Annotated in this window: 84 protein-coding genes and 2 tRNA genes; 43 read left to right on the plus strand and 43 right to left on the minus strand. The window is 67.6% G+C overall.

The window, feature by feature from the left end; translation table 11 throughout:
- The first annotated feature begins 141 nt into the window (after window positions 1-141).
- From AC5Y7E_RS22920 to AC5Y7E_RS22960, 9 genes are all read left to right on the plus strand, one after another.
- Window positions 142-915 (plus strand): response regulator transcription factor, encoded by a 774-nt coding sequence (locus AC5Y7E_RS22920; RefSeq protein ID WP_499918396.1) that lies wholly within the window; start codon window positions 142-144, stop codon window positions 913-915.
- Window positions 912-2,438, plus strand: coding sequence for a sensor histidine kinase (locus tag AC5Y7E_RS22925; RefSeq protein ID WP_499950847.1), 1,527 nt, complete (start codon window positions 912-914; stop codon window positions 2,436-2,438). Before AC5Y7E_RS22920 ends, AC5Y7E_RS22925 begins: the two co-directional genes overlap by 4 nt.
- 318 nt (window positions 2,439-2,756) lie before the next feature.
- Complete coding sequence (locus AC5Y7E_RS22930; RefSeq protein WP_499918999.1) at window positions 2,757-2,840, plus strand: potassium ABC transporter ATPase; 84 nt, start codon at window positions 2,757-2,759, stop codon at window positions 2,838-2,840.
- The gene (locus AC5Y7E_RS22935; RefSeq protein WP_067355147.1) at window positions 2,837-2,926 is read left to right on the plus strand and encodes a potassium-transporting ATPase subunit F; all 90 of its coding nucleotides are present in this window, start codon (window positions 2,837-2,839) and stop codon (window positions 2,924-2,926) included. Before AC5Y7E_RS22930 ends, AC5Y7E_RS22935 begins: the two co-directional genes overlap by 4 nt.
- Entirely contained in the window at window positions 2,927-4,597 is a 1,671-nt protein-coding gene (kdpA, locus tag AC5Y7E_RS22940) for a potassium-transporting ATPase subunit KdpA (protein WP_499950848.1), read from the plus strand.
- Entirely contained in the window at window positions 4,597-6,744 is a 2,148-nt protein-coding gene (kdpB, locus tag AC5Y7E_RS22945) for a potassium-transporting ATPase subunit KdpB (protein ID WP_499918399.1), read from the plus strand. The genes kdpA and kdpB overlap by 1 nt, the downstream gene beginning before the upstream one ends.
- Before the next feature lies 1 nt (window position 6,745).
- The gene (locus AC5Y7E_RS22950; protein WP_499918400.1) at window positions 6,746-7,669 is read left to right on the plus strand and encodes a potassium-transporting ATPase subunit C; all 924 of its coding nucleotides are present in this window, start codon (window positions 6,746-6,748) and stop codon (window positions 7,667-7,669) included.
- Between the two features lie 12 nt (window positions 7,670-7,681).
- The gene (locus AC5Y7E_RS22955) at window positions 7,682-10,255 is read left to right on the plus strand and encodes an ATP-binding protein (protein ID WP_499918402.1); all 2,574 of its coding nucleotides are present in this window, start codon (window positions 7,682-7,684) and stop codon (window positions 10,253-10,255) included.
- Entirely contained in the window at window positions 10,255-10,935 is a 681-nt protein-coding gene (locus AC5Y7E_RS22960) for a response regulator (RefSeq protein ID WP_499918404.1), read from the plus strand. The genes AC5Y7E_RS22955 and AC5Y7E_RS22960 overlap by 1 nt, the downstream gene beginning before the upstream one ends.
- A 64-nt stretch (window positions 10,936-10,999) precedes the next feature.
- On the opposite strand, the gene AC5Y7E_RS22965 is transcribed toward AC5Y7E_RS22960, so the two are convergent.
- From AC5Y7E_RS22965 to mfd, 8 genes are all read right to left on the minus strand, one after another.
- The gene (locus AC5Y7E_RS22965; protein ID WP_499918405.1) at window positions 11,000-11,287 is read right to left on the minus strand and encodes a hypothetical protein; all 288 of its coding nucleotides are present in this window, start codon (window positions 11,285-11,287) and stop codon (window positions 11,000-11,002) included.
- 101 nt (window positions 11,288-11,388) lie between these two features.
- Window positions 11,389-12,345 carry a Ppx/GppA phosphatase family protein gene (locus AC5Y7E_RS22970; protein ID WP_499918406.1) on the minus strand — a complete coding sequence of 319 codons (957 nt, stop codon included), beginning with the start codon at window positions 12,343-12,345 and terminating at the stop codon, window positions 11,389-11,391.
- Entirely contained in the window at window positions 12,339-12,827 is a 489-nt protein-coding gene (locus tag AC5Y7E_RS22975; RefSeq protein WP_499918407.1) for a DUF501 domain-containing protein, read from the minus strand. Before AC5Y7E_RS22975 ends, AC5Y7E_RS22970 begins: the two co-directional genes overlap by 7 nt.
- Entirely contained in the window at window positions 12,820-13,527 is a 708-nt protein-coding gene (locus AC5Y7E_RS22980) for an FtsB family cell division protein (protein ID WP_499918409.1), read from the minus strand. The genes AC5Y7E_RS22975 and AC5Y7E_RS22980 overlap by 8 nt, the downstream gene beginning before the upstream one ends.
- A 20-nt stretch (window positions 13,528-13,547) precedes the next feature.
- Window positions 13,548-14,837, minus strand: a complete 1,290-nt coding sequence (eno, locus tag AC5Y7E_RS22985; RefSeq protein ID WP_499918410.1) for a phosphopyruvate hydratase — start codon at window positions 14,835-14,837, stop codon at window positions 13,548-13,550.
- Window positions 14,838-14,902: 65 nt separating this feature from the next.
- The gene (locus AC5Y7E_RS22990) at window positions 14,903-15,631 is read right to left on the minus strand and encodes a lytic transglycosylase domain-containing protein (RefSeq protein ID WP_499919000.1); all 729 of its coding nucleotides are present in this window, start codon (window positions 15,629-15,631) and stop codon (window positions 14,903-14,905) included.
- A 317-nt stretch (window positions 15,632-15,948) separates the two neighbouring features.
- Window positions 15,949-16,974, minus strand: coding sequence for a nucleoside triphosphate pyrophosphohydrolase (locus AC5Y7E_RS22995; protein WP_499918411.1), 1,026 nt, complete (start codon window positions 16,972-16,974; stop codon window positions 15,949-15,951).
- Window positions 16,975-17,023: 49 nt separating this feature from the next.
- The gene (gene mfd, locus AC5Y7E_RS23000; RefSeq protein WP_499950849.1) at window positions 17,024-20,692 is read right to left on the minus strand and encodes a transcription-repair coupling factor; all 3,669 of its coding nucleotides are present in this window, start codon (window positions 20,690-20,692) and stop codon (window positions 17,024-17,026) included.
- Between the two features lie 130 nt (window positions 20,693-20,822).
- Here mfd and lysA point away from each other — a divergent pair, with 130 nt between their 5' ends.
- Entirely contained in the window at window positions 20,823-22,163 is a 1,341-nt protein-coding gene (gene lysA / locus AC5Y7E_RS23005) for a diaminopimelate decarboxylase (protein WP_499918415.1), read from the plus strand.
- A 9-nt stretch (window positions 22,164-22,172) separates the two neighbouring features.
- Here lysA and AC5Y7E_RS23010 read toward each other — a convergent pair whose 3' ends face one another.
- Window positions 22,173-22,766 (minus strand): TetR/AcrR family transcriptional regulator, encoded by a 594-nt coding sequence (locus AC5Y7E_RS23010; protein ID WP_156656103.1) that lies wholly within the window; start codon window positions 22,764-22,766, stop codon window positions 22,173-22,175.
- Between the two features lie 170 nt (window positions 22,767-22,936).
- Between AC5Y7E_RS23010 and AC5Y7E_RS23015 the strand changes: the two genes are divergently transcribed.
- The 8 genes from AC5Y7E_RS23015 (at window position 22,937) to pth (ending at window position 29,275) form a co-directional block, all read left to right on the plus strand.
- A tRNA-Gln gene (locus AC5Y7E_RS23015) sits at window positions 22,937-23,008 on the plus strand.
- 121 nt (window positions 23,009-23,129) lie between these two features.
- Window positions 23,130-24,623 (plus strand): bifunctional UDP-N-acetylglucosamine diphosphorylase/glucosamine-1-phosphate N-acetyltransferase GlmU, encoded by a 1,494-nt coding sequence (gene glmU / locus AC5Y7E_RS23020; protein ID WP_499950850.1) that lies wholly within the window; start codon window positions 23,130-23,132, stop codon window positions 24,621-24,623.
- Between the two features lie 94 nt (window positions 24,624-24,717).
- Complete coding sequence (locus AC5Y7E_RS23025) at window positions 24,718-25,698, plus strand: ribose-phosphate diphosphokinase (RefSeq protein ID WP_499918417.1); 981 nt, start codon at window positions 24,718-24,720, stop codon at window positions 25,696-25,698.
- Window positions 25,699-26,043: an arsenate reductase (glutaredoxin) gene (gene arsC, locus AC5Y7E_RS23030; protein WP_499950851.1), complete on the plus strand. Its 345-nt coding sequence runs from the start codon at window positions 25,699-25,701 to the stop codon at window positions 26,041-26,043.
- A complete protein-coding gene (locus AC5Y7E_RS23035) occupies window positions 26,040-26,699 on the plus strand; it encodes an LpqN/LpqT family lipoprotein (protein WP_499950853.1) in 660 nt (219 codons plus the stop codon). The genes arsC and AC5Y7E_RS23035 overlap by 4 nt, the downstream gene beginning before the upstream one ends.
- 128 nt (window positions 26,700-26,827) lie before the next feature.
- Entirely contained in the window at window positions 26,828-27,697 is an 870-nt protein-coding gene (locus tag AC5Y7E_RS23040; RefSeq protein WP_499950854.1) for an oxidoreductase, read from the plus strand.
- 321 nt (window positions 27,698-28,018) lie between these two features.
- Window positions 28,019-28,687 (plus strand): 50S ribosomal protein L25/general stress protein Ctc, encoded by a 669-nt coding sequence (locus AC5Y7E_RS23045; protein ID WP_499950855.1) that lies wholly within the window; start codon window positions 28,019-28,021, stop codon window positions 28,685-28,687.
- A 12-nt stretch (window positions 28,688-28,699) separates the two neighbouring features.
- Window positions 28,700-29,275, plus strand: coding sequence for an aminoacyl-tRNA hydrolase (pth, locus tag AC5Y7E_RS23050; protein ID WP_499918422.1), 576 nt, complete (start codon window positions 28,700-28,702; stop codon window positions 29,273-29,275).
- A 16-nt stretch (window positions 29,276-29,291) separates the two neighbouring features.
- Here pth and AC5Y7E_RS23055 read toward each other — a convergent pair whose 3' ends face one another.
- The 5 genes from AC5Y7E_RS23055 to AC5Y7E_RS23075 form a co-directional block, all read right to left on the minus strand.
- Complete coding sequence (locus AC5Y7E_RS23055) at window positions 29,292-30,926, minus strand: fatty acyl-AMP ligase (protein ID WP_499918423.1); 1,635 nt, start codon at window positions 30,924-30,926, stop codon at window positions 29,292-29,294.
- Between the two features lie 224 nt (window positions 30,927-31,150).
- Window positions 31,151-32,107, minus strand: coding sequence for a 4-(cytidine 5'-diphospho)-2-C-methyl-D-erythritol kinase (locus AC5Y7E_RS23060; protein ID WP_499950856.1), 957 nt, complete (start codon window positions 32,105-32,107; stop codon window positions 31,151-31,153).
- Window positions 32,108-32,166: 59 nt separating this feature from the next.
- Window positions 32,167-33,108 carry a 16S rRNA (adenine(1518)-N(6)/adenine(1519)-N(6))-dimethyltransferase RsmA gene (rsmA, locus tag AC5Y7E_RS23065; RefSeq protein ID WP_499950857.1) on the minus strand — a complete coding sequence of 314 codons (942 nt, stop codon included), beginning with the start codon at window positions 33,106-33,108 and terminating at the stop codon, window positions 32,167-32,169.
- Complete coding sequence (locus AC5Y7E_RS23070; RefSeq protein WP_499918426.1) at window positions 33,072-34,199, minus strand: resuscitation-promoting factor; 1,128 nt, start codon at window positions 34,197-34,199, stop codon at window positions 33,072-33,074. Before AC5Y7E_RS23070 ends, rsmA begins: the two co-directional genes overlap by 37 nt.
- Before the next feature lie 158 nt (window positions 34,200-34,357).
- Complete coding sequence (locus AC5Y7E_RS23075; RefSeq protein WP_499950858.1) at window positions 34,358-35,200, minus strand: TatD family hydrolase; 843 nt, start codon at window positions 35,198-35,200, stop codon at window positions 34,358-34,360.
- A 33-nt stretch (window positions 35,201-35,233) separates the two neighbouring features.
- On the opposite strand from AC5Y7E_RS23075, the gene metG reads away from it, so the two are divergent.
- Together metG and AC5Y7E_RS23085 are read left to right on the plus strand one after the other, a co-directional pair.
- Window positions 35,234-36,790: a methionine--tRNA ligase gene (gene metG / locus AC5Y7E_RS23080; protein ID WP_499950859.1), complete on the plus strand. Its 1,557-nt coding sequence runs from the start codon at window positions 35,234-35,236 to the stop codon at window positions 36,788-36,790.
- 115 nt (window positions 36,791-36,905) lie between these two features.
- Complete coding sequence (locus AC5Y7E_RS23085; RefSeq protein ID WP_499918429.1) at window positions 36,906-37,310, plus strand: PAS domain S-box protein; 405 nt, start codon at window positions 36,906-36,908, stop codon at window positions 37,308-37,310.
- Here the strand turns inward: AC5Y7E_RS23085 and AC5Y7E_RS23090 are convergent.
- From AC5Y7E_RS23090 to AC5Y7E_RS23100, 3 genes are all read right to left on the minus strand, one after another.
- Window positions 37,303-38,013 carry a TetR family transcriptional regulator gene (locus tag AC5Y7E_RS23090; protein WP_499950860.1) on the minus strand — a complete coding sequence of 237 codons (711 nt, stop codon included), beginning with the start codon at window positions 38,011-38,013 and terminating at the stop codon, window positions 37,303-37,305. The two genes, AC5Y7E_RS23085 and AC5Y7E_RS23090, sit on opposite strands and share 8 nt — an antisense overlap.
- 15 nt (window positions 38,014-38,028) lie before the next feature.
- Entirely contained in the window at window positions 38,029-38,709 is a 681-nt protein-coding gene (locus AC5Y7E_RS23095; protein WP_499950861.1) for a TetR family transcriptional regulator, read from the minus strand.
- Window positions 38,710-39,007: 298 nt separating this feature from the next.
- On the minus strand, window positions 39,008-40,678 hold the full coding sequence (locus AC5Y7E_RS23100) for a hypothetical protein (protein ID WP_499950862.1): 1,671 nt from the start codon (window positions 40,676-40,678) through the stop codon (window positions 39,008-39,010).
- 366 nt (window positions 40,679-41,044) lie between these two features.
- Here AC5Y7E_RS23100 and AC5Y7E_RS23105 point away from each other — a divergent pair, with 366 nt between their 5' ends.
- From AC5Y7E_RS23105 to AC5Y7E_RS23115, 3 genes are read left to right on the plus strand one after another with little or no spacing between them, the layout of a single operon-like run.
- On the plus strand, window positions 41,045-42,232 hold the full coding sequence (locus tag AC5Y7E_RS23105) for an NAD(P)/FAD-dependent oxidoreductase (protein WP_499950863.1): 1,188 nt from the start codon (window positions 41,045-41,047) through the stop codon (window positions 42,230-42,232).
- The gene (locus AC5Y7E_RS23110; protein WP_499950864.1) at window positions 42,229-43,140 is read left to right on the plus strand and encodes an RNA polymerase sigma-70 factor; all 912 of its coding nucleotides are present in this window, start codon (window positions 42,229-42,231) and stop codon (window positions 43,138-43,140) included. Before AC5Y7E_RS23105 ends, AC5Y7E_RS23110 begins: the two co-directional genes overlap by 4 nt.
- 16 nt (window positions 43,141-43,156) lie before the next feature.
- Complete coding sequence (locus AC5Y7E_RS23115; protein WP_499950865.1) at window positions 43,157-44,395, plus strand: aminodeoxychorismate synthase component I; 1,239 nt, start codon at window positions 43,157-43,159, stop codon at window positions 44,393-44,395.
- A gap of 64 nt (window positions 44,396-44,459) precedes the next feature.
- On the opposite strand, the gene rsmI is transcribed toward AC5Y7E_RS23115, so the two are convergent.
- Window positions 44,460-45,296 (minus strand): 16S rRNA (cytidine(1402)-2'-O)-methyltransferase, encoded by an 837-nt coding sequence (gene rsmI, locus AC5Y7E_RS23120; RefSeq protein WP_499950866.1) that lies wholly within the window; start codon window positions 45,294-45,296, stop codon window positions 44,460-44,462.
- A 25-nt stretch (window positions 45,297-45,321) separates the two neighbouring features.
- Here rsmI and AC5Y7E_RS23125 point away from each other — a divergent pair, with 25 nt between their 5' ends.
- Window positions 45,322-46,917, plus strand: coding sequence for a dolichyl-phosphate-mannose--protein mannosyltransferase (locus AC5Y7E_RS23125; RefSeq protein WP_499950867.1), 1,596 nt, complete (start codon window positions 45,322-45,324; stop codon window positions 46,915-46,917).
- Between the two features lie 102 nt (window positions 46,918-47,019).
- Window positions 47,020-47,868 (plus strand): DUF559 domain-containing protein, encoded by an 849-nt coding sequence (locus AC5Y7E_RS23130; RefSeq protein ID WP_499950868.1) that lies wholly within the window; start codon window positions 47,020-47,022, stop codon window positions 47,866-47,868.
- Between the two features lie 50 nt (window positions 47,869-47,918).
- On the opposite strand, the gene arcA is transcribed toward AC5Y7E_RS23130, so the two are convergent.
- Window positions 47,919-49,133, minus strand: a complete 1,215-nt coding sequence (gene arcA / locus AC5Y7E_RS23135; RefSeq protein WP_499918439.1) for an arginine deiminase — start codon at window positions 49,131-49,133, stop codon at window positions 47,919-47,921.
- A 95-nt stretch (window positions 49,134-49,228) separates the two neighbouring features.
- Between arcA and AC5Y7E_RS23140 the strand changes: the two genes are divergently transcribed.
- Window positions 49,229-49,825, plus strand: a complete 597-nt coding sequence (locus AC5Y7E_RS23140) for an alpha-ketoglutarate-dependent dioxygenase AlkB (RefSeq protein ID WP_499950869.1) — start codon at window positions 49,229-49,231, stop codon at window positions 49,823-49,825.
- Window positions 49,826-49,829: 4 nt separating this feature from the next.
- Here the strand turns inward: AC5Y7E_RS23140 and AC5Y7E_RS23145 are convergent, their stop codons facing one another.
- The 5 genes from AC5Y7E_RS23145 to AC5Y7E_RS23165 all read right to left on the minus strand — a co-directional run bounded on the left by AC5Y7E_RS23145 (window position 49,830) and on the right by AC5Y7E_RS23165 (window position 55,504).
- Window positions 49,830-50,480 carry a DUF5642 family protein gene (locus AC5Y7E_RS23145; RefSeq protein WP_499950870.1) on the minus strand — a complete coding sequence of 217 codons (651 nt, stop codon included), beginning with the start codon at window positions 50,478-50,480 and terminating at the stop codon, window positions 49,830-49,832.
- A 27-nt stretch (window positions 50,481-50,507) separates the two neighbouring features.
- Window positions 50,508-51,197: a DUF5642 family protein gene (locus AC5Y7E_RS23150; RefSeq protein ID WP_499950871.1), complete on the minus strand. Its 690-nt coding sequence runs from the start codon at window positions 51,195-51,197 to the stop codon at window positions 50,508-50,510.
- A gap of 56 nt (window positions 51,198-51,253) precedes the next feature.
- Complete coding sequence (gene pat, locus AC5Y7E_RS23155) at window positions 51,254-52,198, minus strand: acetyltransferase Pat (protein ID WP_499950895.1); 945 nt, start codon at window positions 52,196-52,198, stop codon at window positions 51,254-51,256.
- Between the two features lie 283 nt (window positions 52,199-52,481).
- Complete coding sequence (locus AC5Y7E_RS23160) at window positions 52,482-53,615, minus strand: M42 family metallopeptidase (protein ID WP_499950872.1); 1,134 nt, start codon at window positions 53,613-53,615, stop codon at window positions 52,482-52,484.
- A gap of 95 nt (window positions 53,616-53,710) precedes the next feature.
- On the minus strand, window positions 53,711-55,504 hold the full coding sequence (locus AC5Y7E_RS23165; RefSeq protein ID WP_499950873.1) for a CocE/NonD family hydrolase: 1,794 nt from the start codon (window positions 55,502-55,504) through the stop codon (window positions 53,711-53,713).
- Between the two features lie 425 nt (window positions 55,505-55,929).
- Here AC5Y7E_RS23165 and AC5Y7E_RS23170 point away from each other — a divergent pair, with 425 nt between their 5' ends.
- Together AC5Y7E_RS23170 and AC5Y7E_RS23175 are read left to right on the plus strand one after the other, a co-directional pair.
- A complete protein-coding gene (locus AC5Y7E_RS23170; protein WP_499918443.1) occupies window positions 55,930-56,061 on the plus strand; it encodes a hypothetical protein in 132 nt (43 codons plus the stop codon).
- A gap of 892 nt (window positions 56,062-56,953) precedes the next feature.
- Window positions 56,954-58,324 (plus strand): PPE family protein, encoded by a 1,371-nt coding sequence (locus AC5Y7E_RS23175; protein ID WP_499950874.1) that lies wholly within the window; start codon window positions 56,954-56,956, stop codon window positions 58,322-58,324.
- A 361-nt stretch (window positions 58,325-58,685) separates the two neighbouring features.
- Here AC5Y7E_RS23175 and AC5Y7E_RS23180 read toward each other — a convergent pair whose 3' ends face one another.
- Both AC5Y7E_RS23180 and sigK read right to left on the minus strand, forming a co-directional pair.
- Window positions 58,686-59,387, minus strand: a complete 702-nt coding sequence (locus AC5Y7E_RS23180; protein WP_499918445.1) for an anti-sigma factor — start codon at window positions 59,385-59,387, stop codon at window positions 58,686-58,688.
- Entirely contained in the window at window positions 59,384-59,947 is a 564-nt protein-coding gene (sigK, locus tag AC5Y7E_RS23185) for an ECF RNA polymerase sigma factor SigK (protein ID WP_499950876.1), read from the minus strand. The genes AC5Y7E_RS23180 and sigK overlap by 4 nt, the downstream gene beginning before the upstream one ends.
- A gap of 296 nt (window positions 59,948-60,243) precedes the next feature.
- Between sigK and AC5Y7E_RS23190 the strand changes: the two genes are divergently transcribed.
- The 3 genes from AC5Y7E_RS23190 to AC5Y7E_RS23200 all read left to right on the plus strand — a co-directional run bounded on the left by AC5Y7E_RS23190 (window position 60,244) and on the right by AC5Y7E_RS23200 (window position 63,466).
- On the plus strand, window positions 60,244-60,912 hold the full coding sequence (locus tag AC5Y7E_RS23190; protein WP_499950877.1) for a fasciclin domain-containing protein: 669 nt from the start codon (window positions 60,244-60,246) through the stop codon (window positions 60,910-60,912).
- Between the two features lie 111 nt (window positions 60,913-61,023).
- Window positions 61,024-62,772: a cytochrome c biogenesis protein DipZ gene (locus AC5Y7E_RS23195; protein ID WP_499950878.1), complete on the plus strand. Its 1,749-nt coding sequence runs from the start codon at window positions 61,024-61,026 to the stop codon at window positions 62,770-62,772.
- 115 nt (window positions 62,773-62,887) lie between these two features.
- Window positions 62,888-63,466 (plus strand): fasciclin domain-containing protein, encoded by a 579-nt coding sequence (locus AC5Y7E_RS23200; protein WP_499950896.1) that lies wholly within the window; start codon window positions 62,888-62,890, stop codon window positions 63,464-63,466.
- 39 nt (window positions 63,467-63,505) lie between these two features.
- On the opposite strand, the gene AC5Y7E_RS23205 is transcribed toward AC5Y7E_RS23200, so the two are convergent.
- Window positions 63,506-64,441 (minus strand): anti-sigma factor RsbA family regulatory protein, encoded by a 936-nt coding sequence (locus AC5Y7E_RS23205; protein ID WP_499950879.1) that lies wholly within the window; start codon window positions 64,439-64,441, stop codon window positions 63,506-63,508.
- A 174-nt stretch (window positions 64,442-64,615) separates the two neighbouring features.
- Complete coding sequence (locus AC5Y7E_RS23210) at window positions 64,616-65,437, minus strand: helix-turn-helix transcriptional regulator (RefSeq protein WP_499950880.1); 822 nt, start codon at window positions 65,435-65,437, stop codon at window positions 64,616-64,618.
- 311 nt (window positions 65,438-65,748) lie between these two features.
- Between AC5Y7E_RS23210 and AC5Y7E_RS23215 the strand changes: the two genes are divergently transcribed.
- Window positions 65,749-66,450, plus strand: coding sequence for a GAF and ANTAR domain-containing protein (locus AC5Y7E_RS23215; RefSeq protein ID WP_499950881.1), 702 nt, complete (start codon window positions 65,749-65,751; stop codon window positions 66,448-66,450).
- Between the two features lie 103 nt (window positions 66,451-66,553).
- Here the strand turns inward: AC5Y7E_RS23215 and AC5Y7E_RS23220 are convergent.
- The 5 genes from AC5Y7E_RS23220 to AC5Y7E_RS23240 all read right to left on the minus strand — a co-directional run bounded on the left by AC5Y7E_RS23220 (window position 66,554) and on the right by AC5Y7E_RS23240 (window position 70,954).
- A tRNA-Ala gene (locus AC5Y7E_RS23220) sits at window positions 66,554-66,626 on the minus strand.
- A gap of 50 nt (window positions 66,627-66,676) precedes the next feature.
- The gene (sepX, locus tag AC5Y7E_RS23225; RefSeq protein ID WP_499950882.1) at window positions 66,677-67,735 is read right to left on the minus strand and encodes a divisome protein SepX/GlpR; all 1,059 of its coding nucleotides are present in this window, start codon (window positions 67,733-67,735) and stop codon (window positions 66,677-66,679) included.
- 213 nt (window positions 67,736-67,948) lie between these two features.
- Window positions 67,949-68,602: a GNAT family N-acetyltransferase gene (locus AC5Y7E_RS23230; protein WP_499918457.1), complete on the minus strand. Its 654-nt coding sequence runs from the start codon at window positions 68,600-68,602 to the stop codon at window positions 67,949-67,951.
- 20 nt (window positions 68,603-68,622) lie between these two features.
- Window positions 68,623-69,912 carry a molybdotransferase-like divisome protein Glp gene (gene glp / locus AC5Y7E_RS23235; protein WP_499918458.1) on the minus strand — a complete coding sequence of 430 codons (1,290 nt, stop codon included), beginning with the start codon at window positions 69,910-69,912 and terminating at the stop codon, window positions 68,623-68,625.
- Between the two features lie 130 nt (window positions 69,913-70,042).
- A complete protein-coding gene (locus AC5Y7E_RS23240; RefSeq protein ID WP_499918460.1) occupies window positions 70,043-70,954 on the minus strand; it encodes a UTP--glucose-1-phosphate uridylyltransferase in 912 nt (303 codons plus the stop codon).
- Between the two features lie 76 nt (window positions 70,955-71,030).
- Between AC5Y7E_RS23240 and AC5Y7E_RS23245 the strand changes: the two genes are divergently transcribed.
- From AC5Y7E_RS23245 to mscL, 4 genes are all read left to right on the plus strand, one after another.
- Window positions 71,031-71,630 (plus strand): 5-formyltetrahydrofolate cyclo-ligase, encoded by a 600-nt coding sequence (locus tag AC5Y7E_RS23245; protein WP_499950883.1) that lies wholly within the window; start codon window positions 71,031-71,033, stop codon window positions 71,628-71,630.
- A gap of 83 nt (window positions 71,631-71,713) precedes the next feature.
- Window positions 71,714-72,064, plus strand: a complete 351-nt coding sequence (locus AC5Y7E_RS23250) for an FmdB family zinc ribbon protein (protein ID WP_499918462.1) — start codon at window positions 71,714-71,716, stop codon at window positions 72,062-72,064.
- Between the two features lie 64 nt (window positions 72,065-72,128).
- A complete protein-coding gene (locus AC5Y7E_RS23255) occupies window positions 72,129-72,809 on the plus strand; it encodes an SAF domain-containing protein (RefSeq protein ID WP_499950884.1) in 681 nt (226 codons plus the stop codon).
- A 65-nt stretch (window positions 72,810-72,874) separates the two neighbouring features.
- Window positions 72,875-73,333, plus strand: a complete 459-nt coding sequence (mscL, locus tag AC5Y7E_RS23260) for a large-conductance mechanosensitive channel protein MscL (RefSeq protein ID WP_499950885.1) — start codon at window positions 72,875-72,877, stop codon at window positions 73,331-73,333.
- A 40-nt stretch (window positions 73,334-73,373) separates the two neighbouring features.
- Here the strand turns inward: mscL and AC5Y7E_RS23265 are convergent, their stop codons facing one another.
- The 5 genes from AC5Y7E_RS23265 to rpmF form a co-directional block, all read right to left on the minus strand.
- The gene (locus tag AC5Y7E_RS23265; RefSeq protein ID WP_008254072.1) at window positions 73,374-73,871 is read right to left on the minus strand and encodes a MogA/MoaB family molybdenum cofactor biosynthesis protein; all 498 of its coding nucleotides are present in this window, start codon (window positions 73,869-73,871) and stop codon (window positions 73,374-73,376) included.
- A 59-nt stretch (window positions 73,872-73,930) separates the two neighbouring features.
- Window positions 73,931-75,442 (minus strand): S1C family serine protease, encoded by a 1,512-nt coding sequence (locus tag AC5Y7E_RS23270; protein WP_499950886.1) that lies wholly within the window; start codon window positions 75,440-75,442, stop codon window positions 73,931-73,933.
- 72 nt (window positions 75,443-75,514) lie between these two features.
- Window positions 75,515-77,086: a HAMP domain-containing sensor histidine kinase gene (locus AC5Y7E_RS23275; RefSeq protein WP_499950887.1), complete on the minus strand. Its 1,572-nt coding sequence runs from the start codon at window positions 77,084-77,086 to the stop codon at window positions 75,515-75,517.
- A gap of 16 nt (window positions 77,087-77,102) precedes the next feature.
- Window positions 77,103-77,789 (minus strand): two-component system response regulator MprA, encoded by a 687-nt coding sequence (gene mprA, locus AC5Y7E_RS23280; RefSeq protein ID WP_067930060.1) that lies wholly within the window; start codon window positions 77,787-77,789, stop codon window positions 77,103-77,105.
- 226 nt (window positions 77,790-78,015) lie between these two features.
- The gene (gene rpmF, locus AC5Y7E_RS23285; RefSeq protein ID WP_003872812.1) at window positions 78,016-78,189 is read right to left on the minus strand and encodes a 50S ribosomal protein L32; all 174 of its coding nucleotides are present in this window, start codon (window positions 78,187-78,189) and stop codon (window positions 78,016-78,018) included.
- A 317-nt stretch (window positions 78,190-78,506) separates the two neighbouring features.
- On the opposite strand from rpmF, the gene AC5Y7E_RS23290 reads away from it, so the two are divergent.
- From AC5Y7E_RS23290 to AC5Y7E_RS23320, 7 genes are all read left to right on the plus strand, one after another.
- The gene (locus tag AC5Y7E_RS23290; protein WP_499950888.1) at window positions 78,507-80,237 is read left to right on the plus strand and encodes an acyclic terpene utilization AtuA family protein; all 1,731 of its coding nucleotides are present in this window, start codon (window positions 78,507-78,509) and stop codon (window positions 80,235-80,237) included.
- Complete coding sequence (locus AC5Y7E_RS23295) at window positions 80,234-81,382, plus strand: acyl-CoA dehydrogenase family protein (protein ID WP_499950889.1); 1,149 nt, start codon at window positions 80,234-80,236, stop codon at window positions 81,380-81,382. The genes AC5Y7E_RS23290 and AC5Y7E_RS23295 overlap by 4 nt, the downstream gene beginning before the upstream one ends.
- Before the next feature lie 2 nt (window positions 81,383-81,384).
- The gene (locus AC5Y7E_RS23300) at window positions 81,385-82,974 is read left to right on the plus strand and encodes an acyl-CoA carboxylase subunit beta (protein WP_499950897.1); all 1,590 of its coding nucleotides are present in this window, start codon (window positions 81,385-81,387) and stop codon (window positions 82,972-82,974) included.
- Between the two features lie 5 nt (window positions 82,975-82,979).
- Window positions 82,980-84,959, plus strand: coding sequence for an acetyl/propionyl/methylcrotonyl-CoA carboxylase subunit alpha (locus tag AC5Y7E_RS23305; RefSeq protein WP_499950890.1), 1,980 nt, complete (start codon window positions 82,980-82,982; stop codon window positions 84,957-84,959).
- The gene (locus tag AC5Y7E_RS23310) at window positions 84,956-86,122 is read left to right on the plus strand and encodes an acyl-CoA dehydrogenase family protein (protein WP_499918472.1); all 1,167 of its coding nucleotides are present in this window, start codon (window positions 84,956-84,958) and stop codon (window positions 86,120-86,122) included. Before AC5Y7E_RS23305 ends, AC5Y7E_RS23310 begins: the two co-directional genes overlap by 4 nt.
- Complete coding sequence (locus tag AC5Y7E_RS23315; RefSeq protein ID WP_499950891.1) at window positions 86,122-86,892, plus strand: enoyl-CoA hydratase family protein; 771 nt, start codon at window positions 86,122-86,124, stop codon at window positions 86,890-86,892. The genes AC5Y7E_RS23310 and AC5Y7E_RS23315 overlap by 1 nt, the downstream gene beginning before the upstream one ends.
- Window positions 86,893-87,024: 132 nt before the next feature.
- Window positions 87,025-87,627: a DUF1707 SHOCT-like domain-containing protein gene (locus tag AC5Y7E_RS23320; RefSeq protein WP_499918474.1), complete on the plus strand. Its 603-nt coding sequence runs from the start codon at window positions 87,025-87,027 to the stop codon at window positions 87,625-87,627.
- Window positions 87,628-87,636: 9 nt separating this feature from the next.
- Here the strand turns inward: AC5Y7E_RS23320 and AC5Y7E_RS23325 are convergent, their stop codons facing one another.
- The 5 genes from AC5Y7E_RS23325 to purN form a co-directional block, all read right to left on the minus strand.
- Window positions 87,637-88,485, minus strand: coding sequence for an aldo/keto reductase (locus tag AC5Y7E_RS23325; protein WP_499950892.1), 849 nt, complete (start codon window positions 88,483-88,485; stop codon window positions 87,637-87,639).
- Window positions 88,486-88,556: 71 nt separating this feature from the next.
- The gene (locus AC5Y7E_RS23330) at window positions 88,557-90,590 is read right to left on the minus strand and encodes a vWA domain-containing protein (RefSeq protein WP_499950893.1); all 2,034 of its coding nucleotides are present in this window, start codon (window positions 90,588-90,590) and stop codon (window positions 88,557-88,559) included.
- Window positions 90,583-91,971, minus strand: a complete 1,389-nt coding sequence (locus AC5Y7E_RS23335; protein ID WP_499950898.1) for a sigma 54-interacting transcriptional regulator — start codon at window positions 91,969-91,971, stop codon at window positions 90,583-90,585. The genes AC5Y7E_RS23330 and AC5Y7E_RS23335 overlap by 8 nt, the downstream gene beginning before the upstream one ends.
- A gap of 93 nt (window positions 91,972-92,064) precedes the next feature.
- Entirely contained in the window at window positions 92,065-93,648 is a 1,584-nt protein-coding gene (gene purH / locus AC5Y7E_RS23340) for a bifunctional phosphoribosylaminoimidazolecarboxamide formyltransferase/IMP cyclohydrolase (protein WP_499918477.1), read from the minus strand.
- The gene (gene purN, locus AC5Y7E_RS23345) at window positions 93,645-94,292 is read right to left on the minus strand and encodes a phosphoribosylglycinamide formyltransferase (protein WP_499950894.1); all 648 of its coding nucleotides are present in this window, start codon (window positions 94,290-94,292) and stop codon (window positions 93,645-93,647) included. The genes purH and purN overlap by 4 nt, the downstream gene beginning before the upstream one ends.
- Between the last annotated feature and the right edge of the window lie 70 nt (window positions 94,293-94,362).

The raw sequence follows: 94,362 nt of genomic DNA on the forward strand, positions 1-94,362 counted from the left end.
CGCAACGGCACGCCTGTTCGCTGCCCCGCGACTCAGCCCACCGCCCCGCGCAGTCGGACGCGGCCGCTGACCGACGGCTACATTTGAGGTTTCTATGAACTCCGTGACAGTCACGTGTGCGGCTTGCCAGAATGTAGGAACATGACCGCAATGTCGGGAACCTCAGCCGCGCAGCGCCCACGTCAAGCCATCCTGGGGCAGCTGCCCAGGATCTACCGTGCCGACGGGTCACCCATCAGGGTTTTGCTGGTCGACGACGAGCCGGCGTTGACGAACCTGGTGAAAATGGCGCTGCATTACGAAGGCTGGGTCGTCGACATCGCCCACAACGGACGCGAAGCCATGGCCAAGTTCGACCGGGTCAACCCGGACGTCCTCGTCCTCGACATCATGCTTCCCGATGTGGACGGGTTGCGAATACTGGAACGCGTCCGGCAGTCCGACGCCTACACCCCCACGCTGTTCCTCACCGCGCGCGACTCGGTGATGGACCGGGTCACCGGTCTGACCGCGGGCGCCGACGACTACATGACCAAGCCGTTCAGCCTCGAGGAACTGGTTGCCCGGCTGCGCGGCTTGCTGCGCCGCTCCGGGCAGCAACCCACGCCGACCGCCGAGACGCTCAAAGTCGGCGGACTCAAGGTCGACAGCGCCAGCCGGGAAGTCACCCGCGACGGCGACCCGATTTCGCTGTCCTCCACCGAATTCGAATTGCTGCGCTTCCTCATGCGCAATCCCCGCCGCGCGTTGAGCCGGACCGAGATCCTGGACCGTGTCTGGAATTACGACTTCGCCGGCCGCACCAGCATCGTGGATCTCTACATCTCGTACTTGAGGAAGAAGATCGACTCCGGGCGGGAACCGATGATTCATACCGTCCGTGGTGTGGGGTACATGCTCCGGCCGGCGGAATGACCCGAGACCCGATCGGCGTATCCAGGGACTTTCCCCGGTGGTTCCCCCATTCGCTGCGGCGCCAACTGCTGTTGGGGGTGCTGGCGGTGGTCAGCGTGGTGCTGGTGACGATCGGGATCGTGTCGGTGTTGAGCCTGCGCGGCTACGTCAACATCATGAGCGATGCCGATGTGGCCGAGTCCCTGGACGCGTTCAGCCACCAGTACACCAAATACCGCAACGGCGAACATGTTTCGCCGAAGCCCGGCACCCCGCCGATCGCACAGGCGATGCTGGAGTTCACCGGGCAGACGCCGGGCAACCTGATCGCCGTGTTGCACAACGGCACCGTGATCGGGTCGGCAGTGTTCTCCGAAGACGAACCCAAACCCGCGCCGGCCGACGTCGTCCGTGACCTTCAATCGCAATCCTGGGGTGATGGGCCGCCGCGCACCGAAGTTCTCGGCAGGCTGGGGCCTTACCGCATCGACAGCACTGTCAACGGGTCCGACGTCCTCGTCGTCGGGGTGTCGCACAACCTGGCCGACCGAATCATCGCCCGAAAACAGCTCACCACCATCGTGCTCACCGCGGCGGCATTGCTGGTCACCGCCGGGCTCACGGTGTGGGTGGTCGGCTACACCCTTCGCCCGCTGCGCCGGCTCGTGGCCGTCGCCGCCGGTGTCGCCGCCATGCCGCTCACCGGCGACGACCACCTGATCAGCGTCCGGGTACCACCGCAGGACACCAACCCCCAGAATGAGGTGGGGATCGTCGGCCACACGCTGAACCGCTTGCTGGACAACGTCGATAGCGCTCTGGCGCATCGGGTCGACTCGGATCTGCGGATGCGCCAATTCATCACCGACGCAAGCCATGAGTTGCGCACACCGCTGGCCGCCATTCAGGGCTACGCCGAACTGACCCGCCAGGACAGTTCGGCGCTGCCGCCGACCACCGAATACGCCTTGGCCAGAATCGAATCCGAGGCTCGTCGGATGGCATTGCTCGTCGACGAGTTGCTCCTGCTTTCGCGGCTGGGTGAAGGCCAGGATCTGCAGACCGAAGAGGTCGACCTGGCCGAGTTGGTCAGCAACGCGGTGAACGACGCGACGGTGGCAGCCTCGACGCACCACTGGGTCAAAGACCTGCCCGACGAGCCGGTATGGGTGCTCGGCGATCACGCCCGGCTGCATCAGCTGGTCAGCAATCTGCTCAGCAATGCCCACGTGCACACTCCGCCAGGGGTTACGGTGACGACCGGAATCACCTGCCGCCGTGTCGGTCCCGGTGCGCCCTACGCGGAAGTGACCGTCACCGACGACGGCCCGGGCATCGACGCCGAGCTGCTGCCCAGGTTGTTCGAACGGTTCGTCCGGGCCGACAAGTCGAGGTCCAACGGCTCGGGCAATGGACTGGGTTTAGCCATCGTCAATTCGATCGTCAAGGCTCATCAAGGTTCGGTCACCGCCGAATCCGACGAGAGCCGCACCGTTCTCCGGGTGCGGCTGCCGTTGATCACCAGGTCGACCGCCGACAAATAATCGCAGTAGCGCACCCGCGGTGGTCGCATGGATGCCGTTGCCGCAGCCGCTGATTGACCGACACTGCGGTTCTTTCTTGCCCGGGCCCCAGGCGTAAAGGAACCGTAAATGTGCACCGTGCGCCCGTTAGGAAACCGTCAACCGGACGCGCCGGCGGATGCCACCGAGCTAATTTCGAGCTGATCTTGACTGGCGAGACCTTCGCTGATGGTGGTGACCCGCTGTGCCCGGCTGTGCCGCGCTTGCGATCACCACACGATGTGGCCGGCTCGTCGAGTCCCATTTCGTATGAACGTGGTTGGCGCGGACGGAGAAATGATGGGCGTGGCGGTGTATCTCGTGCTGACGGTGGCGGTGTTCGCCGCACTCGGCCTGGCTCAAAAGTTGGTCGAGCGGCTGTGAACTACCAGAATGCGGTCGGCCTGGGGCTTTCCATCCTTATCGCGCTCTACCTCGCAGGCGCCCTGCTGTTCCCGGAGAGGTTCTAGATGAACACGACGACAGCCGGGATCCTTTTTTGGGTCGTTCTCGTCGTGGCGCTGGTGGTCGTGCATATTCCCTTCGGCGACTACATGTTTCGGGTGTACACGTCGGACAAGGACCTGCAGGCCGAGCGAGTGATCTATCGACTGATCGGGGTCGATGCCCGCGCGGAGCAGACCTGGGGCGCCTACGCCCGCAGCGTGTTGGCGTTCTCGTCGGTCAGCATCCTGTTCCTGTTCGTGTTCGAACTCGTGCAGGGAAAGTTGCCGTTGCATCTGCATGACCCGGCCACCAAGATGACGCCCTCACTGGCCTGGAACACCGCGGTCAGCTTTGTCACCAACACGAACTGGCAAGCGTATTCGGGTGAAACGACCCAAGGCCATCTCGTGCAGATGGCCGGGCTGGCTGTGCAGAACTTCGTTTCCGCCGCCGTCGGTATGGCGGTGGCGGTGGCGCTCGTGCGCGGGTTCGCCCGCCGGCGTACCGGCGAGCTGGGCAACTTCTGGGTGGACCTGGTGCGCGGAACGCTGCGCATCCTGCTGCCCATCGCCATCATCAGCGCGATCCTGTTGGTGGCCGGTGGGGCGATCCAGAACTTCCACCTGCACGACCAGATCGTCGCAGGAGTCAACGGCACCGCGCAGACCATCACCGGCGGTCCGGTGGCCAGCCAGGAGGTCATCAAGGAACTCGGCACCAACGGTGGCGGTTTCTACAACGCGAACTCCGCGCACCCGTTTGAGAACCCGACCGCGTGGACCAATTGGCTGGAAATCTTCCTGATCCTGGTGATCGGCTTCTCGCTGCCCCGCACCTTCGGACGGATGGTGGGAAACACCAAGCAGGGCTTCGCGATTGCGGCCGTGATGGCGACGCTCTACACGATCAGCACGACGTTCATGCTGTGGTTTCAGGTGCAGCACCACGGCACGGTGCCGACGTCGATCGGCGCCGCGATGGAGGGAGTCGAGCAGCGCTTCGGCGTCACCGACTCCGGGGTGTTCGCCGCCGCCACGACGCTCACCTCGACCGGTGCCGTCGACTCCGCTCATGACTCCCTCACCAGCCTGGGCGGCATGATCGCGATGTTCAACATGCAGCTGGGCGAGGTCGCGCCCGGCGGCACCGGGTCCGGCCTGTACGGCATCCTCGTGCTGGCGGTGATCACCGTCTTCGTCGCCGGGCTGATGGTCGGGCGCACCCCCGAATACCTCGGCAAGAAGATCACCCCCCGCGAAATCAAGCTTGCCGCAAGCTATTTCCTGGTCACGCCGTTGATCGTACTGACCGGCACCGCGATCGCGATGGCACTGCCCGGCGAGCGGGCCGGCATGCTCAACGGCGGACCGCACGGACTCTCCGAGGTGCTCTACGCGTTCACCTCCGCGGCCAACAACAACGGGTCGGCCTTCGCCGGGCTCAGCGCCAACACGATTTGGTGGAACACGGCCCTCGGGCTGGCGATGGCCTTCGGCAGATTCCTGCCCATTGTGCTCGTGCTGGCCTTGGCCGGCTCGCTGGCCAAGCAGGGCGCCACACCGGAGTCGACGGGCACCCTGCCCACCCATCGGCCGCAATTCGTCGGGATGGTGGCCGGCGTCACGTTGATCGTCGTTGCCCTCACGTTCTTGCCCATGCTCGCGCTCGGGCCTCTCGCCGAAGGAATCCACTGATGACCGCGACCGCGATCGAGCCGGCCGAACAGACGCAACCGGCTCCGGTAAGCCGAAAACGGGTGCAGGGCGGCCTGCTCGACCCGAAGATGCTGTGGAAGTCGACCCCAGATGCGCTGCGCAAACTCGACCCGCGCACCCTCTGGCGGAATCCGGTGATGTTCATCGTCGAAATCGGCGCCGCCTGGAGCACCGTGCTGGCGTTCCTGAGCCCGACGTGGTTCGCCTGGCTGACGGTGATCTGGCTATGGCTGACCGTGCTGTTCGCCAACCTCGCCGAGGCGGTCGCCGAAGGCCGGGGCAAGGCCCAGGCCGAAACGCTGCGTCGGGCCAAGACCCAAACCATGGCCCGGCGGCTCAAAGACTGGGCGCTCGGAGCCACCGCGGTCGAGGAAGCCGTCGCCGCGGCGCAGTTGCAGCAGGGCGACATCGTCGTGGTCGAAGCCGGACAGGTGATCCCGGGTGACGGCGATGTCGTGGAAGGCATTGCCTCGGTGGACGAATCGGCGATCACCGGTGAATCGGCGCCGGTGATCCGCGAATCCGGTGGCGACCGCTCGGCGGTCACCGGGGGAACCACCGTGCTGAGCGACCGCATCGTCGTGAAAGTCACCCAGAAGCCGGGCGAAAGCTTCATCGACCGGATGATCGCGCTGGTCGAGGGCGCCAACCGGCAGAAGACTCCCAACGAGATCGCGCTGAACATCCTGCTGGCGGCGCTGACCATCATCTTCGTGTTCGCCGTCGCGACGCTGCAGCCGCTGGCGATCTACTCCAAGGTCAACAATCCGGGCGTCCCGGATGGCCAGGCGCTGGGCGCAAGCGGTGTCACCGGGATCGTGATGGTGTCGCTGCTGGTCTGCTTGATTCCGACGACGATCGGTGCGCTGCTGTCGGCCATCGGCATCGCCGGCATGGACCGGCTGGTGCAGCGCAACGTGCTCGCCATGTCCGGGCGGGCGGTGGAAGCCGCCGGCGACGTGAACACCCTGCTGCTGGACAAGACCGGCACTATCACCCTGGGCAACCGGCAGGCCGCGGCCTTCGTCCCGCTCGACGGCGTCTCCGCCGAACAGCTGGCCGACGCCGCGCAGTTGTCCAGCCTCGCCGACGAAACACCCGAGGGCCGTTCGGTTGTCGTGTTCGCCAAGCGGCACTTCGGGTTGCGGGCACGCACGCCAGGTGAACTGGCCCAGGCCCAATGGGTGATGTTCTCGGCCACCACCCGGATGTCGGGTGTCGACCTCGACGGGCACCTGTTGCGCAAGGGTGCCGCGAGTTCGGTGGCGGAATGGGTACGCGCGCAAGGCGGTACGGTGCCCCAGCAGCTCGGCGAGGTCGTCGACAGCATCTCCGCCGGGGGCGGTACTCCGCTGGTGGTCGGGGAAAGCCGTGGCGGCACAGCGTCGGTGCTCGGCGTCATCCATCTCAAGGATGTTGTCAAGCAGGGCATGCGCGAGCGGTTCGACGAGATGCGGCGGATGGGCATCCGGACGGTGATGATCACCGGTGATAACCCATTGACCGCCAAGGCGATTGCCGATGAGGCCGGAGTCGACGACTTCTTGGCCGAGGCCACTCCCGAGGACAAACTCGACCTGATCAAGCGCGAACAGGAAGGCGGCAAGCTGGTCGCGATGACCGGTGACGGGACCAACGACGCGCCGGCCCTGGCTCAAGCCGACGTGGGCGTGGCGATGAACACCGGCACGTCGGCCGCCAAAGAGGCCGGCAATATGGTCGACCTGGACTCCGACCCCACCAAACTCATTGAGATCGTGGAGATCGGTAAGCAGCTGCTGATCACCCGGGGCGCCCTGACCACCTTTTCGATCGCCAATGACATTGCCAAGTATTTCGCGATCATCCCGGCGATGTTCGTCGCACTGTTTCCCGGGCTGGACCTGATCAACGTGATGCGGCTGCACAGCCCGCAGTCGGCGATCCTGTCCGCGGTGATCTTCAACGCGATCATCATCGTGCTGCTGATCCCGCTGTCGCTGCGCGGTGTGCGATACACGCCGAACAGTGCGTCAAAGTTGCTGAGCCGCAACCTCTACGTCTATGGCCTCGGCGGCATCGTCGCCCCGTTCGTCGGCATCAAGTTGATCGATCTGATCGTCCAATTCATCCCGGGGATGTCCTGACATGTCTTTGTCGAATTTCGTTCGCCTGCACTGGGCGGCACTGCGCACCCTGCTGGTGCTGACCGTTGTCACTGGTCTCGCCTACCCAGCGTTCGTCTGGCTGGTCGCGCAGTTCCCCGGGTTGCGCGACCAGGCCGAGGGGTCGATTCTGACCGCCAACGGTAAGCCGGTGGGCAGCAGACTGATCGGTCAGCTGTTTACCGACAAGGACGGCAACGCGCTGCCGCAGTACTTCCAGAGCCGGCCCTCGGCGGCCGGCAACGGGTATGACCCGACCTCGTCGGGCGGCAGCAACCTCGGCCCGGAAAGCATCGTCGACACGCCCGCCGATCCGTCGCAAGTGGCGGGCGGCAAGTCGGCGTCGGACGCCGGCTTCAAACCGAGCTTGTTGACGACCGTGTGCTCGCGCAGCGCCGCGGTGGGCAAGCTGGAGGGGGTCGACGGGTCGCGACCGTTCTGCACCGGCGGTGGCGTGGGTGCGGTGTTGTCGGTGATCGGCCCCCGCGACGCGCGCGGCGGCATCATCCGACCGACCCGGGTGGTCAGCGTCAACGAGCCGTGCGGAGCGACGATCACACCGTTCCTCGCCCTGTACCAGGGCGTGCGGGTGGAATGTGCCAGGTACGGCGAGGACTACTCGATCGGGCAGACCGTCCCCATCCGCGGTGCCGCACCCGCCGATCCGGCGGTGCCTGCGGACGCGGTGACGGCCGGCGGCAGCGGCCTGGATCCGAACATCTCACCCGCCTACGCCGACATCCAGGTGGCGCGGGTGGCCAAGGTGCGCCACGTCAGTCCAGAGCAGATACGTGAGGTCGTCGCGCAGAACAGCAGCGGTCGCGGGCTCGGATTTTTCGGTGAACCATGCGTCAATGTGCTGCAACTAAATCTGCAACTCGACCACCGGTACCCGGTCACGAGTTAGCACCGAGGGGGGATGATGGTTGACGTGAGCGACGTCAGCCTCCGCGACCACCATCCCAAACGCGGGGAGCTGCGCATCTATCTTGGCGCGGCTCCGGGCGTGGGCAAGACGTACTCGATGCTGGGCGAGGCACATCGGCGGCTGGAACGAGGCACCGATCTGGTGGCCGGCGTGGTGGAAACCCACGGGCGGTCGAAAACCGCTGAGCTGCTTGAGGGCATCGAGCTCATCCCGCCCCGCCAAGTCGACTATCGCGGCGGCAGCTTCGCCGAACTAGACGTGCCCGCGGTCCTGCAGCGCCGCCCCCAGGTCGTCCTCGTCGACGAACTCGCGCATACCAATACACCGGGCAGTAAGAATGCCAAGCGCTGGCAAGATGTCGAGGAACTGCTCGACGCCGGGATCACTGTGATCTCAACGGTCAACGTGCAACATTTGGAAAGCCTGAACGACGTTGTCGCCCAGATCACCGGCATAGAACAGAAGGAGACGGTGCCCGACTCGGTGGTCCGACAGGCCTCTCAGGTCGAGCTGATCGATATCACGCCAGAAGCATTGCGCCGCAGGCTATCTCACGGCAACGTCTACGCGCCGGATCGCATCGATGCTGCGCTGTCCAACTACTTCCGTCGCGGAAACCTGACCGCGTTAAGGGAATTGGCCCTGCTGTGGCTTGCCGACCAGGTCGACACGGCGCTGGCCAAGTACCGCGCCGAGAACAAGATCACCGACATGTGGGAGGCGCGCGAGCGGGTCGTCGTGGCGGTCACCGGTGGGCCCGAATCCGAGACGCTGGTGCGACGGGCGTCGCGTATCGCGTCGAAGTCCACCGCGGAGCTCATGGTGGTGCACGTCGTGCGCGGCGACGGGCTGGCCGGCCTGTCGGAATCGCGGATGGCCAAGATTCGCAAATTGGCGAGCAGCCTCGACGCGTCGATGCATACGGTGGTCGGTGACGAGGTGCCCACGGCGCTGCTCGAATTCGCCCGCGAAATGAACGCCACGCAGCTGGTGATCGGCACCTCGCGGCGATCACGCTGGGCACGCCTCTTCGAGGAGGGCATCGGTCCAAGGATTGTCGAGCTGTCGGGAAAGATCGACGTACACCTGGTCACCCACGAGGAGTCCAAACGCGGCTTCCGGGTGTCTTCACTCGTACCCCGCGAGCGGCGGGTGGCATCGTGGCTGGCGGCCTTCATCGTGCCGTCGGTCATCTGCGCGATCACGGTCACAATGCTGGACCCATATCTGGACACCGGCGGCGAGAGCGCGCTGTTCTTTATCGGCGTGCTGCTGGTGGGCCTGCTGGGAGGCGTTGCGCCCGCGGCGCTTTCGGCCGTGCTGTCGGGCCTGCTGCTGAACTACTACCTGATCGCACCGCGGCACAGCTTCACCATCGCCGAACCCAACAGCGCCATCACCGAATTGGTGCTGCTGCTCATCGCGGTCGCCGTCGCCGTGCTGGTCGACTTCGCAGCCAAACGCACCCGGGAAGCCCGACGCGCCTCGCAGGAGGCCGAGCTGCTGACCCTTTTCGCCGGGTCGGTGCTGCGCGGCGCCGACCTGGAAACGCTGCTCGAACGGGTACGGGAGACCTACGCCCAGCGTGCCGTCAGCATGCTGCGGGAAACCGGCGAGGAAGCGCTCGCCGGCGGGAAGAAGAGCGAAGTCATCGCCTGCGTCGGCAGAACCCCCTGCGCCACCGTCGATTCCGCCGACACCGCGATCGAAGTCGGCGACGACGAGTTCTGGATGCTGCTGGCCGGCCGACAGCTCTCCGCGCGCGACCGGCGGGTGCTCGGCGCGGTGGCCAGGCAGGCCGCGGGTTTGATCAGACAGCGTGAGCTTGCCGAAGAGGCGAGCCGCGCCGAGGCGATCGTCCGGGCCGACGAACTTCGGCGCTCACTGCTGTCGGCGGTCAGCCATGACCTGCGCACCCCGCTGGCCGCGGCCAAGGTCGCCGTCTCCAGCCTGCGCGCCGAGGACGTCGCCTTCTCCCCCAACGACACCGCGGAACTGCTGGCCACCATCGAGGAGTCGATCGACCAGCTGACCGCGCTGGTCGGAAACCTGCTCGACTCATCGCGTCTGGCCGCCGGGGTGATCCACCCAGAGCTGAGCCGGGTGTATCTGGAGGAGGCCGTGCAGCGGGCCCTGGTCAGTATCGGCAAGGGCGCCACCGGGTTCTTCCGGTCCGCCATCGATCGGGTCAAGGTCGAGGTAGCCGACGCCATGGTGATGGCCGACGCCGGGCTGCTGGAACGGGTGCTGGCCAACCTGATCGACAACGCGCTGCGTTACGCGCCCGACTGCGTGGTCCGGGTCAACGCGGGCCGGGTGGGTGATCGCGTGCTGATCAATGTCATCGACGAGGGCCCGGGGATTCCGCACGGGGCCGAGGAACAGATCTTCGAAGCGTTTCAGCGCCTTGGCGATAACGACAACACCATCGGTGTCGGCCTGGGCATGTCGGTGGCGCGCGGCTTCGTCGAAGCCATGGGCGGGACGATTACGGCCACCGACACCCCGGGCGGCGGCCTGACCGTCATCGTGGATATGGCTGCGCCACAAGCGATGGACGCGTGATGACGCGCGTCCTGGTGATCGACGACGAACCGCAGATCCTGCGTGCGCTGCGCATCAACCTGTCAGTGCGGGGCTACGAGGTGATCACCGCGTCCAGCGGTGCCGGCGCATTGCGCGCGGCCGCCGAGCACAAGCCCGACGTGGTGATCCTCGACCTCGGCCTGCCCGACATCTCCGGCATCGACGTGCTGGCCGGTCTGCGCGGCTGGCTCACCGCACCCGTTATCGTGCTCTCGGCGCGCACCGATTCCTCGGACAAGGTCGAGGCGCTGGATGCCGGCGCCGACGACTACGTGACGAAACCTTTTGGGATGGACGAATTCCTGGCGCGACTGCGGGCGGCAGTGCGGCGCAACACCGCCGCCTCCGAGCTGGAGCAACCGGTGATCGAGACCGAATCGTTCACCGTCGACTTGGCCGCCAAGAAGGTCACCAAGAACGGCAGCGAAGTGCATCTCACCCCGACCGAATGGGGAATGCTCGAGGTCCTCGTCCGCAATCGCGGCAAGCTGGTCGGCCGTGAGGAACTGCTCAAAGAGGTGTGGGGACCGGCGTATGCCACCGAAACACATTACCTGCGTGTGTATCTCGCGCAGCTGCGCCGCAAACTCGAGAACGACCCGTCGCATCCCAAGCACCTGCTGACCGAGTCGGGCATGGGATATCGCTTCGAGGCATGAAACCCGCGGCCGGGTGCGCACGCCACTCTGGCGTCCGCTCCGGTGAGTTAGTTAATTGCCCGCCTCATAGCGACAGCCGGGCCGCCTCGCGCAATGCCAGCACACGCTGGTGGATCCGATGTTCGGTGCCACGCGGCATATACCCGGGCCCATACCGGCCTCGCCCGAGTCGCAACACCCTGCCGCGTTCGACCTCCCATCGCAGCGCATCCGAGATCGCCTTCGATGGTCTCCCGCACACTCCGAAGCTGTGCCATTGCAGCGCATCGATCAATTCGGCGATGGTCGCCGGGCCGTGCACCGCCAGTTGCATCGCGAGCACGTAGCGCAATTCAATTCCGCGAAGTGTCATCCCCGGACGGTCGCATACGGGTACGACACCGCCGAGACTGTCGCTACGAGGCGGGCAAAAGGTGTGCCCTTCTTTCTAGAGGGCGGTGTGGCCTGTGTGATCTACGCCGAGATGGACAACACGATGCCGTCCAGGATGTCGTGCTCGCTGACCGTCAGCTCGCCGATGCCCGCTCGGGCACGCAGTTCGCGTGCCAACTCCTCGACCACGATCGCACCCCCGCCGATCACGTCGGCGCGACCCTCGTGCATCGGCGGCAAGGCCGCGCGCTCGGCGCGCGTCATGCCGATCAGCCGTTCGCAGACCGACAACAGGTCGTCGCCGGGTACGCACGAAAGATGAATGGCCGCAGAATCATACGCCGTCAAATTGTGGGCCAGCGCGGACAGCGTCGTCATCGTCCCGGCCAGCCCGACCCAGGTCTTCGCCCCCTCCACCGGCACCTCACCCAGCGCGACCTCCAGGCGTTCGCGCACCACCGCGCGCGCCGCCGCGACCTCCTCGGGCGTCGGTGGATCGGAATGCAGGCAGCGTTCGGTCAGCCGTACGCAGCCGATGTCGGCGGAGTAGCTGGCCGTCACTCCCCCGTCAGCATCGGCTCCGACCACTATCTCGGTGGAGCCACCGCCCAGGTCGACCACGACGAAAGGGCCCGCCGCACTGTCTAACTCGCCGACCGCCCCACGGAAAGAGAGCTCGGCCTCTTCGGCGCCGGTAATCACCTCCGCCACCGCTCCGGGCAGCACCGCGCCCAACACCTCGGCCGTCATCGCAAAGAACGCATCGCGGTTGGCGACATCGCGGGCGGCGGATGTCGCCACCATTCGCACCCGCCGCGCGCCGTGCTCGTCGATCAACGCCGCATAATCGCTCAGCGCCGCGCGGGTGCGCGCAATCGCGTCCGCCGCGAACTCACCGGTCGCGTCCACGCCCTGGCCCAGCCGCACGATCCGCGTCTCCCGGTGCACGTCAACCAGCCGGCCACCGTCGAGGTCGGCGATCAGCAAGCGAATTGAGTTGGTACCGCAGTCGATTCCCGCGAGCCTTACGTTCACCATTGGCCTGCCGCCAACACGCCCGCCATCGCGGGCTCGTCAGCCAGGATCGCCAGCGCCTCGTCGCCGAACGGATTGACGCCGGGGCCCTTGGCCAGCGAGTGGGCGATCAGTACGTGCAGGCATTTGACCCGGTCCGGCATTCCGCCGCCGGAGAACGTCGTTCCCAACGATTCGATCGCGTCTCGTTCGGCCAGATACGACTCGTGGGCGCGCCGGTAGGCGGCCGCCAACCCGGCGTCCTGGGCCAGCCGCTCGGTCATCTCGCGCATCAAGCCCGTGGTCTCCAGCCTGCTTGCAGCGGCCGTCAACGCCGGATGGGTCAGGTAGTACAGCGTCGGAAACGGCGTGCCGTCAGGTAATTTCGGCGCTGTCTTCACCACGCCGGGCTCACCATTGGGACACCGGTAGGCGATCTCGAGTACCCCGCGCGGCTCGCGCCCGAGCTGGCGCGCCACCGCTTCCAGGTCGGCATGGTCAACCACCGGGACCCGTGGGGTTCGGTGCGGGCACCGGCTCGGTCGATCCCGGCTCCGCCGGAGGGGGCGGGGGCGCAGGCGATTTGGCGGGCGGCAGGTGCGGGGCGTCGGCGATGGTGTGCCACAGCGACGTGTACCAGGGATCTCCGTTGGCCGGCTTCGCCGACGGGGATCCCGGCTGCGCGGGCTCGGCCGCCGACGGCGGAAGCTGAACCTGAAACGGGATGTCTCCTGGCTTGACGAAGCCCAGCCGCTCGCGGGCCTGCGCCGCAATGTAGGCCGGGTCGGCGAGTTTGGCCTTCCGCTGCTCCAACTCCGCGACCTGACTGCGCAGCGCAGCCTCGGTGGCGGCGAGCTGATTCATCTCGGTGCGCTGCGCGAAATAGGTGCGCACCGGTCCGGCGATGGTCAGCGTCAGCACGCAGACCACTGCGGCGAGCACCGCCGCGCGGCGCGCGGTGAAGCCCAGCCGTTGTTCGGAGCGCTGCTCAAGGGATTCGGCGGCCTGGCGCACGATGGGCTCGACGACATGCTCTTGCTGCGTACGCGTGGGATTGCGGCCGGCCTGGTTCGCGGTGGGCGACGTCCGCGACGACGGCTTGGACGACGGCTTGGCCGTGCGACGCCCCCGACCCGAATCGCCGGCCTTCCCCGGGCGGGATGCCGGGGAGCGCCGCTTCGAGTCGGGCCGTTTCGCGTCAGCCATGTCAGCCGTTGAACGTCAAGCTATTTCGCCTCCACGGCATACCGAGGGAAGGCAAGGTCACCGGCGTAGCGAGCCGCGTCGCCGAGCGCCTCCTCGATCCGCAACAGCTGGTTGTACTTGGCGACGCGCTCGCTGCGGGCCGGCGCACCGGTCTTGATCTGCCCGCTGCCGACGGCCACCGCCAAATCGGCGATCGTGGTGTCCTCGGTCTCGCCGCTGCGGTGGCTCATCATCGTGCGGTAGCCGCTGTGGTGGGCCAGCGCGACGGCGTCCAGCGTCTCGGTGAGCGTGCCGATCTGATTCACCTTGACCAGCAACGCGTTTGCGACGCCCTTGTCGATGCCCTCTTCCAGCCGTTCGGGATTGGTGACGAAGATGTCGTCGCCGACCAGCTGCACCCGGTCGCCGATCGACGCGGTCAACGTCACCCAGCCGTCCCAATCGTCTTCTGACAGCGGGTCTTCGATGGACACCAGCGGGTACGAGCCGAGCAGGCCGGCGTAGAACTCCGCCATCTGCTCGGCGGTGCGGGTGGCACCCTCGAACTTGTAGCCGGTCCCGTCGGTGAAGAATTCGGTGGCGGCCGCGTCGAGGGCCAGCGCCACGTCGGCGCCGGGCTTGAAACCGACCGACTCGATGGCCCGGCTGATCAGATCCAGGGCCGCCGTGGTGCCGGCGACGTCCGGGGCGAAGCCGCCCTCGTCGCCCAGGCCCGTACTCAGACCCTCCTTCTTGAGCACCGACTTCAGCGCGTGATACACCTCGGCGCCCCAGCGCAGCGCTTCGGCGAAGCTGGGCGCACCGATCGGCGCGACCATGAACTCCTGGATGTCGACGGCGGTGTCGGCGTGCGCGCCGCCGTTGAGGATGTTCATCATCGGCACCGGCAGGATGTGCGCGTTCGGGCCGCCCAGGTAACGGAACAGCGGCAACTCGGCGGAGTCGGCGGCGGCCTTGGCCACGGCAAGCGACACACCCAGGATCGCGTTGCCGCCCAGCCTCGACTTGTCGGGCGTGCCATCCAGATCCAGCAGCGCCTGGTCCACCAGCCGCTGGTCGTCCGCGTTCAGGCCGATCACAGCCGGACCGATCTCGTCCAGCACTGCCTGCACCGCTTTGCGCACGCCCTTGCCGCCGTAGCGCTCGCCGCCGTCGCGCAGCTCGACGGCCTCGTGCTCGCCCGTCGACGCGCCGGACGGCACCGCCGCGCGGGCAAAGGTCCCGTCGATCAGGGCTATCTCGACCTCGACCGTCGGGTTACCGCGGGAGTCGAGGATCTCGCGGGCCCCGACCTGCTCGATAATCGGCACTGAGTTCTCCTTGCTTGGACTTGCGTAGTCGCCGGTGCGCTTTCGCCGGTCAGCGATACATCCTGCTACAGCGGGTGACCTTTCGCGTAAGCGGTCGCCCAATCCCGGACGGCCCGGGCGTAGACACCGGAATTGTTGTAGGCGCGCAGCGCCGTGATCCAACCACGGGGAGTTCCGAGATCCTTTCCGCGCCAACACAGATAGCCGGCCGCCGCGAGCGCGGCGTCGTCGATGTTGTCGGGGCTGACGCGGCCGTCGTTGTGAGCGTCGACACCATAGAGCCGCCACGTCTCCGGGATGAACTGCATCGGCCCCATGGCGCGCGTCACGCCGTCGTCGTCGGTGACGGCTTCCTCGGTGTCCACGATGCGCAGGGTGCCGCCGCTGCCGTCGAGGCGGACGCCCCGAATCGGGGGGCTCACATCGCCGTTGGGGGCCAGCCGCGCGCCGCGATAGGTGCCGTGGTGGCTCTCGACCTGGCCGATGCCGGCCAGGGTGGTCCAGGCGATGTGGCATTTCGGGTTTTCCACTTCCGCGACCCGGGCGGCGTAGGCGTAGGCCTCGAGCGCGATCACCGGGATCTCCAGCCCCGCCGACCGCTGTTGCGCCCACTCCCGCAACTGATCCGCGGGCCGGCCGCTGGCATGAGTGTCCACCGCCGGCACCGCATCCCCGGCCGGCGGCGGGACGCCGTCGGGAATGAACAGGCTGAGCTGCCAGGTACAACTAGAGGCCAGCACGATCGAGGTCGCGCCGATCACGGCGGCCGCGCGCAGCCAACGCCTCGGCGACACCATGCTTTCCTGAGCTCCCCACACTCGCCTGCACCAACTTCCGCCACACCATCGTCCCATGCGTTCGGCAACTACCCGGTTGCCTCGGGCCTCGGCGCACCGACCTATCGCCGGTTTCAGCTAATCATCGGTTAGCTGCTGGTCGCCCTGGCTAGCCCGGCCAGACCGAGGCCGACCACGGTGATTCGCAACCTCATCCGCGATATTACCGAGTGGCCGATGACATATCCGGCAAACATTTCGGTGATCGCTCACGCGGACGGGCGAAAGTGTTGAAAAAAGGCGCGGGGCCCCGCGGTAACGACGTGGCCACTGCCTCAGGCGTCACCGGCCGCGGCGTCGGCGCCGGATTCCACCTCGACCAAGTCGGAGTCGGCCTCGACCGCCGACGCTTCATCGTCGAGTGCCGCCGCGACGGTCGGCCAGTGCTCACGCCACTCCTCCTCGGAGATCTCGCCGGGCGGGGCCACGTCGAACTCGTCGGGAACGTCGGTGCCGCGGCGTGCGGCCGAGATCGTCCGCTCGACGTCGCGGACCGTCTCCACGAAGCCCAGAACGGCGGCGCGCAGGGCACTTTCGGCGTCGACGTCGGCCGACACCGAGATCGAGCTGATCGCCTCGGGGATCAGGTCGGCGGGTAGGCCCGCTTTGCCGGCACGGGCAATGACCTTCTGGGCGAGCGCCAATGCGGGCTGCCCGGTGTGCACGTCGTCCATCACCGATTTCCGTGGCTTCTCGGCCGCCTTGCGCTCTTCCCACTGGGCCAGTTGTTCTTCGAGCGAAATAGATTGCCCGGCAAGCACTCCCGGTACCCGATTGCCCAGTTTGCGCATCAGGGTGGCGGCGACGTCGTCGATGGTGAAGGGAGACTGCGCCGCATCCTCGGCGATGCGGGCGTGGAACAGCACCTGCAACAGCACGTCGCCGAGCTCTTCGCGCAACGCCTCGGCGTTGCCGCTGCCGACCGCGTCCAGCAGTTCGTAGGTCTCCTCCAGCAGAAATCTGCGCAGGGAGTCGTGCGTTTGCTCGCTTTCCCATGGGCCGGCGGTGCGCAGTTTGTCCATCATCGCCACGGCATCGACCAGCCGTTCACCACGTGGCGTCTCGGGCGCCGAGATCAGCCGGGCACCGGCCGCCAACCGTGCGACGACGGCGGGGTGCTCGCGGTCCGACGACAGCAGCACCGGCGCGTCGTCGCCGGAGTGCACCGGGCGCGCCGCTGACAGCGACCAGGGCACCGCGACGGGCATCTCCTCGGTGTATTGCACCTCGCCGGACAGGTGCTCGATGGCTTCGACGGGGACCAGCGAGGGCCGGCGGGGGTCGAACAAGACGACGATCAACTGCGCCCCTCCTCCTCATCGCTTCGCTCTGCATCGTCGCTGGCGCGGATCATCGCGCCTGTCGCTCCTCACTTGCCATCGATGCAGGCAGCTCACTCGTTATACCAATATCTGTCTGCGGTTTACCCTGCAGTGCCGTCACCAGGTTGGCCACCATCTGCACCAGCTCGACATCGCGCAGACGCGGCGCGCCGACCCCGCCGGCCCGCGGGATGGGAACCTGCACCGTCGACGTCGTGGCCCGATAGCTCGCCGCCGGATACATCCGCTTGAGTCGCACCTGAGCGGAATCCGGCAACGTCATCGGCGACAGGCGCACGGTCGACGCCGACGCCGCGGACACCTCGGTGATGCCGGCGGCGCGGCACAGCAGCCGCAGGCGCGCCACCGCCACCAGCCGAAGGGCCGGCTCGGGTAGCGCCCCGTACCGGTCGACGAGTTCCTCGACCACCGCGTCGATCTCACCGTCGGAGGACGCCGCGGCCAGCCGCCGATACCCTTCCAGGCGCAGCCGGTCACTGGCGATGTAGTCCGGCGGCAGGTGCGCGTCGACCGGCAGGTCGATGCGCACGTCCTTGGGCTCCTCGGTGGTGGTGACGGTCTGGCCGTCGGCGGCCGCCCGGTAGGCCTCCACCGCCTCGCCCACCAATCGGACGTACAGGTCGAAGCCGACCCCGGCGACGTGTCCGGACTGTTCGACCCCCAACACGTTGCCGGCGCCGCGGATTTCGAGGTCCTTCATCGCGACGGCCATGCCCGCGCCCAACTCGTTGTTCTGCGCGATGGTGGCCAGCCGGTCGTAGGCCGTCTCGGTCAGCGGCGAGTGCGGCGGATAAAGGAAGTAGGCGTAGCCACGCTCTCGGCTGCGGCCGACCCGGCCGCGCAGCTGGTGCAGCTGCGAGAGACCGAAGGTGTCGGCGCGCTCGACGATCAGCGTGTTGGCGTTGGAGATGTCCAGCCCAGTTTCCACGATCGTGGTGCACACCAGGATGTCGTATTCGCGGTTCCAGAACCCCTGCACCGTGCGCTCGAGCCGTTCTTCGGGCATCTGCCCGTGCGCGACGACGACGCGCGCCTCGGGCACCAGCTCCCGGATCCGGGCGGCCGTCCGGTCGATCGAGCTGACCCGGTTGTGCACGTAGAAGACCTGCCCGTCGCGGAGTAGCTCGCGCCGCAGGGCGGCCGCGACCTGCTTGTCGTCCTGCGGCCCGACGTAGGTCAGCACCGGATACCGCTCTTCGGGCGGCGTCAGGATGGTCGACATCTCGCGGATCCCGGCCAGGCTCATCTCCAGCGTCCGCGGGATGGGGGTGGCGCTCATGGTCAGCACGTCGACGTGGGTGCGCAGGCTCTTGATGTGCTCCTTGTGCTCGACGCCGAACCGCTGCTCCTCGTCGACCACGACCAGCCCGAGGTCCTTCCAGCGCACGCCGGTCTGCAGCAGCCGGTGCGTGCCGATCACCACGTCCACCGATCCGTCGGCCAGCCCCTCGATGACGGCCTTGGATTCGGCCGCGTCGGTGAACCGGGACAGGCCCTTGACGGTCACCGGGAATCCGGTCATCCGGTCGCTGAAGGTCTGCAGATGCTGGTCGGCCAGCAGGGTGGTTGGCACCAGCACGGCCACCTGCTTTCCGTCCTGGACCGCCTTGAACGCCGCCCGCACCGCGATCTCGGTCTTGCCGTAGCCGACGTCGCCGCAGATCACCCGGTCCATCGGGATCGGCTTTTCCATGTCGCCCTTGACCTCGGTGATCGCGGTCAGCTGGTCAACCGTCTCGGCGTAGCCGAACGCGTCTTCCATCTCGGCCTGCCAGGGCGTGTCCGGACCGAACGCGTGGCCCGGGCTGGCCTGCCGCTTGGCGTACAGCGACACCAGCTCGCCGGCGATCTCGCGCACCGCGCGGCGGGCCTTGGTCTTGGTGTTGGTCCAGTCGCTGCCGCCCAGCTTGCTCAGCGCGGGCGCCTGCCCGCCGACGTACCGCGACAGCTGGTCCAGCGAATCCATCGGCACATACAGCTTGTCCGAGCCGCCACCCCTCTTGCTCGAGGCGTATTCGAGCACCAGGTACTCGCGGCGCGCGCCGCCGACGGTGCGCTCGACCATCTCCACGAACCGGCCGATGCCGTGCTGGTCGTGCACCACCAGATCACCGGCCGTGAGCGCCAACGGGTCAACGGTGTTGCGCCGCTTGGCCGCCAGGCGCTTGCCCTCGACGGCCGCCACCCGGCTGCCGGTCAGGTCGGTCTCGGTGATCACCACCAACGTGGCGCCGGGGATGATGACGCCGTCGTGCAGCGGGCCCTTGAGCACCCCGACCACGCCAGCTTTGGGGGCGGCGCCCGATTCGAGCATGGCGGCGGGGGTGTCGCATTCGGCCAGCCGTTCCACCACGCGGTGCGCGGTGCCGGCGCCGGGTGCGACGACGGCGGCGTAGCCGCCCGTGCTGACGTGCGCGCGCAGCATCGCGAAGATGCCGTCGATGTCGTGCTGGTGCCCGCGCGCCGACGGCGCCGACCGGATCTCCAGCTCTACGGCCGACTCGTCGGACAGCTGGCTCAGCGTCCACCACGGATGCCCGCCGCGGGCCGCCGCGGCTCGCACGTCATCGAGTTCGGCGAAACCCGATCCGCCGAACTGCGTCACGTCGACGGGGGCGTCGGTGCCCAGCGCGGCAACCGACCACGACGCTTCGAGGAATTCGCTGCCGGTCTTGATCAGGTCGGCGGCCCGGGTGCGGACCTTCTCCGGATCGCACAGCAAGACCGGTGTGCGCTGGGCCAATTGGTCGGTGAGCAGCACGTGTTCGCCGGGCCGAAGCACCGGCAACAGCGCCTCCATACCGTCGACCGCGATGCCCTCGGCGATCTTGGCCAGCATGTCGGTGACGCTGCCGGTGATGGCGGGCTCGGTGGTGCGGTGCCGCGCGGCCAGCTCGGCGGCGCGCTCACGCACCTCATCGGTGAGCAGCAGTTCGCGGCAGGCCACCGCGATCAGGGTGTCGACGTCGAGCTCCGGGATCGAGCGCTGATCGGCGACCGAGAACATCCGCATCTCGCTGACCTCGTCGCCCCAGAACTCGATGCGCACCGGGTGCTCGGCTGTCGGCGGGAAGACGTCGAGAATGCCTCCGCGCACGGCGAATTCGCCGCGCCGGCCGACCATGTCCACCCGGGTGTAGGCCAGCTCGGCGAGCCGGGTGATCACGCCCTCGAATTCGATTTCCGCGCCCACGCTCAACGTGACCGGCTCCACCAGCCCCAGCTGCGGCGTCATCGGCTGCAGCAACGAGCGCACCGCGGTCACCACCACCCGCAAAGGGGGCCCGGATGGGCGCCCGTCAGGACCGAGGCCGGGATGGGCCAGCCGGCGCAACACCGTCAACCGGGCGCCGACGGTGTCGACGCCGGGCGAAAGTCGTTCGTGGGGCAGGGTTTCCCACGACGGAAAGACCGCGACGGCGTCGCCGAAGACGCCGCGCAGTTCAGCGGTCAAGTCGTCGGCTTCGCGCCCGGTCGCGGTGACTACCAGCAGAGGACCCAACCGCGCCAGCGCACTGGCGACGAATAGCCGTGCGCTGGCTGGACCCACCAGGTGTAATTCGGCCGGCGAAGCGGCCGCGCTGTCGATCAGCTGCTGGAAGGTCGGCGCGGTGAGCGCCAATTCAACGAGCCCCGCGATCGGGGTTTCTGGGCGAGCAGCCCCCGGTGCGGTCATGATGAATTCCATTCTAGGGGCCCTCGGTGTCCGGGCCGGACACACCGAACCTCGTCAATATCGAGCTCTCCGGCGTCAAGGGATCGTAAGGAAGGCACCACCGGGTTACCCGCGGACGCACGTTGAATTCATGACATTGCTGGACATCCTGCCGTCTCTCGGTCAGGCGGCTTCCCCGCGTTTCGATCCCGCGATCTGGCCCATCACCGCACACCCCGACGAGGCGGGCAGGCTGTGCGTCGGCGGTGTACCACTGACCGATATCGCCGACGAGTTTCACACCCCGGCCTACGTCATCGACGAAACCGACTTCCGGCATCGCGCCCGCCGCTACCGCAAGGCGCTGCGCGGCGTCGAGGTGGTGTACGCCGGGAAGTCGCTGCTGAGCACCGCGGTGGCCCGCTGGGCCCGCGACGAAGGCCTCGGGCTCGACGTCTGCTCCAGCGGCCAGCTGGCCGTCGCCCTTGCCGGCGGAGTCGACCCCGCGCGCATCGTCATGCACGGCAACGCGAAATCGCCCGAGGAGCTGCGCGAAGCGGTGCGGGTCGGGGTGGGACGCATCGTGCTGGATTCGGGCATGGAAATCGCCTACCTCGCCGGGCTGGCACAGCGCCGCCAGCGGGTGCTCATTCGGGTGACCCCGGACATCGACATCCACGGCCACCGGGCGGTCACCACCGGCATCAGCGACCAGAAGTTCGGGTTCACGCTGCATGGCGACCGCGCCGACGTCGCGGCCCAGCGGGTGCTCGCGCACCCGATACTCGACCTGGTCGGCCTGCATTGCCATATCGGCTCCCAGGTCACCGACGCCGACCTGTACGGCGAAGCGATCCGCCGGATGATCGCGGCAATGGCCGACATCCGAACCAGGCACGGCGTCATCCTCACCGAGCTCAACATCGGCGGCGGCCACGCCATCCCCTATCTGGCCGGCGACCGCGAGCTCAACCTCGAACAGTTGGCCGACGTCATCGAGAACGCACTCGACGAAGCCTGCGCCGCCGAACATTTCCCGCGGCCCCAGATGGTGGCGGAGCCGGGGCGGGCCATCTGCGGCCGGGCCGGCGTGACGCTGTACCGGGTGTGCTCGATCAAAACCCAGCCGGGTGGACGCACCTTCGTCGCGGTGGACGGCGGCATGAGCGACAACCCGCGGGTGTCGCTCTACGGCGCGCAATACACGGCCGCGCTGGCCAACCGGCATGCGCTGGGGCCCAAGCACCGGGTCACCGTCGTCGGCCGGCACTGCGAGGCGGGCGACGAGATCGCCCGCGACATCGAGCTGCCCGCGGACCTGCACCCCGGCGACCTGTTGGCCGTGGCCTGCACCGGCGCCTACCACCACAGCATGGCGTCGAACTACAACATGGTCGGCCGCCCGGCGCTGGTGGCGGTCAAGGACGGGCACGTCCGCGAATTGGTTCGCCGGGAGACCGTCGCCGACCTGCTGGCCCGCGACTGCGGTTAGCCCGCGCGGCTACTCGTCCTGCAGCCGAGGGTCGGCCTCCAGGTGGGTCAGCCCGTTCCACATCAGGTTGACCAGGTGGGCGGCCACCACTTCCTTCTTGGGTTCCCGCGTATCGAGCCACCACTGGGCCGTCATCGACACCGAGCCGACGAGGGCCTGGGCGTACAGCGGCGCCAGCCCGGGATCCAGGCCACGGCGGGAGAAATCGCCGGCCAGGATGGAGCTGACCTGGTTCACGGCGTCATTGAGCAGGCTGGAGTAGGTGCCCGAGCTGATCGCGGCCGGTGAGTCGCGGATCATGATCCGGAAGCCGTCGGTGCGCTGTTCGACGTAGGTGAGCAGCGCCAGTGCGACGCGCTCGACGCGTACCCGCGACCGGTTGTTGGTCAGCGACGAGGTGATGCCGTCCAGCAGCGCGGACATCTCGCGGTCGACGACGACCGCGTAGAGGCCTTCCTTGCCGCCGAAGTGCTCGTAGACCACCGGTTTGGACACGTTGGCGCGCAGCGCGATCTCCTCGATCGAGGTGCCTTCGTATCCGCGTTCGGCGAACAGCGTGCGCGCGATGCCGACGAGCTGCTGGCGGCGCTCGGTGCCGGTCATCCGGGCGCGCGGCGCCCGCACTTCCTTCTCCACCTTGTCCGGGTCACGATCGAGCACGGCCACGTCAATCAGCGTATCGGTGAACAGCCGACAAGCGGCCCGCATCGTCGTCAGACTAAAGTCTTCTTGGCGCCGTCGGTATAAAACCGCCGCTCGCCATCGGTTAGCGATCCGTCGTGGTGTAATCGGCAGCACCTCTGATTTTGGTTCAGATAGTTCAGGTTCGAGTCCTGGCGACGGAGCTTTGATTGCTGATTGCGATATCCCATCGTTTTTTGCCTTCACCGCAGCTGAAGTGACACGCTTGACGGCGTGTCGGCGCTTGAAGCGCGCAGCCCGCGCGAACCAACGCAAGGAGGGTTGATGTCGTCTCCTGGTGATACCGCGGTCCTGGTGCTGGCGGCCGGGCCCGGCACCCGGATGCGCTCGGACACCCCGAAAGTCCTGCACACCATCGGTGGGCGCAGCATGCTGTCCCATCTTCTGCACGCGATCACCAAGGTGGCTCCCCAGCACCTGGCCGTCGTCCTGGGCCATGATCACGAGCGGATCGCCCCGCTGGTGGCCGACTGGGCCGACGCCCTGGGACGCCCCATCGATGTGGCGCTGCAAGAGCGCCCCCGCGGCACCGGCGACGCCGTGCTGTGCGGCCTGTCCGCGCTGCCCCCCGACTACGCCGGGGTCGTCGTCGTCACCTCGGGCGACACCCCGCTGCTGGACGCCGACACCCTGGCCGACCTGATCGCCACCCACAGCGCGGCGCCGGCCGCGGTCACCGTGCTGACCACCACGGTGAGCGACCCCAGCGGCTACGGCCGCATCCTGCGCACCCAGGACAACGAGGTGATGGCGATCGTGGAACACGCCGACGCCACGCCCTCGCAACGCGAGATCCGTGAGGTAAACGCCGGCGTCTACGCCTTCGACACCGCGGCGCTGCGCTCCGCGCTGAATCGGTTGAGCTCCAACAACGCTCAGCAGGAGCTCTACCTGACCGACGTCATCGCCATCTTGCGCGGCGACGGCCTGGCCATCCACGCCCGCCACGTCGATGACAGCGCGCTGGTGGCCGGCGTCAACAACCGCGTCCAACTGGCGCAGCTGGGTGCCGAACTGAACCGCCGCATCATCGCGGCCCATCAGATGGCCGGCGTCACCATCGTCGACCCGACCACCACCTGGATCGACGTCGACGTCAGCATCGGGCGCGACACCGTCATCCAGCCGGGGACGCAGCTGCTCGGCCGCACCCAGGTCGGGAGCCACTGCGTCGTCGGGCCGGACACCACCCTGACCGACGTCAGCGTCGGCGACGGCGCCTCGGTGGTCCGCACCCACGGCACCGCGTCGTCGATCGGCGCCGGCGCGACCGTCGGACCGTTCACCTATCTGCGACCCGGCACGGTGCTGGGCGACGACGGCAAGCTCGGCGCGTTCGTCGAGACCAAGAACGCCACCATCGGCACCGGCTCGAAAGTGCCGCACCTGACCTACGTCGGGGACGCGGACATCGGCGAACACAGCAACATCGGCGCGTCCAGCGTGTTCGTCAACTACGACGGCGAATCCAAGCGGCGGACCACCATCGGCTCGCACGTGCGCACCGGCTCGGACACCATGTTCGTCGCGCCGGTGACCGTCGGCGACGGCGCCTACACCGGGGCGGGCACGGTGGTGCGCAACGACGTCCCGCCCGGAACGCTCGCGGTATCCGCCGGTCCACAACGCAACATCGAAGGATGGGTGCGCCGCAAGCGCCCGGGCAGTGCGGCCGCGCAGGCCGCCGAGGCCGCCGAGAAAGCCGCCGGTCAGAGCGTCACGGCCGGCTCAGCGCCAGAAGCCGAACCGACACCGTGAATTTGCTAGCTGGCAACCCGGCCATCGTTCCGTACCATTCGCTTCGTACGATGGGGCCTTCCATCCCCCACCCCGATTTGGCGAGGGCAGTGCGTTGAGCCACGACTGGACCGATAACCGCAAAAACTTGATGCTCTTCTCCGGCCGCGCGCATCCGGAGTTGGCCGAGCAGGTGGCCAAGGAACTCGACGTCCACGTCACCGCACAGACCGCGCGGGAGTTCGCCAACGGCGAGATCTTCGTGCGGTTCCACGAATCGGTGCGCGGGTGTGACGCCTTCGTCCTGCAGTCGGCCCCGGACCCGGTCAACAACTGGCTGATGGAACAACTGATCATGATCGACGCCCTCAAGCGGGGCAGCGCCAAGCGGATCACCGCGGTCATGCCGTTCTACCCCTATGCCCGGCAGGACAAGAAGCACCGCGGCCGCGAGCCGATCTCGGCTCGGCTGGTCGCCGACCTGCTCAAGACCGCCGGCGCGGACCGGATCGTCACCGTCGACCTGCACACCGACCAGATCCAGGGCTTCTTCGACGGGCCCGTCGATCACATGCGCGGGCAGAACCTGCTGACCGGCTACATCCGCGACAACTACCCCGACGGCAACATGGTGGTCGTCTCGCCCGACTCCGGCCGGGTGCGCATCGCCGAGAAATGGGCCGACGCGCTGGGCGGCGTCCCGCTGGCCTTCATTCACAAGACCCGCGACCCGCGGGTGCCCAACCAGGTGGTGTCCAACCGCGTCGTCGGTGAGGTGCAGGGGCGGACCTGCGTCCTGATCGACGACATGATCGACACGGGCGGCACCATCGCCGGCGCGGTCAAGTTGCTGCGCGACGAGGGCGCCGGTGACGTGATCATCGCGGCCACCCACGGCGTGCTGTCCGATCCGGCCGCCGAGCGGCTGGCCGCCTGCGGCGCCCGGGAAGTGATCGTGACGAACACCCTGCCGATCGGCGAGGAGAAGCGCTTCCCCCAGCTGACGGTCCTGTCCATCGCGCCGCTGCTGGCCAGCACCATCCGCGCCGTCTTCGAAAACGGTTCGGTCACCGGGCTTTTCGACGGAGACGCCTAGATGGCCGATTCCGTCATCTATCACAACCCCAAATGCAGCACCTCGCGCAAGACGCTGGATTTATTGCGGGACAACGGCATTGAGCCTACTGTCGTCCAATACCTGAAAACCCCGCCGTCGCGCAGCGAGCTGGTGAAGATGATCCGCGACGCCGGCATCGACGTGCGCGCTGCGGTGCGCAAGCGGGAAGCCCTCTACGAGGAGCTCGATCTCGCGGCCGCGAACGATGACCGCTTGCTCGACGCCATGGTCGAACACCCCATCCTGATCGAACGACCCTTCGTCGTCACGCCGAAGGGCACTCGGCTGGCCCGCCCGATCGACGCGGTCCGCGAGATTCTGTGAATCGGCTCGGCCGCCTCGTGGCCGCTGCCGCGACGGTTGCGGCGGCTTTCTTCGCCGCCGCCTGCGCACCGAAACCGCCTGACTACCAATCGATCCTGTCCAACACCCCCACCACCACGACCACCAAGCCGGCGGAGAAGCCGGTTCCGCTGTCGCAGTATCTGCAAAGCATCGGGGTGACCGGAGAGCCGGTGGCGCCGGGATCGCTGCCCGACCTGACGGTGTCGATACCCACACCGCCGGGCTGGTCGCCGTTCACCAGCCCGAACATCAGCCCGCAGACGTTGATCATCTCGCAGGGCGGCAAGTTTCCGACGGCGAGGCTGGTGGTGTTCAAGCTCAACGGCGACTTCGACGCCGCCCAGGTCATCAAGCACGGCAACGACGATGCCCAACTGTTCGAGAACTTCAAGCAACTGGACGCCTCGGGCGCGCCCTATAACGGCTTCCCCTCGTCGATGATCCAGGGCAGCTACGACCTCGACGCTGGTATGCGGCTGCACAGCTGGAACCGGATCGTCATCGCGACCGGATCACCGCCCGCGCGCCAGCGTTATCTTGTGCAGTTGACCATCACCGGCTTCGCCAATCAGGCCGCCGCGCAGGCGAGCGACATCGACACGATCATTCACGGGTTTGTCGTCGCGGCGAAGTGATTGGCGATACGGCGCTGATCTCAACGAAATTGCCGTCACGGTCGTAATCGACAATCAAACACAGCCCTGACGGCAATCTCGGCGGCCGTTCGGCGGCGCGGCGCGCTCCGCGATTAGTGTTGTCTGCCATGACTGGCTGGACCGCCGCTGATCTACCGTCGTTCGCCGAACGAACCGTCATCATCACCGGCGCCAACAGCGGGCTGGGCGCCGTGACCGCCCGCGAGCTGGCGCGACGAGGGGCCACGATCATCATGGCCGTCCGCGACATCCGCAAGGGCGAGGCCGCGGCCCGCCGGATGGCCGGTCGGGTCGAGGTGCGGGAGCTCGATCTGCAGGACCTGTCGTCGGTGCGGCGATTCGCCGACGGGGTGGGCCAGGCCGACGTCCTGATCAACAACGCCGGCATCATGGCCGCCCCCTTCGGCCTGACGGTCGACGGCTTCGAGACCCAGATCGGCACCAATCACCTCGGCCATTTCGCGCTGACGAACTTACTGCTGCCCAAGCTGACCGATCGGGTGGTGACCGTGTCGTCGATGGCGCACTGGCCCGGAACCATCAACCTCGACGACCTGAACTGGCAGAACCGGCGCTACTCGCCGTGGCTGGCCTACAGCCAGTCCAAGCTCGCCAACCTGCTGTTCACCAGCGAGCTGCAGCGCCGCCTGACCGCCGCCGGTTCCCCGCTGCGCGCGCTCGCCGCCCACCCCGGCTATTCGCACACGAACCTGCAGGGCGCCTCCGGCCGCAAGCTGGGTGACACGTTGATGTCGGCCGTCACCCGGGTGGTCGCGACGGACGCCGATTTCGGCGCCCGGCAAACCCTGTACGCAGCGTCCCAGGATCTGCCCGGCGACACCTTCGTGGGCCCGCGATTCGGCCAGATCGGCCGGACGCAACCGGTCGCGCGCAGCCGGCGGGCCCGGGACACGGCCACCGCGTCGGCGCTGTGGTCGCTGTCCGAGCAGCTCACGAAGACCCAGTTTCCCCTCTGAGCACGTCCGTCACGTGAGCTCCTCGCCGACGGATAGACGTTTTGCCCGCCTTCGAGCGACAACCCAGGTCGACCGCACCACGGCCGCACACGACCGCACACGACCGCACACGACCGCAAAAGCAACATGCCCCCGGCAAGTGACGGGTGTGACAAGACCGCGACCGGCCACGAATTTCCCCTGTGAGGTGCGGATGCGCTAACCTGGCCGGGCGTCACGGCGAGGGTGGCTGGCTGGCCAGCACCGTTATCGACGGAGACCGACGAATCGTCGCGACCCCGGCCGTGCCCCGAACACAGGCGAGCACACAGGAGCGACAAGATGGCCAAGCAAGCACTCAACCAGCTCAAGGTCGCGGTCCGCGGCGAGACGGGCAAGGGTGCGTCGCGGCGGGCCCGCCGCGACGGCAAGATCCCGGCCGTCCTCTACGGCCACGGCTCCGCCCCGCAGCACCTGGAATTGCCCGGCCATGACTTCGCGGCGGTGCTCCGGCACGCCGGCACCAACGCGGTGCTGACCCTCGACATCGAGGGCAAGGAGCAGCTGGCGCTCACCAAGTCGCTCGACATCCACCCCATTCGCCGCACCATTCAGCACGCCGACCTGCTGGTCGTGCGTCGCGGCGAGAAGGTCGTCGTCGAGGTCCGCGTCGTCATCGAGGGCGACGCCGTGCCCGGCACCCTGGTGACGCAGGACGCCAGCGCCATCGAGATCGAGGCCGACGCCCTGTCGATTCCCGAGCAGTTGACGGTGTCGGTTGAGGGCGCCGAGCCCGGCACCCAGTTCTCCGCCGGACAGATCGCCCTGCCCAACGGTGTCAACCTGATCTCCGACCCGGAGACGCTGGTGGTCAACGTCGTCACCGCGCCGACGGAGGAGGAGCTCGCCGAAGAGGGCGCCGGCGAGGTCACCGAGGAAGCCGCTGCGGCCGAAGGCGAGGAAGCGGGCGAGACCGGCGAAGAAGAGGCCGCCGAAGCCGAGTCCGAGTAGGCGGATCACAACGTGGCCGAGCCGTTGCTGGTCGTCGGCCTGGGCAATCCCGGAGACAACTACGCCCGGACGCGACACAACGTCGGCTTCATGGTCGCCGACCTGCTCGCGGCGCGGATGGGTTCGAAGTTCAAGGCGCACAAGCGTTCCGGCGCCGAGATCGTCAGCGGCCGCCTCGCCGGGCACTCGGTGATCGTGGCCAAGCCGCGCTGCTACATGAACGAATCCGGCCGTCAGGTCGGCCCTCTGGCGAAGTTCTATTCGGTGACACCGGGCGACATCATCGTCATACACGACGATCTCGACTTGGACTTCGGCCGTATCCGGCTCAAGATCGGCGGCGGCGAAGGTGGCCACAACGGTCTGCGTTCGGTCGGGAACGCTCTGGGCAGCAAGGACTTTCAGCGGGTTCGCATCGGGATCGGCCGTCCGCCCGGACGCAAGGATCCGGCGGTGTTCGTGCTGGAGAACTTCGGCGCCGCTGAGCGCCCCGAGGTCCCCACCATTTGCGAGCAGGCCGCGGATGCCACCGAGTTGCTGATCGAACTGGGGCTAGAGCCCGCGCAGAACCGCGTCCACGCCTGGTAGCCGCCGCGTAGCCGGACTAGGTGACCAGGTCGAGCGACGTGGATCGGCGCAACTTGCCCGACGGCGTCTTCGGGATGGTGCCCGGGCCGAGCACCACCACGTTGCGCGGCCGGACGTCGACCTCGGCCACCACCTCGCGGGCGACCCGGTGCTCGATGCGGCGCACCTCGGCCTGGTCCTGGTAGGCGTTGGACTCCACGGCCACCGCGAACGTCTCGCGGGAATGGCCGGCGTCCAGGCGCACGGCGACCGCGCAGCCCGGCCGCACACCCTCGACGCGGCAAGCGGCGCGCTCGATGTCGGTGGGATAGATGTTGCGGCCCGCCATGATGATGACGTCCTTGACGCGGCCGCACACCACCACGTGGCCTTCCTCGGTCAGGTAGCCGAGGTCACCGGTGTCGTACCAGCCGTGCTCGTCCTGGGCCGAGATGAACCCGCCCATGGTGAGGTAGCCGGGCGTCAGCGACTCGCCGCGCAGCTCGATGACTCCGACCCCGCGCGCCGGCATCACCTCGCCGTTCTCGTCGATGATGCGCGCCTCGAGGTCCTTCAGCAGCGGGCCGAGCGTGGCCAGCCGGCGGGTGTTGCCCTTGGTGGCGGGCACGGCCCGGCGCAGGGCGGCCAGCAGGTCGGCGTCGACCTCGTCGACCACCAGACCGGCGTTGCACTCCGAGAAGGACACGGCCAGCGTGGTCTCGGCCATGCCGTAGGCCGGCAGGATCGCCGACGGCCGCAGGCCGAAGGGCTTGCCCGCGTCGAGCAGGTCCTCGACGTCGGCGGGCTCGACGGGCTCGGCGCCGGACAGCGCGAACCGCAGGGTCGACAGGTCGAAGTCGCCGGGCTTGGCCTGCCGGCGCAGCCGCTTGGCCAGCAGCGCGTAGGCGAAGTTGGGCGCCGCGGTCATGGTGCCCTTGTACTTGTCGATGAGCTTGGCCCACAGCAGCGTGTCCCGCAGGAAGTCCATCGGGGTGACCTTGACCAGCTCGGCACCGAAGTACATCGGGATGGTGAGGAATCCGACCATGCCCATGTCGTGGAAGCAGGGCAGCCAGCTGACCATGACGTCCTTGTCGACGTCGTACTGGGCGCCGATGAACATCGCCTCGGCGTTGGAGTAGATGTTGCGGTGGGTGATCTGTACCGCTTTGGGCGATCCGGTCGATCCCGACGTCAGCTGCATCAGCGCGAGCGCGTCCTCGCCGACCTCGACGGGGTCGACCGGTTCCGCCGCGAGCAGATCGGCAACGGTGACGACGTGAATGCCCTTCTCCTCGAGGACCGGGATGGCCACCAGGAAGGGCTCCGAGACGACGACGGCCTTCGCCTCGATCATGCCGATGACGTTCATGGTGTCCTCGGCCCACACCGCTAGGTCCGTGCGTGGCGTTGGCTGGTGCAGCATGGTGAGGCTCGCGCCGCGCATCCACAGGCCCTGCGCCGTCGGCGCGATCTCCACCGGATAACCGGCGAGCACGCCGACCGCGTCGCCGGGCCCGATGCCCGCGGCGGCCAGGCCACCCGCGATACGGCGCGCGCGTTCGTGGACCTCTCCCCAGGTGTGACGGACCGGTTCGTGGGGTTCACCGGTGACCATGCCCGTCGTCGCGGACCGGGCATTGCGGTACATCTTCTCGGTAAACCTGCTCACAAATCCTCCTCGGTTGCAGCCCTCGTACCAACGCCCCGGATTTCATGGTCCGCCCGCTGGGTAGCGCTTCGCCGCAAGCACGCCAACACAGTTGAGCGGCGGTTAGGTCTCGGATCGATGATGCGTCCGCATCCGCCGCGATCCGGCAGCGCTTCCGGTCACCGCGCCTCATCTTAAACTCCTCTTAGGGAGGCGCCAAACCAACGCACACGTTGGGAAGAAATTCACACTTCGGTGGGTGTAGGCACCACGCGCGCGCCCACCACCGGCCCACTGGCGACCCGCACCGTGCGGCAGACACCCGCGCCGGACACCTCGGTCCCGATGTCGACCGCGGCGGCCGCCGACGAGCACAGGAAGGCGCACGTCGGGCCCGAACCGGACACGATGCCCGCCAGCGCCCCGGCCTGGGCACCGGCGCGCAACGTCCGCCGCAGGGCGGGGTGCAGGCTCACCGCGGCCGCCTGCATCTCATTGCCCAGCAGCGGCGCCAACTGCTCGGCGTCGCCGGCGGCCAGGGCGGCCAGCACCGGCCCGGGAGCGGGCAACCGGGGCGGATTTCCCGCCTCGCGCAGCCGGTCCAGCTCGGCGAACACGGCCGGCGTCAGCAGCTCACTATCGGCGAACGCCAGCACCCAGTGGAAGGTGTTGCGGGACAACACGGTCGCTAACTCCTCACCGCGGCCGGTGCCCAGCGCGGTTCCGCCGTGCAGCGCGAACGGCACGTCACTGCCCAAGCGGGCGGCCAGCATGCGCAGATCGCGGCGGGGCACGTTGAGCTCCCACAGCGAGTTCATCGCGACCAGCACTGCCGCAGCGTCGGCGCTGCCACCGGCCATACCGCCGGCCACCGGAATGGTCTTGTCGATCATGATCGACACATCCGGCGCCCGGCCGACGTGTTCGGCCATCAGCTCGGCGGCCTGCCAGGCGAGGTTGCGTTCGTCGGTGGGCAGCGTCTCGGCGCCCTCGCCGACGATCTCTAACGAGAGCACATCGGCGTTGCGGACCGTCACCTCGTCGAGCAGCGAGACGGCCTGAAAGATCGTGTTCAGCTCGTGATAGCCGTCCTCGCGGCGGTCACCGACCGCCAGGTAGAGGTTGACTTTTCCGGGCACCCGAACCGTGACCGAGCCGGTGGGAACCCACTGCGCGGCGGTGTTGCCATCAGACGCTGACACCGCAGCAGACTATCGCTGCAACCGGCAGATCACACGCAACGGCGCCCCGGCGGCCGCCGTCAGCCCGCGGACGCTCCCTGCTCGGCGGTCGCTGCTGTGCCAGGGGGCCGATCGGCGGACCGCTGCCGCAACCGGACGAAGTCGTCGATGGAAAGGGTCTCACCGCGGCGGGCGGGGTCGATGCTGGCGGCCAGCAGCCGATCCGCCGACTCGTTGCCCGAGCCGGCCCAGCCCACGAACGCATTACGGCACGTCTTGCGCCGCTGCCCGAACGCGATGTCGACCAGTTCGAACACCTGGCGGCGGAAGGCTTCGTCGGTGGGCCACGGCGAGGTCGCGTACCGGTCGATGCGAACCAGGCCGGAGTAGACGCGGGGAATCGGCCAGAAGACGGTCGGCGACACCATGCCGCAGCGACGAACCCCACCGAAGAAGCGCACCTTGACGCTGGGCACGCCGTATTCCTTGCCACCCGGCTCGGCGGCCAGCCGCTCGGCGACCTCGGCCTGCACCATGACGGTCACGGTGCGAATGGACTCAAACTCGGCGAGCAGGTGCAACAGCGCCGGAACGGCGACGTTGTAGGGCAGATTCGCGACCACCGCGGTCGGCGGGACGGCGAGCTCGTCGCGGCGCAGGGTCAAGACATCGCGATTGACCACCGTCAGGCGCTGGCTTTCGCTGTTGGAGTGCTCGGTGACGGTTTGTGGCAGCCGTTCGGCCAGTACCGGATCGATTTCGACGGCGGTGACGGAGGAGCCGCGGTCGAGCAATGCCAGGGTCAGCGACCCCAGCCCGGGCCCGACTTCCAGGACGTGGTCAGACCGGCCCACCCCGGAGGTCGAAACGATCCGGCGCACCGTATTCGCGTCGTGAACGAAGTTTTGGCCGAGGGATTTCCGTGGCCGAAATTCAAGTTCTTTCGCCAGCCGCCTGATCTCGGAACGCCCGAGCAGCCGAACGGTCAGCGTGCACCAGCTCTTCCGCTGCACACTGGCCACGCGCCCCAACCCTGGCGCTCACGGGTCACCTCGGCAACGGTGATCTGCTCTTCACGGGTGGCGAGGTCGGCGCGAGAGGCGAACCGCAAACCGCCGTTGCGCTCCCAGGTGCCCTGGTCGAACTGCACACCGCCGTAATACCCGTTTCCAGTGTTGATCGCCCAGTTTCCGCCCGCCTCGCAGCTCGCGATCGCATCCCAGACGGAACCGTCGCTGACCGGAGGCACCTCGGTGCCGGGCTTGGTGCCGATGCGCACCACCGAGTCGCGGGCGGGCGTGATCACCGTGTTGGCGATCGGCAGCCGGCCCGTCTCGACGCCGTTGACGGTGGCCACCGAGAAGGTGACGTCTTGGGTGCCCGGGCTGCCCGGATCCTCGACGACCTGGCGGCTCATGTTCATGCCCGGATCTTCGATGCGACGGGCGGTGGGCGGCAGCGGGATTCGCTCGGTGACCTGCTGGATCCGGTTACGGGTGACCTGGACTTCCATCCCGTCGACGATCGGCATGCTCGCGGGGGGCGTCACCTGGTCGCTGTCCAGCAGCGGTGCGCCCGCGGCGCTCAACAGGCCGGCGACGTTGGGCGCCGCCAGGTGCACATTGCGGATAGCGCCGGCGTCGTTGATGCGGACGGTCTTGGCGCTGACCACGGGCAGCGCCATTCCGGCCAGCGGAACGCGGCTGCCGCGGTTGGCCGCGGCCGGCGCGGTGTCGGTCATCGAAAGCTGAGCCAGCGCCTCGTCGACTGTGGATGCGGTGGTCCACACCTGCTTGGTGTCGCGGCCGTCCAACGAGATCTGCAGTGGGCGGCTGCGCCGCAACACGATCTTGCCGGCGTCGTGGACCGCGACATCACCGGCGGGATACAAGTCGTCGCGTTCGTCGATGGCAAAGCCGTTCTCTTCAACGACGTCGATCACCCGCGACTTCATGGTGGTCACCTGCATGGCGACCCCGTCGACGGTCAGCGTCACCGTCTTGCACACCGAGACCGCGTATCCGCCCGCGAATGCCAGGACTACCAGCAGCCCTCCGACCACGAGCCGCAACATCGGCGAAGGATTCTGATGCAGTTTTGTCAATACACTCAACGCGCGCTACCCAACCCTCAACGACCAACTCATTCAGCAGCAAGTCACAAATTAAGGGCCCGTAGGCCCTACCGTTCGATCACAAGACGGTAACGAACCGGTCAAGGTTGGGCAACTCCAACGCGGCGACTTTAAACCAAATCGCCTGGTCGTTTACCTCACACTGTGACCAATCCGTACACCCGCGCAGCATTGCGAGTTGTCATCTCGGCCAGCTCTTCCGGGCGACAACCGACCAGTTCGGCGATCGCCCGAACAGTATAAGGAAGGCAATAGGGCTCGTTCGCAGTCCCCCGATAGGGGTGCGGCGTCAGGAATGGCGCGTCGGTCTCCACCAGCAGCTGCCCCGGCGGGATCAACGGGATGGCTTCGCGCAGGGCGTGCGCGTTGCGGAAGCTCGCGGTACCGGAGAGGCTCAGCAGCCACCCGGCGTCCACGCAGCGGCGGGCCATGGCGACGTCAGACGAAAAGCAGTGAAAGATCACGGCGTCCGGGGCGCCCTCGGCCGCCAGCACGTCGAGGACCTCGGCGTCGGCGTCGCGGTTGTGGATCATCAGCGGCTTGCCACATCGCTTCGCCAGGTCGATGTGCCAGGCGAACGCCTCGCGCTGCACGGCCGGCTCGGCGCAGCCGTCCAGACGGCCGGGCCAATACAAGTCCAGGCCGGTTTCGCCGACCGCCACCACCCTGGGATGGGCCACCAGTCGCTCGATGTCGGCTCGGGCGGCGTCGTCGAGCGCGTCGGCGCGGGTCGGGTGCAAGGCCACCGCAGCGTAGACCCGCGGGTCCCACTCGGCGGCGCGCGTGACCCAGCGCGCCGAATCGAGGTCGTCGGCGATGGTGACGACCGCCCGCACCCCTACCGCCGCCGCGCGGTCCACGATCGCCCGCACGCCCTCGGCGTCGGCGGCGCCGCACGCATCCAGGTGGGTGTGCGCGTCGACGAGTGGGCTCAACGGCTCGGGGGCCGGGGGCGGCTGGCGTTTGGAGCTCACGCGCACACAATAAGGTGCCCCCAAATAAGGTTGAGGGCGATGAGGCCCTATTACGTCACCACCGCGATCACCTATCCGAACGGCGATCCACACATCGGGCATGCGTACGAGTACATCGCGACCGACGCGATCGCCCGGTTCAAGCGGCTCGACGGGTTCGATGTGCGGTTTCTGACCGGCACCGACGAACACGGCCTCAAGATGGTCGAAACGGCGGCGGCCGAGGGCATCCCGACGGCCGAGCTGGCCCGGCGCAACTCCGATGTGTTCCAGCGGCTGCAGGAGCGGTTGAACATCTCCTTCGACCGCTTCATCCGCACCACCGATCCGGACCACCACGAGGCGTCCAAGGAGATCTGGCGTCGGATGGCGGCGGCCGGTGACATCTACCTGGACACCTACTCGGGGTGGTACTCGGTGCGCGACGAGCGGTTCTTCGTCGAATCGGAGACCAAACTCCGCGACGACGGCACCCGGCTTGCCGTGGAGACCGGCGCCCCGGTGACGTGGACCGAGGAGCAGACCTACTTCTTTCGGCTCTCGGCGTACACCGACAAACTGCTGGCCCACTACGAGGCGCACCCCGAGTTCATCGGACCCGACGTGCGGCGCAACGAGGTGGTCAGCTTCGTCTCGGGCGGCCTGCGCGACCTGTCCATCTCGCGCACCTCGTTCGATTGGGGCGTGCAGGTACCCGAGCATCCCGACCACGTCATGTACGTCTGGGTCGACGCGCTGACCAACTACCTGACCGGGGTCGGCTACCCCGACACCGAATCCGAGCGGTTCCGGCGCTACTGGCCGGCCGACCTACACATGATCGGCAAGGACATCATCCGATTCCACACCGTGTACTGGCCGGCGTTTTTGATGTCGGCCGGAATCGAGCTTCCGCGTAGGGTTTTCGCGCACGGCTTCCTGCTCAACAAGGGCGAGAAGATGAGCAAGTCGGTGGGCAACGTCGTCGACCCGATCAACCTGGTGGACACGTTCGGCGTGGATCAGGTGCGGTATTTCCTGTTGCGGGAAGTTCCCTTCGGGCAGGACGGCAGCTTCAGCGAAGACGCCGTAGTCACCCGGATCAATTCCGACCTGGCCAACGAGTTGGGCAACCTGGCCCAGCGGTCATTGTCGATGATCGCCAAGAACCTCGACGGGGTCGTCCCCGAGCCCGGTGAGCTGGTTGCCGCCGACTCCGAGTTGCTCGCGGCGGCCGACGGTTTGATGGACCGGGTGCGGGCCCACTTCGACTCCCAGGCGATGCATCTGGCCCTGGAGGCGATCTGGCTGATGCTCGGCGAGGCCAACAAGTATTTCTCAGCGCAGCAACCGTGGGTCCTGCGCAAGAGCGAATCCGCGGCCGACCAGCGACGGTTCCGCACGGTCTTGTACGTCACCTGTGAGGCGGTCCGCATCGCCGCGCTGCTGGCCCAGCCGGTCATGCCGGAGTCGGCCGGCAAGCTGCTCGATCTGCTCGGGCAGGAGCGCGACCAGCGAGCGTTCGCCGCCGTCGGCACGCGCCTGACGCCCGGCACGGCGCTGCCCGCTCCCACGGGCGTGTTCCCCCGCTACCAGCCGGTTTCCGAAGCTGGGTGAGCAGCCGGGAGCAATGGGTCGTCCGCATCGGTGAAAGCGCCGAGCACAGCCTTCACGGATAGGCCATAATCGGCCGGTGGACCGACGAAACCACCGGCCACCGAGCGAATCGCCGATGGCCGCATTGCAGCGCCTGCCGGCTTTGGTCGCGCTGGAGCAAATCGCGGTTCCCGTGCTGGCGATCGGACATGACGGCAGTGTCCTGTTCGCCAACACCGCCTTTGCCGACATGATGGGCTATCGGCGAGACGAGGCCTTGTCGCTGCGATTCGAAGAGGTCTTCCTCCACGCGCAGGAATCGGATTCGGTGTTGGCGACGGTTCATGCGCTAGCGAATACGGTCGTCGAAATGGCGCACAAAGACGGCTCGGTCGTGCGCGCGATGATGAGCAACTCCGCAACCACGCAAGTGGACGACCAGTTCGCGATTGCGGCGTTTCAGGATCTGACCGAACAGCTCTGGGAAGAGGCCACTAGCCTCCGCCGCGGGTCGAGGCAACAACGCGCGGGATCTAGTTGATTTCCGATTCCGTTGCGGCCTCTTCACGGGAAGCCCTGGCCGCGGCGCGGCGTGTTTCTTCGCGGTAGAGGAATTGCTCGAAGTAGGGCAGCGACGCTTTTGAGACAACACCTGGGAGCAGCAAATTCCATATTTGATGCAAGCGTGCGGTGGGATCACCGATGACCTTGCCGACTTTGTCGTGGCTCCATATCGCGTTGGCTACCAATTGCGTTCCGAATATGGCGCCGATGATCGAGGCGCTGAACACGTCGGGGTCGATCTCACTGCGGAGGTCCCCCTCTTTGATAGCGCGCCGCGCCTCGTGTGCCGCCTCCCGAATCAAGTTGGCGTAGAAGCTCGAGGCGGTCGGGTTGAACCCGCCCAAAGCGATGGCCAATTGTGCAGCCGCGCGGGCCATTCTGTCCGAGCTCAACAGCTCAACGACTGTGAATGTGCCGTGCAACAGGTTCTCCAGCCCGGGCGACGACGACCCACCGACGTTGCGGAAAGCCCTGAGAAGTGTGTAGGACCCTTCCTCAATGATGTTCGCCGCCAACGCTTCCTTCGAATCGAAATGATGATAGAGGGCGCCCTTCGTCATTCCCGTCCGCTCGATGATGGTGTTCCATCCAGCGGCGGCGTACCCCACGTCACCGAAAACTTCGATCGCGGCATCGAGAATTTTTCGGCGAGTGGCTTCAGCCCGAACTTGGCGTGCCATGGTGGCAGTCCGCCGTCACTGCTGCTCGTCGGCATCCGCTGAACTGGTGTCGATGGCCAGCGCGGCTCGCCTCCGGAGAAATTGGCGGAAGTACTCGGTGCGGCCCGCTTGCAGAATCCCGGTCAGCAGCAGCAACCAACACTTTTCCAGGTCCAGCAGGAACCGCGCGGGTTCGTCCAGATTGCTGGTTTTTCGCAGCCCGATGTGCAGCGAAACCATCAAGCGGCCGATGTCCTCCGGGTCGCACGATTGGTCGATGTCGCCCTCGCTCTTGGCCTGCTCGGCGACACCGGCCAGGGCGCTGATCCATTGATCTTGCAACTTCTCCTGCAGCCCATCCGCCAGGCCGACCGACTCCATCAGATTCAGCCCCGACCTGACCTCGTCGGTCTTGATGTCCTTGACGGCGATCAGATACGAGAAGTCGATCAGGGTCTCGAGGCCCGAGCGCCCGCGCGTCATCAGCTCGTGCACGTCGTCGGTGCCCGCCTCGGTCAGGCTGTCGATGATCGCGACTGCCAACGCGTGCTTCGACCTGAAATGGAAATACATCGCGCCTTTGGTGAGTTCGGCCTCACTCAGAATGTCGTCGAGACCTACGGCGTGGTACGGACGGCGGGCGAACTCACGGGATGCGGCCCGCAGGATCTGTTGCCGGGTCGCATCCGCTCGTCCTTCAGTCGAATGAGTCGTCATCGCACTCGCTAGCTCGGGTTCCCCGCGGAGCGGGGTTTGACGCGCATTTCCCGGCGAGATAGCCGCCGGGGGCTCGCATCGGCGGCCGCAACCTCGACAAACGCCTTGCTCACGCAGGGCACAACTACCTCGTTTTCTTCCGAAAGTGGAGCGAACACGCGTCCGTGTCGCTTAAGACATCGAGCTGCCTCCCGAGGTTAGCAGCCACATAACCGACGGTTGACACCTGCGTCAATACCGCAGATCTCCAGCATAGGCGGTCGTCGAACCATCAGAACGTGTCACACGCCGTGGATCGTTAGTTTTGCCCGCTAACGGAGTCACTCGGGATGTCAAGTGTGGCAATCGGGTACAGCCCGGCACCGTCGCGCCCGTCCCGCGCCAGGGCCATCGGTGCGTAGTTCACGACGTGTGAGGCGCCCGGTATGTGCTGTTGCCATTCAACGGAGGCGCGCAGCGTGTAGTGACCGGGCGCCAGGCCCGTCACGTCGACGCGTACCGACTCGGTGGCGGACTCCGCAACCGGCTCCTCGCGTGACGGGCTGGATTCGTCGTGGACCAGGGTCTTGAGATTGACCGTCGCGGGCAGGCTGCGAACCACCGCGCCCGAGAAGTCGACCAGCTTGTAGCCGGGCACCCAGGTCTCGGTGGCCGCCGCCGCGCCGTAGTTGGTCCAGTCGACCGAGATCGTCGCCACCTTGCCCTGGATCGACTGCGAGCCCGGCTTCGCCTCGACCGAATACCGGTAGCCGGCGGAGGTATTGGCCTGGCTCCATAACTGAAACAGCTTGGGGTCCATCGCCGACGCCGCATCGCGGTCCGGGAAATCGGTGCTGGAGGTCATCGATACGTGGTACCGGATGACGTCGTGCAGCCCCTTTTCGTAGTACGACCGCGCATCGGCTCCTTTGGGCAAACGGCACCACTGGCTGATCACCAGCGCCCTCATCAGCCGCTGCCTGATCGCGTTGACGACCGCGTCGTTGGACCGAACGTACTGCGAGTCGTTCGACTCGGCCCAGTCCGGCAACGGCGTCTGCACCCCGAGGCAGTCGGCGCGGACGCCGACCGGTGCGGCCAGTTTCTTGGTGACGTCCTCGGCGAACAGCTGGCGGACGATCTCCGGATTCTGCGGAGCAACCACCAGTTGGGTGTGCGGGAAGGCGTTGACGTTGGCCGCTACCAGCTGGGCGATCGAAGCTTTGGTGATGCTCTGGTCGCGAAACTGGCTGTAATAGCCCAGCTTTGCGGTGCTTTCGTCGGGGGTGGGCCCCGCGGTGCCCAGCGAATCCCGCAGATAGGCGAGCTGGTTCTGGCCGAAGTCCCCGTATCCGGAGAACTCGAACACGGATAGCCGCTCGTCGCCGTCATAGCGGCGGCCGAGCGCGGCCAGCAGCTGGCCCACGCCGTTGAGGTAGTCGGGGTCGTTGAAGTTCGGCACCACCTGGGTGACGCCCGGTGCGGAACCGGCCGGCGCCGCGGGATAGCTGGCCGCCGACGGACGCAGCCAGTCCGGGATCGCGATGTTGGTGTTGCCGGCGTAGGAATCGTTGCAGCAGGACTTGTAGACGTACACGCCCAGGGTGAGGCGCATGTTGCGACTGCCGAGCTTGGTCAGCGCGTCATCTATGGCGCTGAAGTCGAACTTGCGGTCGTCGGGCGCGTCGGGGGGCAAGGTGCGGGGATCGACGGGCTGCAGCTGCCGCCACGAGACACGCAGGCTGGCGTCGTACGACGCCGGCCAGGCGGAGTATCGCTGTTGCGCCGAATTACCCTGCGGGAAGAGCGGATTCAGCATTTCCTCATACTGGCCACGCAGCGGGTTGGGTATCTCTTGCGCGGTGGGCGGGATGGCCGGGCTGACCATCGCAGATAGCGGTCCAGGGTCGCTTTTGTCACCGCAACCGCTGAGCGCCGCGGCCGCGCACAGGACAGCGGCCAGCGCGCGCTTCCTCCATGAGCACACCATGGTGGCGTCAGATCGCGCCCGGCGACCACGGGTCGCGGGGGTTGTGCGACTGCACCGGCGCGCCGCCGGGCCCAGTCAAAACGATCGTCGTCGTCAAGGTTGCTTCTCCCAATACACACCGATGCGCGGTAGGTGGCCCCATATTTTCGCGCGTTCCAGTGGTGCGTGAATCCGGCCTGGGGCAGGCCACAAATTGGCGTAGCGCAGCGTATCATGCGCGTTTCGGCATAGCTTCGCTGCAGCTCAGCGGGGTGCACGGGCAAGCAGCGCGCAGTGAGACGGGTCACAATTGCGGACGTGCCTGTCACGCTCGGCGGTTCTGCGGTGTCTCAAAGGGCACAGGTCCTCACGAAAAAGGAGACAGCCATGACCGAGGTGGCCCCCGAAAGAACCCATGTCGTCGTTGTCGGCGCCGGATACGCCGGAACACTGGCGGCCAACCATCTGCGCCAGCGCCCGGACATCGACATCACGGTGGTGAATCCGCGACCGGTCTTCGTCGAGCGAATCCGCTTGCACCAGTTGGTCGCCGACACCGGCGCGGCGACGGCCGATTACGCGACGTTGCTCGGCGAAGGGATCCGGTTGATCGTCGACAGCGTCGATCGGATCGAGACCGCCGGCCGGCGGGTGCTGCTTTCCTCGGGTGCCGAGCTGAGCTACGACTATCTGGTCTACGCCGTGGGAAGCACCGGCGTCACCGCATCGGCGGTGCCGGGCTTCGCCGAATTCGCACATTCGGTCGCTGATCTGGAAAGCGCGCAGCGGCTGCACTACGCGCTCACCGATCTGCCGCTGCCGGCACCCATCACCGTGGTGGGTGGCGGATTGACCGGGATCGAGACCGCGTCCGAGCTGGCCGAGGGTGGCCGTCCGGTGACCTTGGTCTGCGGCCCGGTGCTCGGTCCGTCATTGAGCAAGCGGGGCCGGCGTTCGGTGGCCAAACAACTGCGCGGCCTGGGTGTCAACGTGCTGGAGTCCGTGGCGGTGGCCGAGGTGCGCTGGGATGAGGTGGTGCTCACCGACGGCGTGGTGCTGCCCAGCGCGGCGACCATCTGGACTGCCGGATTCGCCGTGCCGGATCTGGCCACGCGCAGCGGGCTGCACACCGACCCGATGGGCCGGCTGCTCACCGACGAGACGCTCACCAGCATCGACGACGAGCGCATCGTGGCCGCCGGTGACGCGGCCGCGCCGTCGGGTCAGCCGTTGCGGATGAGCTGCCAGGCCGCCGGCCCGTTGGGTGTCCAGGCCGCCAACACGGTGCTCAGCCGCATCGCCGGCGACGTCCCCGCGGCCCTGAGCCAGGCGTTCGTCGGGCAATGCATCAGCCTGGGCCGCACCCACGCGACCGTGCAGTTCTCCCGCACCGACGACACCCCGGTGAACATGTTCCTCGGCGGCCGGGCGGCGGCTTCGCTCAAGGAGGCGATCTGCAAGGGCACGCTGTGGTCGATCCGGCGCGAGGCCGCCAAGCCCGGTTCGTACTTCTGGATCAAGGGTGGCAAGCGGCCCGCGCAGTCACCGGCCGACGAGGAGGTCGCCGCGCGATGACGCAAGCACCGACCGGCAGCGAGCACGCCGAACGGTTCACCTTGCTGCGGCCACTGCTGTTCACCATCGCCTACGAGATGCTGGGCTCGGCGACCGAGGCCGACGACGTCTTGCAGGACAGCTATTTGCGGTGGGCGGCGGTCGACTTGGCGACGGTGCGCGACACCAAGTCGTACCTGGCCCAGCTGGTCACCCGCCAGGCGCTGAACTCGCTGCGGGCCGGTGCTCGCCGGCGCGAGGACTACGTGGGGCCGTGGCTGCCCGAACCGCTGCTGCTCGACGAGCAGGACCCCTCGGCCGACGTCGTTCTGGCGGAATCGATTTCGATGGCGATGCTGGTGTTGCTGGAGACGCTGAGTCCCGACGAGCGGGCCGTGTTCGTGCTGCGCGAGGTGTTCGGTTTCGACTATGCCGAGATCGCCGAGGCGGTGGGCAGGCCGGCGCCCACCGTCCGGCAGGTCGCGCACCGGGCCCGCGAACACGTGCGGGCCCGGCGGAAGCGATTCGACTCGGTCGACCCGGAACGCAACGCCGAGATCACCGCGCAGTTCCTGGCGACGGCGGCCGGCGGTGACGTGGACGCGCTGATGACGATGCTCGCCCCCGACGCGACCTGGACGGCCGACAGCGGTGGCGTGGTGAGCGCCGCCCGCCGGCCGGTGGTCGGCGCGCAGAAGGTCGCCCGCGCGATCGCCGGCCTGATGCGCCGGGCCGCGACGATGGGCGCGATGCGGGTGGAGATGGTGACCTGCAACAGCGCCCCGGCGGTGCTGCTCTACCTCGGCGAACAGCTCGAGGGCGTGATCACTCTCGAGATCGCCGAGGACAAGATCACCAACTTCTACGTGATGCGCAACCCGCAGAAGCTGGCCGCCCTGGCCACCGCCCGCGACATCAGCCGCGGCTGAGCGGCACACTGGGTCGGTGCGCATCGACCGGCTCGGCGATCTCGGCGCCGCACCCCAGGTGCTGCGCGCCGTCGGTGACGCCACCACCCGGCTGGGTCTCCCGCCGCCGGCCGCGCTGACCGGCGAGTGGTTCGGCGCCCTGGCGGTGATCGCGCCAAGCCTGTCGGTGCGCCCGGTCCAAGTCGGCGACGTGTTCGCGGTCCCGGCATCGCGGACGTCCGAGCCGCACGCGGTGGGCGGGGGCTGGATCGGTTACCTGTCGTATCCCGACCCCGGCGCCGACGCCCGGCCAAACCGGATTCCCGAGGCCGCCGGCGGCTGGACCGACAGCGTGCTTCGCCGCGACCGCGACGGGCAGTGGTGGTACGAGAGCCTCTCGGGTGCACCGATGCCGGACTGGCTCGCCACCGCGCTGACCACGCCGACGGCTCCGCCGCGCGAGTGCCACATCGACTGGGGCATCGCCGATCGGGCGGCGCATCGCGACGGGGTGCTGGCCTGCCTGGAAGCCATCCGCGCCGGCGAGGTCTACCAGGCGTGCGTGTGCACGCAGTTCACCGGAACGGTCACCGGCAACCCGCTGGACTTCTTCATCGACGGCGTCGCGCGCACCTCCCCGGCACGGGCGGCCTACGTCACCGGCGCCTGGGGTGCGGTGGCGGCGCTGTCGCCAGAGCTTTTCCTGCGGCGGCGCGGCACGATCGTCACGTCCAGCCCGATCAAGGGCACCTTGCCGCTGGACGCCTGGCCGTCGGCGCTGCGGGCGTCGGCGAAAGAGGTCGCGGAGAACATCATGATCGTCGACCTGGTGCGCAACGACCTCGGCCGGGTCGCGATCGTCGGAACGGTGACCGTGCCAGAGTTGTTGGTGGTGCGGCGCGCCCCGGGGGTGTGGCACCTGGTGTCGACCGTGTCCGCGCAGGTCCCCACCGAACTGCCGACGTCGGCGCTGCTGGACGCCACGTTCCCGCCAGCCTCGGTCACCGGGACGCCTAAACACCGTGCCCGTCAACTGCTTTCGCAGTGGGAGCCGAATCGTCGTGGAATATACTGCGGCACAATCGGTTTGGCCTCGCCGGTGGCCGGTTGCGAATTGAACGTCGCGATCCGCACCGTCGAATTCGACGCCGCGGGCGGCGCGGTGCTCGGTGTCGGCGGCGGGATCACCGCCGACTCCGACCCGGACGCCGAGTGGGCCGAATGCCTGCACAAGGCGTCCCCCATCGTCGGGCTGCCGTCCATCGCCGCCGGCTGACCGAGCGGCTAGTCCTGATGGCGGCGGCCCGCTACGCCCGGCTTCGCCGCGCTTGCGACCGCCGCTAGTCGCGTCGTGACCGCAGCACGGCGTCGTAAAGCTGGCGCGAACGCGCCCCCGGATGGGCGGCCGCCACCTGGCCGCAGGCGTCCTTGACGCGAGCGCCGTCGGCCACCAACTCCTCGACCTCGGCGACCAGCGACGCCAGGTCGGCGCTCGGGGTGGCCCCGGCCAGCACCACGGTGATCTCACCCAGCACACCGTCGGCCGCCCACGCCGACAGTTCGTCGAGCGATCCCCGGACCACCTCCTCGTGCACCTTGGTCAGCTCCCGGCAGATCGCCGCCCGGCGTTCGCCGCCGAACCGCTCGACCGCGTCGCGCAGACAGGCGGACAACCGGCGCGGCGATTCGAAGAACACACAGGTGCGCCGCTCGTCGGCCAGCGAATCCAGCCAGGTCCGCCGCGCCGCCTTCTTGCGTGGCGCGAATCCCTCGAAGCAGAACTTCTCGGCCGGCAGACCGGACAGGGCCAGCGCGGTCGTCACCGCCGACGGCCCGGGCAGGCATCCCACCGGCAGGCCGGCCTCGACGCAGGCCGTCACCAGCCGGTAGCCGGGATCGCTGATCAGCGGCATCCCGGCGTCGCTGACCACCAGCACCGTCGCGCCCGCGCGGATCGCCTCGATCACGGACTGTGCCCGGGTGCTCTCGACCTGATCGAACATGCTGATCACCCGACCGGCGATTCGCACGTCGAGGGACTTGGCCAGCGTGCGCACCCGGCGGGTGTCCTCGGCGGCCACCACATCGGCTCGGGCCAGGGCGTCCAGCAAGCGGGGTGAGGCATCCGACGGCTGGCCCAGGGGGGTCGCGCCCAGCAACAGGCGGCCGGTGGTCATGACCGACAGCCTACGATCGACACCGATGACTGCCCCGCCCCGCGAATCCCCCTTGCACACCGAGGGTGCCGACGCGGAGCGCGCCGTGCCCGTCGTCAGCCCCGGACCGCTGGTGCCGGTGGCCGATTTCGGGCCGACCGATCAGATCCGCGGGTGGGTGGTGACCGGGGTGATCACGCTGGTGGCGGCGGTGACCCGGTTCCTGAACTTGGGCTCGCCCACCGATGGCGGCACCCCGGTCTTCGACGAAAAGCACTACGCGCCGCAGGCCTGGCAGGTGCTGCACAACCACGGCGTGGAAGACAACCCGGGCTTCGGCCTGGTCGTCCACCCGCCGGTCGGCAAGCAGCTGATCGCCCTCGGCGAGGCGATCTTCGGCTACAGCGGGGTCGGCTGGCGGTTCACCGGCGCACTGCTCGGCGTCGTGATGGTGGCGCTGGTGATGCGGATCGTCCGGCGGATCAGCCGCTCGACGCTGATCGGTGCGATCGCCGGCGTGCTTCTGATCTGCGACGGCGTCAGCTTCGTCGCCTCGCGGACCGCCCTGCTCGACGGCATCCTCACGTTCTTCGTGGTCGCTGCGTTCGGCGCGCTGATCGTCGACCGCGACCAGGTTCGGCAGCGGATGCACATCGCGCTGGCCGAGGGCCGCAACGCCGAGACGGTGTGGGGTCCGCGGCTGGGTGTGCGGTGGTGGCGCTTCGGCGCCGGGATCCTCCTCGGCTTGGCATGCGGCACAAAGTGGTCCGGCCTGTACTTCGTGTTGTTCTTCGGTGCCATGTCGCTGGCCTTCGACGTGGCCGCGCGGCGTCAGTACCAGGTGACCCGGCCGTGGCTGGGGACCTTGCGCCGCGACCTGGTTCCGACCGCATACGCGTTGGGCGTCATGCCGGTGCTGGTGTACCTGGCCAGCTATGCGCCGTGGTTCGCCTCCGAGACCGCGATCGACCGGCACGAGGTGGGCCAGACGATCGGCGACCATGCGATTGTTCCGATGCCCGACGCCATCCGATCGCTGTGGCATTACACGGCCAAGGCGTTCCAATTCCACGCGGGCTTAACGAATTCCGCGGGCAACTACCACCCGTGGGAATCGAAACCGTGGAGTTGGCCGATGTCGTTGCGGCCGGTGCTCTACGCCATCGACGAGCAGAACGTCGCCGGGTGCGGCGCGCAATCGTGCGTCAAGGCCGAGATGCTGGTGGGCACCCCGGCGATGTGGTGGCTGGCCGTGCCGGTGTTGGTTTTCGCGTTGTGGCGCATGCTGGTACGCCGCGACTGGCGTTACGCCGCGGTGCTGGTCGGTTACTGCGCGGGCTGGCTGCCCTGGTTCGCCGACATCGACCGGCAGATGTACTTCTTCTACGCCGCGACCATGGCGCCGTTCTTGGTGATGGCGATCGCGCTCATTTGCGGCGACATTCTCTACGCCCCCGGCGCCCCGCCCCGGCGGCTGCGACTGCAGCCGAATTCCGAGCGACGCACGCTTGGGCTGATCGCCGTGTGCTGTTACGTGGCCCTGGTGGTCACCAACTTCGCGTGGCTGTTCCCGGTGCTCACCGGTCTGCCGATTTCGCAGCAGACCTGGAATATGGAGATCTGGTTGCCCAGCTGGCGCTAGTTTTCGCCGCCGAGATTGCCGTGAGGGCTGCGCTTCGCGCCTTGTCCACAGCCATGGCGGCAATGTGGACGCGACAGCGGCGCCAACCATCATGATGAGCGCGTGGCGGGGGCCTTCCTCGGGACCGAGGCGGTAGCGCGCGGCGGGCTGACCCGGGGCCGATTGGATTGGAACTACCGGCGGATTCATCCAGACGTCTACCTGCCGAAAGGCGCCTCGAGATCCTTGCGGGACAACATCGTCGGGGCGTGGTTATGGTCAGGCCGCCGGGGAATCGTCGCGGGCCGCGCGGCGGCGGCGCTCCATGGGGCCAAGTGGGTCGACGAATCCACACCGATAGAGATCATCGGCCCGTTCAACCATCCTCCGCCCGGAATCATCGTTCGCCGTGAACGAATCGGCGCCGACGAGATCGTTGACCTGGGCGGGCTACCTGTCACCAGCCTGGCGCGTACGGCGTTCGATCTGGGCCGGCACCTACCGCGGGGATCAGCAGTCGCTCATCTCGACGCGTTGTCCGCCGCGACGGGTGTCACCGCGGCCGAAGTGACTCCATTGATCATCACCCACAAGGGAGCGAGAGGAGTGCGCCGGTGCCGAACGCCCTTGGCACTCATGGACGGCGGCGCGCAATCACCCAAAGAAAGCTGGCTGCGACTCGTCCTCATAGACGCGGGACTCCCCGCGCCTGCCACGCAGATTCGGGTCACCGACGGACGCCACGTGGCTTACCTGGATATGGGGTGGGAAGCGCCGATGGTGGCGGTCGAGTACGACGGCGAGCAACATCGCACCGATCGAAGACAGTACGTCAAAGACATCCGCCGAGCCGAGATGGTCGGCCGGCTCGGTTGGAACGTGATCAGGGTGATCAACGAGGACCGCCCGAACCTCATCGTCCAACGTGCGCGCGAAGCGTTGGCCCGCCGTTCGTCGTCGAGATTGCCATGACGGCTGCGGTTCACGCGCGAATCGCGACCGTGGCGGCAATCTCGACGCGTCTAGGGCAGCAGATCGCGGGCGACGGGGCAGGACATGCACCGGGGTCCGCCGCGGCCGGTACCCAGTTCGGAGCCGGCGATGGTGAGCACCTCGATGCCGGCGTCCTGCAGACGAATGTTGGTCTGCAGATTGCGTTCGTAGGCGATTACCACGCCGGGCGCCAACGCCAGCGTGTTATTGCCGTCGTCCCACTGCTCGCGTTCGGCGACAACGGGATCCAGGCCCGTGTCGATGACGCGGAGCTGGTCGATCTCCATCGCCTTGGCCGCTGCCTCCAAGAAGGGGGCCACGTCGCTGATGGCGACCCCGTCCGGCGTGCGCTGAATCGTGAAGGCGGACAACGAGTCGACGATGTTCGCGTACATCACCACCGTATCGGTGTCGACCATGGTGCACACCGTGTCCAGGTGCATCTGGGCGCGCCGCTGCGCGATCGGCACCGCGAGCACCGTGTTCGCGAGGTCGTCGTCAAACAGGCTGCGCGCCAACGCCTCAGCGCCGGCGGGAGTGGTCCGCTCCCCGACCCCGACCGCGACCACCCCGGGCGCCAGCAGCAACACGTCACCGCCCTCGACCGGGGCGGTGCGCGACTCGTAGGCGCGCCGCACGCCGGTGAATCGCGGGTGATGGGCGTAGATCAGATCGGTCAGCGACGCCTCGCGGGTGCGGGCTCGCAGCGCCAGCGTCGGGATGACCACCCGTTGACCGATCCAGATCGACGAGTCGCGGGTGAACACCAGGTTGGGCAGCGGATCGATGACGAAGTCGCCGCCGTGATGCATGCGCAGCACCAGTGAGACGTCGGTCCGGGTGTCGGAGGGCAACTCGTTGAACGTCATGCCGGCCATCAGCACCTGAGCCAGCCGGGCCGGCTCGAGCCCCCGCAGGTATGCCGAAAGTTCTTGCGCCAAGGGCACTCCGAGTCGTCGCGCGTCGACGGCGGCCGCGACGCCCTGCATCCGGGCGGCTCCGCTGTGCGTCAGCGCCTCGGTGAGCAGGTCCGACAACAGCAGCACCTCGACGCCGCGGGACCGCAACAGATCGGCGAACTGGTCGTGCTCGTCTTGCGCGCGGGCGACCCAGGGCAGGCCGTCGAACAGCAGCTGGTCGAGGTTGCGCGGATTCAGGCGGAGCAGTTCGGCGCCGGGGCGGTGCAGGATGACCACGCGCAACGCGCCGACCTCGGAATTGGTGCCCAGCTCGACAACACCCACAGCTCAACCGTAGCGGCGCCCCGCCTTGCCGTCCCGCCACACACGCCCGTCGCGCGCCACCCGCCATCGAACGGATGTGCGATAAACTCGCTTCCGTGGAGATCGCGGTCCAAGGCTCCCTGTTCCAGCACACCGAGCGCAGACAACTCGGCGACGGCGCGTTCATCGAGATCCGTGCCGGCTGGCTCACCGATGCCGATGACCTGCTGGACGCCCTGCTGTCGACGGTGCCGTGGCGCGAGGAGCGCCGCCAGATGTACGACCGCGTCGTCGACGTGCCGCGGCTGGTGAGCTTTCACGACCTCGCCGTCGACGAGCCCCCGCATCCGGAACTGGCCCGGCTGCGGCGCCGGCTCAACGACATCTACGCCGGGGAGCTTGGTGAGCCGTTCACGACGGTCGGGTTGTGTTGCTACCGCGACGGTTCGGACAGCGTGGCCTGGCACGGCGACACCATCGGCCGCAGCAGTTCCGAGGACACCATGGTGGCGATCGTCAGCCTGGGCGCCACCCGCTCTTTCGCGATGCGCCGCCGCGGCGGCGGGCCGTCCCTGCGGCTGCCGCAGGCGCACGGCGATCTGCTGGTGATGGGCGGATCGTGCCAACGCACCTGGGAACACTCCGTGCCCAAGACGACGGCATCGGTCGGCCCCCGGGTGAGCATCCAGTTCCGCCCGCGCGGCGTGCGGTAAACAGTCAGGCGCGCACCGCGGACACGGCTTTGACGAGTAGGTCGCGCGCCCGCTGGGTGTCCACCGGGGCGACCGGCTGATCGGGGACCACCAGCGGGTTGGCGATGACGATCACCTGGTAGTCGCCGAATGCGGCCGAATAGTCATACAACTCGCCGGTGCGCGGGCCACCCGAAGTCAGCGCCTGCATGACTCGATGCACGCCCAGCGTGCGGGTGCTCTCGATCTGCGGCACCTCCACTACCTGGACACCGCCTCGCAGCTGCGGTCCGGTGAAGGTCACCTTGGCGCAGTCCTTCCCAGGATCATTGAGCGGCAACGCTTTTGAGGTCTCGAGCGCGATCACCACGAACCGATTGCCGCGACCCTCGGCGGTGACCGCGGACATGTTGCCCTGCAGGTCCGCCGGCATGTCCGGCCCGGCCGCGACTTTCGCGCAGTTCGCGGGGTCGAACGTCAACCCGTCCGGCAGTTTGCGACCGGCCAACAGCTTGGGATCGATTCCCCGTTCGCTGATGTCGCTGACCTTGTACTCGGGTCCGAAGCTGGACTTCACGTCGACGACCTTGTTGATGTCGACCTTCGCCGGGTGAATGGCCGATGAGCAGCCGGCCAGGACGCAGACAGCTACGACCGCGGGCAAGATCTTGGACATCGTCGCCAATCTACCCAAGCGAAGAGCTCAACTGCGCAACGTGGACACCGTTTTGGCGAGCAGATCCGCGGCGAATTGCGGCGGCAGCATCGGCAGCGCCGAACCCGGATCGGTGGTCAGCGTGGTAAATGCGTAGTAGTTGCCCAGGTACGCGGTGAATGTGTAAATGCGCGAATCTATTTCGGTACCCGACTCGACGGATGACTTGACGTCGGCCACCATTCCGACGGTGTCCACACCATCGACGTGCGGGGCGTCGGTGAGGTGCACGTGGGCCACGGTCCGCCCGGCGGTCTCCGACCACTGCGCACACGCGGTAATCAGGTCCTGGGGCAGATCCACCGGTGACGGCAAAGCCACCACCACGGCGTCGACGATGCCGCCGCTGCCCGATCCCGAGACGCCCTGCGCCGACTGGTCGCGCCCGTTCCCCGGGTCGGCCAGCGTCCCGCACACGGCCGGCTTGGCCTGCAGGCCGTCCCCCAGGCTCCACATCACCCGGGGTGAGGCGGCACTGGGGATTGCGGTGTTCACCTCATAGCCCTGCGGCAGGTCGCGAACGACCCGTTTGATGTTGGCGGGGTTGACGGTAACGACGCTCGCCGGAACGGATTTCGTGGGACCGGCCGCCGGAGCGCGTGCCGGTGAGTGGCCGCACGCCGCGATCGCCGACGTGAGCACCCCGATTAGCGCCGGACCGATCCAGAACGGCCGCATGAGGAGTTGATAGCACAGGACATCGCCAAACCGTCTCCCCCACGCCAGCGCGGGTCTCAGCCAACCGCCGCGATGACCTGCCGGGCGACACGCTTGATCTGCTCGGCCTCCTCACGCCGCAGGTGGCGGGGGGCCGGCACGTCGATCACGGTGGTGATGACGCCGACGTCTTCGCGCTGCCAGACGGCTCCGTGGCGGTCCATGATCGCGCGCATCGGCCCGTTGTCGGAAAGCATTCGCGCGGAGAACCTTTCGACGCCGTCGACCTCGGCGGCGATGGACAGCGCGCTCATCAAGAAGGTGCCGATGCCACGGCCCTGATAGGCATCGGCGACGGTGAAGGCGATCTCGGCGACGGTCGGGTCACTCTCGTCGCGCACGAAACGCGCGTCGGCCACCGGGTCGCTGCCGTCGGTGACCACCCACACGAAGTGATCGACGTAGTCGACCTCCGATAGGTAATGCATCAAAGCGGGAGTCGGAAGTCGCGGGGTCATGAACCGCCGATAGAGCGTGTCGCTGGAGAAGTAAACGTGTCCGTGCACGGTGCGCTCGCTGTCGCCGGGGAGCACCGGCCGCAGCAACAGGAGCGTGCCGTCGCGCACGCGAATCGGGATCGGCGTGATGAACGCGGCGAGCCGCTGACGCACGGTGCGCAGCAGCCGCGGCGTGATGCCGGGGATGTGCACCATGCTGGCGAACGCCCTGGTGTCACCGATCCAGCCGGTCAACGGTTCGGCGGTGGTCACCGTCGCGGTCCGGGGAATGTCACGCAGCAGGGCGATCTCGCCGACAATCATGCCCGGGGAGGCATGCTCGACGATCATTACGCCGTCGTCACCGACGTGTTTGATCTCGGCGGTGCCCGACGAGATCAGCAGAAATGAGACCGCCTGCTCCCCCTGCCGCATCAGCACCTGGCCGGCCGGAGCCTGCAGCGGTTGCAGGCGGCCCGCCAACGGCGCGAGGTCTTCGGCGGGACATCCCGTGAAGATGTCCATCGTCGCCAGCTCGTCCACCCGCGCGCCGGTGAGCCCGGCCACCGCTACGGACCGCCGCCCGCGGCAGCGCGGCACCGCTCTGCGCGTCGCGGTGATGCCATGACCTGCCCGCCTGCTCGCCGTCGTCTGCCGCGCCGGGCCGACCCCCCGGATACGGTCGGATGTTGCCAGGTTATGAGCACGGTCGCGGCTCGGGCAAGCATGCGCGGGTCACTGGTGCGATCGGGCGGCCCGCCGGAAGGCAGACGCGCGGGTCGTTGCCGCGTGGAGCATTCGGCAAGCCTCAGGCGCTCTTCTGACTCGGCTGCAGCACGAAATCGACGACGATCGCGGCCACGTCGTCGATCGCGCGGCGAGCGATCACCTCATAGCCGTGGGTGCTCAGCGTGGGCAGGCACAGCAGGCCGGCGCGCGCGGTCAGCCCGTTCGCCTTGGAGTGCGACGCGTCGGATTCGAACGCACCCAGCGCGGCCGCCTGCGGCGACAGCTCGCGGTCGGTGGCGATTTTGAGCAGCCGGTCGGCGACTTCTTTGTCGTAGACGCACAGGGCGTCGCTGTACCCGATGATCGGGCCGCCGGTGACGCTGGTGCTGTATTCGCGTTCGGTGGGGCCGACCTCCAGCGCCACGGTGAGGTCGCCGGGCAGGGTGGCGCTGGCGTAGGTGCCTCCCACCCCGCCGACCTCCTCGTTGGTGGTGAACACCAGGTACACGTCGTCGGCGGGGCGTTGCCCACGCTCGCGCAGTTGGCGTGCGGCGTGCAGCAGGGCGGTCACCGCGGCGCGGTCGTCGAGGAAGTAGGCGCCGACGAAGTCTCCGATCTCGACAACGGCTCTCTTGCTGCGGTCGACGCACACCCGGGTTCCGGCGTGCACCCCCGCGGCGGTCAGCTCGTCGCTGCTGCGGCCGGTGAACACGTAGACGTGATCCCAATCCAGCGCGCGGTCGCCCTGGTCGGGCTTGGTCTCCCAGATTCGCGAGCTCTCCTGGGTGGTGTGCTCGGAGCCGAGAGTCAGTACGGCGGTGAGGGTTTCGTTGTCACCCAGCACGGCGACCGGACCCAGTCCGAAGTTGCCCGGGTACATGGTGCCCAGCTGCGTCAGATGCAGTGTGCCATCGGATTCCACCCGCTTGACGATCATGGACAGCTCGTCCATGTGCGCCATGACCCGTGTGGCGGTGCCGGGGATGGACTCCGTGCGGTGGCGGTGGTTGGGTGCCCCGGCATCGCCGGCCGACGGGTTGGCGGCGACGTAGCCGATCAGGTTGCCGGCGTCATCAGTCCACATGTCGTCGACGACGGGTTGCAGTTCGCGGGCGATAACCGCGCGTACCTCGTCCTCCTGCCCGCACGGCCCGTAAGTCAACAACAGTTCTTGCAGCAGCTCATCGGTGTAGTCACGATCGCGGTCCGCCATCGGATCCTCTCCGTCATCGGGTTCGAAGGATCAGTACCCGCGTTGGTCTGCACCTACGCAACGGAAGGCGCGGATGCCGTCGAAGACAAGGCCCGTCAGCTCACAGCGTCCGGGTCTGCCAACGAGATCAGAATGTGCGACGGCGTAGGCCCGCCCTGATGCAATTGGTAGCGCCCCCCGGCCAACGCCCGGCGGGCCGGCTTGCTGGGCACCAGATGCGGAAAGTCATAGGTGGTGATCGTCAGGCACAGTCGATGGCCGGCGGCGATCAACGCGGCCGTCGGGAAGATCTCCACGTCGTAGCGGGTCACCTCCCCCGGCACGACGGGCTCGGCGGCCGATCGGGTGCTGAGGTGCTGCGGCCGCAGCACGGTGCCGTCTGGCAGGTACCAAGTGCGGTCGGGGTCCAGCTTTCGGTGCGACCCCAGTAGCGCGCCCTGCGTCAGCGGGCGGCTGGCCCCGTCGGGGGCGACGTCGTCGAGGTGGGCGACCCACAGTGTCTCGGTGGTGGTGGCCGTCGCGTGGATGGTCAGCGCGATCGGCCCGGCCACCAGCTTCGCCTCGCCGAACGGCTCGGTGGTGTAGGTCAATGCGCCGCGCTGCAGGCGGCGGTTGTCCTGGTCGTACCTGATGCTGCGGCCCCGTTGGGAGAACATGAAGCTGTTCAAACCCAGCGACCACTGCTCCAGGCTGCGACCGGACAGGGGTCCGCGCGCCACGTAGGTGAGTGGCGCCACGGTGCCTTCCGGCGACGCGTCCGGGCTCAGGCGGCCCGCGTCGGATAGATAGAAACGGGTGGGCGTCGCCTCGGCGAGGGGATAGTTGTCGGCGCGATACCACTGCGAGCTTCCAATCGCCTGAAAAGCCAACGGCTTTCCGCAGATGGCCGCGTCGGCGTCGTCCTTGAGCCAGCGGTCGAACCAACGCAACTGCAGCGCGTTGAGGTGCAGTCCGCCATGGTTGGACACGTGATACCAGGGGCCCATCATCAGTCGGATCCGATCCGATACCGGCTGGCCGGGTTCCATCGGTGCGTCCTGCGGCCGGCCGGCGGCCGCGTTCTGCAGGGCGGCGTAGTTCAGCGGCGCCCCGCGTTGGAACGCGTCGTGCCACCCGCCGACGAGGAAGGTCGCAACTCCGTTGGCCGCGACCTCGGATAGGACCAGCCCCGGACTCATCGCGTCCCAAAACGGGCCGTCAAAAGCGGTTTCACCCCCGGCGACGACCTCAGCGATCAGGGGCCGGAAATAGCGCCGCTGGTCGCGTCCGCGCTGCCGAACCGCGGCGAAGCCGCCCGAGCGCGGTCGCGCGTGACCACCGCGCGCGAGCCACTCCAGGGTTGGGTTGACCACGTTGAGCAGCGTGTACACGGAGCCGTATCCGCGTACCGCGTGCAGGTGCGGCACACCGCCCATCGTGGCGGCGTCGCGATAGAAATCCCGCGCCGCCATTACCGGGAAGATCGCTTTCAGCGGCGACTCCGGGCCGACCGCGGCCGCGGTGAACAGCTGGTTGATCGCAAGGTAGGACAGCCCGACCATGCCGACTCGGCCATTGGCATTGGGCAGCGTCGACGCCCACTGCACCAATTCCACGCCGTCCTGCGTCTGCCGCTCGCCGCACATCTCGAACGAACCGCCCGAGGATCCGGTCCCGCGAACGTCGACCATCACCTCGATGTAGCCGCGCTTGATCAGGTAGGGGGCCGCGCCGCCGCCGATCTGGGCGGCCGGCGGTGGCGCCTTCTTGCCATACGGCGTGATCGACAACAACACGGGAAACGGACCCGCCGCGGGCTGTCCGGTCTCGGGCACCGTGGGGTAATGGATGTCCGCCCGCAACTCGACACCGTCGGTCATCGGCACCGCGACGTTGTGACGAACGCCCACCCCGTATGTCGCCGGGGGCGGCGTCCATTCCGGCGCGAACGGCGACGGGCTCGTCTGGCGAGCGCGTCGCTTCCGACGTGTGCGCCCCAATCGCCGACTGGCCATCAGAACGCTTTCTCCTCGGTCGGAAGACGGCTGGGATCCCGTCGCTCTCACCATCGGCAGCTCCCCCTGAGGCTCGCGGCCGCAGCGCCGCGAGATACCACAAGAACTTAGAGCAAGTCCTCCTGTGGAGGCAGAGGGGCATCGAGGCCGCCACGGTCCCTAGCGGATTCGGCGGCGGGTTCTATCGGGGCATATGTCGGCCGACAGCAAACCCTTTGCGGTTTGCGCAATATTACACACACGTCAAAAGACAGCGATAACATCGGCTCACCGGCGGCAGTTTCTGCCACGGCTGTCTCTACCAGGAGAAAGGCGAACCGATGAGCGCAAGCAAGAAGAGGATGCTGAAAGCGGCCGCGCTGGTCACGGTGCTGACCGGTGTGATGCTGGGGTCGTCGGGCTGCATAGCAATCGAGCTTGGGGGCGCGCGGCCAATTCCCACTAGCTTCTGATCGCTAGCGCTTAGGCAATCGCGGCATTGGGCTGCGGACCTACGTCCGCGGCCCGGTGCCGGCGGCGATTCAAACCCTGTGTTCGCCCGCTGTGAAGCCGGTTGAAGCGCAGATCTTCTCGGCTTCGTGCCGCGGTGCGGCTCGGCGGCGGTCGACGCATAACTGGTAGCCTGTGTGGCACTGTGAGTTTCGGATTGAGCATGCCGCCACGATGGTTACGACGACGATCTGCGTTGGCCATCGTTGCTGCGCTGGCTCTCGTCGCCACCGTTTTTGGTTGCGGGGCGGTGCACGCCCAGGTGGCGGCCATCGCATCGCAGTCGTCCGCGGCGGCCCCGTTGACCAGTCCGGAATCAAACCCGATGCCGTCAGCCGGCGCCGTGACGCCAGTCCGTCGGCTTGGCGTCGGATCGACCGTCAACGATGACAAAGCGTTCAGAAGCGCTGGCGTAAAGCGTGATCGGGCAACAACTTTGGCGCTTTCCACGCCACGATGGTCCGATTCTGCGACCCCGTCATCGGTTGGCGCGACCTGGTCTGAGCAGCGGACGGACCAGCCCGCACGAGCGCCGGTGCCCCGTTCCGCCGTACCCAATCTCCTGATTCAATTCTGCGTCGCCCGTTGCTGATTGAGCACGGCCGCTAGTCTGCGCACAACGCCATTGCGGCAGGTTAGCGCTAGCCGGTACTAGCTGCAGCTCATTCGTGTCCGCGGCGATCATCGATGCCGTCTTCGGACCTGGCTGAATGACGCCGTCGCGCGTTGCTGAGACACGCACGTTACTCACCACTTGCTTTGCCGACCAACCGTTGTGGCCTACGTCGCCGGCTTCAATTCGACGCCGCCCACCGCCACATCGGTTAAAGACTCAACCAAGAAACAGGGATAGCCATGGACTTTGGGGCGCTACCACCAGAGATCAACTCCGGTCGAATGTACGCAGGGCCCGGACCCGCGACCTTACTGGCCGCCGCCACCGGCTGGGAGTCGCTGGCGGCCGAACTGGCGGAGGCCGCCAGCAGCTACCAGAGGGTGATCGCGAGCCTCACCGACGAGCCCTGGCTGGGGCCGGCGTCGATGTCGATGACGGCTGCCGTGATGCCTTACATAGCCTGGATGACTGGGGCCGCCGAACAATGTGGCCAGGCGGCCGCACAGGCGACGGCCGCCGCAGCAGCCTTCGAAACCGCCTATGCGATGACGGTGCCGCCCCCTCTGGTCGCGGCCAATCGCGTTCGCCTTCTGGCGTTGATTCAGACCAACATCTTCGGGCAGAACACCCCGGCCATCATGGCGACCGAGGCCGAGTACAGCGAGATGTGGGCCCAGGACGCCACCGCGATGTACGGCTACGCCACCAATTCCGCCGCGGCATCGAGACTTTCGCCGGTGCTCGCGCCGCCGCAGACGGCCAATCCGGCCGGCCTCACCGGTCACATCGGTGCCGTCACCCACGCAGCAGCCCACGCGGGCAGCAACACTACGACGCAATGGCTCTCCTCGGTGCCCCAAACTCTGCAAGGACTCTCCACCCCCGGCTCTTCCTCGAGCGCCGGATTGTCACAGGCGGCGATGGGCACCGGAGCGTCACTGGGGGCGTCGGGAGCGTCCGCGCCATTCAGTTCACTGTCGAGTTTGACCGGCGCCTCGGGCAAGGGGGCGGCGAAGAGCGCGAGCACCGGAGCGGGCGCGGCCTCGGGACTGGCCTCGGCGCTCGCTGCCGCACCCGCAGCGGACGGAGCCGCGGCCGGCCTGGCCTCCGAGGTGGCCGGCTATGGTGCCGACGGCGCCGGCCTCATCGCCGATGGCGGCGGCATCGGCATAGATCTCTACGGCCTGGATCTGGATTACCAGGGACTGGGACTGGACTACCAGGGATTGGCACTGGATGAAGCGGGCGCCGGTTCCATTTTGGGAGCCGAGGGCCGTGCCGGGATAGCGAGCATGGGAGGCGCGGCGGGCCTGGGAAACCTCGGGCCGCTGGCGGGGCTGGGCGAGGGGGCCTCGGCGAGCGTGGGCCAGGCCAGTTCGCTGAGCACCCTATCCGTGCCACCGAGTTGGGCGGCAACGGTTTCATCGGTCACCCCGCTGCATGCCCTCAACGGCGGCGCCATGCCGGGTGGATGGGCCGCCGCACCCGCACCCGGCACCGCTGTCTCCAAAGTGCCGCTGGGCGGCATGGTCGGTCGCGAATCGGAGGGCGCGGTTCAACGCGTCGGCATGCGCGTATCGCTCATTCCGCATTCGCCGGTGGCCGGGTAAGGCACCGAATCAGTCATCACGTTCGACTCCAAAGGAAATCGCCATGGCCAGCCCCAAGCCACCTGAGCCTCGGGCCCCGATCGGGACACGAAAACCGTTGCCCTTCACCACAAAAGCGCTGGCATGCGCCGGCCTAGTCTTAGCGTTCTTGACTTCGGCGCGGGCGCCTGCCGGCGCCGACCCAAGTCCGAGCGGCGACCCGAGTCCCTTCGGGGGCCTCAGCTGCAGCTGCAGCGAAACCGCCCCCGCAGACAGCTCATCCCTAGAACGACAGATCCGTCGGGGGATACGGCAAGGGCTCTCGATTGGGGGACGCGATTAGGACGTTCGCCTCGACGCAGATGGGCATGGACGGCGTTGTTCAAGTCAACGGCAGCGTGAGCAATGGCGAGGTGGTGGGTTGGCTCGACCCTCGGCCGGGTTCCTTGGTGAGCGCGAATACCGTGCTGTGTCCGAGGTCCCCGATCACCGCGGTGGTCGATGGCTTGACGGTGTCGGTGTCCATGGTTCCTGCGGGGCGGGGCCCCTTGGGATCTATAAGCCACATCTCGTAGACGCTGCCCGAGTGGGGCGGGGGCACGTTGTTCATGACGATGACGGCCGCGTTGCTGTGTTGGGATGACAGCATGGTCACGGTGCCGCCGCCGGGAAGTTGGGCGGTGGCGGTGCGAAGGTCCGGCGCGGCCAACACGTGTTCAGTCGTCGATGACGGCGGCGCCGGGCGCAGCGCCACGGTGATGCCCGTTGCGACCACCGCGGCGATGATAGCGGCTGCCGCCGCCAAAACCGCTGCACGCCAGTAGGTCCTACGTGGACTGGCCGGCAGGGCAACTTCGTTGAGTATCTTGGCTCGCAGCGCCGGCGAGGGTTCCAGCCGAGTCGTATCGGAGAGCGCCGCCATCGCCTCCCACACCGCCCGCACCTCTGCGTAGAACTCTTCGGCTTCAGATGAGGGGGCTGCGGCCACACGTCGTTCGATGTCCTCGCGTTCGCTGTCCGAGACAGCGTCCAGGGCGTAGGCGCTCGCCAGTTCGAGCAGCGGGGTGTCCATTGGATCGGTCATGGGATTTCCAAACAACGACGTAAGGCTCGCAACGCGTCGCGCATCCGAGATTTGACGGTCGAGGGGTTCTGCGTGAGCTGCTCCGCGACCTGGACGTAGGTCAGGCCTCGATAGTAGGCCAGCTCGATGCACTCGCGCTGCGTCGCAGTCAGCGCGTGGAGGCAACCGAGTACGCGATCACGCTCTTCGCGGGCGAGCGCCGTGTCCGCCACCACGTCGCTGGGGCGCTCGACATGGCTGGCACCGTAACGCGATTCGCGCTCCGTGGCGGCCTGCTCGGATCGGACCCGATCGATGGCGCGCCGATGCGCCAGCATCAGCATCCATGCCAGCGCGCTTCCGGCGGCTGGGTCATAGTCGCCGGCGTTGCGCCAGATCTGCAGATACAGCTCCTGGGTCGTTTCCTCGCTGTAGTTGGCATCACGCAGGATCTTGAAGATCAATCCGAACACCCGTGCGCGGGTCCGGTCGTAGAGCTGCGTAAACGCGTCGACGTCGTGCTCGGCGACACGGCGCAGCAACGCGTCGAGGTCGCCGCCGGTGCGCGCCGAACTGCCCATGGCGCGATAGCGTATCGGCTTTCGCGTCCGACGCTGCGCGTGCCGGGGCCGTGGCGCCATCCTGCGTGCCGAATTCGGCGCAGCACTGCCGGTCGCGTCCCCAGACCATGTCGTGAGGCTGGACCGCGTCATCGGTCTGGTTACGGCGGATCGCATACCCGGTATTCGGCGCCGAACGGCATCCGGATGCAGACTTGCGCGGCTCGGACCCATCCGCGACGGCGACGTTTCCGAATGACTCATGACCGACCAACGATGGCGGCGCTGGGCCGCCCACCACGAAGGAGCCGAACGCAATGAGGAACGCTCGGGCAAGATCAGTCGCTGCCGCTGGCATGGCGGCGGCGGCGCTGGTAGCCGGCTTATCGGCATGTTCATCGAACAACTCGGCGTCTGGGACGACCACGGCCAGCAGCACGGCCGGCAGCATGGCCGCGTCCGTGACGACGTCCGTGACCGCCGATCCGGCGGCCGATCTGGTAGGCGCGGGCTGCGGGGACTACGCCAAGCAGAATCCGACCGGCCCCGGATCGGTCGCGGGCATGGCACAGGATCCTGTCGCCACGGCCGCCTCGAACAATCCGATGCTCGCGACGCTGACGTCGGCGTTGTCGGGCAAACTGAACCCGCAGGTCAATCTCGTCGACACACTCAACAACGGCCAGTACACGGTCTTCGCGCCGACCAACGCCGCTTTCGACAAACTGCCGGCGGGAACCATCGATAAGCTCAAGACCGACGCGGCGATGCTGAAAAGCATCCTGACGTATCACGTGGTTCAGGGGCAGACGAGTCCCAGCAAGATCGACGGCACCCATGCGACGCTGCAAGGCGCCAGCCTGGGCGTGACCGGCCAGGGCAACGATCTGAAGGTCAACGACGCGGGGTTGGTGTGCGGAGGGGTGCACACCGCAAACGCGACGGTGTACATGATCGACACGGTGCTGATGCCGCCCAGCCACTGAGTCCGCACGCCCACCAACCAAAGGCAGCCGGGCACAGCCCGGCTGCCTTTGGTCTGCCGTCGACTCGACCCGTCAGGCCATCCGCGAGCGCTCCGGTAACGAATATCGGTCATGGTTACTCTTGCGTTGGTCGGCTTCCTCGGAGGCTTGATCACCGGCGTCTCGCCGTGCATCTTGCCGGTGTTACCGGTCATATTCTTCTCCGGCGCCGACCAGGGCTACCCCAGCCAACGACAACATGCGCCCGAAGATTCCGGCACGTCGGTCATGACGAAAACGGCTCTCGCACAACGGTTCCGGCCCTACTGGGTGATCGGCGGCCTCGTGTTGAGCTTCAGCGCCGTCACGCTCGTCGGATCGGCGATGCTGTCCCTGCTGCACTTGCCGCAAGACGCCGTCCGATGGGCCGCGCTGGTCGCCCTGGTCGCGATCGGGCTCGGCCTGATCTTTCCGCGGTTCGAGCAGCTTCTCGAGAAGCCCTTCGCGCGCCTTCCCCAAAAGCAAACGCGTAACTACGGCAACGGATTCGCGCTCGGCCTGGCGCTGGGCGTACTCTACGTGCCCTGCGCCGGTCCCGTATTGGCCGCGATCATCGTGGCCGGCGCAACAGCGAAGATCGGCACCGCCACGATCGTGCTGACATGCGCTTTCGCGCTCGGCGCGGGACTCCCCTTGTTGTTGTTCGCGCTGGCAGGTCAGCAAGTGGCGCAACGGGTGAGCGCGTTCCGGCGCCGCCAACGCCAGCTTCGCATCGCTGCGGGGATCGTGACGATCCTGCTCGCGGTGGCGCTGGTCTTCAATTTGCCCGCTCTGCTGCAACAGGCCATTCCCGACTACACGAGTCCGTTACAGGACAGAATCGCAAGCGATCACCGAATAGAAGAGAAGCTGAACTTGGGCGGGATCGTGAACGACGAGAACGCGCAGCTGTCACACTGCACCGACGGCGGCGCGCAGCTCGAAAGTTGCGGGCCCGCCCCCAGTCTCAAGGGCATCGTCGGCTGGCTCAACACACCCGGTAATCGACCGATCGACTTAAAAGCCTTGCGCGGCAAGGTTGTGCTGATCGATTTCTGGGCCTATTCGTGCATCAACTGCCAGCGCGCCATCCCCCACGTCGTCAACTGGTTCAAGGCCTACCACGACAATCTCGAAGTCATTGGCGTGCATACCCCCGAGTACGCGTTCGAGAAGGAGCCCGCCAACGTCGCCAAGGGCGCGGCAGACCTCGGCATCACCTACCCCATCGCGCTCGACAACGGCTATGCGACGTGGACCAACTACCGCAATCGCTACTGGCCGGCGGAATATCTGATCGACGCCACCGGTTCGGTGCGACACATCAAGTTCGGTGAAGGTGGCTACAGCAACACCGAGAAGCTCATCCGGCAGTTGATCGTCGACGCCGACCCAGGAGTCAAGCTTCCGCCCCCGCGAGACACCGCACAGGACAACCCCCCGCGGCAAAACACCACCCCCGAGACGTACTTCGGCGTCGGCAAGGTGGTCAACTATCGCGGCACCGGCCAATATGACGAGGGCGCAATGGTATTCGACTACCCACCGCATCTTCCCGCCGACAGCTTCGCCTTGCGCGGCCCGTGGTCGCTGGATTACCAAGGCGCAACAGCCAACAGCGACGAGTCCAGCATCGAACTCAACTACCACGCCAAAAACGTCTATCTCGTCGCCGGCGGGACGGGCACCATCACCGTGACCCGAGGCGGACAGTCAAAAGCCATAGCCATCGCCGGCCCGCCGACATCGCACCTGCTGGTGGCGGACGACCACACCCAAACCGCGACGCTGCAGGTGCGCCTCACCAAGGGACTCCAGGCGTTTTCCTTCACGTACGGCTGATCGACGCTCGTCAATCCCCTGACCAATCCGAACCCGCCGCGGCTCCGAATCACCGATGCCACTGCGAACACGGCGCATGGCTGTCGACCAGAATCAAGGAGCAAACACGATGAAGATGTCCAAATCGCCATTGACGGCCGCAGGCCTGACCGCGGCGACCATCGTTGGATTTGCCGTTGCCACCGCACCGATGGCAACGGCGGCTGACTTAGTCGGACCCGGATGCGCAGACTATGCGAACGCACATCCCGCCGGACCCGCCTCCGTGCAGGGGATGTCGCAAGACCCCGTCGCGGTCGCAGCTTCCCACAACCCGATGCTCACCACGTTGACCGCCGCGGTCTCGGGTCAGCTCAACCCACAGGTGAACTTGGTGGACACCCTGAACAACGGCCAGTACACGGTTTTCGCACCGACCGATGACGCGTTCGCCAAGTTGCCGGCCTCGACGATCGAAGAACTCAAGACGAACTCCTCGATGCTGACCAGCATCCTGACCTACCACGTCGTCCAAGGTCAGATGAGTCCGGCCAAGATCATCGGCAGCCACAAGACCCTGCAGGGCGCCGATCTGAACGTCACCGGCCAGGCCAACACCCTGAGCGTCAACAACGCCGGTGTGGTGTGCGGCGGGGTGCCTACCGCCAACGCGACGGTCTACATGATCGACACCGTCTTGATGCCGCCGGCCTGACTTCCCACCGGCAGTCATGCCGCACCGGCCGCGACGCCGCTAAGTGGCGATGGCCAAATAGGCTTGAATCGTCGTGCCGATCGCGGTGGTATGCGTCCGTACGAGGTCGGCGACCGCATTCACCAGCAACAGGCCTCGGCCGCCCTGCGCGGTCGGTTGACGTTGGCCGCCGAGGGGATCGTCGAACCGGCCGGTATCGCTGGCCTCGCAGACGAGATGGCGGCCGTGCTGCCACAACGCCAGGCGGCAGGCGCTGCTGGTGTGTTGCAGGCTGTTGGTGGCCAGTTCGGTGGTGATCAGCAGCAAGTCGCTGATCCGCCTGCTGGGCAAGCCGAGCCACGTGGCGTAGCTGACAGCAAACGACCGCGCGAGGTTCAGATCGGCGAGGCGTTCGACCGTGTAGGTCCGTGCCGCAGGGTTGGTGGGCAGCGGCCGATTGTAGCGAGCCAGCGCCTCTTTGGGCGCGTAGTCGTCGCTGTCCACCGACGCCCCGTCCTGCAACAGCAGGGGGTGGGTAGCGCGGGCGTCGGCAAGTGTTTGGGCGTCGAGCCGGCCGGCGTTGTACGGGCATAGGCCGGTCACCTCGTAACCGTCGAACGCAAGATTGCACAGGGCTTCAAGCCGCACACAGGCGGGATACTCAAGCTGACTGCGCCCCGCCCAGACACATTCGCCGACCAAGCGCACCCGTCGACCCGGATACTTTGCGACGAAATTGCCGAACAGCCCGATCATGCGCCCCGGGTTGCGGCCCACCTCGGCCATATCGACCAGCGTCACCCCGGCGGCGTCGGTGCCCAGTGCGTCGTGCAACACATCCAAGTTGTATTTCGGCACAGCAACCAAAACCGGCTCATCGTTCGCCAAGCCGTCGACGATGTAGGGTGCGGTCGAATCGATGTAGTGCTGTTCAGAACGATAGAACAACGCCTGATGACGTACGCCGCGTGCGCCGGCAAATGGATCGTCGATCATCAAATCCGTTGTACCTCAACTGCACTCGCGCTGCGGGCAACCCCCGCGACGACTACGCCGTCGGCGCCCGATATCCCAGTACCGTCACCTGCACGGGACCTCCCGGGAAGGCGCGAACCGCCACCAGAGGAGAATCCGGTCGAGTCGCTTGCCGTCATTCGCCTGAGTTACCGTCTAGCCGCGGAGTGTGTCGTGGGGGCTTTGTCCGTATTGCTGGCGGTAGTAGACGCCGAAGCGGCCCAGGTGGCTGAATCCCCACCGGCCGGCAATCTGTCCGACCGTGGTCGTCAGCCGGTTTCCGCGAACCAGGTCCAGGTGGGCGTAGTGCAGGCGCACTGTGCGCAAATATTCGGACGGCGTGCAGCCGCGGTGCTTGCGGAACATCAGTTGCAGCGCGCGCGGGGTCACGTATATGTGGCGGGCGATGTCGGCGGTCGAGATGTCGATGTGAGCGTTGTCGTCGATGTAGGCAATGGCTCGCCGCAACAGCACCGGCGTCGTGTCGTGGCGATCTTCGATCGTCGGTTCGAACTCGGCCGTGTTGGGGAACGTCGCGAGCATGGTCGCTGCGAGATAGCGTGCGACGACGCCGGAGATCAACGGACTCGCCGCCGCGTGCGGGTTGGTGACAACGTCGCGCGTCACATGGTCGAGGAACGAGACCAAATGAGCGTTGGCCGCCGATGAAACCGGCATGACCCCTGTGAGTTTGACCGATTCGGACGTGCCCGATTTGGGGGCTGTCGCCGCCACAGAGTCCAGCAGAGGCCTGTCGATCAATACCGTCTGGAACTCGCCGGTGAGGACCTTTCCGCTGAACGGAAGCCCTTGGCGCGCCGCGACCGCAGTCGCCGTCCCCGGCTGACACAGACTGGCGCCGTAGCCGGGCTGCTGATGTACGAGCGCACCAGATTTGACCCGACACAACACGATCCCGTCCATCGGCTCGCCTTCGTATTGGAAGGCGTAGGTGTAGCGGAGTTCGTCAAAGGCCATCGACCCCAGAGTCGAGCGGACGGCCCGAGTGTAGGTCGGTCGATCCGATGCCGCCCCAAAACGCATGCTTGAGTAATTCGCACTGAGAACCTCCTCGGCTTCGCCGAGGTCGGTCGTGTCGACCAAGACAGTGCTCACCGCGCGCCTCCCGAGCAAGACGAACCGGATTCGTCCCGAACGATGTACGCAGCATCCTCGATACGAACCGCAAGGACGAGCGACGAATGCTTTGTTCCCAACGCCGATCATGCTCCGAAACGGCGCTAGCGTCGATCCCAAGACGGCGCGTGATCACTGAGGAGCAGGTCAGAGTGTCGACGGCTGAAATCCAGGGCCAGGTGCATCAACGCATCGCTGAATTGTCCCGCAGGTTGCACGGTCCGCGGCAGGCCGCCGATGCCGTCGCCCAACTCATCGTCGATTCCGCCGCCAACGATGTTCCGGGCGCGCAATACGCCGGAATCACCCTCGCCACATCACGACGTGTGCACACGCCTGTGGCGAGCCATCCGTACCCCGCGATCCTCGACGAGATCCAGCAACGGCACCGGCAAGGACCATGCCTCAGTGCGGCCGCGCACCAACACACGGTGCGCGCCGACGACCTGACCACGGATACGCGCTGGCCGCTCTACCGGCGCGATGCTTTGCGGCGGACGCCGATCCGGTCCATCCTGTCCTTCCGGCTGTTCACCTCTGACCAGACGATGGGAGCTCTCAACGTTTATGCCGACCGGCCGCATGCTTTCACGGTCGAGGCCGAGGAGATCGGCTATGTCCTGGCGACCCACGCGGCGCTCGCATGGGACGCCGCGCGCCGGGAGAATCAATTCCAGAGCGCATTGGCCAGTCGGGACATGATCGGTCAGGCCAAGGGCATCCTGATGGCGCGCTTCAACATCAGCGCCGTCGCGGCGTTCGAACTGCTCAAGCGCCTGTCTCAAGACCGGAACGCCAAGTTGACCGACATCGCCAGACAAATCGCGGGCCTTACCAATTTCGACGACCTCTGATCTCGGGTGACGAGTTGCCCGGTTCGTCTGCGACCAGCGCCCAATGCGCGGTCGCACGGCGGACTCTCCGGCGGCATGCATGCGCTGAACTGCTCAAACTCTGTGGAGCTAAGGGGAATCGAACCCCTGACCTACTCGATGCGAACGAGTCGCGCTACCAACTGCGCCATAGCCCCTGACCGCTAGCAGGCTACCAGCCGCGGCACCAACCGCCGAACTGCGAGCGCTACTCGCCGACCGCGCGCGGCAGGTCCCGGGGCCAGCCGAAGGTCCGCATCGCCATCGCGTAGTCCAGGTGCTCGAAGACGGGGTCCTCGTCGTCGATCTCCAGGACCACCGCGCCGGGGCGCCGCAGCCGCGACGGGATCACGTCGTAGTCGCGGTCGTAGGCGTTCTCCACGCCGAGTCGCGCCCGCGCCATCCGCTTCATCCGGCGGTGCCGCACCTTCTCCTCGATGCGCGTCTGGCGGCGGAGGTAACCCAGGTAGAGCAGGGTGATCGCGGTGGCGCTGCCGCACGCCCACCAGGCCGCCGGCGAGACCTTGAAGGCCGCGGTGGCCGAGCCGATCAGCACGAGCGCCATCGCGATCAGGACCTTCTTGCGGAAGGCGTACTTGCGCGCGCTGACCGCGGCCGCGGTCTTGGTGTCGAACCGGCGCCGCCGTGCGGCGTTGCGCGGCATCGGCGCCGGCGCCTCGTCGTCGGCGTCCTCACCCTCGGCCGCGGGCTCCAAACCGGACGAGTCCTCGACGTACTCGTAGCGGTCCGCGTCCTCGCCGCCGCGCTCGGCGACGGCCTCGGTGTCGGCCTCGTCGTCTTCGACGGGTTCGACGTCGGCCGTGTCCGCCTCGGCAGCAGAACCACTGGCGCCCACCGGAAGTACGTGAGAGTCCTCGACGACGTCGACATCGAGGTAGTCGGGTTCGGTCGGCTCGGCGACCGCCATCCGCATCGCGACCGGGCGCTGGCGGCTCAGCTCGTCGGTGTCGGCGTCGTCCGCCACATCATGGTCGCGGTCCTCGTCCTCGGAAAAACGCTCGTCGTCGAGGTCGGTGTCGGTCGAGTCTTGCGGCGGCGTCCAGTCGGGGTCGCTGCGATGCCCGGCGGCCGGACCGCTGCGCTTGATCAGCCGGGAGTTGCCCCCGCCGTTGAGCACCCGGGTCGCCAACGCCACGTCGCTGGTGCGCCGCACCGCGTCGCGTTTGCTCACGAGCATCGGCACCAAGACGAACAGCCATAGCACCACGAGCGATATCCACAACAATGACTGCGGGATGCTTGGCATGTTGACCTGCTCTCTTCGGTGTCCATCGCCCGCGAAGCCCATCTCTGACCGACGCGGCCGGGTCCAACTAACCAGGACAATTACACACCTGTAATTTGCCTCTCACAAGCACCATCAGTCACTCGTGTCGCGCCAGTCCCAGAACGGCAACGATTTGGACTCCTCGGCCGCCGCGGGAGACCCCGGGAGCGGACGGCCTCGCAACGGCCAGGGTCACACCCAGCTGGCGTTTCCGGCGCGCACCAGCGTCGATGCCACCGATCCGCTCACTTCTTCGGCGGTGATGGCCATCAGCAGATGATCCCGCCACGCCTTGTCGACTTCCAGGTAGCGCTGCAACAGGCCTTCCTGGCGGAACCCGACTTTTGCCAGCACCGCGCGGCTCGCGGCGTTTTCCGGGCGCACGGTGGCCTCGACGCGATGCAACATCACCGGGCCGAAGCAGTGATCCAAGCCCAGCGCCAAGGCCGCGGTGGCCACGCCGCCGCCGGTGGCCGAGCGCGGCACCCAGTAGCCGATCCACGCCGAACGCAACGCGCCGTGGGTGACGTTGCCGATGGTCAGCTGGCCACAGAACTGGCCGTCGAGTTCGATGACGTAAGGCAGCATCCGCCCCTGCCGCGCCTCGGCACGCAAACCAGAACACAACGCCGGCCACGCCGCCACCGCGTGGCGAGTCGTCCAATCGCCCTCGGAACTGGGCTCCCACGGTTCCAGATGCGCGCGATCGGTCAGCCGGATCCGGCTCCACTGCGCGCCATCGCGCAACCGCACCGCCCGCAACCGGACGACGCCGGCCGAAACCCGAAGCGGGCCAACGCTCATGGGCCAACCGGGATGACGGGAATTGGAGCGCAACAGGTTCACCGGGTACGCAGTCTTTTCGCTCAGCCGCGCTGAGCCAGGAAGGCGACGTCGACGATCTCGCCGGTGCGAATCTGCTCGGCGCCGCTGGGCACCACGACCAGACAGTTCGCTTCGGCGAGGGTGGCCAGCAGGTGCGACGACGCGCCCGGGCCGCCGCCGAGCGCCTGCACCAGATACTCGCCGCTGTCCTGGTCGCGCATCAGCTGGCCGCGCAGGAAGCCCTTGCGCCCGGCCACCGACGTGATGGGTGACAGCGTGCGCGCCTGCACGATGCGGCGCATCGGCTGACGCTTGCCCAGCGACAACCGAATCAAGGGGCGGACCATCACCTCGAAAACCACAAGTGCGCTCACCGGGTTTGCCGGCAACAGGAACGTCGGAACGCCCTCGCGGCCCAGCTGCCCGAAACCCTGGATGGATCCCGGATGCATGGCGACCCGCACGACCTCCAACTCGCCGAGCTCGGCGAGCACCTGGCGCACCGCCTCGGTCGCGGCGCCCCCGACCGCGCCGGCGATCACGATCACCTCGGCTCGATTGATCTGGCCCTCGACGATCTCGCGGAGTTCGCGGGGGCCGCCGCTGACGATGCCGACGCGGTTGACCTCTGCGCCCGCATCGCGGGCCGCGGCCGCCAGCGCGTAGGAGTTCACGTCGTAGACCTGCCCGTTGCCCGGGGTACGCGAGATGTCGACCAGCTCGCCGCCCAGCGCCATGATCGTCACCCGGGGACGTGGGTGCACCAACACCCGTTCGCGGCCGACCGCGGCCAGCAGCCCGACCTGCGCCGCGCCGATCACCGTCCCGGACCGCACCGCCACGTCGCCGGGCTGGACGTCGTCGCCGGCGCGGCGCACGTAGGCGCCCGACGGGGCGCCCCGCAGAATCCGCACCCGCTGGGTCCCGCCATCGGTCCAGCGCAGCGGCAGGACCGCGTCGGCCAGGGTCGGCAAGGGGGCCCCGGTCTGCACGCGCACGGCCTGGCGCGGCTGCAACCGGCTAGGCGTGCGCGAACCGGCCTCGACGGTGCCCATCACCGGCAGCACCAGGCCCTCGCGCCCGTTGCCCTCGCCGGAATCGTCGAACGGTCCCGGCAGACGTTCACTGCCCACCTCGCCGACACCGATCACGTCGACGCTGCGCACCGCGTACCCGTCGATCGCGGCCTGATCGAACCCGGGCATCGGGCGTTCGGTCACCACCTCCTCGGCGCACATCAGTCCCTGCGCCTCGGCGATCGCCACACGTATCGGCCGCGGGGCCACCGCGGCCGCCGTGATCCGGGCCTGCTGCTCTTCCACCGAACGCACAGCGCGCCTCTCTGCCCTCAAACCCGGCGGGCGCCGCGCATCGGGCGACCCGCTCACTGCGCAGGCGGGGCATCCCCGCCCGGGACCGCTACGCGCTCCGCCGGCCTCCGCCAGCCGGGTGACCGCCCGGCTAGTGTTCGGCCAGGCCCAATCGCGCCACCAACCACTGCCGCAAATCCGGGCCGTAGTCGTCACGATCCAATGCAAAGTCAACCGCAGCCTTGAGGTAGCCGCCGGGATTTCCCAAGTCGTGTCGAGATCCGCGATGCACGACCACGTGCACCGGGTGGCCCTCCTCGATCAGCAAGGCGATCCCGTCGGTGAGCTGTACTTCGCCGCCGGCCCCACGCTCGATGCGGCGCAACGCATCGAAGATGGCGCGGTCGAGCACGTAACGGCCGGCCGCGGCGAACAGCGACGGCGCGTCCCCGGCCGGAGGCTTCTCGACCATGCCGTTGACCTTGAGCACGTCGGGATTGTCGTCGTCGGGAATGGGTTCGACATCGAAAACGCCGTAGGCGCTGACCTCCTCGGGTGTCACCTCGATGGCGCACAACACCGTGCCGCCGTAGTGGGCGCGCACCTTCGACATCGTGCCCAGCACGCCGGTGGGCAGCACCAGGTCGTCGGGCAGCAACACCGCGAGGGCGTCCTCGTCGTCAGCCAGCCGCGACTCCACGCAGCCGATCGCGTGCCCCAGCCCCAGCGGCTCGCTCTGTACCACGGACTCGACCTTGATCAGCTGCGGCGCGCGGCGGACTTTGTCGAGCATCGCCGTCTTGCCGCGTTCCTCCAACGTGCTTTCCAGCACTAGGTCCTCGACGAAGTGCGCGACGACGCCATCCTTGCCCTCGGAGGTGATGATCACCAGCCGCTCGGCGCCGGCCTCGGCCGCCTCGGCGGCCACCAGTTCGATGCCCGGCGTGTCGACAACCGGCAACAGCTCCTTGGGGACCGTTTTGGTCGCCGGCAAGAAGCGGGTCCCGAGACCCGCGGCGGGCACGACCGCAGTGCGTGGCACCACCACGTGTGGGCTTGACATTGTTCACACGATAACCCGCATCGGCTCGGCCGAGTCGCTGTGGCGCGTCCGAAGACCTGGCTGTCATGGTTGACGCATGGCGACCACCGGCAAAGCCGCGCTGCGCGACCAGCTGCTCGCCGCCCGGCGTCAGGTTGCCGAGGACGTTCGCGTCGCCGAGGCGCAGCAGGTCTGCGCGCGACTGGAAGCCCTGGAAAGCATTGTGACCAGCGACAGCACGGTCTGCGCCTACGTGCCGGTGGGCACCGAGCCGGGGTCAATCGACATGCTCGATACGTTGCTGCGGCGCGCCGGACGGGTCCTGCTGCCGGTCGCGCGCACGGCCGCTGACAACGCGCCGCTGCCGCTGTCCTGGGGCGAATACCGGCCCGGCACCCTGACCACCGGGCGGTGGGGGCTGCTCGAACCGCCGGAGCCCTGGCTGCCGGCGTCGGCTCTGGCGCAAGCCGGCGTGGTGCTGGTGCCGGCGCTTGCCGTGGACCGGCGCGGCGTGCGGCTGGGCCGGGGCCGGGGCTTCTACGACCGCTCTCTGGGACTTCGGCGCCCACGCGCGCGGCTGATCGCGGTCGTTCGGGACACGGAGGTGCTCGACGAATTACCGGCCGAGCCGCACGACGTCCCCATGACCCACGCGCTCACACCACGACAGGGATTGATCGACCTCGCCGGCCCCTGATGGGAATGAGTCATGTCACGTGGCGGTTCTAGCACTTGAGACGCTAGAGTGCTAACCAGGTTTGTGATCATCCGGAGGTTTTTGTGCCGACTTACAGCTATCAGTGCACCGAGTGCGACGATCGCTTCGACATCGTGCAAGCCTTCACCGACGACGCGCTGACCACGTGCGAACGCTGCTCCGGGCGGCTGCGCAAGCGCTTCAACTCCGTCGGCGTGGTGTTCAAGGGCAGCGGCTTCTACCGCACCGACAGCCGCGAGTCGGGCAAGAAATCGTCGAGTTCGAGCAACGGCTCCTCGTCGAGTGACTCGGGATCGAGCAGCTCGGCCTCCAGCGAAACGTCGGGCTCCGGCTCGGGCGAGAAGTCCAGCTCCAGCTCGAGCGACAAGTCGAGCAGCAGTTCGGCAACATCGACGGCCGCCGCGACCAGCTGACGGTTATCCACACCGGCGTTCCCGGCCGTGAGCCCGGGCGCCGGGTTGCGCCTACCGTTGCGACGTGGGCGAATCATCGCTGAACCCAAGCCTATTGACCCGGCTGTCGCTGTGGCTGCGCCCGGACTGGACTCGCACCGTGCTGGCACGCCGAGTCGCCGCGGGCGGGCTGGTCGTGCTGGCCGCAATCGCGACGCTGCGCTCCAATCCCGCCGGTGACTACGCACAAGTCGTGGTGGCCGACCATGACCTTCGTCCCGGTGTCGGGTTGACTCCCGCTGATGTTCGACTCGAAAAGCGTTTGACCGCAACCGTTCCCGACGGGGCGCGAGCCGACCTGGGTGCGGTGGTGGGTTCGACGCTGGCCGGCCCGACACGACGCGGCGAGGTCATCACCGACGTCCGGTTGTTGGGAAGCCGGTTGGCGGAGGCCGCAGTCGGGTCAAAGGCGGGGCCGGGCGCTCGCATCGTGCCGCTGCATCTGGCCGATGCCGCCCTGATCGACCTCGTGCGGGTCGGGGACGTGGTCGACGTCCTGGCCGCGCCGGCCGCCAGCGCGCCGGACAATTCGCACGGCGCCCCCAAGGTGGTGGCCACCGACGCCGTGGTGGTGCTCGTCTCGGCCAAAGAAAAGATTCAGGCCGCCGATGCCGACCGCGTAGTGTTAGTTGCGCTGCCGGCTCGTGTGGCGAACGCGGTAGCAGGGTCGGCGCTGGGCCAGACCGTCACGCTCACCCTGCACTGAGTGCCTGGCCGTCGCTGGTCCGCCAGCCGACAGCAGATTCTGTCCAGTCCCAGAAAGGCGTCTCAATGCTCAAAGGGTTCAAGGAGTTTCTCTCCCGGGGCAACATCATCGACCTGTCTACCGCGGTGGTCATCGGTACCGCCTTCACCGCACTCGTCACGACTTTCACCAACGCCATCATCAAGCCGTTGATCAACCGGATCGGGGTCAACCAGAAGTCCGACCTCGGCGTCCTGCGGATCGGCATCGGCGGCGGCCAGACCATCGATCTGAACGAAGTCCTGTCGGCCGCCATCAACTTCGTGATCATCGCGGCGGTCGTCTACTTTCTGGTCGTGCTCCCGTACACCACCTTGCGCAAACGCGGTGAGGTCGAGCCGGCGGACGACGCGCAGGTCGTCCTGCTCAAGGAGATCCGCGACCTGCTCGCGCAGACCAACGGCGACGCGCCGGGCAAGCACGGCAGTGTGACCACCACGCCCCCACCCGAGCACGGGCCCCGCGCGGAAGCCGAATCGAAGTAACCGCGTCGGCTTGCCGCGGGGCGCACCTCTCGGCGCGGTCTTAGATCTCCAGGCTCGACAGTTGCCCGATGATCTGGGCCGCCAACGGGTTCAGCGTCGCCATCCCGTCGCGCACCGCGTAGCGGGAGCCCGCCAGGTTGACCACCAGCGTGCTGCCGGACACCCCGGCCAGACCGCGTGACAATCCGGCGTCGATGATCCCCGCCGACAGCCCCGAGCCGCGGATTGCCTCTGCGATGCCGAGGATTTCGCGGTCCAGGATCTCGCGGGTGGCCTCCGGGGTGACGTCGCGGGGGGTGACGCCCGTCCCGCCGACCGAGACGACCAGGTCGACCCCGCCGATCACCGCGGTGTTCAGCGCGTTGCGGATCTCGACCTCGTCGGCGGCGACCGCGACCACCCCGTCGACGACGAATCCCGCCTCGGTCAGCAGTTCGGTCACCAGCGGACCGCTGTGGTCCTCGTCCCCATGAGCGGTGCGATCGTCGACCACCACAACCAAAGCCCGGCCAACTACCAGTTCCGCACCCGTTTCCATGGAGGCAACCGTATATCCGAGCTCAGACAATCCCGGCGCCGAGGGTTCGTCCACTCTCACTACTGATCCGCCTTTCCGAGGGTGACCGGCAATGTCCGGCTGCCGCCGCCAGCGGGATCCTGGAACGTCAGCGAGATCTTGTCGCCGGGTGCTTTGGACCGCACGGCCGCAACCAGCGCGTCGGCGCTGTTGATGGGCCGGTCGTCGACCTTGGTGACGACCACGTTCTTGGGGACGCCGGCGGCTGCCGCGGCACCGCCCGCGACGACGTCGACGACCTTGGCACCGGGGGTGCCCTTGTCGTTCATCACCTGCACGCCGAGCGAGGCGTGGGACGCCTTGCCGCTGGCGATCAGTTCGTCGGCGATGCGCTTGGCCTGATCGACCGGGATGGCGAAGCCCAGACCAATCGAACCGCTCTGGGCGTCCGGCGAGTCGGCGCCCAGGGTGGCGATGGCCGAGTTGACGCCCACCAGCTGGCCGTTCATGTTGACCAGCGCGCCACCGGAGTTACCGGGGTTGATCGCGGCGTCGGTCTGGATCGCGTCCAGCACGGTGTTCTGGTTGCCCGACTCACCGGTGGTGGACACGGGCCGGTTCAGCGCGCTGACGATGCCGGTGGTGACCGTGCCCGACAGACCCAGCGGCGAGCCGATCGCGACGACCGGCTGGCCGACGTGCAGGTCCGACGAGGAGCCCAGCGAGATGGGCGTGAGTCCGGAAATGCCCTGCACGCGAATCACGGCGATATCGCTGGTGGGGTCCGCGCCGACCACGGTGAACGGCGCGGTGCGGCCGTCAGAGAAGGTCACCGTCGTCTTGGGCGTCGGGGCGCCGGCACCGGCACCGCCCGGGCCACCCGGTACGCCGGGAGGCACCGGAGCCCCGGTCGGCCCTCCGGGCCCCTTCGGCGGTCCCGCCGCGGCGGCGATCACGTGGTTGTTGGTCAGGATCAGCCCGTCGGTGGACAGGACGATGCCGGAGCCCTCTTCGGACGCCCGACCGATGTCGGTCTCGAGCATCACGACGCTGGGCACCACTTTGGAGGCGACTTGTTCGACGCTGCCGGGCGGCATGTTCGCGGCCGGGACACTGGGCGCCGCCCCGATGACCCGACCGCCACCGTTGCCCGTCGAGTGCGTGCCGAGCTCGATCGCGGTGGCAGCGGCACCGCCGATGCCGGCCGACACCACCGCGACGGCCAACGCGCCAACGATCAAAAGGCCTGCGCGAGAACGCTTTTGGGGCTCCGGTGGGATGGGCATGCCCGGCGGCATGCCGGGAATCGGACCCGCGCCGGTGCCTCCCGGTATCGGACCCACACCGGTTCCGCCGGGGATCCGCCCCGGCCCGGTGTTGCTGAAGGGCTCGTAGGGCGGCCGGAACTGGGTCGTCGGCGACGACGAGGGCTGCGACCGATAGCGCCAGTCGTATTGCTGGTTGTACGGCTGCTGTTGTCCCGGGGCATAACCTGGGGACACCGCATGGCTGGGGACTGGCGCAGTCTGATTGGGCGCGGGGGGGTATCCCGGCTGCTGCGGCGGTGGCGAATACCTCGGGTCATTCGTCATGTCGCTAAGTCGCTCTTCCTCTATCTCAGTGTTTCGGCAAGTCGACGGCTGGGTCCAACAGTAGCCGCAGACCTACCTTGCCCGCGCGGACTGAGAGTCCACTGAGATAACGTTCGCTGATTCCCGAGAGTTCGCCTCATCGCCGGCCGCCGCTCGAGAAGGGTCGGTCGCGATGTCTATCTGGTCGGTTTGCCGCTCAGCGGCGCCAGGCGTGCCGTGCGGCTGGGCGGGTAACGGCCGGCCGGGCAACAGGACATAGAACGAAGTACCCGGCGGCTGGCCTCCCGGAACGGTGTCCTCGACGCGCAGCAGTCCCCCGTGATTGAGGACCACCTTCTTCACAATCGCCAGCCCGAGGCCCGAGCCCGGCATGGCGCGTGCCGTCGTCGATCGGTAGAACCGCTCGAACACCAGACGGCGCTCCTGGGGCGGAATGCCGGGGCCGTGGTCGGCGATCACCAGCTCGGCGTGCGACGGGTCGAGCTGGCGCATAGTGACACCGACGTGGCCACCGGGCGGGCTCCACTTGGCCGCGTTGTCCAACAGGTTCAGGACCGCCCGAGACAGCCCCGCGGCGTCGCCGTACGTCTGCCACGGCGTCACGTCGACGTCGAAGTGAATGTCGTTGCGCCGCCGCCTGACTCGCTCCAGGCTGCGATCGATGACTTCGGACACGTCGACGGACTCGTGCACCACCTGGCCGGCGTCGTCACGGGTCAGATCCACCAAATCGCCTACCAGCGTTGACAATTCCTCGATCTGCGCGATGACATCCGCGCGCAGATCGACCATCTCCTGCTCGGGTAGGCGCGGCGCCCCCGGCTCCATCGCGGCCATCAGCAGCTCGACGTTGGTTCGCAGCGACGTCAGTGGGGTGCGCAGTTCGTGCCCGGCGTCGGTGACCAGCCGCGCCTGCCTCTCCCGGGACTCGGCCAGCGCGCGCAGCATCAGGTTGAACGACTCGGTGAGCCTGGCCAATTCGTCACTGCCGAACACGGGGATGGGCCTCAGGTCATCGGTGCGCGCCACCCGCTCGGCCGCTTCGGTCAAGCGCGCCACCGGGCGCAGCCCTGCCCTGGTGACCATGCCCCCCGCCACCGCGGCGACCGCCACACCGACCCCCCCGACGATCAGCAGCACCCAGCGCAGCCGGTTCATCACCGCTTCGGTGGGCTTGAGGCTCTTGGAGATCAGCAACGACGTGCCGTTCTGCAGGTGCACGGCAAGGATTCGCTGATCACCGGCGGTACGGCGCGACATGAACAAATCACCGTGGATGACCGCTTTTTCCGGTGCGCCGACCGGCAGGGTCTGGCCCGGCTGCTGGGCGGTGTAGATCGCGTGGCCCGGGTTCACCAGCATCGCGTTGACGTCGGAATACGCGGTGCCCTCGATGGCCTTGCCCGGGTCCGCGGCCAGCGAGCCGCTGGCGATCAGCAGTTGCGCCCTGCTTTGCAGCTGGTTGTCGATGTCGCTGTACAGCGCGGCAGAGATCACGGCGTAGACGGCGAAGGCCATCAACACCACGACCATCGCGACCATTGACATCGCCAGCAGCATCACCCGCCACCGCAACGACAACGAGGGCGTTGCGCGCAACGGTGGGCGCAGCGGTGGACGTTGAGGCCGGGGAAACCGGATCATCGAGGGGCCCGCATCGTCACGGGGGTGTCTCCCGAAGGACGTAGCCCACGCCGCGCACCGTGTGAATCAGCCGCGGCTCCCCATCGGCTTCGGTTTTGCGCCGCAGATAGCCCACGTACACCTCCAGCGCGTTGCCCGAGGTGGGGAAGTCGAAGCCCCACACCTCCTCGAGGATGCGGCTGCGGGTGAGCACCCGGCGCGGATTGGCGATCAGCATCTCCAGCAGCGCGAATTCGGTGCGGGTCAGGCTGATGCGGCGCTGGCCGCGGGTGACCTCGCGGGTCACCGGGTCCAGCGTCAGGTCGGAGAAGGTCATCGCCACCGATTCGGCGTCGTCCTCCGGCTTGGTGCGGCGCAACAGCGCGCGCATCCGGGCGAGCAGCTCTTCCAGGGCGAACGGCTTCGGCAGGTAGTCGTCGGCGCCGGCGTCCAGCCCGGCGACCCGCTCTGACACCGAATCGCGCGCCGTGAGCACCAGGATCGGCAGGTCGTCACCGGTGCTGCGGAGCTGGCGGCAGACTTCGAGGCCGTCCAGGCGCGGCATCATCACATCCAGGACGAGCGCGTCGGGGCGATCGCTCGCGATCAGTTCGAGGGCCTCGACCCCGTCATGGGCCAGCTCAACGGAGTAGCCGTTGAAGGACAGTGACCTACGCAGCGACTCGCGCACCGCGCGATCGTCGTCGACGACCAGTATTCGCACGGCCCCTAGTTTCGTCCCACCGCCTGAGACTGACCTGAGAGGCGCGCCGTGAGGGGGGCTAGCGGCGGTCGTAAGCGCGGCGGAGCCGGGCGCAACGGGCCGGCGCCATCGGGCTAGCGGCGGTCGTAAGCGCGGCGAAGCCGGGCGCAACGGGCCGGCGCCATGAGGGGGCTAGCGGCGGTCGTAAGCGCGGCGACGCCGGGCGCAACGGGCCGGCGCCATCGGGCTAGCGGCGGTCGAGGTCGATCAGACCGAGGCGGGCCGCCTTGAGCAGCCTGCGGGGCACTTTGTGCCGCTGACCTGCGACCGTCACACCGACGAGTTCGGTCTTCTCGGCCTTCCACTGCGCGCGCCGGCTACGGGTGTTCGCGCGCGACATTCTGCGCTTGGGTACGGCCATGGTCGGGCCTGACTCCTCAATCTGGGACTTGCAGTTCGGCATGTCGCGCGGCGTGGCCGGTGGGCCGATCGGGCGGGCGACGATCGCACATCAGGATAGTCGCTGGTCGGCTTGTCGCCAAAATGGGCGCCGCGCCGGCCGGCAGGCTCGCCGAGATTGCCGTGAGGGCTGTGACTTTTCGGCGAAGTGCGACCCCATGGGCAATCTCGGCGCCAAGGGAGTCACCAGGCATCCTTGACGTGACACCGGCGGTACCCGCTAACCTACCGGTTGGTTGGGTGGTCCGAACCGGTCGAATCCGCGAATGGGGGACAGGCATGGCCTCTGCGTCCGGCGCCTCTGGTGCTTTGGGCAGCTCCGGTGCGGTCCGTATCGCCAACTGTTCGGGTTTCTACGGCGACCGGCTGTCGGCCATGCGCGAGATGCTCACGGGCGGTGACGTCGACTATCTCACCGGCGACTACCTGGCCGAACTCACGATGCTCATCCTGGGCCGCGACAAGATGAAGCACCCCGAGCGCGGCTACGCCAAGACCTTTCTGACCCAGCTCGAGGACTGCCTGGGCGAGGCGAGTGACCGCGGCGTCCGCATCGTCGCCAACGCCGGCGGCCTCAACCCGGCGGGCCTGGCCGATGCGATACGCGCCCTGACAGAACGGCTAGGCATCGACGCCCGGGTCGCCCACGTGGAGGGTGACGACCTGTTGCCGCGCGCCGCCGAACTCGGGCTGGGCACCCCGCTGACCGCGAACGCATACCTGGGCGCCTGGGGGATCGTCGATTGCCTCGACAGCGGCGCCGACGTTGTCGTCACCGGCCGCGTCACCGACGCCTCGGTGATCGTCGGGGCGGCCGCAGCGCACTTCGGCTGGGACCGCACCGACTACGACAGGCTCGCCGGCGCCGTGGTCGCCGGCCACGTCATCGAATGCGGGGTGCAGGCCACCGGGGGCAACTACTCGTTCTTCACCGAGGTCGCCGACCTCACCCACGCCGGCTTCCCCCTGGCCGAGGTCAGCGCCGACGGATCCTCGGTGATCACCAAACACCCGGGCACCGGCGGCCTGGTCAGCGTCGACACCGTCACCGCGCAGCTGCTCTACGAGATCACCGGCGCGCGCTACGCCAACCCGGACGTCACCGCCCGGATGGACAGCGTCGAGTTGTCGTCCGACGGGCCCGACCGGGTGCGCATCAGCGGGGTCCGCGGCGAGGCCCCGCCACCCACCTACAAAGTCTCGATGAACAGCATCGGCGGGTTCCGCAACTCGATGACTTTCGTGCTGACCGGCCTCGACATCGAGGCCAAGGCCGACCTCGTGCGCCGGCAACTCGACGCCGCGCTCACCGTCAAGCCCGCGGAACTGCAATGGTCGCTGGCCCGCACCGACCACCCCGACGCCGACACCGAAGAAGCCGCCAGCGCGCTGCTGCACTGCGTCGTGCGCGATCCCGACCCGGCCAACGTCGGGCGCCAATTCTCCTCGGCCGCTGTCGAATTGGCGTTGGCCAGCTATCCGGGATTCCACGTGACCGCGCCGCCGGGCGACGGCCAGGTCTACGGGGTGTTCACCCCGGGCTACGTCGCCGCCGATCAGGTACCGCACGTTGCGGTACACGCCGACGGCACCCGCGTCGACATCGCTTGCGCCACAGAAACTCTCGAGCTCTCCCCCGCCGCCGAGCCACCGCTTCCCGAACCGTTGCCGGGCGGGCCCGCCCGGCGGGTGCCGCTGGGCCGCATCGCCGGCGCCCGCAGTGGCGACAAGGGTGGCTCGGCCAATGTCGGGGTGTGGGTGCGCACCGACGAGCAATGGCGTTGGCTGGCCAACACGTTGACCGTCGACCTGCTCAAGGAGCTGCTTCCAGAAGCGGCTGACTTCGACGTCGCCCGCCACCTGCTGCCGAATCTGCGGGCGGTCAACTTCGTCATCGACGGCATCCTCGGCCAGGGCGTCGCATACCAGGCTCGATTCGACCCCCAGGCCAAGGGGCTAGGCGAATGGCTCCGCGGCCGCTACCTCGACATCCCGGAGAGTTTACTGTGAACCTTTGGACTACGCCCGAGCGCGAACAGTTGCGAAAGACGGTGCGCTCGTTCGCAGAACGCGAGATCCTGCCCCACGTCGACGAGTGGGAGCGCACCGGCGACCTGCCGCGCGAATTGCACCGCAGCGCCGGAGCCGCCGGACTGCTGGGTGCGAACTTTCCCGAATCGGTCGGCGGTGGTGGCGGCGACGGCGCCGATGCGGTGATCATCTGCGAGGAGATGCATCAGGCCGGAGCGCCGGGCGGCGTGTTCGCGTCGTTGTTCACATGTGGCATCGCGGTACCACACATGATCGCCTCGGGCGATCAGCGGCTCATCGACTCGTTCGTTCGCCCGACGCTGGCAGGCGAACTGATCGGTTCACTCGCCATCACCGAACCGGGTGGCGGTTCCGACGTCGGACATCTTCGAACCTCGGCGGTTCGCGACGGTGACCACTACATCGTCAACGGCGCCAAGACTTACATCACCTCGGGAGTCCGCGCCGACTATGTGGTCACCGCCGTGCGCACCGGAGGCCCGGGCGCGAGCGGGGTTTCGCTTCTGGTGGTCGAGAAGGGCACGCCAGGTTTCGAGGTGAGCCGCAAGCTCGACAAGATGGGCTGGCGCTCCTCGGATACCGCCGAGCTGTCCTACACCGACGTCCGCGTCCCGGTGGCCAACCTGGTCGGCGCCGAGAACAGCGGCTTCGCCCAGATCGCCCAGGCCTTCGTTTCCGAGCGGATCGGCCTTGCCGCACAGGCTTATTCGAGTGCGCAGCGATGCTTGGACCTGACGGTGCAATGGTGCCGCGACCGCGAAACGTTCGGACGCCCATTGATATCGCGCCAATCGGTGCGGAACACGTTGGCCGAGATGGCCCGTCGCATCGACGTCGCCCGGGTCTACTCGCGCAGCGTGGTAGAGCGGCAGCTCGCCGGCGAGACGAACCTGATTCCGCAGGTGTGCTTCGCCAAGAACACCGCCGTCGAAGCCGGCGAATGGGTGGCCCACCAAGCCGTTCAGCTGTTCGGCGGCATGGGTTACATGGCCGAATCCGAGGTCGAACGCCAATACCGGGACATGAGAATCCTCGGCATCGGCGGCGGGACGACCGAAATCCTCACCGCCCTGTCCGCCAAACTTCTGGGATTCCAATCATGACCGTGCTGCAGTCCACGCTCGACGCGGAGGCCACCGCCTTCACCGACGCGGCGGCGGCCGCGTTGACGAAACTCGAGGAAATCGACAATGAGTTCGCCAACGCCCTGGCCGGTGGTGGGGCCAAATACGTTGAGCGCCATCATGACCGCGGCAAGCTGACGGCCCGCGAACGCATCGAGTTGTTGGTCGATCAGGATTCGCCGTTCTTGGAACTCAGCCCGCTGGCCGCCTGGGGCAGCGCATTCAAGGTCGGCGCCAGCACGGTCACCGGCATCGGCGTGGTCGAAGGTGTCGAATGCATGATCGTCGCCAATGACCCGACGGTCAAAGGCGGCACCAGCAATCCGTGGACCCTGAAAAAGATCCTGCGGGCCAATCAGATCGCTTTCGAGAACCGGCTTCCGGTGATCTCCCTGGTGGAGTCCGGGGGTGCGGACCTGCCCACGCAGAAGGAAATCTTCATTCCCGGCGGACGGATGTTCCGCGATCTGACGCGGCTTTCCGCGGCCGGCATCCCCACCATCGCGTTGGTGTTCGGCAACTCCACCGCGGGCGGCGCATACGTCCCGGGCATGTCCGACCACGTGGTGATGATCAAAAAACGATCGAAGGTCTTCCTCGCGGGCCCCCCGCTGGTGAAGATGGCCACCGGTGAGGAGTCCGACGACGAATCGCTCGGCGGCGCCGAAATGCATGCCCGCGTCTCGGGTTTGGCCGATTACTTCGCCGTCGACGAACTCGACGCGATCCGGATCGGGCGTCGCGTCGTCGCCCGGTTGAACTGGGTCAAGCAGGGGCCGAAACCCAAGCCGGTCACCGCGCCGTTGTTCGATACCGAGGAACTCATCGGCATCGTGCCGGCGGATCTGCGCATCCCGTTCGACCCCCGCGAAGTGATCGCCCGCATCGTCGACGGCTCCGAATTCGACGAATTCAAGCCGCTGTACGGGGCCTCGCTGGTGACGGGCTGGGCCCAACTGCACGGCTACCCGATCGGCATCCTGGCCAACGCGCGCGGGGTGTTGTTCAGCGAGGAGTCCCAGAAGGCCACCCAATTCATCCAGTTGGCCAACCGCTCCGACACGCCACTGTTGTTCTTGCACAACACCACCGGCTACATGGTGGGCAAGGACTACGAAGAGGGCGGGATGATCAAGCACGGCTCGATGATGATCAACGCCGTGTCCAACTCGACCGTCCCGCACATCTCGCTGCTGATCGGCGCCTCCTATGGCGCGGGCCACTACGGCATGTGCGGCCGCGCCTACGATCCGCGGTTTCTTTTCGCGTGGCCGACGTCGAAGTCCGCGGTGATGGGCGGCGCCCAGCTGTCGGGCGTGCTGTCGATCGTGGCCCGGGCGGCCGCCCAGGCGCGCGGCCAGCAGGTCGACGAGGAGGCCGACGCGGCGATGCGGGCCGCGGTCGAGGGGCAGATCGAAGCCGAGTCGCTGCCGCTGGTGTTGTCCGGGATGCTCTACGACGACGGGGTGATCGACCCGCGAGATACCCGCACGGTATTGGGAATGTGTCTGTCCGCCATCGCCAATGGCCCGATCAAGGGAACGTCGAATTTCGGCGTCTTCCGGATGTGAGCCCCATGGTTACTCGAGTTCTGGTCGCCAACCGCGGTGAGATCGCCAGGCGGGTGTTCGCCACCTGCCGCCGGCTCGGCTTGGGCACGGCCGCCGTCTACACCGACCCCGATGAGGGCGCGCCGCACGTCGCCGAGGCCGATGCCCGGGTGCGGCTGGACAAGACCAACGACTACCTCAACGCCGACGCCCTCATCGCCGCGGCCCGCGCCGCGGGTGCCGACGCGATACACCCCGGTTACGGGTTCCTCTCGGAGAACGCCGATTTCGCGGCCGCCGTCCAGGACGCCGGACTGACGTGGGTCGGACCTCCGGTGGCCGCGGTGCGGGCGATGGGTTCCAAGATCGAGTCCAAGAAACTGATGGCCGCCGCCGGGGTTCCGGTGCTCGACGAGCTCGACCCCGACACCGTCACCGAGGCGCAGCTGCCGGTTCTGGTCAAGGCCTCCGCGGGCGGCGGTGGTCGCGGCATGCGCGTGGTTCGCGAATTGTCCGCGCTCGCCGGCGAAGTCGCCGCGGCGAGCCGGGAAGCGCAGTCCGCGTTCGGTGACCCGACCGTGTTCTGCGAACGCTATCTGCCCACCGGGCATCACATAGAGGTTCAGGTCATGGCCGACGCCCACGGCACCGTGTGGGCGGTCGGCGAACGCGAATGCTCGATTCAGCGCCGGCACCAGAAGATCATCGAGGAGGCTCCGTCGCCGTTGGTGGAGCGCACAGTTGGCATGCGCGCCAAGCTGTTCGACGCGGCCCGGTTGGCCGCCGAGGCCATCGGCTACACCGGGGCAGGGACGGTGGAGTTCCTGGCCGACGACGACGGCGAGTTCTACTTCCTGGAGATGAACACCAGGCTGCAGGTCGAACACCCGGTCACCGAAGAGACCACCGGCCTCGATCTCGTCGAGCTGCAACTCGCCGTCGCGGACGGCGCTCGCCTCGACGCGCAACCTCCTGCCGCGCAGGGACATTCGATCGAGGCCCGGCTCTACGCCGAGGACCCTGCCAAAAACTGGCAGCCACAGGCCGGTTTGGTGCGCGCGTTCGAGATGCCTTCCGTCCGGGCTGAGTTCAGCTCGCTGGGACACCGGACCGGGATCCGGCTGGATTCGGGCATCGTCGACGGGTTCACCGTCTCCATCCACTACGACCCGATGCTGGCCAAGGTCATCTCCTACGCCCCCACGCGCCGTCAGGCGTCGCTGGTTCTCGCCGACGCGTTGGCCCGCGCCCGCGTGCACGGCGTGCGCACCAATCGCGATCTTCTGGTGAATGTGCTGCGGCATCCGGCGTTCCTCGGCGGCGCCACCGACACAGCGTTTTTCGACACCCATGACTTGGCGCGGTTGGCGGCGCCACTGGGCGACGCCGCCGTGATCCGGCTGTCCGCCGTCGCGGCCGCACTCGCCGACGCCGCGCACAACCGTGCCACCGCGCCGGTGCTGAGCGCCGTTCCCAGCGGCTGGCGAAACCTGTCATCGGGGCACCAGGTCAAGGACTACCGCGACGAGCAGGGTGACGAGCTTCGGGTTCAATACCGTTTCACCAGAGCCGGCTTGGTGCTGCCCGAAGACCCGTCGGTGCAGCTGGTGTCGGCCACGGCCAATGACGTGGTCCTGCGGGCCGACGGCGTCGACCACAGCTTCTCGGTGCGCCGCTACGATTCCGATGTCTACGTCGATTCCGCCCTCGGGCCGGTGCACCTGATCGCGCTGCCCCGTTTCCCCGAACCGGGTTCGACCGTCGAAAAGGGCTCACTGGTCGCCCCGATGCCCGGCAGCGTCATCAGGCTCGGTGCCGCGATCGGCGAGGCCGTCACCGCCGGACAGCCCTTGATCTGGCTGGAGGCCATGAAGATGGAACACACCATCGCCGCCCCGGTCGACGGGGTGCTCGCCGAACTCAATGTCAAGACCGGTCAGCAAGTCGAAGTTGGCGCTGTGCTGGCAAGAGTGGAAGCGCCGCAATCAGAAGGAGATCCAGCATGACCGACACCAGCTTCATCGAGAGCGAGGAGCGTCAGGCCCTTCGCAAGTCGGTGGCTGCGTGGGCAGCCAATTACGGCAGCGAGTACTACCTGCGCAAGGCCCGCGCCCAGGAGCACACCGACGAATTATGGTCGGAGGCAGGCAAACTCGGCTTCCTCGGGGTGAACCTGCCCGAGGAGTACGGCGGTGGGGGCGCCGGCATGTACGAGCTGTCGTTGGTCATGGAGGAAATGGCGGCCGCGGGTAGCGCGCTGCTGCTGATGGTCGTCTCGCCCGCCATCAACGGCACCATCATCAGCAAGTTCGGCACCGAGGAGCAGAAGAAGCGCTGGATTCCCGGCATCGCTGACGGCACGCTGACGATGGCGTTCGCCATCACCGAGCCGGACGCCGGCTCCAACTCGCACAAGATCACCACGACCGCCCGCCGGGACGGCAGCGACTGGATCCTCAAGGGCCAGAAGGTCTACATCTCGGGTATCGACCAGGCGCAGGCGGTGCTGGTGGTGGCCCGCACCGAGGAGGCCAAGACCGGCAAGTTACGCCCCGCGCTGTTCGTCGTGCCCACCGACGCGCCCGGCTTCAGCTACACCCCGATAGAAATGGAACTGATCAGCCCCGAACGCCAGTTCCAGGTCTTCCTCGACGACGTCCGGCTGCCCGGCGACGCACTGGTCGGCGCCGAAGATGCCGCTATCGCACAGCTTTTCGCCGGTCTTAACCCGGAACGCATCATGGGCGCGGCGAGCTCCGTCGGGATGGGACGCTTCGCCCTGAGTCGGGCCGCCGACTACGTCAAGACCCGCCAGGTGTGGGGCACCCCGATCGGCGCGCACCAGGGCCTGTCACATCCGTTGGCACAGTGCCACATCGAGGTCGAGCTGGCCAAGCTGATGTTGCAGAAGGCCGCCACCCTCTACGATTCCGGCAACGACATGGGCGCGGCCGAGGCCGCGAACATGGCCAAATACGCTGCGGCCGAGGCGGCTACGCGGTCGGTGGACCAGGCGGTGCAGTCGATGGGCGGCAACGGGCTGACCAAGGAATACGGTGTGGCGGCCATGCTGGCCTCGGCCCGGCTGGGCCGCATCGCTCCGGTCAGCCGCGAGATGGTGCTGAACTTCGTCGCGCAGACATCGCTGGGCCTGCCCCGAAGCTACTGATGGCCACCCTCGTCGAATACACCGCCGACGGGTACGTTGCGCGGCTGACCCTGAATTCCCCGCACAACCGCAACGCGCTGTCGACGACCTTGGTCAATCAGCTTCACCAAGGGCTGCGCGACGCGGCGGCCGATCCCGCCGTGCGCGTCGTGGTGCTCGGCCACACCGGCAACACGTTCTGCGCGGGCGCGGATCTCTCTGAAGGAACGTCAAGCAGCGATCCCGCCGAGGCGACCGCCCAGCGCTCGAAGGAGATGGCCCAACTGTTGCGTGCGATCGTCGAGGCGCCGCTGCCGGTGATCGTCGCGGTCGACGGCCACGTTCGCGCCGGCGGCATGGGACTGGTCGCCGCGGCCGACATCGCCGTAGCCGGCCCCAGCAGCACCTTCGCGCTTACCGAGGCCCGGATCGGCGTCGCCCCGGCCATCATCTCGTTGACGCTGCTGCCGAAGCTGTCGCCCCGGGCCGCGGCACGCTACTACCTGACCGGCGAGAAGTTCGGCGCCGCCCAGGCGGCCGAGATCGGGTTGATCACCGAGGCCGCCGAGGACGTCGACGCCGCAGTCGGCAAACTGGTCTCCGAAATCGGCCGGGGATCGCCTCAGGGCCTCGCGGCCTCCAAGGCACTGACCACGGCCGCGGTGCTGGGCGGGTTCGACCGCGACGCCGAGCGGCTCGCCGAGGAATCCGCCCGACTGTTCGTGTCCGACGAAGCCCGCGAAGGCATGCTGGCGTTCTTGGAGAAGCGTCCGCCCGACTGGGCCGGTTAGCCACCGAGAAGTTAGCCAGATGTCAAACAGGGGGTCCGGCCGGACGGCCGGCGGCGTGGCCCGGGCGGGCGCAACGTTGCAGTTTAGCCAATCCTCTTGCGGCAAAACCTGGACGTCGTAGGCTCGTGGGTGATGAGCAACTCAACGCAACGGGATGCGGAGGACACGCGCGGCGAACCGCCGCGCGCGGGCGATACCGATCGCATCCAGACTGCGCAGCTGCTCGCGTACGCGGCCGAGCAGGGCCGCCTGCAGCTCAACGACTACGAAGACCGTTTGACCAGGGCTTACGCGGCGACGACATATGAAGAACTGGATCAACTGCGGGCCGATCTGCCGGGGACGCCGATCAGCCCGCGCCGCGGCGGCAAGCTGAATCCGGCGCCGTCGACGCTGCTGCTGGCGTTGATGAGCGGCTTCGAGCGCCGCGGACGATGGAACGTCCCGAAGAAGCTCACCACCTTCACGCTGTGGGGCAGCGGGGTGGTCGATCTGCGCTACGCCGACTTCACCTCGACCGAGGTCGACATTCATGCGATGTCGATCATGGGTGTGCAGAACATTTTGCTGCCGCCGGAGGTCAACGTCGAGGTGCACGGCCGCGGCGTGATGGGCAACTTCGACCGCGCCGTGCTCGGGCAGGGCACGCCCGGCGCGCCGACCGTCCACATTCGCGGCTTCTCGCTGTGGGGCGGGGTCGGCATCATCCGCAAGGCCCGGCGGCCACGCGGCTAGCGAAACGTTCTAGTCGGGCACGTAATCGAAAGTGTCGGGGTTGGGGCCGTTGCGTCCCGATTCACCCTTGTTCAGCGCGTCGATCGCGTCCATGTCGGAGTCGTCCAGCTCGAAGTCGAACAGCTCGAAGTTTTCTTTCACCCGTTCCGGTGTCACCGATTTCGGGAAGACGATGTCGCCGCGCTGAATGTGCCAGCGCAGCACCACCTGCGCGGAGGTTTTACCGCGGGCCTCGGCGACGCGCTTGATCACCGGATCGTCGAGCACCTTGCCCTGCGCGATGGGTGCCCACGCCTCGGTGGCGATGCCATGCTCGCGCCCGTAGGCCCGGACTGCGTCGTTGCCGAAGTAGGGATGCAGCTCGACCTGGTTGACCGATGGGACGGTGTCGGTGTCGTTGGCCAGCCGTTGCAGGTGTGCCACTTGGAAATTCGAGACACCGATGCTGCGGGCGCGTCCGTCGCGCGCGAACTCCTCGAAGACCTTCCAGGTCGAGACGAAGTCGCCGTCGTAGAGCGTGGGCAGCGGCCAGTGGATGAGGAACAGGTCGACGTAGTCGGAATCCAGCTTCTTGAGCGTCTCGTCGAATGCGCGACGCGCAACGTCCGGCTGGTGGAATCCGTTGTTGAGCTTGCTGGTGACGAAGACGTCACCGCGGTCGAGACCCGCGTCGCGAATGCCTTGTGCGACTTGCTTTTCGTTGCCGTACATCTCGGCCGTGTCGATGTGGCGGTATCCGATCTCGAGGGCCTTCTTGACCGCCGCGGCGGTCTCGTCGGGCTTGATCTGGAACACGCCGAAACCCAGCTGCGGAATGCTGACACCGTCATTGAGTTCGATCGTCGGAACCTGACTCATGCATCTCCTCCTCGTTCACATCCCTGTACCCAGTCCAGGACACACCTACCCGGACGCGGTCTCCAACGCGCCTAACGACGACGGGACCGCAGGTAGTCACCGACCACGGCCGCTCCCAGGCCGTCGAGATCGGGCACCACGACCCGCCCCTCGACGCGTCGGGCGACCTGGTCGATGAACCGGGCAAGACCAGGGTCGCTGCCCAGCCGGAAGATGGTGATCTGGGCGCCCAGCCGCGCCATCTCGTCGAAGCCGCGCACGGTGTGCGCGATGGTCCGCGGATGCGGTGGGTAATCGAAGAACACGGTCGTGCCGTCGCCGTCGAAGTCCTCCAGGTGCGCGGTGGGCTCACCGTCGGTCACCACCAAAACCACCGGCTGCGCGTTGGGATGCCGGCGCAGATGCCGACCGGCCAGCGCCAGCGCGTGATGCAGGTTGGTGCCCTGCTCGTAGACGCCCTCGAGCCCGGTGAGCTCCGCGGCGGTCACCGTCCGGGCGTATCGGCCAAAAGCGATGATCTGCAAGGCATCCGAACGAAAACGCGTGCACACCAGATGGTTGAGCGCCAGCGCCGTCTGCTTCATCGGCAGCCAGCGATTCTCCATCACCATGGAGAACGAGGTGTCGACCAGCAGCGCGACCGCGGCCTGCGTGCGTGTCTCGGTCTCGGAGACCTCGACGTCGTCGACGGTGAGCTTCAACCGCCCGTCGCGGCCGTCCAGGGTGGCAGTTCCCGCTTGCCGCAGCACGGCATTGGTCAATGTGCGGGAGATGTTCCACGGTTCGGTGTCCCCGAACTGCCAGGGTCGGGTGGCGCCGGTGAGTTCGCCGGCCGCTCCCGCGCGCCGATGGTCGCGCTCGCCGCGGCGCCCGGAAAGTTGTTGTGCCACATCGCGCAACGCCGTCTCGCCGAGCCGACGCATGGCCTTCGGCGACAACCGCCACTGGCCGTCGGAACCGCGGTCCAAAAAGCCCTGATTGACCAGCGCGCGTTCCAATTCCGCAAGGGCGCGGGCGTCGACGGCCGCCTCGTCTCCGAGTTGACGCGCCAGCGCATCCAGGTCGACGTCGTCCATGGTGGCGCCCGGATAGCTCTGCGACAGTTGCTCGGCCAGTTGCTCCAGCTCGGCGATGTCGGACAGCGCCTGGGTGCCCTCGCCCATCCCGAACGGGTTGTCACCGGAGAACTGCTCGGACCCGCTCCAGTCCTCCCCCGGCCGCGCCGCCTGCAGGTGCGCGTCGAGCCGGTCCAGCGCCTGCATCAGCGCTGGTGACCCAAAAGCTTGCTGCGCCAAGGCATCCAGCTCCGCGCGCTGCTCAGCGCTGAGGCTGTTGCGAAAACGCTGCGCGGCGGCGGCACGCTTGGCCAGCGAGTCCAGCAACTCATCGACGTTGCGCGGGTTCTCGGGAAAGAACTCGCCGTGGGAGTCCATGAAGTCTTCGAAGTCTTGCTGGGTGTCCTCGCCGCGGGCGTGCTTGTCCAGCAGGTCGTTGAGGTCGTTGAGCATGTCGTTGACCCGCTGACGATCCTCGTCGGTGGCGCCCTCCAGCGCCTGCTTCATGCCCGCGAAGCGTTGGTCCAGCATCTCGCGGCCGAGCAGATCCTTGATCTGGTCGTACTTTTCACGGGCCTCGCCGCTGCGCCAGTTGTAGTCGGAGAGCTCCTGGACGGCCTTGGCCGGCGAGGACGGCAGCGCGTCCAGTTGTAGTTCGCCGAAGCGGGCATCGTCGTCAAGCGCGCGAGCCAGCTCCTTGCGTTCGGCCAGCACGGCCTCGTCCAGAAGTTTTTTGATCTCCTGCAGCGTTCCGTCTAAGTTGTTGCGCCGCAACAGCTCCCGTCGTCTCCGGTTAGCCTCGGCGGCCAGCCGATCCGCGCCCGGCATGTTCTTGGTGCCGCGACGCAGCAGCTCGGACAGCGCGCGGCGTGGCGACGTGCCGGCCATGACATCTTGGCCGATCTGTTCGAGCGCCTCGCGCAGGTCCACCGGCGGGGCCAGGGGGTCGGGCCCGCCGGTGTACGCCGAGTAACGCGAGGAGTGCCCTCGTGACGATCGCAGGCGCGGCGAAGCCGGGCGCTGCGGGTCGTCACCATCAGACCTAGCCATAGACGGTTTGGCCCTCCCCGGATACCTTGTCGATGCGCTTGGCCAGATACAACGCCTCGAGCGCCAACTCCAGCGCCGCGGCGCGTTCGCCTTCCGACTGCGCACCCAGCTTGGCCGCAATCTTGTCCACCACGGCCAGGCTCGGGACCGCGGCCAGCACATCCTTGGCCGAGACCCGCTCGCCCGTCGTCACCGCCGAACCGCCCTCCACCGCGGCCACCAGCGATCCGACGTCGATGCCGCCCAACACCCGCGACGCGGTGTCCGCGGTCGCCCGGCGCAGCAGGTGTTCGAGCACGGCCTGTTCGCGGCCTTCCTCGCCGGACTCGAATTCCAGCTTGCCGCGCAGGACGTCGATCACCGTGCCCAGATCGACGACCCGGGCCACCGGGTCCGTCTCCCCCAGCATCGCGCCGCGGTGTCGCGCGGCGGCGGCGACCGTCTCGGCGGCGGCGATGGCGAACCGCGCCGACACCCCGGAGCGTTGATCGACGGAGTTGGACTCGCGCAGGTACCGGGCGAACCGGGCGATTATCTGCATCAGATAGCCGGGAACCTGGGCGGACAGGTGCGCTTCCTGCGCGATGACACCGACTTCCGCTTCGAGCTCGAGCGGGTAGTGGGTCCGGATCTCCGCGCCGAAACGGTCCTTGAGCGGAGTGATGATGCGCCCGCGGTTCGTGTAGTCCTCGGGGTTGGCGCTGGCGACCACCAACACGTCCAGCGGCAGGCGCAACGTGTAACCGCGGACCTGGATGTCGCGCTCCTCCATCACGTTGAGCATCGACACCTGGATGCGCTCGGCGAGGTCGGGCAGTTCGTTGACCGCGACGATGCCGCGGTGGGCGCGCGGTATCAGGCCGTACGCGATGGTCTCCGGGTCTCCGAGGCTGCGGCCCTCGGCGACCTTGATCGGGTCGATGTCGCCGACCAGGTCGGCGACGCTGGTGTCCGGGGTGGCGAGCTTTTCGGTGTAGCGCTCGCTGCGGTGCTTCCATTCGACCGGCAGGTCGTCGCCCAGGGTGGCGGCCTTGCGGATGGACTCCGGCGTAATCGGTGAGAAGGGGTGCTCGCCCAGTTCGGCGCCGGCGATCACCGGCGTCCACTCATCGAGCAAGCCGGTCAGCGCGCGCAGCAGCCGGGTCTTGCCCTGGCCCCGTTCGCCGAGCAGAACGAAGTCGTGGCCCGCGATCAGCGCCCGTTCCAGCTGGGGCAACACGGTGTCGTCGAACCCCAGAATCCCCGGCCAGATGGCTTCACCGTCTCCGCCTTCGGCGAGGCGTGCGAGCAGATTTTCGCGGATTTCCTGTTTGACTCCCCGTTCACGATGACCGGCGGCGCGCAGCTCGCCGACGGTGCGGGGCAGGTTGCTCGGTGACATCACCACTCCACGCTACGACGCGGGGTCAGACGAGTCATGCCAAGGGCGTTCACCGAACGCTTATTGACACGTGCGTCGCTGCGGGCACCGTGACTAATGCGCGAAGTGACGCGCCCCGGTGAGATACAGCGTGATGCCCGCGTTGGTGGCCGCCGCGGTCACCTCGTCGTCGCGCACCGATCCGCCGGGATGCACGATCGCCTTCACTCCCGCGCCGGTCAGCGTCTCCAGTCCGTCCGGGAACGGGAAGAACGCATCCGAGGCCGCCACCGCACCGCGCACCCGCTCGCCGCCGCGTTCGACGGCCAGTCGCGCCGCGTCGACCCGGTTCACCTGACCCATGCCGACGCCGATGGTGGCGCCGCCGCCCGCGATCACGATCGCGTTCGATTTCACAGCGCGACACACGCGCCAGGCGAACACCAGGTCGGCCAGCGTCGCCGGGTCAGCGGGTGAGCCGGTGGCCAGGGTCCAATTGACCGGGTTGTCGCCGTGCGCGTCCAGCTCGTCGCGCTGTTGCACCAGCAGGCCGCCGCTGATCGGCCGCAGCTCGGTCCCCCCGCTCAGCGGCTCCGAACCCACCAAAACCCGGATGTTCTTCTTGCGGGTCAACACCTCCAGGGCGGCCGGCTCATAGGCGGGGGCCACGATGACCTCGGTGAAGATGGTGCTGACGTATTCGGCCATTTCCAGGCTGACCTCGGTGTTGGCCGCGATGACCCCGCCGAACGCACTCAGCGGATCGCATTCGTGCGCCTTGCGGTGTGCGTCCGCGACCGATGCCGACGAGATGGCGATCCCGCACGGGTTGGCGTGCTTGATGATCGCCACGCAGGTCTGCTCGTGATCGAAGGCGGCCCGCCAGGCCGCGTCCGCATCGGTGAAGTTGTTGTAGGACATCTCTTTTCCGTGCAGCTGCTCTGCCTGCGCCAACCCCGGCCACGCGCCGGGGTCGCTGTAGAGTGCGGCCTGCTGGTGCGGGTTCTCGCCATAGCGCAGCATCGCCGAGCGCCGCCAGCTGCGGCCCAGCCACTTCGGGAAAGTCGTCGGCGGGTGTTCGGGGGCCAGCGTCGACTCCATCCAGCTCGCCACCGCGATGTCGTATTCGGCCGTGTGCTGAAACGCCAGCGACGCCAGCTTTTTCCGCTCGGCGAGGCTGAAGCCGCCCTCGCGTACCGCGGCGAGCACACCGTCGTAGCCCCTGGGGTCGGTGATCACCGCCACGCTGGGATGGTTTTTCGCCGCGGCCCGCACCATCGACGGCCCGCCGATGTCGATCTGTTCGACGCATTCGTCGATGCTGGCCCCGGAGTCGACGGTCTCGGTGAAGGGGTACAGGTTGACGACGACGAGCTCGAACGCCGCAATGCCGAGTTCCTCGAGCGCGGCGGCGTGCTCGGGTTTGCGAAGGTCGGCGAGCAGGCCCGCGTGCACGCGCGGATGCAGCGTCTTGACCCGGCCGTCGAGAACCTCGGGAAAACCGGTCAACTCCTCGACCCGGGTTACCGGAATGCCTTTGTCCGCAATGACCTTCGCGGTGGATCCGGTCGAGACGATCTCCACACCCGCACCCGCCAGTCCCTGCGCGAGGTCGGCCAGCCCCGTCTTGTCGTACACGCTGATCAAGGCGCGCCGGATCGGCCGCTTGGCGTCTTCGCGCCTGTCGTCGGTGCTCATCGGTTCATCGCCTTTCGTCCGATCGTCGCTTTTCTCCCGACCACGGTCAGGCCGCCTGTCGCGATCGCGCCCACCACGTCCACCAGTAGCTTTCGTTCGGTGACTTTGATGCGTTCGTGCAAGGTCTCTTCGGTGTCGTCGTCGAGCACCGGAACGGATTCCTGCGCCAGGATCGGCCCGGTGTCCGTCCCGGCGTCTACCAGGTGCACCGTACAGCCTGTGAGCTTCACGCCGTAGGCCAGCGCGTCGGCCACCCCGTGCGCACCCGCGAACGCCGGCAGCAGCGTCGGGTGCGTGTTGATGATGCGGCCATGGAATCGCGAAAGGAATTGCGGTCCAAGTATTTTCATGAAGCCGGCGGAGACCACCAGGTCGGGCGAGTGCGCGGCGGTGGCCTCCGTCATAGCCGCGTCCCAGGCGTCGCGGTTTGGGTGGTCGCCGAGTCGGACGGTGAATGCGGGCACGGAGGCGGCCGCGGCGATCTCGATGGCCGGGCAGTCGCGGTCGGCGCCGACGGCGACCACCCGGGCCGGATAGTCCGCGACGGCCGACGTCAACAGGGAATTCAGCAGCGACCCGGTGCCCGACGCCAGTACCACTACCCGTGCCGGTGCTTTCGGGGGCACATGGAGCGGTTCGACCACATCGGCGAGCCTACTGTCGGCGTCATCCCCGTGACGATGAGGCTGGCCGCAGGGGAATTGCCCACCTCTG

The sequence above is a fragment of the Mycobacterium sp. NGS17 genome, from assembly GCF_059813205.1.

Bases quoted from the DNA above. Each gene is read 5' to 3' on its own strand.
- AC5Y7E_RS22920 (WP_499918396.1), top strand. From the start codon at position 142: ATGACCGCAATGTCGGGAACCTCAGCCGCGCAGCGCCCACGTCAAGCC.
- AC5Y7E_RS22925 (WP_499950847.1), top strand. From the start codon at position 912: ATGACCCGAGACCCGATCGGCGTATCCAGGGACTTTCCCCGGTGGTTC.
- AC5Y7E_RS22930 (WP_499918999.1), top strand. From the start codon at position 2,757: ATGGGCGTGGCGGTGTATCTCGTGCTGACGGTGGCGGTGTTCGCCGCA.
- kdpA (WP_499950848.1), top strand. From the start codon at position 2,927: ATGAACACGACGACAGCCGGGATCCTTTTTTGGGTCGTTCTCGTCGTG.
- kdpB (WP_499918399.1), top strand. From the start codon at position 4,597: ATGACCGCGACCGCGATCGAGCCGGCCGAACAGACGCAACCGGCTCCG.
- AC5Y7E_RS22950 (WP_499918400.1), top strand. From the start codon at position 6,746: ATGTCTTTGTCGAATTTCGTTCGCCTGCACTGGGCGGCACTGCGCACC.
- AC5Y7E_RS22955 (WP_499918402.1), top strand. From the start codon at position 7,682: ATGATGGTTGACGTGAGCGACGTCAGCCTCCGCGACCACCATCCCAAA.
- AC5Y7E_RS22960 (WP_499918404.1), top strand. From the start codon at position 10,255: ATGACGCGCGTCCTGGTGATCGACGACGAACCGCAGATCCTGCGTGCG.
- AC5Y7E_RS22965 (WP_499918405.1), bottom strand. From the start codon at position 11,287: ATGACACTTCGCGGAATTGAATTGCGCTACGTGCTCGCGATGCAACTG.
- AC5Y7E_RS22970 (WP_499918406.1), bottom strand. From the start codon at position 12,345: ATGGTGAACGTAAGGCTCGCGGGAATCGACTGCGGTACCAACTCAATT.
- AC5Y7E_RS22980 (WP_499918409.1), bottom strand. From the start codon at position 13,527: ATGGCTGACGCGAAACGGCCCGACTCGAAGCGGCGCTCCCCGGCATCC.
- mfd (WP_499950849.1), bottom strand. From the start codon at position 20,692: ATGACCGCACCGGGGGCTGCTCGCCCAGAAACCCCGATCGCGGGGCTC.
- lysA (WP_499918415.1), top strand. From the start codon at position 20,823: ATGACATTGCTGGACATCCTGCCGTCTCTCGGTCAGGCGGCTTCCCCG.
- AC5Y7E_RS23010 (WP_156656103.1), bottom strand. From the start codon at position 22,766: ATGACCGGCACCGAGCGCCGCCAGCAGCTCGTCGGCATCGCGCGCACG.
- glmU (WP_499950850.1), top strand. From the start codon at position 23,130: ATGTCGTCTCCTGGTGATACCGCGGTCCTGGTGCTGGCGGCCGGGCCC.
- arsC (WP_499950851.1), top strand. From the start codon at position 25,699: ATGGCCGATTCCGTCATCTATCACAACCCCAAATGCAGCACCTCGCGC.
- AC5Y7E_RS23040 (WP_499950854.1), top strand. From the start codon at position 26,828: ATGACTGGCTGGACCGCCGCTGATCTACCGTCGTTCGCCGAACGAACC.
- AC5Y7E_RS23045 (WP_499950855.1), top strand. From the start codon at position 28,019: ATGGCCAAGCAAGCACTCAACCAGCTCAAGGTCGCGGTCCGCGGCGAG.
- metG (WP_499950859.1), top strand. From the start codon at position 35,234: ATGAGGCCCTATTACGTCACCACCGCGATCACCTATCCGAACGGCGAT.
- AC5Y7E_RS23085 (WP_499918429.1), top strand. From the start codon at position 36,906: ATGGCCGCATTGCAGCGCCTGCCGGCTTTGGTCGCGCTGGAGCAAATC.
- AC5Y7E_RS23090 (WP_499950860.1), bottom strand. From the start codon at position 38,013: ATGGCACGCCAAGTTCGGGCTGAAGCCACTCGCCGAAAAATTCTCGAT.
- AC5Y7E_RS23095 (WP_499950861.1), bottom strand. From the start codon at position 38,709: ATGACGACTCATTCGACTGAAGGACGAGCGGATGCGACCCGGCAACAG.
- AC5Y7E_RS23100 (WP_499950862.1), bottom strand. From the start codon at position 40,678: ATGGTGTGCTCATGGAGGAAGCGCGCGCTGGCCGCTGTCCTGTGCGCG.
- AC5Y7E_RS23105 (WP_499950863.1), top strand. From the start codon at position 41,045: ATGACCGAGGTGGCCCCCGAAAGAACCCATGTCGTCGTTGTCGGCGCC.
- AC5Y7E_RS23110 (WP_499950864.1), top strand. From the start codon at position 42,229: ATGACGCAAGCACCGACCGGCAGCGAGCACGCCGAACGGTTCACCTTG.
- rsmI (WP_499950866.1), bottom strand. From the start codon at position 45,296: ATGACCACCGGCCGCCTGTTGCTGGGCGCGACCCCCCTGGGCCAGCCG.
- AC5Y7E_RS23125 (WP_499950867.1), top strand. From the start codon at position 45,322: ATGACTGCCCCGCCCCGCGAATCCCCCTTGCACACCGAGGGTGCCGAC.
- AC5Y7E_RS23145 (WP_499950870.1), bottom strand. From the start codon at position 50,480: ATGTCCAAGATCTTGCCCGCGGTCGTAGCTGTCTGCGTCCTGGCCGGC.
- AC5Y7E_RS23150 (WP_499950871.1), bottom strand. From the start codon at position 51,197: ATGCGGCCGTTCTGGATCGGTCCGGCGCTAATCGGGGTGCTCACGTCG.
- pat (WP_499950895.1), bottom strand. From the start codon at position 52,198: ATGGACATCTTCACGGGATGTCCCGCCGAAGACCTCGCGCCGTTGGCG.
- AC5Y7E_RS23160 (WP_499950872.1), bottom strand. From the start codon at position 53,615: ATGGCGGACCGCGATCGTGACTACACCGATGAGCTGCTGCAAGAACTG.
- AC5Y7E_RS23170 (WP_499918443.1), top strand. From the start codon at position 55,930: ATGAGCGCAAGCAAGAAGAGGATGCTGAAAGCGGCCGCGCTGGTCACG.
- AC5Y7E_RS23175 (WP_499950874.1), top strand. From the start codon at position 56,954: ATGGACTTTGGGGCGCTACCACCAGAGATCAACTCCGGTCGAATGTAC.
- AC5Y7E_RS23180 (WP_499918445.1), bottom strand. From the start codon at position 59,387: ATGACCGATCCAATGGACACCCCGCTGCTCGAACTGGCGAGCGCCTAC.
- sigK (WP_499950876.1), bottom strand. From the start codon at position 59,947: ATGGGCAGTTCGGCGCGCACCGGCGGCGACCTCGACGCGTTGCTGCGC.
- AC5Y7E_RS23190 (WP_499950877.1), top strand. From the start codon at position 60,244: ATGAGGAACGCTCGGGCAAGATCAGTCGCTGCCGCTGGCATGGCGGCG.
- AC5Y7E_RS23195 (WP_499950878.1), top strand. From the start codon at position 61,024: ATGGTTACTCTTGCGTTGGTCGGCTTCCTCGGAGGCTTGATCACCGGC.
- AC5Y7E_RS23200 (WP_499950896.1), top strand. From the start codon at position 62,888: ATGTCCAAATCGCCATTGACGGCCGCAGGCCTGACCGCGGCGACCATC.
- AC5Y7E_RS23205 (WP_499950879.1), bottom strand. From the start codon at position 64,441: ATGATCGACGATCCATTTGCCGGCGCACGCGGCGTACGTCATCAGGCG.
- AC5Y7E_RS23210 (WP_499950880.1), bottom strand. From the start codon at position 65,437: ATGGCCTTTGACGAACTCCGCTACACCTACGCCTTCCAATACGAAGGC.
- sepX (WP_499950882.1), bottom strand. From the start codon at position 67,735: ATGCCAAGCATCCCGCAGTCATTGTTGTGGATATCGCTCGTGGTGCTA.
- AC5Y7E_RS23240 (WP_499918460.1), bottom strand. From the start codon at position 70,954: ATGTCAAGCCCACACGTGGTGGTGCCACGCACTGCGGTCGTGCCCGCC.
- AC5Y7E_RS23245 (WP_499950883.1), top strand. From the start codon at position 71,031: ATGGCGACCACCGGCAAAGCCGCGCTGCGCGACCAGCTGCTCGCCGCC.
- mscL (WP_499950885.1), top strand. From the start codon at position 72,875: ATGCTCAAAGGGTTCAAGGAGTTTCTCTCCCGGGGCAACATCATCGAC.
- AC5Y7E_RS23265 (WP_008254072.1), bottom strand. From the start codon at position 73,871: ATGGAAACGGGTGCGGAACTGGTAGTTGGCCGGGCTTTGGTTGTGGTG.
- AC5Y7E_RS23270 (WP_499950886.1), bottom strand. From the start codon at position 75,442: ATGACGAATGACCCGAGGTATTCGCCACCGCCGCAGCAGCCGGGATAC.
- AC5Y7E_RS23275 (WP_499950887.1), bottom strand. From the start codon at position 77,086: ATGATCCGGTTTCCCCGGCCTCAACGTCCACCGCTGCGCCCACCGTTG.
- rpmF (WP_003872812.1), bottom strand. From the start codon at position 78,189: ATGGCCGTACCCAAGCGCAGAATGTCGCGCGCGAACACCCGTAGCCGG.
- AC5Y7E_RS23290 (WP_499950888.1), top strand. From the start codon at position 78,507: ATGGCCTCTGCGTCCGGCGCCTCTGGTGCTTTGGGCAGCTCCGGTGCG.
- AC5Y7E_RS23305 (WP_499950890.1), top strand. From the start codon at position 82,980: ATGGTTACTCGAGTTCTGGTCGCCAACCGCGGTGAGATCGCCAGGCGG.
- AC5Y7E_RS23310 (WP_499918472.1), top strand. From the start codon at position 84,956: ATGACCGACACCAGCTTCATCGAGAGCGAGGAGCGTCAGGCCCTTCGC.
- AC5Y7E_RS23315 (WP_499950891.1), top strand. From the start codon at position 86,122: ATGGCCACCCTCGTCGAATACACCGCCGACGGGTACGTTGCGCGGCTG.
- AC5Y7E_RS23320 (WP_499918474.1), top strand. From the start codon at position 87,025: ATGAGCAACTCAACGCAACGGGATGCGGAGGACACGCGCGGCGAACCG.
- AC5Y7E_RS23325 (WP_499950892.1), bottom strand. From the start codon at position 88,485: ATGAGTCAGGTTCCGACGATCGAACTCAATGACGGTGTCAGCATTCCG.
- AC5Y7E_RS23330 (WP_499950893.1), bottom strand. From the start codon at position 90,590: ATGGCTAGGTCTGATGGTGACGACCCGCAGCGCCCGGCTTCGCCGCGC.
- AC5Y7E_RS23335 (WP_499950898.1), bottom strand. From the start codon at position 91,971: ATGTCACCGAGCAACCTGCCCCGCACCGTCGGCGAGCTGCGCGCCGCC.
- purH (WP_499918477.1), bottom strand. From the start codon at position 93,648: ATGAGCACCGACGACAGGCGCGAAGACGCCAAGCGGCCGATCCGGCGC.